Source organism: Arthrobacter sp. UKPF54-2 (genome assembly GCF_007858535.1).
In the GTDB taxonomy this organism is placed as follows: Bacteria; Actinomycetota; Actinomycetes; order Actinomycetales; family Micrococcaceae; genus Arthrobacter.
Map to the genome: position 1 here is coordinate 1022865 of NZ_CP040174.1, position 111253 is coordinate 1134117.

Below are 111253 nucleotides of genomic sequence, written 5' to 3' on the forward strand. Positions count from 1 at the left end.
GCCGGGGCTTACGGAACACCTGCCAGCTTTGGCGCGGGCCCCGGAGGCCCGGGAGGCCCCGGCGGCAGGAGCCAGGCCCGGCTGATCCTCGATGAGCGCTTCGCGAGGGGCGAGCTGACCGCGGAACAGTACCGCGAGCATGTAAAGGAACTCGGCGAGGGCCCGTAGTGGCGCCGATCAGCCGCCGGAACGCCCTGCTGCTGGGCGGGCTCGGAGCCTCCGCGACGATTGCCGGCGGCGCGGGGCTGTGGTCTTCGCTCAACTCCCGGGCGTCGCCGGTGACCGGACAGGATCTGGCCCAGCCCGCGGCGCTCCGCAGCTCGGGCGGCATCCTGGCCGCCACCCTTGAGGCAGCGCCGGGGAGGCTGCCGCTCGCCGGCCGGCTGGCCGGGGCCCTGGGCTACAACGGCGGCATCCCGGGGCCCACCCTGCGGCTCCGGGCCGGCGAGGTGCTCCGGCTCCGGCTGGTGAACAAGCTCGCCGAGCCGACCAACCTGCACCTTCACGGCCTGCACGTCTCGCCCCAGGGCAACAGCGACAACGTGTTCGTGACCGTGGATCCGGGCGGCAGTTTCGACTACGAGTACCAGCTCCCGGCCGGCCACCCGCCGGGCCTCTACTGGTACCACCCGCACCACCACGGCCGGGTCGCCGCCCAGATCTTCGCCGGCCTCTTCGGCGCCATCATTGTCGAGGACGCCGAGCCCGTCCCGGCGAGCGCCGAGCGCATCCTGCTGGTCTCCGACACCAGCCTCGACGGCGCCGGGGACGTGGCCGAGCCCGCGGAGCCGGAGCGGATGGCCGGGCGTGAGGGCGCGGTGCTCCTGGTTAACGGGCAGGCCAATCCCCGCTTCGCGGCGCGCCCCGGGGACCGGGAGCACTGGCGGATCGTCAACTGCTGCGTGGCCCGGTACCTGAGGATGCGGCTGGACGGGCAGAAAGTGCAGCTGCTGGGGATGGACTCCGGGCGGTTGCAGGCGCCGTCGGACGTGCAGGAGGTGCTGCTGGCGCCGGGGAACCGGGCGGAGCTGCTCGTCACGGCCGCCAACGGGGAATCGGTGCTGCGGGCGCTGCCCTATGACCGGGGCCGCCTGGCCGGGATGGCCGGGCGCGGCATGGGACCGGCCCCGCCGGAAGGCGGGGATGGGACGGCGGATCCGGCCGGTTCTGCCCTGGCCACGCTGCTGGTCGCCGGGGGCCCCGCCTCGGCCGTCGCTGCTGTCCCTGCCGGGCCCGCGCCCCCGGAACTGGGCTCCGCCGTCGTTGCCGCCCGCCGGCAGCTGGTCCTCGGCACCGGGATGGGGATGGGTGCGGGCATGGGCATGATGGGCTTCACCATCAACGGCCGGGCCTTCGATGAGTCCAGGACGGACACCACCGCGGCCGCCGGGACGGTCGAGGAGTGGACAATTATCAACCGCAGCCCGATGGACCACCCGTTCCACCTGCATGTGTGGCCCATGCAGCTCGTCGCGGAAAACGGACGGCCCGTGGAACCCGCGCTGCGGGATGTGGTCAACGTGCCCGCCAACGGGTGGGTCACCGTGCGGATCGCGTTCCGGGATTTCACCGGCCGTTCCGTGTACCACTGCCACATCCTGGACCACGAGGACCTCGGCATGATGGGCGTGATCGAGGTGCGCTGACGCTCCCCGGCCGGCTGAGGCTCCCCAGCCGTCCGCGCACTCTTGCCAAACATACCCCCCGGGGGTATGTTTGGACGGATCCTGGACGCAACGACCTTCCCGGGAGGCAGGAACCATGGAACACCAGCACAGCGGGCGAATAAGCCAACTGCAGCCCGGCGGCAGCGCCGGGCACACCCACCACGGGCCGCCGGCCGTGCCGGACGATGAGCATGTGGTGCACAGCCACGGCCAGCATGCCGGGCACAGCGTCGCGATGTTCAAGAACAGGTTCTGGCTGACACTCGCGCTGGCAGTTCCGGTGGTGCTGTTCAGCCCCATGTTCGGGCACCTCCTCGGCTACCAGCCGCCCGAGTTTCCCGGTTCCGCGTGGATCCCGCCGGTGCTGGGCACGGTGGTGTTCCTCTACGGCGGCCAGCCCTTCCTCAAGGGCGGCCTCGCCGAGCTGAAGTCGCGCCGGCCAGGAATGATGCTGCTGATCGCCATGGCCATCACGGTCGCTTTCCTCGCTTCCTGGGCGACCAGCCTGGGCCTCGGCGGATTCGACCTCGACTTCTGGTGGGAACTGGCGCTCCTGGTGGCGATCATGCTGCTGGGGCACTGGATCGAGATGCGGGCCCTCGGCTCGGCGCAGGGGGCGCTGGACGCGCTGGCGGCACTGCTGCCCGACGAGGCGGAGCGCCTTACCGACGGCGGGACGGAGACCGTGAGCGTCGCCGACCTCGTGCCGGGAGATGCGATCCTGGTCCGCCCGGGCGGCCGGATGCCGGCGGACGGCACGGTCACCGAGGGCCAGGCGGAATTCGACGAATCGATGATCACCGGCGAATCCAAAACTGTCCTCCGCTCCCCCGGCGATCCCGTGGTCGCCGGGACCATCGCGACGGATAACAGCGTCCGCGTGCGGGTCTCGGCGATCGGGGAGGACACCGCCCTGGCCGGAATCCAGCGCCTCGTCGCCGAGGCGCAGGCCTCTTCCTCGCGGGCCCAGGCCCTCGCAGACAGGGCGGCGGCCTTCCTGTTCTACTTCGCCGCCGGGGCCGGCGTACTGACCTTCATCGCTTGGACCCTGCTGGGCAGCGTTGCCGACGCCGTTGAACGCACCGTCACGGTGCTCGTCATCGCCTGCCCGCACGCCCTGGGCCTTGCCATCCCGCTAGTGATCGCCATATCCACCGAGCGCGCTGCCCGGGCGGGTGTGCTGATCAAGAACCGCATGGCGCTGGAACGGATGCGCACCGTCGACGTCGTGCTCTTCGACAAGACCGGAACCCTCACCAAGGGCGCCCCGGCGGTCCGCGCCGTGGCCGCCGCGGGAGGGGTCAGCCAGGACGATGTCCTGGCCCTGGCCGCCGCGGTGGAGTCGGACAGCGAGCACCCTGTGGCCCGCGCAATTGTCGGCGCCGCCCGCGAGCGCGGACTGGACGTGCCGGCAGCCACGGACTTCACCGCCCTGACCGGCCGCGGTGTCCGCGCCAACATCGGCAACAGGCAGCTCCACGTAGGCGGACCGGCCCTGCTGCGGGAACTGGCCGCCGCGGAACCCACGGAGCTCGCCGCGGCCACCGCCGCCTGGATCGAGCGCGGTGCCGCGGTGCTGCACCTGATCGAGGGCGGACGGGTGCTCGGCGCTGTCAGCCTGGAGGACGCCGTGCGCCCGGAATCCCGGCAGGCCGTCGCAGCCCTGCAGCACCGCGGCATCAAGGTCGCCATGATCACCGGCGACGCCGCCCAGGTGGCCCGCGCCGTCGCCGCGGAGCTGAACATTGACGAGGTCTTCGCCGAGGTGCTTCCGGCGGACAAGGACAAGAAGGTCGCCGAACTGCAGGGCCGCGGCCTGAAGGTGGCCATGGTGGGCGACGGCGTGAACGACTCCCCCGCGCTTGCCCGGGCCGAGGTGGGGATCGCGATCGGCGGCGGGACGGATGTGGCAGTCGAGTCCGCCGGGGTGGTCCTGGCCGGCAACGATCCCCGGGCGGTGCTGTCCATGGTGGACCTTTCCCGGGCCAGCTACCGGAAGATGTGGCAGAACCTGGTCTGGGCCACCGGCTACAACATCATCGCCGTTCCGCTGGCCGCCGGCGCCCTGGCCTTCGCCGGGATCGTCCTGTCCCCCGCGGCCGGCGCCGTGCTGATGTCCGCCTCGACCATAGTGGTGGCGCTGAATGCCCAGCTGCTGCGGCGCCTGAAACTCAACCCGGCCCAGGTCCGCTGAGCCGCATGGACGCCGGCTCGCACGCCTCCTCCTTCGGACGGTCCTATGCCCGCATCGGTCCGCGGATGGACGCCCGCGGGGCCGCGGCCCACCGCCGCCGCCTCGTGCAGCCGGCGCACGGCGCCGTCGTCGAAATCGGGGCAGGCTACGGCGCCACCTTCCCGTACTACCCGCCCGGGGTCTCCCATGTGCTGGCGCTCGAACCGGACCCCACCCTCCGGGAGCTGGCGTTCGCTGCCGCGGGCACGGCGCCGGTGCCGGTCACGGTGCTGAACGGGGTCGCGGAGGCACTGCCGGCGGCGGATGCCTCGGTCGACGTCGTCGTCTTCAGCCTGGTGCTGTGCAGCGTGGCCGAGCCGGCAGACGTCCTGGCCGAGGCCCTCCGGGTCCTCAAGCCGGGCGGCCAACTGCTGTTCTACGAGCATGTCCGCTCAGCGCACCGGTTGCTGGCGGCGGCAGAGGACCTGCTCACCCCGCTCTGGAGCCGGCTGGCAGGCGGCTGCCACCCGAACCGGGACACCGCCGCGCTGATCGTCCGGGCGGGCCTGGCGGTTCAGTCCCTGGACCGCTTCGGCTTCGCGGCCCTGCCCGGCAACCCGCCGCTGGCCCATATCCTCGGGGTGGCGGTCAAGCCGTAGGCCCGCCTGCGGCGTGACGCGCGAAGGGCGCCTGCCGCGGTGGCAGGCGCCCCTTGCGCGTACTGGCTTAGGCCTTTTTGGGCGGCAGCGCGAGCTTGAAGATCTTGGCCCAGGTGGAGCCGACCTGCTTCAGCAGCGGACCGGTGGTGTACGGCAGGCCGTACCGCCGGCAGATCTCCTGCACCTTCGGCGCCACCTCGGCGTAGCGGTTGGACGGCAGGTCCGGGAAAAGGTGGTGCTCGATCTGGTGCGAGAGGTTGCCGGTCATCAGGTGCATGAACTTGGAGCCGGAGATGTTGGCCGAGCCGATCATCTGGCGCACGTACCAGTCGCCGCGGGTCTCGCCGTCCACCATGTCCTCGGTGAAGGTGTCCGTGCCGTCCGGGAAGTGCCCGCAGAAGATCACCGCGTGCGCCCAGACGTTGCGGACCGCGTTGGCGGTGAGCGTGCCGTAAAGGGCCTGCTTGCCGGAGCCGGTGAGCATGGCGACCGCCGGCGTGGCGGCGTAGTCCTTGGTGAACTGCTTGAGGGCCTTGCGGCCAAGCGCCTTGAGGTCCTTGGTGAGCGCTTCCTTGGACTTGCGGCCCTCGCGGTAGTCCACGAGCTCGAGGTCGTAGATGGCGATGCCCCACTCGAAGACCGGGGCGAGCAGCGCGTTGTAGAGCGGGTTGCCCAGGTTGAAGGGCTTCCATTCCTGCTGCGGGTCCATCCGCAGGAGGTTGTACCCGATGTCGTTGTCCTTGCCGACGACGTTGGTCCAGCGGTGGTGCAGGTCGTTGTGGGTGTGCTGCCAGGAGCGCGCCGGGGTGACGAAGTCCCACTCCCAGGTGGTGGAGTGGATGTCCGGGTCGCGCATCCAGTCCCACTGGCCGTGCAGGATGTTGTGCCCCAGCTCCATGTTTTCCAGGATCTTGGCGAAGCTCAGCAGCGTGGTGCCGGCGGCCCAGGCGGCCTTGTTCTTGCTGACCAGCAGCGCCGCGCGGCCGGAAATCTCCAGGCCGCGCTGGATCTTGATCATCCGGCGGATGTAGGCGGCGTCCGAGGAACCTCGCTTGGCGAGGATGTCGTCCTTGATGGCGTCGAGTTCGCGGCCGAGCTCCGCGACCTGCTCGTCGGAGAGGTGCGCCGCGGCGGGCGGGCGGAGCAACGGGCTGCCCGTCTCGGCGAGGGCCCCGGGCCGCTTCTTTACGGCGGCGGGAGGCTTGGCGGCGCCAGCGCCGGCCGGGGAAGCGTCCCCGGAAACGTCGGGCTTGTCGGAAACAATCGTCATGCGGTGGTTCTCCTCAGAGGTCGAGGTTAACGGGTCCGGCGGCTGCCGAAACACACGTCTGGATTAGTTGGCCGGGCTCGCCGTGGACTTCGTCCGTGCGCAGGTCACGGACCTGGCCGGCCCGGAGGGGGATCAGGCAGCTGTGGCAGATGCCCATCCGGCAGCCGCTGGGCATCAGCACGCCGGCGTCCTCGCCGACGTCGAGCAGCGGGGTGTCGCCGTCGGCCTCGACTTCGCGGTCGGAGGCCTCGAAGGTGACCAGGCCGCCGTCGCGCCCTGCTCCGCCGGCAAGTTTGGTGCTGAAGCGTTCGATGGTGAGGCTGGCTTCGGATGGTTCGGTGCCGGCGGCCTCTGCCTTCCAGAGCGCCTCGGTGTCGTCGAGGAATCCTTCCGGGCCGCAGGCGTAGGCGGCGCGGCCGCGCCAGTCCGGGCACAGCTCGTCCAGCGCCGCCGTGGTGCCAAAGTCCAGCCGCCCGCGTTCGCCGCTGAACCAGTGGATGACCCTGAAATTGGGGAATTGGTCGGCCAGTTCGGCCAGTTCCTCACGGAAAATGGCCTCCTCCGCGGTCCGGGCGGTGTGGACCAGGACGACGTCGGCGTCGGGGCGGTGCGGGACCAGGGTCCGGATCATCGACATCACCGGGGTGATGCCGCTGCCGGCGGTCAGCATCAGCAGCGGACGCGGGTGCTCCGGCAGGACGAAGTCGCCCTGCGGCGGGGCCAGGAAGAGGACGTCGCCGGGCTTGGTGGTGCGGACCAGGGCGCCGGAGACGGCCCCCATGTCCGTGACGGTGATGGCGGGGTCCTCGCCGGCGGGTGCGCTGAGCGAGTAGGAACGCCAGTGGCGCACGCCGTTGAGTTCGACGCCGATGCGGGCCCACTGGCCCGCCCGGTGTGCTTGCCAGCCGCGGCCGGGACGGAAGAAAATGGTGGCGGAATCGGCCGTTTCTGGAACCACCCGGGTGACCACGCCGCGCAACTGGCGGGCAGAAAACACGGGGTTGAACAGCGACAGAATGTCTTCTGGAGCTAGGGGGGTGGTCAGTAGAGATGCGGCGCGCGCCAGCTTACGGAGCCGGATCATCTATCAAGCGTATGTCGGCATGCGTCATAATTCTTCACCCAAGGCATACGATCTACCTGAAGAAACTATCCCCGCACAACAACTTTTTGGATTCCTGTGATGGACGCTTCCCCCGCCGGCCACCCCGGCTATCCCGCGTATGACCCGCCCTGGCTGGCTCTGCCGAAGGAGGTCTCCGACATGCTCCGGCCCAGGATGCCCGGCATTGTGGAGGCCATCATCGAGGCCGTGCCTCAGCTGGTTCCCGCCTATGCCCGGCCGATCGAGGGCCGCTTCGGGCGCGGGCTGCGGCGCGGCGTGGCGACGGCGCTGGACCGCTTCCTGCAGCTTCCCGGCACCACGCTCCCGGCCCTTTCCGAAGAAAGCCGGCAGCTGGTGGCGGGGCTGGGCAGCGGGGAGTTCCGGCAGGGCAGGAGCATGGATGCGCTGCTGAGCGCCTACCGGATGGGGGCACGCGTGACGTTCCGCGAGATGTCGAAAGTTTCGGTAGAGCACCATCTGGGCCAGAACGTGGTGGTGGACCTGGGCGAGTCGATCCTGGCCTACATCGACGAGCTCTCCGCGGTCAGCGCGGAGGCGTACGCCTTTGAGCAGTCCGAGCGCGCCGGCGCAGTGGACCGCCGCCGCACCGAACTGCTGGACCTGCTGCTGCTGGGACAGGCGGACGAGGCGGCGCTGCGCCAGACCGCGGCCATGGCGGACTGGTCGCTGCCCCAGCGCATGGTGGTGGTGACGCTCCCGGTGGACCGGGCCGCCGGGCTGCGGCTGCGGCTGGGTCCGGGAACGCTGGTGATTGAACGCGAGACCGACGCTGTGGCGCTGGTCCCGGCACGGAAGTCCAAGTCCGCGCGGAAGGACCTAGAGAAGGCACTGCGGGGCCGCGGCGCCTCCGTGGGCCCGGCCGGCGGCTGGGAAAAGGTGCCCGATTCCCTGCGACTGGCGGTGCTGGCGGCGTCGGTCCTGCCGCACCGGGACGGCCCCGAGGACCCGCCGATCTGGGCAGACGAACACCTGTCGGCGGTGATCCTGGGCGCCGAGCCCTCCGCCATCGCCGAACTGGCGAACCGCCGGCTCGCGCCGCTGGAGGGGCTCCGCCCGGCGCAGCGCGAGCGCCTGGCCGAAACGCTGCTGTCCTGGCTGCGCCACTGGGGCCAGCGCGCGCCGGTGGCCGCGGAGCTGGGCATCCATCCGCAAACCGTAGGGTATCGGGCTGCCCAGCTGCGGGAGCTCTTCGGCGATGCGCTGGAGGACCCGGCGGCGCGGTTTGAGCTGGAGCTAGCGCTCCGTGCTGGTAAGCGTTAGACAGCGGCGCCGCTAGCTGGCGATCGCCTCCCGGCCGCGGAGGCGCATCTCGAGGTCGTTCATCACAATCGCGGCGAGGTCTTCGAGCGATTTGGTGTCATCAGCACTGAACTCCCGCGGCTCCCGGTCCAGGATGCAGAAGGTGCCGAGGTTGTGGCCGTCCGGGGTGCGCAGCGGGACTCCGGCGTAGAACTGGAGCCCGAACTCGCCCGCCACCAACGGGTTTGTCAGGGTCCTGGGGTCCGTCGAGGCGTCCTCGATGATCCAGGGCCCGTCCTGCAGGATCGCCGAAGCGCACAGCCCCGGGTCGCGGCCGATCTCGGTGACATCGGTGCCGTGGTGGGACTTGAACCAGATCCGGTCGTGGTCCACCACGCTGACAATCGCCACGGGGACCGAGAACAGCCGGGCAGCGAGCGCCGTAATCCGGTCGAACGTGCCGTCCCCGGGGGTGTCGAGGATACGGTACCGCTCGACGGCGCGCATCCGGCCCTCCTCATCGTTCGGCCCCGCCGTGCGGTCCAGCCGGTGCCGGGCCGCGCTGTTGATGACTTCCTGGCGCAGCGCCAGGGAGACTTCCCGGGCGTGCGGCCTGGCGGCGGGGTCACGGGACAACATGGAGGACAGCAGCGCCACCCACATGGGGGCGAGTTCCTCCGGAATCTGCGGGTCCTGCAGCAGCCTGGCGACGGCGGACTGGATCGGCGCGCCCGGGTAGGCCATCTTTCCGGTCAGCCCTTCGAGCAGCACAAGGCCGAGGGAGTAAATGTCGCTCGCCGGTCCGGCGGGTTCGCCGGCGGCCTGCTCGGGGCTGAGGTAGGCCGGCGTCCCGGAGGTGCCGCCGTCGTCGTCGGCGCGGTTCTGCCCGAGGATGGTCGCGACGCCGAAGTCGGTCAGCTTGGCCCGGGGCCGGCGGTCCTCGTTGCTGTAGTCGACCAGCAGGATGTTGGCGGGCTTGATGTCCCGGTGCACGATCCCGTGGTGGTGGATGTAGGACAGGCCGTCCGCCAGGTCGTAGCCGATGTGGGCCATGTGCGCGGCGGACAGCGGGCCGAGCAGGGACCGGCGGCGCAGGTCCTGGCCGGGCACGAGTTCCATCACGAGGTAGGTCAGCCGGGAGTCCGGATGGCTCAGGTCGGCGCCGGCGTCGAAGAGCGTGACCAGGGCGTGGTGGCTCATCCCGGCGAGGATCCGTACTTCCTGCCCCTGCCGGCGGGTGTGCTCGAGGTCGTCCGCGTCGTTGCGGAAGAGCTTGACCGCCACCTCGCGCCTGAGCAGCTCATCCTGTGCGCGGTAGACGGTTGATTGGCTTCCCCTGCCAATGAGGGCTTCGATCCGGTACCGTCCGCTCAGCAGAAAGCCGGATTCCACGGTTATTGTCAACGAGTTTGTTGTTCCCTCAATACGGGTCCGCACGGGAAATCGGGCGGATCAGTCCTAAAGCCGGCCCTTTCGGCCGGCGCCCGCGCAATTAGCAAGGTTACTTATGATACCGCGGAAAGCGGATTCAGGAAGACCCTGCGGCGGGTTATTTCGGGCGCCCCGGCGGGGCCCCGGCTGGGAGTCCGGACGGCTGTCCGGCGGCTATTTTGCGGGGTTGTGCGTGCCGATCGGCACCAACGTGAGGTCCGGGTGGTTCTTCTCGATCCGGCGCAGCGCCCAGACGTCGTTGAACAGCGCCAGGTACTCCCCGTCGGAGCGCAGCAGCACCTCGGCGCCCGGCACGTTCGCCAGCGCCGGCATGGCGTCCGCCGTCGTGATCCGGGCGAGCGAGTAGGGCAGCCGCTCGAGCCGCATCGGGGCGCTGAAGTCGTGCGCCATCCGGTCTTCGACCACCTCGAACTGCATCGGACCGACGGCGGCCAGCACGGGTGCCTGGTCGCCGCGGATGTCCGAGCGGAGCACCTGGATGACGCCCTCGTGTTCGAGCTGTTCGATGCCGCGGCGGAACTGCTTGAAGCGGCTGGGGTCCTTGGAGCGGGCCACCTGGAAGTGCTCGGGGGCGAACAGCGGGATGGCGGGGAACTCCACCGGCCGCTCCAGGAACAGGCTGTCCCCGACGCGGAGCGAAGAGGCGTTCACGAGGCCCACAACGTCGCCGGGGAAGGCCTCGTCGATGACTTCGCGTTCGCGGCCGAAGACCTGCTGGGCGTACTTGGTGGCGAAGGACTTCCCGGTCCGGCCCTGGGTGACCACCATGCCGCGTTCGAAGATACCGGAGCAGACCCGGATGAACGCGACGTGGTCGCGGTGGGCCTTGTTCATGCCGGCCTGGACCTTGAAAACGAATCCGGCGAACGGGGCATCCACCGGCCGCGGGTCCCCGTCGACGTCGGGCCTGGGGGCCGCAGGCGGCGCGAAGTCCACCAAAGCGTCGAGGATTTCCTTCACGCCGAAGTTCAGCGCGGCGGAGCTGAAGAGGATCGGCGTCGCCTTGCCGGCGTGGAACGCGTCGACGTCGAACGCGAGGTTGGATTCGATCACCAGGCCGGCCTCGTCGACGGCGTTGGACCAGTCCCCGCCCTGGCTGGCGGCGGCCTGCTCCGGGGTGAAGTACTCGGTGAGGGCGATGTTGGCGCCGGCGTTGTTGCGCTGGAACCGGGCGAAGCGGTCGTTCCGCAGGTCCCAGACGCCGCGGAAGTCACCGGAGATGCCCACCGCCCAGGTGAGCGGCATGGGCTGCAGCCCGGTGCGTTCGGTGATCTCGTCCATCAAGGCCAGCGCGTCCAGACCCGGCCGGTCCCACTTGTTGATCACGGTGATGATGGGCAGGTTGCGCTGCTTGCAGACCTCGAAAAGCTTCATGGTCTGGGTTTCCAGGCCCTTGGCCGCGTCCACGAGCATCACGGCGCAGTCGACGGCGGCCAGCACCCGGTAGGTGTCCTCGGAGAAGTCCGCGTGGCCGGGGGTGTCCAGCAGGTTGATGACGGTGTCCCGGTAGGCGAACTGCAGCGCCGCGGAGCTGATGGAGATGCCGCGGTCCTTCTCCATCTGCATCCAGTCGGAGACGGTTTCCTTGCGGTTGGCCTTGCCGCTTGAGGCACCGGCGGTGCCGATCACCTTCGCGTGCAGGGCGAGCGCCTCGGTCAGCGTGGACTTGCCGGCGTCGGGGTGCGAAATGACTGCGAAGGTCCGGCGCCGGGCTGCCTGCTTGTGAATCTCCTGGACTCGGGCGGGGCTGTGGACTTCTTGAGACACGGTGCTACTTTCGCTGCGGCTGTGGACGGGTCACGGCGCGGAGATTCCGCGGTACACCCAAGGCAACAAGTTTATCGCAGGCAGGGGCGCGCCCGGGCGGCGGTCCAAAAATGCGCTTTCGGGACAGGATGCTTTGGGCATCCTTGGGGCGCTCTTCCCGGGGCCGGAATGGGCCACTTTGAGGCTTGTCCGTGCGGAAACCGCCCTCCGGTACCCCTATGATGGTGCATACGGGAAACCGGGCATTTTGTTCTTGCCGGAAATCGTTGGAAATCCGACCAAAACCGGCGCACTTGCGGGCAGTGGACCGCACCTTTGAAGGGAAAACTTATGGCTCGGAGCCCCGAAGATGCACTCAAGGCGACTCTGGCCAGGGTGGCACCGGGGACGGCCCTGCGGGACGGGCTCGAACGCATCCTCCGCGGACGGACCGGCGCCCTGATTGTGCTGGGCATCGACCGGACCATCGAATCCATCTGTTCCGGCGGCTTCGAAATCGGGATCGACTTCTCCCCCACCCGGCTGCGCGAACTGGCCAAGATGGACGGCGCCATTGTCTGCGACAAGGACGCGAGCAACATCCTGCGCGCGGCGGTCCAGCTGGTGCCGGACTCCAGCATCGAGACCCAGGAGTCGGGCACCCGGCACCGGACCGCGGAACGGGTTGCCATCCAGACCGGCGTTCCGGTTATCTCGGTGAGCCAATCGATGCAGATCATCGCGCTGTACGTCAACGGCCTGCGCCACGTCCTGGAAGGCTCCGAGAAGGTCCTGGCCCGCGCCAACCAGGCCCTGGCAACCCTGGAGCGCTACCGTTCGCGCCTGGACCAGGTGACCAGTTCGCTCTCGGCCCTGGAAATCGAGGCCATGGTGACGGTGCGCGACGTCGCCGTGACCCTGCAGCGCCAGGAGATGGTGCGGCGCATCTCCGAGGAGATCTCCCAGTACGTGCTGGAACTCGGCGAGGACGGCCGGCTGCTCTCGCTCCAGCTGGACGAGCTGACGGTGGGGCGCGGGCCCGGCAGCGACGTGATCATCCGCGACTACTCGGGCCCGCACGCCTCGGCGGAGGACATCGAGAAGGCCGTGAAGGCCCTCGTGAACCTGGGGCCCACAGAGCTGATCGACCTCGGCAAAATCGCCGGGATCGTCGGCTTCGCCGGCGGCGAGGCGAACCTCGACGCCGTCGTCCAGCCGCGCGGCTACCGCCTGCTGTCCGGGCTGAAGGCGGTCCCCAAGGCCGTCGCCGACCGCCTGGTGGACCACTTCGGCGGGCTGCAGTTCCTGATGGCGGCCACGATCGATGACCTGATGACCGTGGACGGGATCGGCGACCAGCGCGCCCGGACCGTCCGCGAGGGCCTGAGCCGGATGGCCGAGGCCAGCCTGCTGGACCGCTTCCTCTAAACCCTGGACCCCCGGTCGACTGCTCCGTTATGGCCCTTTTGGGCGCGGAAAAGGGCCGTTACGGAGCAATCGATGAGGATCAGCCGAGCTGGAAGACGGCCTTCGGACTTGTCTTGTTGCCCAGCCGGGCAGTGAATACGTAGGTGCCCGCCGCGGGCTGGGCCGCCACCGCGGTGCAGCCCTCCACGGAGCGGTTGCGGGCCCACGGGAAGTTCGCCGTCTCGCTCTGGCCGGGGGCGATCGTCTTGACCATGTCACTGCTCTCGGCCCGGCAGTCGCTGGAGGAGAAGATCCGGTCCGAGCCGCTGGTGACCACGTATTCCATCTGCGAGGTCCCGATGTTGACCTCGCACGGGACCCTGTTGCCGTTGGTGACCTTCAGGGTCAGCAGCGGGTTTTCCCAGGCCGCGTAGGCGGCCTTGTCCGTGGCCGCGGCGACGGTGAGCAGCTTCTCGTCGCAACCCGTGCTCGGGCTGGGCGAGGCCGCGGCGGTCTCCTGCGGGCTGGGCGGCGGGGTGCTGCCCGGCTGTTCCTGCTGCGGGGTTCCGCTGGCCGCGGCCGCCGGCGCCGCACCGTTGAGGGCGTTGGAGATAGCCACAAAACCGCCCACGGCGAGGGCGAGCACCAGCAGCAGGATCGCCCCGACAAACAGCCGGCGGCGGCGGTAGACCGGGCTGACCGTTTTCCGGGCCGGGTTCCGGCTGGCCTTTGCCCTGGCGGACGCCTTCGGCCCCGAACCGTGCGTGCCTGAGTTGCCTTGCCTGACCATTCTTCTAGGCTAGAGAACGCGGCGGGTTCTGCCTGCCAACCACGCCGCTGGCGGCACTATGGTCCGCATCTCTATTAAGCTGGACCGATCAAAGCCTTAGCCGATTCCCCCGCCCTCCCGGCCGCCCCGGCCGTTCCGCTTGCCCCGGCCGTTCCGCTTGCCCGCCTGCACGCCGCCGTCGCTGACTGGTTCGAGGACGCCGCCCGCGATCTTCCGTGGCGGGCGGCGGACTGCTCCGCTTGGGGTGTTCTGGTCAGCGAAATCATGCTTCAGCAGACGCCCGTGGTCCGGGTGCTGCCGGTCTGGGCGGAATGGCTGCGGCGCTGGCCGGCCCCGGCCGACCTGGCCCGCGAGCCCGCCGGCGAGGCGGTCCGGTCCTGGGGCCGGCTGGGGTACCCGCGGCGGGCGCTGCGGCTCCACGCGGCCGCGGTCGCGATCGTGGACAACCACGGCGGCCAGGTCCCCGGCCGCTACCCGGAGCTGCTGGAGCTCCCCGGCGTCGGGGCCTACACAGCGGCCGCCGTCGCCGCGTTCGCCTTCGGCCGCCGGGAGACGGTGGTGGACACCAACATCCGCCGGGTCCACGCCCGGCTCGTCACCGGCGCCGCGCTGCCGGCGCCCGCCCTGACGGCCGGGGAGATGAAGCTCGCCGCGCAGCTGCTGCCCGACGGCGACGCCGCCTCGGTGCGCTGGAACGCCGCCGTGATGGAACTGGGGGCCCTGGTGTGCACCGCGCGGGCGCCGAAATGCGGGGAGTGCCCCGTCCGCGACGCCTGCGCGTGGCTCGCCGCCGGCGAACCGCCGCCCAGCTACACCCCCAAGGGGCAGGCCTGGCACGGGACGGACCGGCAGGTGCGCGGAGCCGTGCTCGCCGTCCTGCGGTCGGCCGAATCGCCGGTGGCCCGCGAGCTGCTGGAGCGCGCCCCGGTGGACTTGGGCTTCGAAGCGGACGGGATCGGTGTTCCGCTCGCGGCGCTGCACCGGCTCAACTCGGCGCCGGAGCAGCTCGAACGCGCCGTGGCCGGGCTGCTCAGCGATGGCCTGGCCGAGCTGCACAACGGCGGCCTGCGGCTCCCCGGCTGAGGCTCCCGCGCCGGGCTAGGGTTCCCCGAAGCCGGCCTGGATCAAGGATCCCAGGTAGTCCACGGCCCTGGCCGCGTCCGGGCCGCTGGCCTCGACGTGCAGCACGGTCCCCTTGACGGCGCCGAGCATCATGAGCTCGGTCATGGACGCGCCGTCCACGCCGTTGACGGTGACGTCCGCGTCCATTCCGGCCAGGCCGCCGGCAATTTTCGCCGCCGGCCTGGCGTGCATCCCGGCCTGGTTGACGAGCTCGAAGTCGCCCTGGGCGTCCGGCGGCTGCTGGTGTTCGTGCTCGGGCCCGTGCGTGTGCGCCGGCGGCCGGTAGACGGCTTCGGCTGCCTCCTTCACGGTCTCGGCGTCCGCCCCGGCCTGGGCCGAGACCGCGGCGGCGACCAGGCCTTCGATCAGCGGGGCGTCGGCGAGGTGGATGGATTCCGGGTCCGCGACGAACTCCACCGCCGACTCGGCCGTCATCACGGCGGAACCGAGATCGGTCAGCACCACCACGCCGCCCCCGCCGGCGGCCCGCTCCAGCGCGGCCATGACCTTCTCCAGGCTGGTTCCGATCCGGCCGTCGTCGGTGCCGCCCGCGGCGAGGATCAGGACGTCCGGCGCCATTTGCGCGGCGAGTTCGACGGCGCCGTCGGCGATCTTTTCGCTGTGCGAGACGACGACGAGCCGGACGGTCATCCGGCGGCCCCGGCCGCGGCGCGCAGGATCAGGGCGCTGGAGACCGCTCCCGGGTCCCGGTGGCCTATGCTGCGCTCCCCCAGGTAGCTGGCGCGTCCCTTGCGGGCCAGCATCGGGTCGGTGGACACGGCCCCCGCCTCGGCAGCCTCGGCCGCGGCGGCCAGGACCTTGTGCACGTCACCGTCGCCGGCCGCGGCGGCTGACGCGTCGACGGCCGGGGTCCAGGCATCCACCATGGTCTTGTCGCCGGACTCGGCCTTACCGCGGGCCACGATGCCGTCGCGGGCCGCCTGCAGGGCCGCGGCCAGCATCCCGGCGTCGATGTCGGCGGCATCGCCCAGCGCGGTGGCGGCGCGCAGGAAGGCCGTTCCGTAGAGCGGGCCGGCCGCGCCGCCCACCTTCGACATCAGGGTCATGGCGGTCAGTTTCAGGGCCGCCCCGGCCGTTTCCGGCGGCGTCTCGGCGAGCTTGTCCATCACGGCCTTGAAGCCGCGGTCCATGTTCTCGCCGTGGTCGGAGTCCCCGATGGGGCGGTCCAGCTCGATCAGTTCAACCCGGTGCTCGGCCATGGCCTCCGCGGACAGCGTCAGCCACCGCACGGCCCAGTTAACGTCCAGCCCCACGTTCAGACGCCCCAGCGAAGGGCCGGCGTGTGGACGGGCGCGTCCCAGAGCGCGGTCATCTCATCGTCGAGGCGCAGGACGGTGATCGAACAGCCCTGCATCTCCAGGGAGGTGATGTAGTTGCCCACCAGGGAGCGCGCCACGGTGACGCCCTGGTCCGCGAGTCGCTGCGCGGCCCGGCGGTAGACGATGTACAGCTCACTCGCCGGGGTGCCGCCCATGCCGTTGACGAAAAGCAGCACCTTGTCACCGGAGTTGAGCCCGAGGTCGCTGACCACCGGGTCCAGCAGGCGGTCGGTGATGCCGTCTGCGGCCTCCATGGGAATCTTGTGCCGGCCGGGCTCGCCGTGTATGCCGATGCCGATCTCGATCTCGTTTTCCTCGAGCTCGAAGCTGGGAACCCCGGCGTGCGGGACGGTGCATGCGCTCAGGGCCACACCCATGCTGCGCACGTTCTGGTTGACGCGGTCGCCGATGGCTGCGACGGCGTCGAGGCTGTCGCCGCGTTCGGCCGCTGCGCCGGCGATTTTCTCGACCAGGACGGTGCCGCCCACGCCGCGGCGCCCCGCCGTGTAGAGCGAGTCCTGCACGGCGACGTCGTCGTTGACCAGAACCGTGCGGACCTCCACCCCCTCGGCCTGTGCCAGTTCCGCGGCGGTCTCGAAGTTCAGCACGTCGCCGGTGTAGTTCTTCACGATGTGCACGACGCCGGCGCCGGAGTTCACCGCGAGGGTGGCCGGCAGGATCTGGTCCGGGGTGGGCGAGGTGAAGACCGCGCCGGGCACCGCGGCGTCGAGCATGCCCATCCCGACGTAGCCGCCGTGCAGGGGCTCGTGGCCGCTGCCGCCGCCGGAGACGAGGCCGACCTTGCCGGCCACGGGGGCGTCCTTGCGGACGATGAATTTCGGATCCGGGTGGACGGTCACCAGGTCGGCATGGGCCAGCCCGAAACCTTCCACTGACTCGTCGACCACGGCTTTGGGATCATTGATGAGTTTCTTCATGGCTGTGCTCCCTGGATGGTGTCCTGGCTGCTTGCTTAGACCCTACTACCGGGGCCCGGCCAGCGGTAGGCTCCGGATTCAACCACGAACGTAGGTCAGGTCCGGACGGCTGGCTCGGGGGTGAAACCGGGCCACGCGTCGGCGCCGAGCGCGTCCTGGCGGCGCGGCCGGTGCGTGGAACCGGCGCTGTCCCCGCCGGACGGGTCCGGCGGCAGCGGAACGGCATCGACTGTCATTTGGAATGCGGAGAAATCTGGAAAAACCACGCGATTCTGCAATTTCTGCCTCCGGAAGCTGGCGGCCCGCCCCATCGGGCCGGGATCAGTTTATCCACCAAGTTGATTTAGCGGAAGACCCCGCGTTCCGGGCAGCGGGGGCCTACAGCGTCCGGATCATCCGGGTGTTGCCCAGGGTGTTCGGCTTGACCCGTGCCAGGTCCAGGAATTCGGCGACGCCTTCGTCATGCGAGCGCAGGAGCTCCGAATACACCACCGGGTCCACCGCCGTCTGGTCCGCCATCACGTCGAAGCCGTGCTTTTTGAAGAAGTCCACCTCGAAGGTCAGGCAGAAGACCCGGGAGATGCCCAGCGCCCTCGCGTCCTCCAGCAGGCGCTCCACCAGCAGGTGCCCCACGCCTTTGCCGCGCCAGGCGTCCGCGGTGGCCAGGGTGCGCACCTCGGCCAGGTCCTCCCACATGACGTGCAACGCCCCGCAGCCGACCACCTCGCCGTCGGCCGATTCGGCGATCCGGAACTCCTGAAGGCTCTCGTAGTAGGCCACGGTTTCCTTGGCCATGAGGATACGCTGGTCGGCCAGGGGCGCGACGAGGGTCTTGATGGCAGCGACGTCGGACGTGCGGGCAGGGCGGATGCGGATCGTCTCAGTCACAGCCCAATCCTACGGCGCGGGCCCGGCGGCGCTCCGCCGGCCGGGCCCGGGCGGGTCAGAGACCGAGCTCGTCCGGGACGGGGAGGTCCTTGTCCAGCAGGTGCCTGGCGAGGAAGTGCTCGACGACGCCGTACCAGACCTTCGCGTGCTGCGGCTGCAGGATCCAGTGGTTCTCGTCCGGGAAGTAGAGGAACCGGTGGTCCGTCTCGCCGTTTTCATCGGCCGCCAGCGCGGACTTGGAGAGCAGCTCGTACCAGAGCCGCAGCCCCTCGCCGATCGGCACCCGGTAGTCCTTGTCGCCGTGGATGACCAGCATGGGGGTGCGGATGTTCTCGACGTGCAGGTGCGGGGAGTTCTCGGCGGCCATCTCTGCCGTCATCTCTTTGAGCCAGTACTGCGCGGAGTCCGTCGTCGGGCCGAACTGGTCCAGGGCCCAGAGGCTGGCATGGGTCACGATCGCCTTGAACCGGTCCGTGTGGCCCGCGACCCAGTTCGCCATGTAACCGCCGAAGGAGCCGCCCATGGCCGCCGTGCGGGTCTCGTCGATGTCCGGGCGGCGCACCACGGCGTCGGTGATCGCCATCAGGTCCTGGAAAGGCGCCTTGCCCCACTCGCCCCAGCCGCGCTGGATGTGCTCCTGTCCGTAGCCGGTCGAGAGCGCCGGGTCCGGGAGCAGCACCGCGTAGCCCCTGGCCACGAGCAGCCACGGGTTCCAGCGCCAGGTCCAGGCATTCCAGGAGCCCAGCGGTCCGCCGTGGATCCAGAGCAGCAGCGGCGCCGGGTTGCCGGCCGAGGCGCCCTCGGGCAGGGCCAGGTAGCCGGGCACCCGGTTGCCGCCGGGCGAGGTTGCCTCCACCCGCTCGAGCACGCCGCGGTAGGCGGGACGTTCGGCGGGGGCGGGAAGGCGGGTGACGTCCCCGCCGGCCAGGTCGATCCGCACGGCTTCCGCCGGGAATTCGTAGGAACTGCGCAGCGCGAAGGCGCTGCTGCCGTCCGGGGCAACGGCGACGTCAGTGTAGGCGGTGCTGTCGCGCGTCAGCCGGACCGGCTCCGCGTCCTGCCCGTCCTCGCCGGTCACGTCGATTCGGAACACCGGGGAGGCGCCGTCCTCGTCCGCGGTCACGAGCAGGGCTGAACCGTCCGGCAACCAGGCCGCGGGCCGGGCCCAGCGGTCCCAGCCCGGCGCGAGCGGCACCAGCCCGGCACTGCCGCCGCCGTCGGCGTCGGCTTCTGAGCCTGCGCCCGAAACATCCAGGAGGTGCAGCGCGACCCGGGGCGCCTGCTCGGGCGTGGTGTCGGTCTCGCTGAGCACCACCAGGGTGCGGCCGTCGGGGCTGACCGGGCCCGGGAAGTAGCTCATGCCCTCGGTGTCGAGCAGGACCCGGCGGGTGCCGCTGGCGACGTCGATGGCCACCAGCACGGTGCGGGAGTCGGCGTTGGCGAGCGGTCTGGTGAAGCTGCTGAAGAGGGTCTTGCCGTCCGGGCTGGCGACCGTGTCGGCCTCGCGCAGCCCGTTGCCGGCGTCGGGGGTCAGGTTGCGCAGGCGCACCGGCGGGGCGGCGTCGACCGTGGCCGGCTTGCCCGGCTCCGGCTCTGCGCCGGGTTCGACGGCGAACAGCCGGGGCTGCGCGGGCCCCAGGTCCGCGTCCCAGTAGCGCACGGGATAGCCGCTGTGCAGGATCGCGGCCACCTTGTTGTCCTGGCGCGCCTTGCGGCGGTCCTCGTCATTGTCCTCGTCCGTGGAGCCGGCGAGCACGGATGCCGTCACGAACAGGGCATCCGCGTCCCTGGCGGCCACGAGTCCGCTGACGCCGCCGGCGCGTGAGAGCGCCACGCGGGCCTCGCCGCCGTCGGCGGGAAGGACCCAGAGCGCGTTGACCGGCTCGGCGTCCGGGTTTTCGGGGTCCGGGCGGGCGGAGGTGAAGTACAGATTGCCGTCGGCGGCGAACACGGCCCCGGCCTCGCCCTTGGCGCTGCGGGTGATCCGCCGGGCCTTGTTTTTGCCGGCCGGGTCCAGTTCCCAGAGGGCGGTGCGGTATTCGGTGCCCTTGTCGTTGAGTGTGGCCACGGTGGTGACGAGCCGTTTGCCGTCGGGGCTCAGGGCTAGGCCGCTGACCTTCGGGATGGCGAGGTAGTGGTCCAGGTCGTGGAACGGGGTCTCGGGGTATTCGCCCAGGGTGCGGGGATCGGTAGAAGCCATGCCCACGATTCAACACCTCTTGTGCCGCCGATCACACCCCGTTCACTCTGAGTGAAACACTGCTTTCAGAGTTAATTGTCTAAGAAACACGGCGGACTTCCAGAGTCAGTTGGCATGATGGGTCCATGAATGCTGAAAAGCCCCTCCCCCGACGCTCCCTTCTGCTTGGTGCCGGCGCCCTGGGCGGCGGCGCCCTGGCCCTCTCCGCCTGCGCCGGCCCAGGCACCGGCACCACGGCCTCCACCGCGGCGGCGGAGCCCACGGTACCGGCCGGCACCGCCGTCAGGGTCGGCAAGCTCAGCGACGTAAAGGTGGGCGGCACGGCCACCGGGAAGGTGAACGGCAAGACGGTGGTGATCTTCCGGCCGGATGAGAAGACCGTCCTGGCGTACGACGCGACCTGCACCCACGCCGGCTGCCCGGTGGCGCCCGCCGGGGCGGACTTCGCCTGCCCCTGCCACGGTTCCTCGTTCAAGGGCTCCGACGGCAGCGTGGTCAACGGCCCGGCCAAAGCTCCGCTCGCAAAGCTGACGGCGGCGCTCGACGGCGAATGGATCACCGTCAGCGCCTGACGCCACGCGCCCCCCGCGCCCCTCGCGCCGCGCAAGGGCAGCGCAAGGGCAGTGAAAGGCCCCGGCCACCTCCTTGAAGGAAGCGGCCAGGGCCTTTGTGGCGTCGTGCCTGGTTGGCGCCTAGACGCTCGGAGCGATCTCCGGGATGCGCGGCTTGGCGTTGCCGGCGAAGGTGAACTTCGCGTTGTCGCCTTCGCCCTCCACGTCCACCACCACGATGTCGCCGGAGTGCAGTTCGCCGAAGAGGATCTTTTCGGAGAGCTGGTCCTCGATCTCGCGCTGGATAGTGCGGCGCAGCGGCCGGGCGCCCATCGCGGGGTCGTAACCGCGGGTGGCGAGGAGCACCTTGGCCGCGGGCGTGAGCTCGATGCCCATGTCCTTGTCCTTGAGGCGCTTCTCGAGGCGGGTGACGAACAGGTCGACGATCTCGATGATCTCGTCCTGGGTCAGCTGCGGGAACACCACAACGTCGTCAACACGGTTCAGGAACTCGGGGCGGAAGTGCTGCTTGAGCTCCTCCGTGACCCGGGCGCGCATCCGGTTGTAGCCGGTCTGCGTGTCCGTGCCGGACTGGAAGCCGGTGGCCACACTCTTGGAAATGTCCCGGGTGCCGAGGTTCGTGGTCATGATGATCACGGTGTTCTTGAAGTCCACCACGCGGCCCTGGGAGTCGGTCAGGCGGCCATCTTCCAGGATCTGCAGCAGCGAGTTGAAGAGGTCGGCGTGCGCCTTCTCCACTTCGTCGAACAGGACCACGGAGAACGGACGACGGCGGACCTTCTCGGTCAGCTGACCGCCCTCCTCGTAGCCCACGTAGCCCGGAGGGGCACCGAAGAGCCGCGAGACGGTGTGCTTCTCCGAGTACTCGGACATGTCCAGGGTGATTAGCGCGTCTTCCTCGCCGAAGAGGAACTCCGCCAGGGCCTTGGCCAGCTCGGTCTTGCCGACGCCGGTGGGGCCGGCGAAGATGAACGAGCCGCCCGGACGCTTCGGGTCCTTCAGGCCGGCACGGGTGCGGCGGATCGCCTGGGACAGGGCCTTGATGGCCTCGTCCTGGCCGACCACACGCTTGTGCAGTTCGTCTTCCATCTTCAGCAGGCGCGAGGACTCTTCCTCGGTCAGCTTGAAGACCGGGATGCCGGTGGAGTTCGCCAGCACCTCGGCGATGAGATCCTCATCCACCTCGGAGATGTCGTCCATGCCGCCGGTCTTCCACTGGCGTTCCTTCTCGGCGCGTTCGGCAATGAGCTTCTGCTCCTTGTCGCGCAGCGAGGCGGCTCCTTCGAAATCCTGCGCGTCGATCGCGGATTCCTTCTCCAGCTTCATGGCCGAGATCTTCTCGTCCATGATCTTGAGCTCCGGCGGGGCGGTCATCCGGCGGATGCGCAGCCGGGCGCCGGCCTCGTCGATCAGGTCGATCGCCTTGTCCGGCAGGAAGCGGTCCGAGATGTAGCGTTCGGAGAGGCTGGCCGCCGAGGCGAGGGCGCCGTCGGTGATGGTGACGCGGTGGTGCGCCTCGTAGCGGTCACGCAGGCCCTTGAGGATCTCGATCGCGTCGGCGACGGAGGGTTCCTTGACCTGGATCGGCTGGAAGCGGCGCTCCAGCGCGGCGTCCTTTTCGATGTGCTTGCGGTACTCGTCCAGCGTGGTGGCACCGATGGTCTGGAGCTCGCCGCGGGCCAGCATGGGCTTCAGGATCGAAGCCGCGTCGATCGCACCCTCGGCCGCGCCGGCACCCACCAGGGTGTGGATCTCGTCGATGAAGAGGATGATGTCGCCGCGGGTGCGGATTTCCTTGAGGACCTTCTTCAGGCGCTCTTCGAAGTCACCGCGGTAGCGGGAGCCCGCCACGAGGGACCCGAGGTCCAGCGTGTACAGCTGCTTGTCCTTGATGGTCTCCGGCACGTCGCCGCGCACGATCGCCTGGGCCAGGCCCTCGACGACGGCGGTCTTGCCGACGCCGGGCTCACCGATCAGGACCGGGTTGTTCTTGGTGCGGCGGGAAAGGACCTGCATAACGCGTTCCATTTCCTGCTCGCGGCCGATCACGGGGTCCAGCTTGTTTTCCCGCGCGGCCTGGGTCAGGTTCCGGCCGAACTGGTCGAGGACGACCGACCCGGCGGGGGTGCCTTCGGCCTGACCGGGGCCAACGCCTGCACCGGTGGTTTCCTTGCCCTGGTAGCCGGAGAGCAGCTGGATGACCTGCTGGCGGACCCGGTTAAGGTCCGCTCCGAGCTTGACCAGCACCTGGGCAGCCACACCTTCACCCTCGCGGATGAGACCGAGCAGGATGTGCTCGGTGCCGATGTAGTTGTGGCCCAGCTGCAGGGCCTCGCGCAGCGAGAGCTCCAGCACCTTCTTGGCGCGCGGGGTGAAGGGGATGTGGCCGGACGGGGCCTGCTGGCCCTGACCGATGATCTCCTGCACCTGCTCGCGCACCCCGTCGAGCGAGATGCTCAAGGACTCGAGGGCTTTGGCGGCAACACCTTCACCCTCATGGATCAGGCCCAAGAGGATGTGTTCGGTGCCGATGTAATTGTGGTTCAGCATGCGTGCCTCTTCTTGGGCAAGCACAACTACGCGACGGGCACGGTCCGTAAATCGCTCAAACATTTCGCCACACTCCTAGCTACGACGTACTTTGATGCTACGTGGCGGAGTTCGAGATTTGTGGCTTGTTCGCCACGGGGGAAACCGGGACGGGCCGGTGGCGTCATCCGGACCGCTCCGGGGCCGCACCCGAGCGCCTCCGCCGGAGCCGGGGCGGCTGCGCTCCGGCCCGGTTCCTGCGGCCGAAACCCGCACGGCACGGCGAGCCTTCGGGAATGTAGAGCCATTGTCCGGGAGTAACCGGGCGGGAACGCGCCGTTCCGGCCAGCCGGACTCCGGACACAGCAAAGCCCCCGGCCAACGGCGGGGGCCTTGTCACTGGAAAATGCACCGGCAAGCCGGGTCCGGACCGAGTCCGGGAAGCTAGGAATTGGCCTTTTGGTATGCTTCCTGAATTTCAGCCTGGATACGGCCGCGGCTGTTTACCGCATAGCCGTTGTCCCGGGCCCACTGCCGGATCTGCGCCGAGTCCTGATTACGGCCGCTGGATACTTTAGTCCGGGTTGCCCGGCCGCTAGATGTCTTACGTGCGTGGCCTACGTACCGCTCAAGAGCCGAGCGGAGTTCAGAGGCGTTGCCGGACGACAGGTCAATTTCATAACTGACGCCATCCAGGCCAAACCGGACAGTTTCGTCCGCTGATCCCCCATCCAGATCATCAACGAGGATGATTTTAACTTTCTGTGCCATAAAGACTCTCTTTTCAAAAGGACGAGTATTTAGAAAAGCAGGATGTATCTGGAAAAAGTATCCATCCTTTTATGGCCGCGAGTCAAAGCGGAAAAATCCCTCCCAAAGAAAATCCACAGGAGGGAATAACTGCCGCTTTTAGCGCTGTCCGGGGGAATGCCCGTTTTCCGGAGCGGGATTCTGTTCCTGCCCGCGGGCCGCCGCCTCCGCCTGGGCGCGCGCCTCGGCCTGGCGTTCGGACTTGTCGGCATTGAAGATCGACTTCATGGCGAACCAGAAAATGAGTCCGACCACCACGGACGGGAGCAGGACGGCGATGTACTCCATGCTCAGTGGCCTTCGGGCTTGAGCAGCGGGAAGAGGATGGTCTCGCGGATGCCGGCGCCCGTGAAGAGCATGACCAGCCGGTCGATGCCGAGGCCGATGCCGCCCATCGGCGGGGCGCCGTATTCGAGGGCCCGGAGGAAGTCCTCGTCCAGCTGCATGGCTTCGACGTCGCCGGCGGCTGAGCGGCGGGACTGCTCGGTGAGCCGTTCGCGCTGGATGACCGGGTCGATCAGCTCGGAGAACGCGGTGCCGCGCTCCATCCCGCCGATGATGAGGTCCCAGGCCTCGATCAGCCGGTTGTCCTCGCGGTGGTGGCGGGCCAGCGGCTGCGCGGAGGGCGGGTAGTCGTAGACGAAGGTGGGGTTGAGCAGCGTGGGCTCGACCAGCTCGCCGAAGAGCTCGACCACAAGCTTCTCGGCGTCCCAGCCGGCGTCGACCTTGACCTCGTGCTTGGCGGCGAGGGCCAGCAGTTCCGCGACGGGGGTCTCCGGGGTGATGTCCTGGCCCACAAAGTCGGAGAGACCCGGGTACACGGCCATCCAGGCCCAGTCGCCGTCGAGGTTGATCTCGCCGGCCTCGGTCTGCAGCACGCGGCCCACACCGGCGGCGTCGGCGGCGTCGAGGATGATTTCCTTGATCCGGTCGGCCATCACGAACTGGTCGGCCCAGGCCTCGTAGGACTCCAGGGTGGTGAATTCGGGGCTGTGCGTGGAGTCGACGCCCTCGTTGCGGAACACGCGGCCCATGTCGTAGACCCGGTCGATCCCGCCGACAACCGTGCGCTTGAGGTACAGCTCGGTGGCGATGCGCAGTGTCATCTTCTGGTCGAAGGCGTTCATGTGCGTCTCGAACGGGCGGGCGGTGGCGCCCCCGTGCACGAGCTGCAGCATCGGGGTCTCCACCTCCACGTAGCCCTGGCGGTGCAGGGTTTCGCGGATGGAGCGGGTGATCGCGGCCCGGGTGTAGACCATTTCGCGGGCCTCGTCGCGGACAATGAGGTCCACGTAGCGCTGGCGGACGCGGGTTTCCTCGTTCAATTCGGCGTGCAGCACCGGCAGCGGCCGCAGCGCCTTGGACGCCATCGACCAGGACTCGGCCATCACGGAGAGCTCGCCGCGGCGCGAGGAGATGACCTCGCCCTTGATGAAAACGTGGTCGCCGAGGTCAACGAGGGACTTCCAGTCCGCGAGCGCCTCCTCGCCGATGTTGGCCAGGCTGAGCATGACCTGCAGCCGGACGGCTTTGCCGTCGACGCCGCCCTCCTGCAGGGTGGCGAAGCACAGCTTGCCGGTGTTGCGGATGAAGACGATGCGGCCGGTCACGCCGACGACGTCGCCGGTGGTCTCATCGGCCACGAGGTGGGCGTACTTTTCGCGGATCTCCGTCAGCGAATGCGTGCGCTCGACCCCCACCGGATATGCCTCGATGCCGCGTTCGATCAACTTGGCGCGCTTCTCCATACGGACCAGGGTCTGTTCGCTGGCGTCGGAGGGCTCGTTCGGGGAAGGGGTGTTTTGGGAAGTCACAATCCCTAAGTTTACCGGGCATTCGCCACCGGCCGGTGCGGGAGGCGGGAACGGGGCGGGAATACACTCACAGTTATGGAGACGTGGACGATTCGGACCGACGACGGCGAGGGCCACCTCGAGCTCACCACCTTCCGGCCCGCGCCCGGAGCCGCGGCGGCGGCGCCGGCTGAAGGCGGGCCGGACCCGGCGGCGGGGACCGGCGTCGTCGTGGTGCACGGGACGCTGATCACCGCGGCCCTGTACCGCCCGTTCGCCCGGAGCCTGGCGCGGCTGCTGGGCCGCCCGGTGCACTGCTACAACCGGCGGGGCCGGGCCGGGTCCTCGCCGCAGCCCGCCGACTACTCGGCGGCGACCGAGGTGGCCGACCTTGCCGCGGTGCTGCGCGAGACCGGCTCCACGGGCGTCTTCGCGCACAGCTACGGCGGGTTTGTGGCGCTGCAGGCGGCGCGCAGTGTGGCGATCCGGCGCCTGGTGACGTACGACGCCGCGGTGTCCCTCGCCGGAAACCTCGCCAGCCGCTGGCGGCCCGAGCTGGAGCGTTCGGTGGCGGCCGGGGAGCTGGACGCGGCCTGGGCGCACCTGGTCCAGGGGCTGGAGACCGCGGGCCCGGTGTCAAAACTGCCACTCGGTGCCCTGCGTATGCTCAGCATCCTTTCGGCCCGGACCACCGTGGGCGCGCAGATGCGGGAGCTGCTGCCCACGGCCGTCGCGGAAATGCGCGCCGTGCTGGCCGCCGACGCCGAGCTCGCCGACTTCGCGGCCGTCACCACGCCCACGCTGATGCTCACCGGGGGCTGGAGTCCGGACTACTTCGCCGACACCGGGCGGCAGCTCGCGGCGGCGGTCCCGTCGATCGAGTTCGCCGTGGTGCCGGGCCAGCTGCACGAAGGTCCGATCCGGCCCGGGAACCGCCGGCTGGCCCTGATGGCGGCGAGGTTCCTGCTTGGCGCCGGCACTCCGGCGTGGCTGGGATTCCGGCGCCGGCTGCGGCTGGGCCGCTGAGCTCTGGCACTAGAATCGGGGGCGACCTATGTCGAAAGGAACTCCTTGGCCAAGCTCTACTTCCGTTACGGCGCGATGAACTCCGGCAAGTCGACGGGCCTGCTGCAGGCCGCGTTCAACTACGAGGAGCGCGGCCAGCGGGTTGTGCTCGCCAAGCCGGACATCGACACCAAGGGGGACGCCGACGTCGTGTCCCGGCTGGGGATGACGCGCTCGGTGGATTTCCTGATTCCGGCCGGGGCCTCCGCCCGGGAGCTGTTTGCCGCGCATGCCCACGGCGACGACCCGGACGCCCTGCTCCAGCACGTGGACACACCGCCAGTGGCCTGCCTGCTGGTGGACGAGGCCCAGTTCCTCGAGCCGGAGCAGGTGGACGACCTTTTCCGCATCGCCGTGCTGGATAACGTGCCCGTGCTCGCCTACGGCATCCGCACCGACTTCCGGACGCGCGCCTTCCCCGGCTCGCTTCGGCTCCTGGAGATCGCGCACACCCTGGAGGAGCTCAAGACCATCTGCCGATGCGGCCGCAAGGCCATCTTCAACACCCGCCGGATCGGCGACGAGGTGGTGTTCGACGGCGACCAGGTGGCGATCGACGGGCAGGACGCCTGGTACGAATCGTTGTGCGGCTCCTGCTATCTCGAAATCTCCGGCGGCCGGCTGGGCTAGCCGGGGCCGCCCCTGCTGTGCTGACCCGGGCGGCTCGGCTAGGCTCGGAGCATGACCCGCGAGAACATCAGAACCCCCGACGGCGGCACCCTCGAGCTTTTCAGCACGGGCGCGGACCTCGCCGCGGCGGGTTCCGGCGTCGTCGTTGTGCCCGCCTCGATGGTGACGGCCGCTGACTACACCCGTTTCGCGCAGAAGCTCAGCGCCGCCCTGGGCCGGCCGGTCCACACGTTCAACCGGCGCGGCCGCGGTTCGTCCTCGCCGCAGCCGGAGGATTACACGCTGGACGTGGACATCCGGGACCTGGACGCCGTGATGAAGCACACCGCGAGCACCGACGTCTTCGGCCACAGCTTCGGCGGCGCGGTGGCGCTGCACGCCGCCCGGACCCTGCCGGTGGAGCGCTTGGCCGTGTACGACCCTGCCGTCTCGGTGAACCACAGCGTCACGGCGGACTGGACGGCCGAATACGAGCGGCTGACCGCGGCGGGCGACGACGACCGCGCCCTCGCCGTGCTGGTCCGCGGCCTGGAGACCGGCAGTGCCCTGTCCCGGATGCCGCTGTCCATGCTGACGCTGGCGAACAAGCTCACCGCGGGCACACCTGTCGGCAAGCAGCTCCGCGAGCTCATGCAGACCGGGGTCCGTGAGATCAAGGCCATCATCGCCGCGGACATGCCGGCCGAGCCGTTCCTGGAGCTGCCGCTGGAGACGCTGATCATCGTGGGCGAGAAGAGCCCGGCGTACTTCGGCGTGGCCTGCGGGCAGATCCACGACGTGCTGTCCGGCTCCAGTTACACGATCCTCCCGGGCATGGGCCACGACGGCGTCAACAAGGCGCCGGACAAGCTCATCGCCGAACTCAGCGAGTTCTTCGCCGGCTGATTCTGCCCCCGAGCCGGCCGCGTCAGTGGGCTGCGGGGCCTGCGGCACCTTCGGTTTTGCGCATCAGCACGGACAGCACGACGGCGGCGAGTGCGATCGCGGCCGCGGTCAGGAACGCCGCGTGCATGCCGGCGACCACCCCGGAGCCGGCCGAGACCACCGCGAAGATCGAGACCAGCAGCGCAGTTCCGGCGGCGCCCGCGACCTGCTGCAGCGTGCTCATGATGGCCGAGCCGTGGGAGTACAGGTGCGGCGGCAGCGGATTCAGCCCGGTGGTGAAGGCAGGGGTAAACAGCATCGCCAGGCCCAGGCTCAGCGTCACGTGCAGGGCAATGATCCAGGCCACCGGCGTCTGGGCGTCCAGCCCGGAGAACTGCCAGAGCGAGAGCACCATCAGGGCGGAGCCCGTCACGGTCAGGGGCAGCGGGCCGACCTTGTCGAAGATCCGGCCGATGACGGGACCGAGCAGACCCATCGCGAGTCCGCCCGGCAGCAGGGCGAGCCCGGTTTCCAGCGACTTGAGGCCGCGGATTTCCTGCAGGTACAGCGGCAGCAGGATGACGGCGCCGAACAGGGCGATCATGGCGACCACCAGGAGCAGCACGGAGACGGTAAACATTCGGAAGTTGAAGGCCCGCAGGTCCAGCAGCGGTTCGTTGGACTTCTGCAGCCGGAGCTGGCGCAGGACAAAGGCCAGCAGGGCTACGACGCCGACGCCGAGCGCCGCCACCGCGGCGGTCGAGGGACCTCCCTTGCCGCCGCCGATCTGGCTCAGGCCATAGACGACGCCGCCGAAGGCGGGCACCGTCAGCACAACAGAGAGGGCGTCGAGCCGGGTTTTCTCGTTTTCGCCGATGTTCCTCAGGAACCTGGCGCCGATGCCGAACGCCAGCAGGGCGATCGGCAGGACAAAGACGAACATGAACCGCCAGGAGAAGTGCTGCAGGATCAGCCCGGAGACGGTGGGGCCCATGGCCGGCGCCACGGAGATCGCGATGCTTACGTTGCCCATCACGGCGCCGCGGCGTGACACCGGAACCAGGGTGAGGATGGTGGTCATCAGCAGCGGCAGCATAATGGCGGTGCCGCCGGCCTGGACGATCCGGGCCAGCAGCAGGATCTCGAAGCCCGGCGCCAGGGCCGCCAGCAGGGTGCCCCCGGAGAACAGCCCCATGGCGAGCATAAAGACCGCCCGGGTGGAGAGCCGTTGCAGAATGAACCCGGTGGTGGGAATGACCACCGCCATGGTCAGCATAAAGCCGGTGGACAGCCACTGCACGGTGGGCGCGTCGACGCGCAGGTCCACCATCAGCCGCTGCAGGGCGACGTTCATGATGGTCTCGTTGAGGATCACGACGAAGGTGGCCACCAGCAGGGTCGCGATGATGGTCACGGACTCCCGGGACAGCTTCTCGGGCCCGGTTTCTGCGGTGCCCCCGCGCGGCGCCGTCGCCGGGGCGGCGTCGTCGGTCCGGGTCGGCGGCGCCTCGCTGGCTTGGACGTTGGAAGGGGCATCTGCTGGCATGGGGATTCCCTCAGGGAGTTGAACTGGATTCGGCGCACATCGTCGCCACTACGATTTTCAACCCGGGACGCACGGCAGTAATTCCCGCTCTCAGGCATTCAGCGAACGCTCCCGCACTTCCGGCACCACCCCGACGCACGCTCCCGTCCCCGACCGCCAAAAACGCGGGAGGGTCCGTCCGTGCCGGAGGAGGTCAGGAGTTCAGCGGGACGTTGTCGATCAGCCGTACCGGGCCGACCTTGGCCGCGATCAGCACCAGGCCCTCGCCGCGGAACGGGGTTTCCCGGCAGTTCTCGGCGAGCGGCTCGAGGGTGCGGGGATCCACGACGTCGAAGTAGTCCAGCGCGACGAGCGGCTGGGACTCCACGAGCGCCCGGGCAGAGTCCAGATCGAGCGGCTCGTGGGCGTTGGCCCGCTCCTCCACCAGCCGCAGCGCCCGGGACAGCACAAGGGCGGCCTCACGTTCAGCGGCGGAGAGGAACCGGTTGCGGCTGGAGAGCGCCAGCCCGTCCGGGGACCGCACGATCGGTACCGGCACGATCTCCACCGGGAAGTTCAGGTCCGCTACCATCCGCTGGACCAACGCCAGCTGCTGGGCGTCCTTCTGGCCGAAATAGGCCCGGTAGGAAGCTTGTCCTGCGCCGGGAAGCCCGTAGTGCAGCAGCTTAGCGACCACCGTCAGGGCGCCGTCGAAGTGCCCGGGCCGGGAGGCGCCCTCCCACTTTTCCGCGAGCACGCCCGAGGTGATCCGCACCATCGGTTCCCCGCCGGGGTAGACCTCCTCCACCGACGGTGCGAAAGCCAGGTCGACCCCTTCGGCGTCGAGCAGCGCCAGGTCCGCCTCGAGGGTGCGCGGGTAGCGGTCGAGGTCTACCGCCTCGCCAAACTGCAGCGGGTTGACGAAGATGCTGGCCACCACAACGTCGTTCTGCTCGACGGCGGTGCGGGCCAGCCGTGCGTGGCCCTCGTGCAGGGCGCCCATGGTGGGCACAAGCCCCTGCGAGGTGCCGCCCCGTTCAGTGAGCAGGCGTGCGCTCTCCTTGCGGAGCTCCGCCGCCGTGGTTACGAGCCGGATGGCCATCTCAGGGTCCTTCCTCGGGATGCGGGCCGTCGGTGCCGGGGCTTTGGAGCGCCTGCCCGATGCCGTCAATTTGCTCCGGCCTCAGCAGCCCGCGGCTGCCGGCGCGGCGGGCCGTCGCCCGGGCCATGGCCAGGTACGCGTCCAGAATATCGCCGGAGCCTCCGCCGAGTTCGCGCAGGGCCTCGGTGTGCGCGGCGACCGTCCCCACGTCCCCGCGCGCCACCGGCCCGGTCAGCGCCGACTCCCCCGAGGCGAGGGCGTTCTCCAGGCTGGCGCGCAGCAACGGACCCAGCATGCGTTCCGGTGCCTCGACGCCGACTTCGCGCAGCAGTTCGGACGCCTGCGCCACCAGCGTGACCAGGTGGTTGGAGCCGTGGGCCAGGGCAGCGTGGTAAAGCGTACGGTCCCCCTCGGCGATCGCGACCGGTTCGGCGCCCATCTCCACCACCAGTGCCTGCGCGATCGGCAGCATGGCCGGGTCCGCCGTCACGCCGAAGCTGCAGTCCAGCAGCCGGGTGAGGTCCAGGCTCATGCCGGTGAAGGTCATTGCGGGGTGGAGCGCCAGCGGGATGGCCCCCGCGGCGCGGACCGGATGCAGGATCCCGACGCCGAAGCGCCCCGAGGTGTGGGCCACGAGCTGGCCGGGCTGCCAGGCACCGAGTTTGGCGAGGCCCTCCACGAGGGGTCCGAGGGCGTCGTCCGGGACGGCCAGCAGGACCAGTTCGGCGCGCTCCACGATGTCCTGCACCTCGAGGATGGGGACGCCGGGCAGAAGCGTTTCGGCGCGGTCACGGCTCGCGTCCGACACGGCGGAGACCCCGACGACGGCGTGCTCCGCGGCGCGCAGCGCCGCCCCCAGCACGGCCCCCACCTTGCCGGCTCCAATGATTCCGACGCCGAGGCGTCCTGGCTTAGCCATGCTGCGGCCCTTCCTGTGGTGCGGGTTCGAGGGGTGCGGATTCGGCGGGTTCCGCGGGTTCCGCGGGTTCGGCGGGCGCCGGTTCGAAGGGCTCGGCCCGGGCGAGCCAGTGTTCGCTAGTCTGCCGTTTCCGCGCCGTCCGGGCGCGGGCCGCCTGCGCGTCGAGCAGTGCCCGGGCCTCGTCCAGCCCGGCCTGGACCAGCCTTGGCGCCACAGGCCCGGCGGTGGTGTGCAGGACCAGGTCCGCTACTCGGAAGCGCCGCGCCAGCGGCCCCTGCTGCAGCGCCATCGACTGTGTGCGCTGGTGCGGGACCAGCACAAGCTGGCGCCACCAGCGGCCGGAGCGGATCAGCAGCGCAGTGCCGGTGGCGGTAAAGCCGTTGCGCCGCCAGCCCAGCGGGGCCAGCAGGCGCGCCCGCCGCGGGGTGGTGACAAAGCCGCCGTCGTCCGTGATTGTGGAAGCGCCCGCAGCGCCAGGAGCGTCAGGGGCAATTCCGCTGGCCGGGGCGAGCCCGTGCAGTCCCTCCGTGAAAACCCTCACGGGGTCCGGGGTCCCCGGATCGGGAAGGACCAGCGACAGCATGGTGAACACCTCCGCCAAGGTCCCCACCGGCAGCAGGGTGGTCCGGGAGGAACCCTCGCCGTTGCTGCCCGCGGCCCCATAGCCGGCCGCGTTGACCTGGATCCGGTACCAGCCGAAGATCCGCCACAGCGGGGGCTGGCTGATGCGCACGGCCTGGATCCGGCCCGGCGGCAGGGTCTGGGCCTGGGTGTCCAGCAGGCCGTAGTGCAGCCGGATCCCGTCGGCGGAAACGGCGGCGGTGAAGTTGTAGCCCTTATTGAAGGAATTCCAGTACGCCGCGACGAGGCCCAGGCCGGCGGGGATCAGGTAAAAGTAGAAACTGCGGTTCTCGGTCACGGCGCTGAGCACCACGGAGGCCACGGCTGCCAGGACGATGAAGACGCTTTGCTCGCTGAGCATCAGCGACCCGGCCAGGCGGGGCGGTGGAACGGTCAGCACGGTGTGTTCCGGAGCCTCCGCGGCGGCCGGAAACCGGGGCCCGGTGTCAGCTGGCTCACCCGGCCCGGGCTGCGCCGTCACCCCGTCGGCTCCGGAGGCGCTGGCGAGGATGGCCGCGCGGAGCCGGCGGGCCTCGTCGGCGCGCAGGTAGGCCAGGTGCACCGCGGACTGGCCGGCGTCGGCCACCTCGAACCTGAGCTCCGCAAGCCCGAAGATCCGTGCGAGCAGGGGCTGCACGACGTCGATCGCCTGGACCCGGTCCAGCCGGGCCTGGCGCTGCTGCTTGAACAGGAATCCGGTGTTGACGCGGACGTAGCCGTCCGCCACCTGGTAGCGGGTGAAGTACCAGCTCAGCACAAAGCCGAGGACGGTCAGCAGCAGCACTGTGCCGCCGCCCAGCAGCAGCCAGGGGGCGCGCCCGGCGAGACGCTCGTCAAAGACCGGGTCGCCCTGGAGCAGGCGTTCGAAGGAGTCGCGGCCAAAGAAGAAGAGCAGGGCGGCCAGCGCCACCCAGCCCCGGACAAAGGGCGACGCCGGGTGCACGCGCTGCCAGCCGTCCTGTGTGGTCCTCACGGCGCGGCCGTCACAGTCCGGCCAGCCGGGCCTCGCCGCGGGCGGAGAGCTGTTCGCGCAGCCGCGCCCCTTCGGCGGCGGGCAGGCCGGGGATTTCCGCGCTGGTTCCGGCCGAGGCGGTGTGGAGCTTGAGCGTGCACAGGCCGAGGCCGCGTTCCACCGGGCCCGCGCCGATGTCCACGTACTGCATCCGCCCGTAGGGCACCACGAGCACGCGTTGGAAGAAGATGCCGCGGCGGATCAGCAGGTCGTCCTCGCGTTCGGCGTAGCCGATGGACCGCACCTGGCGCGGGATAAGCAGCAGCCGCCAGAGGGCTAGCAGGAAGGCTGCGGCGGGGACGGCGGCGGCGAGCCAGAGCGGCGGCCACGCCCACGCCCCGTTCAGGACCAGCACCAGCGGCAGGGACAGCACCACGACGGCGATGACGTTCGCCAGCGCCCAGCCGACGACCCGCACGGTGACGTACTTCGGTGAGACCCGCAGCCAGGCCACGCCCGGCGGGTCAATCGCCTCGGTACGCATATTCGCCTTCCGCCTTCGGTTTGCCGCGCTTGGCCTGCAGCCCCGGGGTCCCCTCGGCGTCGCCGTCCTCGGGGGGAATGCGGCAGAACCGCTCCACCACCAGGCCCACCACGATCATGGCGAGGCCGCCGCCGGCCATGATCAGCGTCTGCCAGGTGATGGCCTGCCCGCTGCGCACGTTCCACAGCCGCAGCTGGTCCAGGAAGATCCCGGCGTGCCAGCCCAGCAGCATGGCGCCGGTGTACGCGCAGGCCTGGGCGAGGACCAGGGTCCAGGCGGCCAGGATCGGGTTGAGCATTTTCTTCTTTTTGCCGTTACGCCAGCGCAGTACCCGGATCCCGAGGATCAGGGTCAGGACCACGATCACGCCCATGGTGACCAAGCCGGTCAGCGGCAGCACCGGGGTGGCCAGGCTGTAGCGGCCGGCCATCAGGGCGGCGAACCAGCCCGCGGCGGCGAGTCCGACGCCGATCACCAGCAGCACGAGGGGGTTGGTCAGCTTCACGGAGCCTCCACCGCGCCGGCCACTCCGTTGAGGCCCTCGAAGCCGTCGAACGGCGCGAGGTCCGGGAAATCGGCGGCCTTGGCGGCCAGCTCGCCCACCCGTTCGCCGTTGAGCTCGGCCGCGGGGTCGATCAGCGACCACGGGTACAGCACGAAGGCGCGTTCCGCGGCGCGCGGGTGCGGGAGGGTCAGCTCGGGGTCGGAGCTCACCATGTCACCGTAGGTGATGATGTCGACGTCGAGCGTGCGCGGGCCCCAGTGGACCTCGCGTACGCGCAGGTGCTTATGCTCCACCGCGTGGCAGTGCCGCAGCAGTTCCTGCGGGCTCAGCGAGGTTTCCACGGCGATCACCATGTTCAGGAAATCAGGCTGGTGGGCGGGGCCGCCCACGGCCTTCGTCTGCACGATCGGCGAGATGGCCAGCAGCCGCACCTCCGGCGGGTCGACAAGGTCCGCGACCGCGGCGGAGAGGGTGTCGTTGCGGGCCCCGAGGTTGCTGCCGAGCGCGATCACGGCCCGCGTGTAGGCGGCGGTGTGGGGGCTCATGGCCGGTCCCGGTGCACGCTGACGGACACGTCGCCGAAGGCGACCTCGATGGGGGCCTGCGGCTTGTGGACGGTGATGGACACGGCCGATACCGGGAAGCGCTGCAGCACGTCCTCGGCGATCCGCACGGCGAGGGCCTCGATCAGGTTCAGCGGCGCGCCGGTGATCCAGCCGCGGATGACCTCGGCCACCTCGCCGTAATGCGCGGTGTCCAGGACGTCGTCGGACGCCGCGGCCTTGCTGAAGTCCAGGTGCAGCACCGCGTCGACGACGAACGGCTGGCCGTCCCGGCGTTCGAAGTCGAACACCCCGTGGTGTCCGACGGCGGTGACACCGCTCAGCGTGATCCGGTCCATGGCGGGCCGGTCAGCTGTTGCCGGGCGCGGCGGTCACCGGCGACGGGCCGGCGGCCGGAGCCATGCGGGCGGCGACCTTGACGGCGTCGAGGCTGGGGCCGACGTCGTGCACGCGGACAGCCCAGGCGCCGCGGAAGGCGCTGATGGCGGTCACCGCGGCGGTAGCGGCATCGCGTTCCTGCGGCGGGGCGGACTTGCCGGCGACGGTCAGCAGACTGCCGAGGAAGCGTTTGCGCGACGCGGCGACGAGGACCTTGTGCCCCAGTCCCTGGAGTACGTCCAGGCCCCGCAGCAGTTCCCAGTTCTGCGCCTCGGTCTTGGCGAAGCCCAGCCCGGGATCCACGATGATCTGCTCCGGCGTGGCGCCGGCGGCGTACAGCCTGTCCCGGATTCCGGCGAGTTCGGCGGCAACGTCCTTGGCCACATCGCGGTAGTCGGTCAGGGAGTCCATGGTCCCGGCGTCGCCACGGCGGTGCGTGAGGATGTAGGGCGCCTGGCTGCGCGCCACGAGCTCAATCATTTCCGGCTCGATCGTGAGGCCGGAGACGTCGTTGATGATCGTGGCCCCGGCGGCCAGCGCCGCCTCTGCAGTGGCCGCGTGGGTGGTGTCGATGCTGACCAGGGCCCCGGCCTTCACCAGGGCCTCGATCACCGGCAGCACCCGGCGCTGCTCCTCCTCGACGCTGACTTCGGCGGCGCCGGGGCGGGTGGATTCGCCGCCGACGTCGATGATGTCCGCGCCGGCGTAGTACATCCGCAGGCCGGCGGCGACGGCGGTGTCCGAGGTGGCGTGCTTGCCGCCGTCGCTGAACGAATCCGGGGTGACGTTCAGGATCCCCATCACCAGCGTCCGGTCCGTGGGCAGGTCCTTGAAGCTCGCGGCCGGGCGCGGCTTGCGCAGCACGGGCAGGGGCGAGGTGGCAGGTCCCGTTCCGGGGGCTGCGGCGAGGGAGTCCATAGTGTGGTTTTCTTACCTTCCGAGGATGAGGCTCATGGCTTCGGCGCGGGTGGCCGGGTCATGCAGTTGCCCGCGGACCGCGCTGGTGACGGTCCTCGCGCCGGGCTTGCGGATGCCGCGCATGGACATGCACAGGTGTTCGCATTCGATCACGACGATCGCGCCGCGCGGCTTCAGGTGGGTGGTGAGGGCTTCCACGATCTGGGTGGTCAGCCGCTCCTGCACCTGCGGGCGGCGGGCGAACATGTCCACCAGCCGGGCCAGCTTGCTCAGCCCGGTGACCTTGCCGTCGTGCGAGGGGATGTAGCCGACGTGGGCCACCCCGTGGAACGGCACCAGGTGGTGCTCGCAGGTGGAGTAGAACGGGATGTCCTTGACCAGGACCAGTTCCTCATGGTCCAGGTCAAAGGTGGTGGCGAGGATTTCCGCCGGGTCGTGGTGCAGGCCGGCGAACATCTCCGCGTAGGCCTTGGCCACCCGCTTCGGGGTGTCCAGCAGTCCGCTGCGGTCCGGGTCCTCGCCGATGGCGAGCAGGATCTCGCGCACAGCCGCCTGGATCCGCGGGCGGTCCACCTTGCTGCCGCCGTGGCCGTCGGCCGCCGCCCCGTCCGGGGGGAGGGGGGCGGCGGCGGTGGCGGGAACGTCGTCGTCGTCGAAGTAGGAAGTCACAGAAGAAGCCTAGCCGGGATGGCCGTCAGGCCCCAGATCCGTGACTCCGCCCTGGAAGGGCTCCTGCCCGGGCACGCCCTGGGCGTGCGGGGGCTGGGCGTCGAGGGGCTCCTCGAGCCGGGCCTCCTTGGCTTCCTCCTGCGCCTCGCGCTCGGCTTTTTCGCGGCGGGACTCCACCGGGCCGACGGCCTGGATCGGCCGGCTCTCTTTGGAGAGCCAGATCTCGCGGAAGTCGCGCTTGCGGATGTTCGTGAAGACCTGGGCGATCTCGTGCTGGTTCAGGGTTTCGCGTTCCAGCAACTCCAGCGCCAGCTGGTCCAGGACGTCGCGGTTCTCGGTCAGGATGGCGTAGGCCTCGTCGTGCGCGCCCTCGATCAGGCGGCGTACCTCCTCGTCCACCACGTAGGCGATCTGGTCCGAGTAGTTGCGCTCGTGCCCGGCGTCGCGGCCCAGGAAGGGCTCGCCCCCGCCCTGGCCGAGGCGCACGGCGCCGACGCGCTCACTCATGCCGAACTCGGTGACCATCTTGCGGGCAATCCCGGTGGCCTTTTCGATGTCGTTGGACGCGCCGGTGGACGGGTCGTGGAAGACGAGTTCCTCGGCCACCCGGCCGCCCATGGCGTAGGCCATCTGGTCCAGCAGTTCGTTGCGGGTCACGGAGTACTTGTCGTTCTCCGGCACCACCATGGTGTAGCCGAGGGCGCGGCCGCGCGGCAGGATGGTGATCTTGGTGACGGGAGCCGAGTTCCGCAGCGCCGCCGCGACCAGGGCGTGGCCGCCCTCGTGGTAGGCGGTGACCTTGCGCTCGTGTTCCTTCATGACCCGGCTGCGCTTCTGCGGGCCGGCCATCACGCGGTCGATGGCTTCGTCGAGGGCACGGTCATCGATCAGGTTGGCGTTGGAGCGGGCGGTCAGCAGGGCGGCCTCGTTGAGGACATTGGCGAGGTCCGCGCCGGTGTAGCCGGGCGTCTTCTTCGCAACAGCCTTGAGGTCGACGCCGGGAGCCATCGGCTTGCCCTTGGCGTGGACCTTCAGGATCTGGTCGCGGCCGATCAGGTCCGGGGCCTCGACCGAAATCTGCCGGTCGAAGCGGCCCGGGCGGAGCAGGGCGGGGTCGAGCACGTCGGGGCGGTTGGTGGCCGCGATCAGGATGACGTTGGTCTTGACGTCGAAGCCGTCCATTTCAACCAGGAGCTGGTTGAGGGTCTGCTCGCGTTCGTCGTTGCCGCCGCCGATCCCGGCGCCGCGGTGCCGGCCGACGGCGTCGATCTCGTCCACGAAGATGATGGCCGGCGAGTTGGCCTTGGCCTGTTCGAACAGGTCGCGGACGCGGGACGCGCCCACACCCACGAACATTTCCACGAAGTCGGAACCGGAGATGGAGAAGAAGGGCACGCCGGCCTCACCGGCGACGGCGCGGGCCAGCAGGGTTTTGCCGGTGCCGGGAGGGCCGTAGAGCAGCACGCCCTTGGGGATCTTGGCGCCCACGGCCTGAAACTTGGCCGGTTCCTGGAGGAACTCCTTGATTTCCTGGAGTTCCTCCACGGCCTCGTCGGCGCCGGCGACGTCGCTGAAGGTCACCTGCGGCATGTCCTTGTTGACCATCTTGGCCTTGGACTTGCCGAACTGCATGACCTTGGAGCCGCCGCCCTGCATCCGGGAGAGCAGGAACCAGAACAGCACACCCAGCAGCAGCACCGGGACCAGCAGGGAGAACAGGCCGGAGAACCAGTTGGTCTCCACCGGCTGGTCGGTGAAGCCGCTCGGCGGCTTCGAGTCGGTCACGGCCTTGACGACGTCGGCCGCGCGGGCGTTGACGAAGTAGAACTGGACGTTTTTGCCCTTGTCCTGCCCGTCGACCTGCAGATTGTCCTTCAGGACCAGGTCCACGCGGTTCTCGGCGTCGAAGATCTTGGCCTGCTCAACCTTGCCGCCGTCGGTCAACAGGGCCAGGCCCTTGTCCGTGTCGATGCGGGCCGAGCCGCCCGGGGCGAGGGTGGCAAAGGCCAGCAGGAGCATGCCGATAACAACGACAATCCAGATGCCCGGGCCCTTGAAGAAACTCTTAGCTTTCATCTGATCGGGGGCTGGCCCCGTCCCTCCTGGTAGTGCTGCACGGCGACCGATCTGCGCGCGTGGGTGCTGCGTCAGGTTCTAGCTATACACCGTCGCAGTGACTCACGCACGGTCAAAGCCAAAAGTTCCCTGTCGGCGTAGCGGAGGGCTGTGCGGGTGCGGAATTGACCCGCCGCCGGGCCGGGGGAAGGACGCGCGGTTACTCGTAAACGTGCGGCGCGAGGGTGCCGACGAAGTCCAGGTTGCGGTACTTCTCGGCGTAGTCCAAGCCGTAGCCGACGACGAATTCGTTGGGGATGTCGTAGCCGACGTACTTGACGTCGATCTGGACCTTCGCGGCGGTGGGCTTGCGGAAGGCGGTGCAGATTTCCACCGAGGCGGGGCCGCGGGATTCCAGGTTGGTCTTAAGCCAGGAGAGCGTGAGGCCGGAATCGATGATGTCTTCGACGATCAGGACGTCCTTGCCCATGAGGTCGGTGTCGAGGTCCTTGAGGATCCGGACCACGCCGGAGGACTGGGTGCCGGAGCCGTAGGAGGAGACCGCCATCCAGTCCATCGAGACGTGGCTGTGCAGCGCCCGGGCCAGGTCGGCCATGACCATAACGGCGCCCTTGAGCACACCGACGATCAGCAGATCGCGGCCCTCGTAGTCCTTGTCGATCTGGGCAGCGAGTTCAGTGATCCGGGTCTGGATCTGCTCCTTGGAGTAGAGAACGTGCTTGAGGTCTGCCTGGACGTCGTTTGAATCCACCAATGGCTCCTGTGTAGATGCGGGTGCGACTATTCTTGGGGCGGTTTTTGAGGCCGGAATACAAGCTTCCCACAGCGGGCGCCCTCGCGGGGAACGCCGGCGGGGCCGGACAGTCCCGCCGCGGACAGCTGGGCGAGCGAGAGCCGGTAGACGCTCACGCCGCCGGGCAGCTCCACCGGCCCGGCCGATCCGTGCCGGCGCAGCAGCGCTTCGGCGGCCAGCAGCCGCTGGTAGCTGGGCTGCTGGCCTCCGACCGCGGCGGCCGCCTTGGCGATCACCCGGAACCTCAGCGCGGGCGCCAGGTCGCGCAGCGCCGCCTCGGGCAGGGCCAGCTCCGCCCCACGCTCGGTACCGCTGCGCTCCTGCAGCCGGGCGAAGATGTCGCTTGCCACGTCCTCGAGGTAGTCGGCGTCGAGCTGGAGGATGGACGCGGTCCGGGCCAGTGACTCGGCGACCCCGGGGCCGAGTTTGTCCTCCAGCATCGGCAGCACCTCCACCCGGGTCCGGGACCGGGCGAAGGAGGGGTCCTCGTTGCTCGGGTCGTGCCAGGGGGCAAGCCCCTCGACGGCGCAGATTTCCAGCGTCTCGGCCCGGCGCAGGCCCAGGAACGGCCGCAGCAGGCGGCCGCGGACGGGGCGCATCCCGGCCAGCGAGCGGGTTCCGGAGCCGCGGGCCAGTCCCAGCAGGACCTGTTCGGCCTGGTCGTCCAGGGTGTGGCCGAGCAGGATGGCTGCGGCGCCGGTGTCGTCGGCGGCGGCTTCGAGCGCGGCGTGCCGGGCGTCCCGGGCAGCGGCTTCGGGGCCCATCCCGGTGGGGGCGACGTCGACCGTCCGGACCTGGACCGGCGCAAGGCCCAGCTCGGTCAGCGCCGCGGCCGCCGCCGCGGCGACGCCGGCGGAACCGGGCTGCAGCTGGTGGTCGACCACGACGGCGCCGACGGAGACCGGGTGCCCGTCCACGTGGCCGCGGCGGGCGAAATAGGCGGCCACGGCGGCCAGCGCGAGCGAGTCCGGACCGCCGCTGCAGGCCACGAGCACCCGTCCGGGGTAGCCGGCGTCCGCGAGGGCGTCCTGCAGCATTTTCCGCGCCTTGCCGACGACGGGCGCCAGCCGGCCGGGCCGGCGTCGTCCGCCTGAAGCCGCCGGCAGCTCCGGGTGTTGGGGGGCGGGCACGGGGACTAGAGCCCCATCCGTTCGAGCCAGAGCTTCGAGTCGTGGATTTCGGGTTCGGTGGGGAGGTGGTCGGCGGACTCCCAGACCCGGTTGAAGCCCGGCATCCCGGCAGCGTCGACCACTTCGCGGACGAATTTCGAGCCGTCGCTGTACTGGCGCATCTTCGCGTCCAGGCCGAGCAGGCTGCGGATGAACTTCTCGATGGTGCCGCGGTCCTTGCCGCGGGCGTTGAAGCGCTGCCGGATGGTCTTGACCGAGGGCACGATGCTGGCGTCGACCGCATCCATCACCACGTTGGCGTGGCCTTCCAGCAGGCTCATCACGGCGGTGAGGTGGGAGATCGCCGCCCGCTCCTCGGGGTCCTGGAGCAGGTCCAGGATGGCGCCGCGGCCCGGCGCCGCGCCGGGGCCCGAGCGGTCCCGGAGCGATTTCGCAGCCGCGGCCGCCCGTTCCATGATCGAGTCGACGTTGCCCAGCAGGTGGACGCTGAGGTTCTCGATCTGGTCCAGCATGTGGTGGCGCAGCCACGGGGCGGCGGCGAACTGCACGCGGTGGGTCTGTTCGTGCAGGCACACCCAGAGCCGGAAGTCCTCGGGCGCGACGTTGAGCTCGCGTTCCACCGAGACGATGTTGGGCGCCACCAGCAGCAGCCGGCCGCCGGCGGGGGCCGTGGAGTCCGGGGCCAGGGCGGAGAAGGGGTCGTACTGGCCCAGGACCTTGGACGAGAGGAACGCCAGGATCGCTCCCAGCTGGCTGCCCGTGATCGCGCCGCTGACACTGGCCGCGCCCGGGCCCACGGTCCCGCGGCGGCTTTCGAGCATTTTCTCGATCGCCGGCTGCAGCATCACGGCGAAGCTCTGGGTGTTGGCCTTGGCCCAGGAGGCCCGGTCCACCACCAGGACGGACGAGTCCCGGAGGTCGCGGGCCGCCTCGAGCCCGGTGATGTCGTGGACGTGCGGTACGGAGATGTCCGCCATAAGCCGCAGGTTTTCGACGGCGGCGCCGATCTCCGCGGACCCCAGCGACGGGCCGGCCGGGGTCAGCCGCGCCGCGGTGGAGGCGGCCAGGTCCCAGTTGATCAGGGCCTGGGCCTGGGCAGCGGTCCCGGCCGGGGCCTGGGCTGATGTCTCGCGCGAAGAGGACTCCATAGCCCCCATCAGATCACAGCGGGCCGGGGATCCGCCTTAAATTCGTCGGCCGGCGAACGCGCAGCCTCAGCGGCAGCCGCAGGCGGCCAGCACGGAGGCGGTCCGGTCCAGGGCTGCCTTGTTGCCGGCCGCGCCGGGCGTCAGGTTGTTGCCGATGAAGGAGAAGACCAGCAGCCGGCCGTCGGCGTCCACGACGTAGCCGCTGAGGGCGATCACGGTGTTCAAGGTGCCTGTCTTGGCGCGGACCAGCCCGGCGCCGCGGGCGGTGCTGGTGTCCGTGTACCGGCTGCCGAGTGTTCCGGTCAGCCCGGCCACCGGGAAGCCGGCCAGGGCGGAGCGCAGCCGGCTGTCCGCCCCGGTGGTCATCGCCCGGACGACGGCGGAAAGCTGCCGGGCCGAGACCTGGTTCGCCAGGGTCAATCCGGCCAGGTCGGCCGCCCGGAGCGTGGCCGCGGGGATCTTCAGCTCCTCGAGCTGCTGCAGCACGGCGGCGACGGCGCCCTCGTTGCCGGCCGGTTTGCCGCTGGCCACCGCCACCATCCGGCCCATGACCTCGGTGAGGTAGTTGTCCGAGGTGCGCAGCAGCAGGTCCACCTGCTGGCCGACGGTGGCCGACTCGACCTGGGCCAGGACCTTGCCGGCGCTGCCCCCGGCGTGGCTGCCGGCGTCGTCCGGGGTCTTTTCCGTGGCCTTTTCCGTAGCCGGCACCCGGGCGACGCCGGGGCTCACGGTAATCCCTGCGGCGGCGCCGGCTGCCGTGAGCCGGGCCGCGAAGGCTTCGGCGGCGGCCATGGCGGCGTCCCGCGGGCGGGGACCGGCGGTGGTGCCGGGCTCGAAGCGGGCAGAGTTCAGGGCCAGCGGGAACAGCGGGGCCACCTCGCCGGCGGCAACGTCCTCCGGGCTCCAGGCCGGGCTCAGCGGCGGGCCGGTAAACAGGGTGTCGTCCAGCAGCACGGTCACCGCACCGGAGAACCCGTCCTGCTGGAGCGCCTGGACGGTGGACTGGGCGAGGGTGGCGAGCCCGGCACGGCCTAGCACTGCGTCCGGTGCCGACTCCCCCGCGCCCAGTAGCACGTCCCCGCCGCCGGTCAGGACAACGGTGCCGGGCGCGGCGCCGGCAACGGCCTTGGTGCTGAAGCGCCGGTCCGGGCCAAGGGTGCGCAGCGCGGCGGCGGCGGTCAGGAGCTTGATGTTCGAGGCCGGGGCGCGGACCTCGTCGCCGCCCCGGTCAAAGAGGACCTCGCCGGTGGCGGCATCCTGCACCACCCCGGTGAAGGACCCGGCGCCGTCGGCCTTCAGGGTGGCGTTGAGCTGGCCAGCGAGCGCCGCGGCATCGGGCACGGGCGCCGCGTCGCTGAGCGGCCGCGCACCGCCAGTGCCGGCGCCTGGTGCGCTCAGGGTGGCGGGCAGCTGCTGCCAGGGTCCGGCCGCAACCGGCGCCGGCGCCGGGACGGGACCAAGGAAACCGGGGCCGACCGCCATGCCTGCGGGGAGAAGGAGCGCCACCACCAGGAGGGTCAGGAGCACCATCGGGACGCTGCGGCCGAGCCGGTTGAACGCCGGAGCCGTGCTGGCGCGGCGCTTACTGCGTGTCATGGTGCTGCTGGTCCTTAGTCCCGAAATGTCCCCACTAGTTCCTGAAACCTGGGCCTGTCGCTATATCCTCAATAGTAGTCGGCGGCACCGGCACTGCTTTTTCCGTGCCTCACGTGTGCCGCGCACCCCCTGAATCCGTCGAGGAGCATTCCATGAAGCATGACGTGACCATCGAGATCCCCAAGGGATCGCGCGTCAAGTACGAAGTCGACCACGAGACCGGCCGCGTCCGCCTGGACCGCGTCCTGTTCACCTCCATGCAGTACCCGACGCACTACGGTTTCTTCGAGAACACCCTGGGTGAGGACGGCGACCCGCTGGACGCGCTGGTGCTCCTGCAGGACTTCGATCTGCACCCCGGCGTGATCGTCGAGGCCCGCCCGATCGGCGTCTTCAACATGACCGACGACGGCGGCGGGGACGCCAAGGTCCTCTGCGTGCCGGCCGACGCCCGCTTCGACCACATCAACGAGATCAGCGACGTCAGCGAATTCCTGATCAAGGAAATCGAGCACTTCTTCACCCGGTACAAGGACCTGGAGCCCGGCAAGTGGGTCAAGGCCGAGGGCTGGGGCGACCGCGCCGCGGCCGAAGCCGAACTCGAAGCCTCGATCAAGCGCTTCGTCCCGCACACGCACTAACGCGTCCGCAACACCAGCGCGGGGTCACTGTCCGCCCATCCGGCCGACCGCCATGGGCCGCAAGTGACCCCGCGTTGCGGTTTATGCCAGCGCGGGGGTTGCCAGCGGCGGGTCAGGATTGTGTGAAATTGTTGGTCCATGAACGCCGAGCCAGCCTTTAGCCCGCCCTGCGGCCCGGTCACCGGATGGCGCGACGGCGCCGTGCTCCGGGCCTCGGGCATTCCCTACGCCACCGCGGCGCGGTTCCAGCCCCCGGCCAGCGCCCCCGACTGGACCGAGCCCCTGCCGGCCACCTCGCCCTCCCCCGCCTGCCCGCAGGCCCCGGTACCGTTTCTGGATGACATCCTCGGCACCCGGTACGGCGAACTGCCCGGCAGCGAGGACTGCCAGCGGCTCTCGATCACCCTGCCGGCGGACCTGCGCGCCGGCGAACGGGTGCCGGTGATGGTCTGGCTGCACGGCGGCTCGTACACCTCCGGTTCCGGGGACCTCGCGATCTTCGATCCCAAGGCCCTCGTGGCCGAAAACCGCGTCATGGTGGTGTCCGTGACCTACCGCCTGGGCCTCTTCGGCTACCTGGCCACCGGCACCGGACGGCCCGCGAACCTTGGTCTGCTGGACCAGCTCGAGGCGTTCCGCTGGGTGCGGCGCAACATCGGCGCGTTCGGCGGCGATCCGGAGAACGTCACGGCGTTCGGCCAGTCCGCCGGCGGCGACGCCGTCGCGCACCTGATGTCGACCCCGGAGGCGCCCGCCCTGTTTCGGCGCGCGATCATCCAGAGCGCACCGCTGGGCATCACCCGGGGACGGGCAAAGATGAGCGCCGCGATGGGCGTGGCAGCCGAGGCCGTCACCGAGGACACCCCGGCGATGGACGTTGTGGAGATCGAGGAGCACGTCTCCCAGGTAGCCCGGAAATACGGGCTGATCGCGGCGATGCCCTTCGGCACCCAGTACGGCCACGCCCCGCTGCCGCCGGAAGCCGCCATCGAAGACGCCTGGAACTCCGCCGCCCCGGGGATCGAGCTCCTGATCGGGCACACCTCCGAGGAAGCCCGGATGTTCTTGCCGCGCAACCGTGCGGTCAGCCGCGTCGCCAATGTCCCGGTGCTCGGCGCCGCCGTCGTCAAAGCCATCAGCTGGGCGGTGACCGAGGCGGTGTACGGCAGGGCCGCCCGGCGGTTTGCCCGCCGGCATGCCCGGGCCGGGGGCACGGCCTACCGCTATGTGCTCTCTTGGGCCGCGCCGGGAAACCCCTACGGCGCCGCGCACACCGTGGACCTGCCGCTGCTGTTCGGCAACGAAAAAACGTGGGCCGGGGCCGGGCTGCTCGCGGGCGCGCCCTGGGAGGACATCAACGCCCAGGGCCGCGAACTCCGTGCCCTGTGGGCCCGCTTTGCCGCCGGCGGGGGCCTGCAACGCCGCGGCGGGATTCCCGGCGCCCTCCGGTACCGCGCGGCCTGAACATGAAGACCCTCGGCGTCGACCTCGCCGCAGCCACCAAAAAGACCGCGGCCGCCGTCCTCGAATGGGGCGGCGGCGGCGCCCGGCTGGTGCACCTGGCGATCGGCGTCGACGACGGCGAGATCGTCCGGCTGTTCGGCGCCACCGACCTGACCGGGATCGACTGCCCCGTGGGCTGGCCGGACGCCCTCCTGCCCTTCCTCGCCGGCCACCTCGCCGGCGACGCGTACCCCGTGCTGGACCATGACGGCATCGAGGGCCGGCGGCTGCTGGCCTACCGCGACACCGACCGGTTCGTCACCGCCCGCACGGCACTGATCCCGCTGAGTGTCTCCGCCGACCGGCTGGCCCACCCGGCGATGCGCTGCGCCGTCATCCAGGCCAAGATCGCAGCGGAGCACGGGCCGCAGGCCAGGGACGGCAGCGGCCGGCTGGCCGAGGTCTACCCGGCGGCGTCGCTGAAGTCGTGGGGACTGCCGGCGCGCGGCTACAAGGGCCGCGGGGGCGGGGAAACCCAGCGGCTGGCCGGGCTCCTGGACGGGTTGAAGCGGGCGGCACCCTGGCTGGACCTGGCCGGACACGACGGGCAACTGGCCGGCTCCGATGACCTGTTCGACGCGCTCATCGCCGCCCTCACCGCCCGGGCGGTGGCGCTGGGGAGCACGCTGCGCCCCGACGCCGGCCACGCCAGGGCGGCCCGGACCGAGGGCTGGATCCACCTGCCCGTGGGCGGCCTGGACGCCCTCCCCGGGTCCCGCCTGTAGCAGCGCGGCAGGGCCCGCGTCGGGTTGTTACGGGCCCGGTAGCGGGTACTTGCCTCCCCCCGGGCAAACGGTAGTGTGTCATCCAGTATGTTCACGCTGACCATCAACCAAACCGACAGCCGGCGCGACGGCGACCGGGTGCCGCAGCTCCTCAAGGACCTGCGGCATATCCCTGCGCGCCTGGATTTCGACCGCTCGGTGGAGGACGAGGTACAGGGCATCGTGGACTGCCCGCGGCAGGCGGTCGAGGCGGCGCTGGTCGCCCTGCGCACCGGCGCCTGGTATGTCGGGATCGGCGTAGGCCCGGTCAACGAGCCGCTGCCGAACCAGGTCAAGGACGCCTCCGGCCACGGCCTGGTCTACGCCCGCCGCGCCGTGGACCGGCTCAGGAACAGCAAGGAACGCGTGCCGGTCGCGGTGGAGGGCCCGTTCGCGGACCTGGCCGCGGAGGCCGAGGCCGTGCTGCGGCTCCTCGGCCACATCGTGCACGACCGCAGCGCCGCCGAGTGGCGGGTGCTGGACCTGCTCACCCCCGGCGTGCGCGGCCAGCAGAAAGCCGTGGCCGAGGAGCTGGGCATCACCACCCAAGCGGTCAGCAAGGCCGTGGCCAGGGCCCAATGGAACGAGGAGCACGCAGCACGCCCGGCCGCTGCCCGGCTGCTGGCCCTGATCCTCGACGTCCGCTAGCCGCGGGGCCCGCAGGAGGACCTAGCGCAGGATGCTGCGCAGCACGTGGGCGGCGCCGTCGTCGTAGACCGAGTGGGTGACCTCGTCCGCGGCGGCGATCACCTCCGCTGGCGCCTGGCCCATCGCCACGCCGCGGCGCGCCCAGGTGAGCATTTCGATGTCGTTGCGGCCGTCGCCGACCGCCACGGTCCGGTGCGCTTCGATGCTCAACCGTCCGCGCAGCTGTTCCAGGGCGCTGGCCTTGGTTACGCCGGCGGCGGCGATGTCCAGCCAGGCCGTCCAGCCCACCGAGTAGGTGACGCCGGCGAGGCCGACGTGCCGGATCGCGGCGTTGAATTCCTCGGGGGTGTTCTCGGAACTGAAGACCACCACGCGCACGGCGGTGGCCTCGAGCATGGTCTGGAAGTCGACGCCGATCGCCTCGACGCCGAAACTGGCGTCCTGGAAGCGTTCGGTGGAGAGGAAGTTGCCGTTCTCGTCCTCGAGCGCGTACTTGGCGGAGGGCAGCCGCTTGCGCAGTGCCCGGAGCGCGGGGCCGGGGTCGAAGGTGGCCTTGTGCAGCACCTCGTAGCCGTCGGCGAGCCCGGAATCCAGGCGCAGGGTGACGCCGCCGTTGGAGCAGACCGCGTAGCCGTTCTCGATGCCGATGTGCTCGATGATGGGCAGCGTGGCGTTGAGCGAGCGGCCGGTCGCGATCATCACTTCGTGCCCGGCGGCCACCACGGCCTGGGCGGCTTCCCGGACGGGGACGGACATGTGCCCGTCGTGGTCAACGAGGGTTCCGTCGACGTCGAGGGCGATCATCATTTTGCCGTTTGCGGTTCGCTGGTCATCGTTGCCAGCGACTGAGGTTTCAGTCAATGTTGTCATCTCACAAGTAGAGCAGACACCGCTGACACCCGCTAGGACGCGCGCCACAGCGCGGCGTGAAGCCTGGGTGAACAGCGGCCGACGGCGGGTGGTCTGGGGACGGATTGCTTAGAGGGATCGCTTAGAGGACGGGGAGCACCGTCATGCCGCCGAGGTACTTCTGCAGCGCCGCGGGGACGTTGACCGAGCCGTCCGGGTTCTGGTGGTGCTCCAGGATCGCGACGATCCAGCGGGTCGTGGCGAGGGTGCCGTTCAGGGTGGCCACCGCGCGGGTGCCCTTGGGCGCCCCGTCCTCGTTCAGCACGCGTTCACGGATGTTGAGCCGGCGCGCCTGGAAGGTGGTGCAGTTCGACGTCGAGGTCAGCTCGCGGTACGCGCCCTGCGTGGGGACCCAGGCTTCGCAGTCGAACTTGCGGGCGGCCGAGTTGCCGAGGTCCCCCGCGGCGGTGTCGATCACCCGGTAGGGCAGCTCGCACTTGGCCAGCATCTCCTCTTCCCAGGCCAGCAGGCGGGCGTGTTCGGCGGCGGCGTCCTCGACCGTGGTGTAGATGAACATCTCCACCTTGTTGAACTGGTGGACGCGGATGATGCCGCGGGTGTCCTTGCCGTGCGAGCCGGCTTCGCGGCGGTAGCAGGAACTCTGCCCGGCGTAGCGGATCGGGCCGCCGCTGAGGTCCAGGATTTCGTCCGCGTGGTAGCCGGCCAGGGCGACCTCGGAGGTCCCCACCAGGTAGAGGTCGTCCTCGGCGAGGCGGTAGATCTCGGCGTCGTGCTTGACGTCGAATCCGGTGCCCTGCATGGTTTCGGGGCGGACCAGCGTGGGGGTGATCATGGGGACGAAGCCGGCGTCGATGGCCTGCTCCATCGCCATCTGCAGCAGCGCCATCTCCAGCCGGGCGCCCACACCGCGCAGGAAGTAGAAGCGTGAGCCGGAGACCTTGGCGCCGCGCTCCATGTCGATGGCGCCGATCAGTTCGCCGATTTCCAGGTGGTCCTTCGGTTCGAAGTCAGGGAACTCGCGCGGCGTCCCGACCGTCTTGACCACCACGTAGTCGTCTTCGCCGCCGGCGGGGACGCCGTCCTCGACGAGGTTGGGGATGCCGCGCAGGAGCTCCTCCTGGGCGGCCTGGGCGACGTCTGCCTCGGCCGAGGCTTCCTTGACCGAGGCGGCGAGAACCTTGACCTCGGCGAGCAGAGCCTGCTTTTCCTCGCCCTTGGCCTGCGCCACCTTCTTGCCGAAAGCGTTCTGCTCGGCGCGCAGGTTCTCGAAGCGGATCAGTGCCGCGCGCCGGTCCGCGTCCGCGGCGATGATCGCGTCCACCACGGATTCGTCGGCGCCGCGGGCGCGCTGGCTGGCACGGAACTTGTCCGGGTTTTCGCTGAGGTCTTTTACGTCGATCACCAGATAAGAGTATCGAATCCGGGGGGTATCCTTCGGCAGTCCTGCCGCGGCGCATGGCCGGGATAGTGTTGGAGCAACATGCGCGACTGGCTGCTCTACCTCGTCATCGCTGGGGCCCTGGTATTTGCCGTCTCCAGCTGGTGGGGTGTGCGCCGGCTGAAGGCCAAGCACACCCGCAGCGCCGTCTGGGAAGAGACGCACAACCCGGGCCTGGGCCGGCAGAAGGTCGCCGTGGTGCTGAACCCGATCAAGGCGCGGTCCGCGGAGGCCCGGGTCCTGGTGGAGAGCGCCTGCCTGGCGGCCGGCTGGGAGGCCCCGCAGTTCTTCGAGACCACCGCCGAGGACCCTGGCTTCTCGCAGGCCCGCGCCGCCGTCGAGTACGGGGCCGACGTCGTCCTGGTGGGCGGCGGCGACGGCACCGTCCGGGTGGTGGCCGACGTCCTCGCGCACACCGACATCGCCATGGGGCTGCTTCCGCTCGGGACCGGGAACCTGCTGGCCCGCAACATCCACCTCGACATCGGGGACCTGCAAGGCTGCGTGGAGATCGCCCTGTTCGGGCACCAGCGCTTCATCGACACCGCCCGGATGACGGTGGAGAACGCCCTGACGGGGCAGTCGGCGGAGCACGCGTTCCTGGTGATTGCCGGCATCGGCATGGACGCCGAGGTGGTGGGCGACACCAATGACGGGCTTAAGAAGGCGGTGGGCTGGCTCGCCTACACGGAGGCCGGGGTGCGGCACCTGCCGGGCCGCCGTAAAAGGGTGGCCATCTCCCTCGATGACCAGCCCGAACAGTCACGGAAGATCCGCAGCGTCCTGTTCGCCAACTGCGGGCTGATCCCCGGCGGCATCGACTTTATCCCGCAGGCCATGATCGACGACGGGATGCTGGACGTGGTGGTGATGAGCCCGCGCAGCGCGATCGGCTGGCTGGCCATGTACTGGAAGATTGTGCTCAAGCACAAGCGGAACCTGCCGGTGATGACGTACTACCGCTCGGCCAAGATCGTGATCAAGTGCGCCGAGCCGATGCCCACCCAGGTTGACGGCGATCCCTCCGGGGAGGCCACGACGGTCACCGTGCAGGTCGCGCCCGGTTCACTGCTGGTCCGGGTGAAGGAAGGCGTCGGCCGGGAAGACTAGCTGGCTTCCTTCTTGTCGGCGTCCTTCGCCGCTTCGGCGGACTTCTTCGCCTCCGCTGCGGCCTTGGCGGCGCGCGCCTCGGACTGCTCGCGGATCATCGCCTGCTCCTCTTCGAAGCGCAGCCGGTCAGCCCGGTCGGCGTCGTCGCCGTCCCAGTCCTGGTTGTCAGCCGTCGGCTTGGGATTGACAATCATTCCCTGGCCGTCATTCTCTGTGCTGGTGCCTGACATGGCCCGCTCCCTCCGGTGGACTACCCCAATATGGATCAGGCAAGCATACGCACAGTTTCCAAGGGGTGGAAGTGCCGGATGAGGCATTTGTCTACGCTGTGGGCGAAGCCTCCGGGTTATATTCCTGCACCACAGATGCCCCGCTGAGAATGTCTTCGACCCAGGCGTGGGCCGCCCGGAATGCCTGGTCGGAGGTGTGCGGCGCGACGTCGGCGCGCTGGCCGTCCGCCCGTCCGTAGGAGCCCAGGAAGCGTGTGGCCGGGCTGATCCGGTGCAGCCCGGCAAGGGCGTCGGCCACGCGGGCGTCGCCGACGTGGCCGTCCGCGTCGATGCTGAAGAAGTAGTGGCCCAGGTACTGCCCGGTGGGCCGGGACTCGATCCTGCTCAGGTTCACGCCGCGGGTGGCGAACTGGTCCAGGATTTCCATCAGGGCGCCGGGCCGGTCCTCCGGGAGCGGAACCACCACGGTGGTCTTGTCGGCCCCGGTCCGCTCCGGCAGGACGCCGGGGCGTCCCACCAGTACAAAACGGGTCACGGCCCCCGGGTTGTCGCCAATGTTTTCCGCCAGCACCGTTAGCCCGGGCTGCTCCGCGGCGACGATCGGGGCACAAATCGCGGCGTCGTAGTGCGGGTCGCCCTCCAGCAGGCCCATGGCGGCGGCCGCCGTCGAGGACCCCGGGATATATTCTGCGTCCGGAATATTCTGGTCCACCCAGAGCCGGCACTGCGCCCAGGCGTGTCCGTGGGTGGAGATCCGGCGGATGTCCCCGATCGTGACGCCGGGCCGGGCCACGAGGACAAAACTGATCGGCACGAGCGCTTCGCGGAGGATCCGCAGCTCCGGCCCCGTGGCAATCGCATCGAGGGTAGCTGTCACCCCGCCCTCCACGGAGTTCTCGATCGGCACCATCGCCGCGTCGGCCGAACCGTTGCGGACCTTGTCCAGCGCCGTGTTGACGTTCGAGGAAGGGATGCGGACGGCATCCGCGGCGCCGGGCACCTGCATCAAAGCCGCCTCGGTGAACGTGCCTTCGGGGCCGAGGAAGGTGTAGGTGACTGGCGAGGCGGGCATCGGTTTTCCTTTGGTTACAGGATGACGGGCTTGAGCCCGCTGTCGGAGACGAGCGGCAGGCCGTTCTCGAGCCACTGGTCCATGCCGCCGGCAACGTTCAGTGCGGAGTAGCCGTGGCCGACCAGCCACTGCGCGGCGCGGAAGGAACGTCCGCCGGTGCGGCAGATGACATAGAGGTCCTCGTCCGGGTCCAGTTCATCGAGCCGTGCCGGGAGCTGGTCAAGGGGGATGTGCAGGGCGTGCTCGGCGTGGCCGGCCGCCCACTCGTAGTCCTCGCGCACGTCCAGAATCCGTGCCGCCTCGGGGATATCGGAAACGGTCACGGTCTCGATCTCGCTCATGGTCGTCCTCTCCGCTGGAACCAGGTCTGCTTCCAGCGTATCGCCAGCGCTTGGAAGGCGTGCCCAACCCGGCGGCACGTTACGCTTCTGGGGAGCGCAAAGGAGCCCCTTGGCCGAGATCCACGAACTGTCCGCCGTCGCGCTCCGGGACGCCCTCCGCTCCGGGGAGCTCTCCGCCCGCCAGGCCACGGCGCACTTCCTGGACCGCATCGCGGCCAGCAACCCCCACCTTGGCGCGTTCATCACAGTCACCGCCGAACAGGCCCTCGCGGACGCGGCCGCCGCGGACACCCGCCACGCCCGCGCGGCCACTAAGGGTCCGGCCCTTCCGCTGTTGCACGCGATGCCGACGGCGTTCAAGGACCTGACCGACGTCGCAGGCGTCGTCACTACCCACGGCAGCGCCGCCCTGGAGCACAAACCGGCACCGGCCGACGGCGCCCTCGCCGCGGCGCTCAAGGGCGCCGGCGTCGTCTCGCTGGGCAAAACGCAGGTCCCGGAATTCGGGCTGACGGCCTACAGCGAGAACCGGATCGCGCCGCCGTCGCGCAACCCGTACGCGCTGAGCCGCAGCTCCGGCGGATCTTCGGGCGGCAGCGCTGCCGCCGTCGCCGCGGGGCTGCTTCCCTTCGCGCCGGGATCCGACGGCGGCGGCTCCATCCGCATCCCGGCCGCGGCCTGCGGGCTGGTAGGCCTGAAACCCGGCCGCGGGCTGGTCCCGGCCGGGGAAAGCACCGGAGACCCGGCCAGGCTGGTGGTCGCCGGCCCGCTGGCGCGCTCCGCGGCGGATGCCGCCCTGCTGCTCGACGCCCTTGTCCCGCCGGAGAACGCGCCGCAGGCGTCGGGGCGGTCTCCCGGTCAGCCGCACGCCGCCGGGCCCCGGGGCAGCTACCTGCAGCTGGCCGGCCAGGATCCGCCCCGGCTGCGGATCGGCGTCAGCCTGGACAGCCCGTGGCAGGCGGTCTTCCCTAACACGGCGGACCGCGAGGCCCTCGACGCCCTCGCCGCGGGCATCAGCCTGCTGGAGGCGGCCGGGCACCAGACCGGCGAAGCCGCCATCCGGTATGACAACCGCTACCCCGGCGCGTTCACCACAGCCTGGACCGCCGGCGTCGGCAGCGCCCGGATCGCGCCGCAGCGCGAGGCGCTGCTGACCCCGCTGACCCGGACCTTCCGGCGCCGCGCCCAGCAGCGCAGCGCGGCGAAGCTGGATGAGGCCCTCGGGTTCCTGCGGCAGTTCGAGCGGGACACGGTGGCCCAGTTCGCCGCCTGGGACCTGGTCCTGAGCCCCGCGCTGGCGCAGACGCCGCGCCCGGTGGGCTGGTTCACCGGCGCCGCGCACGGGGACGGCTACTGGCCCGCCGCCGAGCGGGCCACCGACGCGGACGAGGACTACCGCAAGCAATGCGAGTTCGCGCCGTGGTCCTCCCTTGTCAACGTGTGCGGGCTGCCAGCGATCAGCATCCCGGTGCACTGGACCGGCGGCGCGCCGGGCTCCGGCGTGCCGATGGGCATCCAGCTGGTGGGCCGCCAGGGGTCCGAGGCGCTGCTTCTGCAGGTGGCCGCGCAGCTGGGTTTCTAGGCAGCCGGCGGCGGGGATTTCCCGGGCCGCTCCCGCGTGGGGTTTACTGGTGCCGACGCGGTCAACGACAGGAGAGCGATCGATGAATATCACCGGAGCGGTGCTTGAGGAAATCGGCCGGCCCCGGCCCTTTGCGGAGTCCAAACCCATCAGCATCGCGGAGCTGGAACTCTCTGCCCCCGGGCCCACGGAGATCCTTGTCCGCCTCGAGGCCGCCGGCATCTGCCACTCGGACCTCAGCGTCGTCGACGGTAACCGCGTGCGCCCGGTGCCCATGCTGCTGGGCCATGAAGCCGCCGGCCGGGTGGTCGAAGTGGGCGCCGACGTCACCGACCTTCAGCCCGGCCAGCGGGTGGTCATGTCCTTTTTGCCGCGCTGCGAACAGTGCGCCAACTGCGCCGCCGACGGCCGGCTGCCCTGCACCGCGGGGTCAAAGAGCAACGGCGAGGGCAGCCTGCTGCACGGTTCCATGCACCTGAGCCGCGGCGGCGAGACCGTCTACCACCACCTCGGCGTCTCCGGATTTGCCAGCCACGCCGTCGTGGACCGGGCCTCCGCGGTGCCGGTCGACGACGACATCCCCGCGGACATCGCCGCGGTCCTCGGCTGCGCGGTCCTCACCGGCGGCGGCGCCGTGCTGAACGCCGCCAAACCCCGGCCCGAGGAGAGCATCATGATCGTCGGGCTCGGCGGCGTCGGCATGGCAGCGCTGATCACCGCCGTCTCCCAGGGCATCTCCCGGATCGTGGCCGTGGACACCCTGGCAGAGAAGCTGGAGCATGCCCGCCGGCTCGGCGCGCACGAAACCTACACCCCGCAACAGCTTGCCGAACAAGGCGTCAAGGCCAAGTTCGTCGTCGAATGCGCCGGCAGTGCCCGGGCGTTCGAGACCGCGTTCGCCGCGACCGACGTCGGCGGCACCACGATCACGGCCGGGCTGCCTTCCCCCGACTCCCGCGCCCAGCTGTCCCCGCTGACCATCACGGCGGAGGCCCGCACGATCGTGGGCAGCTACCTCGGCTCGGCGGTCCCGGCCCGCGACATCCCCAAGTACGCCCAGCTCTGGCGGGACGGGAAACTGCCCGTCGAGGAGCTCATTTCTTCCCGGATCGCCCTGGCGGACATCAACCAGGCCATGGACCAGCTGGCCGACGGCAAGGCGGTTCGCCAGGTCATCATGTTCGACGCCGGGTAAGGGCACGCGGGCCGGATCGAATAGGGCAAAACACCCCCGAATTGACTTGCCTCGGGGCGCCGCGAATGTGACAATCGCGCGCCGCGGTGTCAGCATTAAGTAAATGAGCACAACTCATTTAGCCAATCCCCCCGCTACAACGCCGGGCGATACCTCGTTTTTTGGCCACCCGAAAATGCTGGCCAGCCTCTTCTCCGTAGAAATGTGGGAGCGCTTCTCCTTCTACGGAATGCAGGGGATCCTTCTCTACTACATGTACTTCTCGGCCACCCAGGGCGGCCTGGAGATCAACAAGGCGCTCGCCGCGAGCCTGGTCGGCGCCTACGGCGGCGGCGTCTACCTCTCGACCATCCTCGGCGCCTGGCTCGCGGACCGGCTCTTCGGCTCCGAGCGGGTGCTGTTCGGCTCCGCCATCATGATCATGGCCGGCCACATCGCCCTCGCCCTCATCCCCGGCGTGCCGGGCTTGGTTGCCGGCCTCGTGCTGGTGGGCGTCGGCTCCGGCGGCCTGAAGGCCAACGCCACCGCACTGGTCGGAAGCCTGTACCGCGAGAAGGACGAACGCCGCGACGCCGGGTTCTCCATCTTCTACATGGGCATCAACGCCGGCGCCCTGATCGGCCCGCTGGTCACCGGCTGGCTGCAGGAAAGCCAGGGCTTCCACTGGGGCTTTGGCGCCGCCGCCGTCGGCATGGCCGTGGGCCTGGGCATCTACGCGCTGGGCCGCGGCAAGCTGCCCGAGGAGGCCCACCGGGTTCCGAACACGCTGCCCGCCGCGGAGCGCACCAAGTACGGCCTGATCTTCGCGGGCATCGCCGCGGTCATCGCCGTGCTGCTCGCCACCGGCACCGTGAATGCGGACAACCTCGCCATGTCGATGGCCTACGCCGCGATCGGCGCCTCCGTGCTCTACTTTGTGCTGATCTTCAGCAGCAAGAAGGTCACCGCCACCGAGCGCGGCCGGGTGGCCGCGTTCATCCCGCTGTACATTGCCTCCGCCGCGTTCTGGGCGCTCTTCCAGCAGCAGTTCACCTTTATTGCCGTGTACTCGGAGGAGAAGCTGGACCGGAACCTGTTCGGCTGGGAAATGCCGGCCGCCTGGGTCCAGTCGATCAACCCGGTGTTCATCATCATCTTCGCCGGAGTTATGGCGGCCCTGTGGACCCGGCTGGGACACAAGCAGCCAGGCTCGGCGCTGAAGTTCTCGATCGGACTCTTTGTGATGGGCCTCGCCTTCCTGGCGTTCATCCCGCTGGCCGGCGAGGGCAAGACGCCGCTGCTGGCACTCGTGGGGATCCTGCTGCTGTTCACGCTCGCGGAACTCTTCCTCTCCCCCATCGGCCTGTCCGTGACCACCAAGCTGGCCCCGCAGGCGTTCCATACCCAGATGGTGGCCCTGTTCTTCCTCTCGGTTTCGCTGGGCACCACGCTGGCCGGCATGCTCACGGGCCTCTACAACCCCGACGACGAACTGCCGTACTTCATCGGCGTTGGCGGCACGGCGATGCTCCTTGCCGTCGGCCTGGCCGCGGCCTCCCCTGCCATCAAGAAGCTCATGGGCGGCGTACGCTGAGCTGAATGAGCACCCGACATCGCCCGCCGGTTGAGGCCCGCGTCTACGTCCCCGCCCCCGGCGAGGGGTCCGACGTCGAACTCATGCCGGCGGGCGATGTCACTGCGGGCGTGGTGCGGATGGGCGGCACCATCCGCCGCCCGCACCAGCCGCAGTCCCTGGCCGTCGCCGCCTACCTGGACTGGCTGGAAGATGCCGGCTTCGAGGGCGCGCCGAGGTTCCTTGGCCGCGACGGACAGGGCAGGGACGTGCTGACCTTCCTGGCCGGACAGTGCGCCGGGCCGGTCCCGGAGGCGTGGGTCCAGTCCGAGGAGCTGCTGGCCTCCGTGGCCCGGCTGCTCCGCCGGCTGCACACGGCCTCGGCCGGTTTCGTGCCGGACGCGCATCCGTTTCCGCCCCGCCATACCGCGCCGGGCACCGGCCGCCCGGACCCGGGTGACCTCGTGTGCCACCTTGACGTCACCCCGCAGAACGTTGTGGTCCGGGACGGGCTCGCCGTCGGGCTGGTCGATTTCGACCTCGCCGGCCCCGCCACGGCCTTCAAGGATTCCTTCAACACCGCCGCACACTGGGCGCCGCTCCGAGACCCGGCCGATGCGTGGCCGGGCTGGGAGGACACCGACCCGCTGCGGCGGCTCCGGATTTTCGCCGACGCGTACGGCTGGACTGATGGGGAACGGCGGGCGCTGCCGGGGTTCGGGGTCGAGGCGGCCGCACTGAGCTACCGACGGATGGAACACAACGCGAGGGTCCTCGGCGGGGGCTGGGCCCGGATGTGGGACGAGGGCGTCGGCGGCCTGATCCGCCGCCGAGGCGCCTGGCTGGAGGACAATGCGGAGCGGCTGGTGGCCGCGCTTAGCCGCTAATCGCCCCGGTGCCGGCGGCCGCTCAACGGCTTACGGGTTCGGCGGCGCCCAGCAAACCAAGCTCGGAACGCCGCGGCATCCCTTCCCAGTCGCCTGACACCAGGCACGCGTAGGCTCCGGTGCGCACGGCGGTCAGCAGACGCTCACGCACCGGCTGCCCCTCGAGCAGGTCGGCGAGGTAGCCGCCGACAAAGGCGTCACCGGCCCCCACGGTGTCCACCGCCCGCACCGGAATGGCGTCCTGTTGATGCTCGTCGCCGTCAACGAGGGCCACGCATCCTTGCGCGCCGAGCTTGATGACCACCTGCGCCGGGCCGAGGGCAGCGAGCCGGTGTGCCAGCTCCAGCGGGTCGGACGCCTCGCCGACCACGATCGCCGCCTCGTCGTCGCCGGCGAACACCACGTCCGCCTGCCGGACCAGCGCCTCGAAGACGACTGCCGCAGCATCTTTCGGCCACAGGGCGGAACGGTAATTCAGGTCGAAGGACACCAGAGTGCCAGCAGATTTGGCGCAATCGATGGCGGACTGCACGGCCGCCGCGGCGGACCTGGACAGCGCCGGGGTGATGCCGGTGATGTGAAGCAGGCGGGCCTCGGCGATTTTCCGTTCGGGAACGTGTTCAGGCGCGAGCGTCGATCCCGCACTTCCTGAGCGGTAGTACCAGACCTTGGCCGTCTCATTCGTGCGGCGTTCCTTGATCATGAGCCCGGTGGGGGCGTGGGGGTCACGGCCGCACTCGACATCCAGCCCCTCCGCCATCAGCTCCCGCAGGACCAGGTCGCCCAGACTGTCCGCTCCGACCCGCCCCACCCAGGTCACCGGGGTGCCCAGCCGGCGAAGGGCGATCGCCACGTTGCTTTCCGCGCCGCCAATGCCCAGCCGGAGTGACTCCGTGAAGGCAAGCGGCCCGGGGGTGGAAGCCTTCATCAGCGCCATCGTCTCGCCGAGGGTGACGACGGCCCTCGGCCCGGGGCTCACGCCGCGCCCCCGGCGCGCGCGTCGGCGACCAGGCGGCTGACCCGGGCCGCCCGCCGGGTCAGTTCTGAGAGGTCGCCGCCTTTGAAGGCGTCTCCGATGAGCGGGCCGCCCAGGCTGACGGCCAGCGCCCCTGCCCGGATCCAGCCGGGCGCATCCTCGATTGCGACTCCGCCGGAGGGGATGACCGCCAGCTCCGGAAACGGGCCCCGCAGCTGGGCAATGTAGCCGGGGCCGACCGTCGAGGCGGGGAAGATCTTGACGGCCGTGGCGCCCGCCCGCCATCCGGTGAACAGTTCCGTCGGCGTCAGGCCCCCCGGGAAAACGGGGATGTCCCGCTCCGCGGCGGCGCGGACAATGGCGCTGTCGGTCACCGGGGTGACGAGGAAACGCGCCCCGGCGTCGAGGGCCTCTCGGGCCTCCGTCTCCGCCGTGACGGTGCCGACGCCGATTTCGACCTGGTCCCCGAAGTCCCGGATCAGTCCGGGCAGGAGCTCGAAGACCCCTGCCGTGCTCAGCGTCAGTTCGATCGAGCGGACTCCCCCGTCCGCGAGCGCGGCGATGACGGGTGCGTATTCGCGGGCATGGCCGGCGCGCAGCACCGCCACCACGGGGTTCGCCTGCAGGATGGCGCTCGGGGCGGGCCGCCGGAGGGTGTCCGTCCCGCTGCTCACGTCACGGTTCCCAGCTGCCATGGCACAAATTCTTCCTGTCCGAGGTCGAGTTCTTCGCTGACGGTCTGCGCGCCGGATGCCACGGCGAGGATGCGGGCGAAGATCAGCTCCCCCACCTCCTGGACTGTCGCTTCGCCGTCGACGATGACGCCGCAGTTGAGGTCCAGGTCCTCCGGCATGCGCTGGTACAGCTCGGTGTTGGTGCCCAGTTTGATGCTCGGTACGGGCTTGCAGCCAAAGACGGATCCGCGGCCGGTGGTAAAGCACACGACGTTGGCGCCGCCGGCCACGAGGCCGGTGACGGACACCGGATCGTAGCCCGGGGTGTCCATAAAGACGAGCCCCGGGCTGGTCATTGGCTCGGCGTAAGCGTAAACGGCGGACAGCTCGGCCTGGCCGGCCTTGGCCACGGCGCCCAGCGATTTCTCCAGGATCGTGGTCAGGCCCCCGGCCTTGTTTCCGGGCGAGGGATTGTTGTCCAGGCTTCCGCCGCCGGAGCTCGCGTAGTCCCGCCACCATTCCAGTTGCCCCAGCAGCCGCTGGCCCACCTCGGGAGCGACTGCCCGGCGGGTGAGCAGGTGCTCGGCCCCGAAAACCTCGGGCGTCTCGGCGAGCGCCGACGTTCCGCCGTAGGCGACCAGCAGGTCCGAGGCGACCCCGAGCGCGGGGTTGGCCGTGATGCCCGAGTACCCGTCCGAGCCGCCGCAGTTCAGGCCGAGCACCAGCTCGGAAACGTCCACCGGCTCGCGTTGCAGTTCATTGATGACCGGAAGCATCCCTTCGATCAGGGCCACCCCCGCCTTGACCGTGGCCCTGATCCCGCCGGAGTCCTGGATGGTGAGCCGCTCAATTAGCGCGGGGGCGTTGTCCGGGTCGAGGAAGCGTTCCGTCTGGAGCATCTCGCAGCCCAGGCCGAGGACCAGCAGGCCGGCGAAGTTGGGGTGCGCCGCGTAGCCGCGGAGGGTACGGACGAGGACATCGGCGCCGGCACTGCCCAGGACCATGCCGCAGCCGCTGCCGTGGGTCAGGGCGAAAACCCCGTCGACGTTCGGGAAGGCATCAAGGGCGCTGCCGCGGAACTGGTCGGCGATCATCCGGGCCGTGCTGGCCGAGCAGTTGACGGAGGTCAGGATGCCGATGTAGTTGCGGGTGCCGGCCCTGCCGTTTCCCCGCCGGTAGCCCCGGAACGTGGGGCGTGGTCCGGCCGGAACGGCAGGGCTGACGCGGGCGGTGCCAAACTCGTAGTCCTGCTTCACCTCGTCCATGCCGAGGTTGTGTGTGTGCACGTGGTCCCCCGGCCGGATGCCCGTCAGGGCCCGGCCGATCGACTGCCCGTACTTGTGCACCGGCGCGCCGGCCGCGACCGGCCTGAGCGCGATTTTGTGTCCGCGGGGGACGTTGGCACTGACTTCCAACTCCTGCCCGGCGGGGTCCGAGGCGGCGGGGTCCGAGGCAGCGTCCCGCAGCCGTGTTCCGGCGGGGAGGTCGCGGATGGCGACCCCCACGTCATCCCCGGCGGCCAACAGCAGGACGCAGGAAGCGAGGGGAAGGGTTGCGGCGGTGGTCTCGGGGGCGTTCACCAGTCGTGCACCGTCCCGTCAAGCAGGCGGGCCGTCGGGAGGTACGCCGGGGTGTACTCGAAGCCGGCGGCGAGGTCGTCGTCGTAGTCCACGCCCAGGCCCGGGTTATTCCCCGGGTGCAGCAGCCCGTTCTCGAAGGTGTAGCTGGTGCGGAACACCTGCAGCGTCTCCTCGGAGTGCTTCATGTACTCCTGGATGCCGAAGTTGTGGATGGCCAGCCCCAGGTGCAGCTGGGCCGCCTGGCCCACCGGGGAGATGTCCGTCGGGCCGTGGAAGCCCGATTTAATCTGGTAGATCGCGGCGAAGTCCATAAGTTTGCGCAGTGCCGTGATGCCGCCCGTGTGGGTCACGGCGGAGCGGACGTAGTCGATCAGCTGCTCGGTGATCAGCGTCTGGTAGTCGTAGACGGTGTTAAAGACCTCGCCGATCGCCAGCGGGGTGGTGGTCTGGGACCGGACCCGCCGCATGCCCTCCTGGTTTTCCCCGGGGGTGCAGTCCTCCAGCCAGAACAGGTCGTACGGTTCGAGGCTCTTCCCCAGCGAGCCCGCCTGGTTCGGCGTCATCCGGTGGTGGCCGTCATGCAGCAGGACAAGTTCGGGTCCGAACTTTTCCCGGACGGCGGCGAACACGCCGGGAACGTGGCGGAGGTAGGCGCGGGTGTCCCAGAGTTCCTCCGCCGGTTTCGGGAGGCGTTTGGCGGGTTCGTAGTCGTAACGCTGTCCGGGGCGCTGGTCCCCGGCGACGCCGTAGATCTGCCCCAGCCCGGGGACGCCGGTCTGGATGCGGATGGCTTTGAAGCCCTGGTCGAGATGGTTCTGGATCGAGACGCACAGGGCGTCCAGGTCGGTGCCCGACGCGTGGCCGTAGGCGAGGCAGCCGGTGCGTGAGGCGCCGCCCAGCAATTGGTACAGCGGCAGGCCGGCCACTTTCGCCTTGATGTCCCAGAGTGCGACGTCGACGGCGGCGATCGCTGCCATCGTGATGGGGCCGCGCCGCCAGTAGGCGCTGCGGTAGAGGAACTGCCACGCGTCCTCGATCATCGCCTCGTCGCGCCCGATGAGCAGCGGGAGCACGTGTTCCGTGAGGTAGGCAGCCACGGCCAGTTCGCGGCCGTTGACGGTCGCGTCGCCAAGCCCCACCACGCCGTCGTCGGTGGTGATGCGCAGGGTAACGAAGTTTCGTCCCGGACTGCTGACCAGGACCTCGGCTGAGCGTATCGTCATTGATGTTCCTTCCGGGGTCAGCCGCGGACGGCGTACGACTGCAGGGGCAGGTTGTAGGTGAGGTCGACGGCGGTTTCCACGGCTTCCGCCATGCCCAGCCGGCCCTCGGCGACGAGGCGTGCCAGGTACCCGGCGTCGATGCGCCGGGACAAGTCGTGGCGGGCCGGGATGGAGGCGAGCGCCCGGGTGTCGTCGACGAAGCCGCTGGTGTTGTAGAACCCGGCCGTTTCGACGGCGGATTCACGGAAGCGCCGCATCTGCTCCGGGCTGTCCAGGAACCACCAGGGGGCTCCGAGTTTCATGGCGGGATAGCAGCCGGCGAGGGGCGCGAGTTCCCGCGAATAGACGGTTTCGTCGGTGGTGAAGGCGATGAAACGGAAGTCCTTGTTCATGCCGAAGCTCTCCAGCAGCGGGCGCAGGGAACGGGTGAACTCCACGCCGACGGGGATGTCGAAGCCGTTGTCCGGGCCGTAGGAGTCATACACGCTGTGGCAGTGGTTGCGCAGCACCCCGGGATGGAGCTGCATCACCAGGCCGTCCTCGACGGACATCCGGGCCATCTCATACAGCATGCTGCCGGAGAAGGCCTGGGCCTCCTCGGCGGTCACTTCCCCGCGGGCCGCAGCGGCAAAGATCCGCTGTGCCTCCTCCGGCGGCAAGGGGGTGGTGTCCGCCAGCAGGTGGCCGTGGTCGGTGGCGCGGGCGCCAGCGTCGACAAACGCATGGCGGCGCTGCCGGAGGGCTGCCAGGAAGCTGGCGTAGTCCGCCACCTCCACCCCGGAAACTTCGGAGAGCATCCGGATCTCGTCCTGCCAACTCGGGTGGTCGATGTGCAGCAGCGAATCGGGCCGGAAGGTCGGGACGATCCGGCCCGGCCCCAGTGCGTCACTGAGTTTGCGGTGGGCGGAAAGGTCGGACAGCGCGGAATCCGTGGTGGCCAGAATTTCCACATTGAACCGGTCAAGGATGGACCGGGGGCGAAACGCCTCGGTGTGGAGCAGGGCCGAGAGCTTGTCGAAGAGGACATCGGCATTATCCGCGGACGGCTGCAGCGGCGTCTCGAAGACGACCGCCAGCTCGTGTTCGAGCCAATAGCGGGTGGGCGTCCCGCGGAACAGCTTCCAGTTCTCGCAGAAACGCCGCCAGATCAGGCGCGCATCCCGCTCCCCCACGGCCCCGTCCTGCCGGCTCGCCACGCCGAGCTCAGCCGGCGAGTAGCCCTGCGAGACCAGCATGCGCACCAGGTAGTGGTCCGGAATCACCAGCAATTCCGCGGGGTTCCCGAAGAATTCGTTGTCCACGAACACCTCGGCCTCAACATGGCCGTGCATCGACACGATGGGCAGGGCTGACACGGCGTTGTACAGCTCCCGGGCGATGCTCCGGGTTGCCGGATCTGCAGGAAGGGCCCGGTCCGGGTCGATGGCCCAGGCAGTGGAATCACTCATGTAATTTGCCTCTCCAATGAAACAAAATGCAACAAAATCAATGTTTGAACTAAATCTAAATATGCACGTCGGTGTCCTGTAACGCAATGAAAATGCCGTAATTGCCGGGATTTCAAGGCTGACGGATCGAGCCTTCAAATGATTTATTCCGAAAGTATTGACAGATCATTGCAAACGATTGCAGGATGTGACGGACCGCACAGGAGCGCGGCTGACGACGATGTTAGGTGAAGCACGCATGAAGGGATCCATCACGGTCCGGGACGTGGCGAAGGCGCTGGGCGTCTCGCCGTCGACGGTGTCCAGGGCCCTGTCCTCCTCGGATCTGGTCAACCCCCGGACCCGCCAGCAGATCGTCGATAAGGCGCGGGAACTGGGATATATCCCCAACAATGCCGCCCGGGGCCTGGCCACCGGCCGAAAGGGGACGCTTGGCCTGGTGGTCCCGGATCTGGAAAACCCCTATTTCGCCTCGGTCACCAAGGGCGTGCAGGCCCGGGCCCTCGCCGCGGGCTATTCGGTCTTCGTGGCCGATTCCGATGAGGACAGCCGTCTGGAGCGGGAGCTGGTGAGCAAACTCAAGCCTCAGGTGGACGGTCTGATTCTGTGCTCCTCCCGGATGTCCGACGCGGACCTGGCGTCGCTGCTCGGCGGGATCCCCGTGCTGTTGATCAACCGGCGCCTGCACGGCCTGCCGGACATCACCGTCGACGATCAGGAGATTGTCCGCCAGGCGCTCGAACACCTCCACGCCCTGGGACACCGGAAGGTCGGCTACGCCGGCGGGCCCACCGGTTCCTGGTCGGACCAGCAGCGACGCCTCGGCATCGACCAGGCCGTCCCGGGTCTGCCCGGACTTGAAGTGATGCCGTTGGGCTCGTTCGCGCCGGTCTTTGGCGGCGGTCAGTCCGCGGCGGACCTCGCGGTAGCCGCCGGCCTCACGGCCGTTCTGGCCTACAACGACCTCATGGCGCTGGGCATCATCGCCCGGCTGCATGCCCGGGGCATCACCGTCCCGGACGAGATGAGTGTGGTCGGCATTGACGACATCAACGCCGCAACCCTCGTTTCCCCCGCTTTGACCACCGTCCGGGCACCCCTGCGCAAGGTTGGCAGCGCCGCCGTCGACCGGCTGGTTGACAGCCTGGATCCGCATTCGGCCCCCCGCGCCGCGGAATACCTTCCGATCGAAATCGTTGTCCGGCAGTCCACATCCGTAGTGCCCTCCGCCATCCGTGAGCATCCGTCCGGCAATGCTGCCGGGCGCAATGAAAGGAAATCCCATGCGAGCATCTAGAAGAGTCCAGTGGGCAGCAACCCTCGGCGTGGCCGGGCTGCTGGCCACCGGCTGCGGCGCCCCGGGCAGCGACAGCGCCTCCGCAGCGACGCTGTCCGCCGGAAGTGTGCCGGAGAAGCCCTCCAAAGCCGTAACCCTGAACATCCTCGATGTTGCAGGCAACAAGCAGCTGACCGGCGCCATCTTCGACCAGTTCGCCAAGGACCACCCGGACATCATTTCTGCGGTCACCTGGGAGACGGCCGGCGCCCCCGACATGGCCGGCAAGGTCAAAGCCCAACAGCAGGCCGGAAACCTCAAGATCGACCTCGTCCTGACCGGCACCGACGGGCTCGCCGCGGGCATCAGCGAGAGCCTCTTCGCCCCGGTCGCCAAGGACTACAAGGACCGCCTGGGCAACATGGCCAACTACCAGGAACCTGCCGCCGCGATGCAGAAGCTCGCCCAGGACCAGGCCGTCGCGTTGACCTACTACCCCTCCGGTCCGCTTCTGGAATACAACCCGGACAAGGTGCCCAACCCGCCGACCACGGCAGAGGAGCTCCTGAGCTGGGCCAAGGAGCACCCGGGCCGCTTCGGCTACGCCCGCCCGGCCAACTCCGGCCCCGGCCGCACCTTCCTTATGGGCCTGCCGTACATCCTCGGCGACTCCGACCCCAAGGACCCGGTGAACGGCTGGAGCAAGACCTGGGACTACCTCAAGCAGCTCAACCAGAGCGTCACCTCCTACCCCACCGGCACGGGCGTGACCATGAACAACCTGAAGAACGGCACCTGGGACATGGCGATCACGACCACGGGCTGGGACATCAACCCCCGCGCCCTGGGCCAGGTCCCGGAAAACTTCAAGACACAGGCACTCAAGGGCTTCACCTGGGTCACGGACGCGCAGTACGCCGCGGTACCCAAGGGCGTCTCCGCGGACAAGATGGCGGCAATCCTGCAGGTACTGCAGTACGCACTGACCCCGGAACAGCAGGCCAAGACGTTTGATACCGGCTACTTCTACCCGGGTCCGGCCATCAAGGACGTCGCGGTTGACCTTGCCCCGCAGGCCAGCAAGGACGTCATCGCGAAGTTCGGCCGCCCTGAATACGATGCGCTGATCAAGGACAACCCCAAGGCCACGCCCATCGACGCCGCCGCCCTGGTCAAGGCCTTCGACACCTGGGACACGCAGGTGGCCACCGGAAAGGTTGAGCAGAAGAAATGAGCATTCACGCCACGAGTTTTGAGACGCTCGAGCTTGAAAATGTGGCCCGTTCCTTCGGCGGCCAGAACGCGCTCCGAAACCTCAACCTCTCGATCCGCAGCGGGGAATTCATCGCCCTGCTGGGACCGTCCGGCTGCGGCAAGTCCACGGCGTTGAACTGCCTGGCCGGCCTGCTGCCGCTGACCGGCGGCCGCATCCTCATGGACGGCAAGCAGATCGACCAGCTCCCGCCCGAGAAACGCGGCTTCGGCATGGTTTTCCAGAACTACGCCCTCTTCCCGCACCTGAGCGTGGAGAAGAACATCGCGTTCGGCTTGGAGATGCGCAACGTTCCCAAGGCGGAAATCAAGAAGCGTGTGGCTGAGGCGATCGAACTGGTCCAGCTCGGGCCGCACGCAAGCAAGCTGCCGGGCCAGATGTCCGGCGGCCAGCAGCAGCGCGTGGCAATCGCCCGCGCCGTCGTGCTCCGCCCGCCGCTGGTGCTGATGGACGAGCCGCTCTCGAACCTGGACGCGAAGCTGCGCCTCGAGATGCGGACCGAGATCCGCCGCCTGCACCAGTCGCTTGGCCTCACCACGCTCTACGTCACGCACGACCAGGAAGAGGCGTTGTCGCTGGCCGACCGGCTGGTGGTTCTCCGCCTCGGCGAGGTGCAGCAGGTCGGCACGCCGCAGGAACTGCACGAGCACCCGGTCAACTGGCACGTCGCCGACTTCATGGGCTACCGCAACCTGCTGGAGGGCGTCGTGGAACGGGTCCACGGCAGTGCCGTGACCGTTTCGGTCCTTGGCACCACCGTCACCGGTTCGGCCAAGGAACCGCTCCGCGCCGGCGACGCCGTGAAGGTGGCGCTGCGCCCCGAAGACTTCGACATCGCCCCGGCAGGGACGGCCCCGGCAGGCCTTGCCAGCATTGACGCCACGGTGGAAGTGGTCGAGTACCAGGGCCGTGAGTTCGCTGTCGAGGCCCGTTCCGACGCCGGAAAGCCCCTGCATGTCCGGACGCCACGCCATGTGGAACCCGGCCAACGGGTCACCCTCACCGCGGCGCAGGAGCGCGTGCTGGTCTTCCCGGCGGAACTTTCGCCGACGGCGAGCCCGGCCCCCGAGCTTGAGGCGGCGGCGCTGTGACCCTCACCGGGCAGCGCCCGGCCCGGGTGGACCAGGAGCCGGGAAGCCGGCCCGCACTGTCCCACCGGCTGGCCGAGCGCGGCATCGACAAGCTTCTGCTCCTGCTGCTGCCCGCCCTGGTGTTCGCCCTGGTGCTGTTCGTTTACCCGTTTGTCTACGGTTTGGGACTGTCTTTCCAGCCGAAAACCGGCGGGGTGTTCGGCGCCTACGTGAAGTTCTTCACCGACCCGTCGGTCAGAGGCCTGGATTCGATCTGGGTAACCCTGCAGCTGGCACTCCCGGCGGCCCTGCTGAACGTCCTGGTCTCCGTTCCGATCGCGTACAAGATGCGCGGGAAGTTCCGGGGCAAGCGTGCCCTGACCACGGTGCTGGTCATCCCCATCACGCTCGGCACCGTCCTCACCGCCGAGGGCCTGCTGAACTTCTTCGGACAGCGCGGCTGGCTGAACCGCTTCCTTGGACTTCTCGGGTTCGAGCCGCTCCAGCTGGTCCAGAACTACTGGGGCGTGCTCTGGTCCCTGATCATCTCGGGGTTCCCGTTCGCCTTCCTGCTGATCCTGTCCTACCTCTCCGGCATCGATCCCTCGCTCGAGGCCGCCGCCCGGACCCTGGGCGCGGACTGGAAGCAGCGATTCCGCCGGATCACCCTGCCGCTGCTGGCACCGGGGCTGGCCATCACCTTCTGCCTGACCTTCGTCCTCGCCTTCAGCGTCTTCCCCTCGGCCATCCTCGTGGGCGATCCGTCCGGGTCCACCCGCGTCATCGCCTACGTGGCCTACAACGCCTGGGGCCAGCAGTTCGACTACCCGCTCGCGTCCGCAGCGGCCATCGTGATGGGCGCCGTCGAACTGGTCGTCATCGTCCTGGTGCTGATCTGGCGCTCCCGCATGTACAAAGGATCCACCGGAGGTAAAGGCTGATGAGCCTCACACTGAAACCAAAGGCCGGCGCCACGCCCGCCGCCGCCAAACGGCCGCTGGCGGCCTCCCCTGGAACGTTCCTGATCTGGGGAAGCATGGCCGTGTTCCTGCTGCTGCTGCTCGGCGTCGTCTCCTCGGTGGTCGTCAACTCCTTCGCCAAGGAATGGTTCGACACCTGGCTGCCGTCGGGCTACACGCCCGCCTGGTACGCCGATGCGTGGAAGGAATACGACCTCGGCCAGGTTATCGGCACAACGCTGACCGTCTCCATCGCCGTCGTCGGAATCTCCGTGCTGATCGGAGCTCCTGCCTCCTACGTGCTGGCCCGCCGCAGCTTCCCGGGCAAGAACATCCTGATGCTCGTGTTCCTGCTGCCGATCATGATGCCCCCGATCACCTACGGCATCCCGCTGGCCACGCTGCTGACGTACTACCACCTGGCACCGGGCCTGACCGGCGTGATCCTGGCCAACCTTGTCCCGTCCATCCCGTTCGTCATTCTGACCATGACGCCGTTCATTGAGCAGATCAACCCGTCGATCGAATCGGCGGCCCGGATGTGCGGCGCCAACATGCTGCGGCTGTTCACGAGGATCCTTGCGCCGCTGCTGGTACCGGGCATCCTCGCTGCCGCGGTCCTGGTGCTGGTCCGGACAGTGGGCATGTTCGAGCTGACCTTCCTGACCTCGGATTCCACCTCTGACACCCTCGTCGTGGCGCTTTTTACGGCGATGACCGGGGCCGGCATCCGCGCCCAGCAGTCCGTGGACGCGATGGCTGTGGTCTACATGCTCATGATGATGGTGCTGCTGGTGGTGGCCCTGAGGTTCGTCAACCCCACGCAGCTTGTCTCTCAGGTCCGCGAAGAGACGGACTGACCGCCGGGCTGCCACCCGCGCCGCCCTCCCCCGCCGGCTGAAAGGCCAACGATGTCTGCAACCATCATCACTGACCGCCTCTCGCTCGCCACCGTGGCGGAAGTGTCGGCACGCCCCGGCGTCGCCGGTCCGGCCGTGGACCCCCGCGCCCTCGGCACCGGCATGGTCCACTTCGGCGTCGGCGCTTTCCACCGCGCCCATCAGGCCGTTTACACCGAGGACGCCGCCACTGCCACCGGCGATACCCGGTGGGGAATCCTCGGCGTCACCGGACGTTCGGCGCGGGTTGCGGAACAGCTCGGCCCGCAGGACGGCCTCTACTCCGTGCTGACCAAGGCCCGGGACACCTCGTCGCTGCGGGTGGTGGGCTCGCTGCGCGGGGTCGCGTTCCCGGGGACCGGCTCCGAGGAGGTACTGCGGACGCTGGCGGCGGAGAACGTCCATCTGGCGTCCCTGACCATTACCGAAAAGGGCTACCCGCGAAAGCTCGGCGGCGGCCTGGATCTCGGCAACCCCGCCGTGGCGGCGGATGTCGCGGCCCTGAAAGCCGAAGTCGCCGGAAGGGGCTTCGCCGGGCCGGGCCGCACCCCGCTCGGCCTGCTGGCACGGGGCCTGGCCCGGCGCCACGCTTCCTCGGGCGCCCCGTTCGCCGTGATGTGCTGCGACAACCTGATGTCGAATGGCGGCGTCACCCGGGGCCTCGTGCTGGAACTGGCGGAGGCGGCAGGAGCGGAGAGACTGCTGGAATGGCTCGACGCCGCCGTCACCTTCCCGTCCACGATGGTGGACCGGATTGTCCCCGCGACAACCGAGGCCAACCGCCGGGAGGCCGAACAGTTGCTTGGCCGGCGGGACGAGGGCCTGGTGGTGGCGGAGCCGTTTGGCCAGTGGATCATCGAAGACAACTTCCCCGGACCGCGCCCGGCGTGGGAGCGCGCAGGAGCAGTAATCACCGGCGACGTCGGCCCCTTCGAACTCGCCAAACTGCGCATGCTCAATGCCACCCACTCCCTGCTGGCGTACCTCGGGGCACTTCGGGGGCACGCAACGATCGCCGACGCCGTCGCCGCGGCCGGACTCGTGGAAGAGGCACGGCGCCTGCAGCGTAACGACATCATTCCCACCCTGACGGCCCCGCCGGGCACGGATCTGGCGGCCTACGGCGAATCGATCCTGGACCGGTTCGCCAACCCGAACCTGGGGCACACCACCATCCAGGTCGCCATGGACGGGTCGCAGAAGCTGCCGGTCAGGATCCTCGGGACGGTCGCGGACCGGTTATCCGCCGGCGAAGTCCCCCTCTCCGGCGCCCTGCTGGTCGCGGCCTGGATGGTGTTCGTCTACCGCGGGCGGGATGCCAACGGCCGGTCACTGCCCCTGGATGATCCGATGGCGGAAGCGCTGCGGGCAGCCGCGGACGGCTCTGAGGCCGGACTCGCCGGCCGGCTCCTGGCGGTCAAGGAAATCTTCCCCGCGGAGCTCGCAGACCACCCGGAATTCCGCACGGCGGTGGCGGAGGCAGTCCGGAAGCTCCTCTCAGAGGTTCCGTAGGCCCGGGGCGCCACCCGGTGAACGGCCTTACGGGCCGATGAAGTCCGCGTTCGAGAGTGCGACCCCGAGGGTGACGACCACCAGCACCGTGATGGCAATAGCGACATAGCCCAGGACCAGGCCGGCGATCGCCATGCCCCGCCCGGACGGCTCCCGGCTCAGCGCCAGGTGCCCGAGGACGACGGCGGCCAACTGCGGGAGCAGGAAGAACCCGAAACCGAGGAAGGACGCGATGCCGCAGCACAGGCTCGCGATGCTCAGGACTCTCGGCGCTGCCGGCACCCCGTAGTAGTTCGGCTGGCCGTAGGCATCGGCGTACGGGCCCGGGCCGTAACCGCTGTAGGGCGGCTGGCCGAGGTGCGGTGCTGACGCCGGCATGGGAGGGAGACGCCCGTCGGAACCATACGGCGGGGTCCAGGGCGGCTGGTGGCCGCGCTGCGCCTCATCGTGTCTGGTCTGATCGGTCATGGTGTTCCCCTCTGGCGTGTGTACCTCCAGATTACCGCCGCGCCGTTTCGAGAGGGTGACCTGCGGCGTCACAGCGGCCCGATTCCCGCGAAACCATGTTGCCCCTGCCCCCGCGTCTGGCATGCTGGAGCCATGGCTAGCCGCGCGGGCACAGTTGCCCAACCCCAAGACCTTGTTGACCTCACTGCGCTCCTGGATGCGTACTACGACGTCGCGCCTGACCTGGGCGACCCCGGCCAGCGGGTGGCGTTCGGAACCTCGGGGCACCGGGGCTCGAGCCTCAAAGCCTCGTTCAACGAACCCCACATCCTCGCCATCACCCAGGCCATCGTGGAATACCGCGCGGGCCAGGGCATTACCGGTCCGCTGTACCTCGCGAAGGACACCCACGCCCTGAGTGAACCGGCGCAGAATTCGGCCCTCGAGGTCCTCGCGGCCAACGGCGTTCACGTCCTGATTGATGCCCGTCACGGTTACACCCCCACCCCTGCCCTGAGCCACGCCATCCTGACCCACAACAACAAAGCACCCTCCGGCGCGCCACAGGCCGACGGGATCGTGGTCACTCCCAGCCACAACCCGCCGGGCGACGGCGGCTTCAAGTACAACCCGCCGCACGGCGGCCCGGCCGACACCGACGCCACCGGCTGGATCGCCAACCGCGCCAACGAACTCCTCGAGAACGGCCTGCGCGGGGTCAAGCGGGTCCCGATTGCCGAGGCCCTGGCCGCCGGCACCACCGGGAAGTTCGACTTCCTCTCCAGCTACGTCGATGACCTGCCCTCCGTGCTGGACCTCAACGCCATCCGCGAGGCGGGGGTCCGCATCGGCGCCGACCCGATGGGCGGCGCATCCGTGGACTACTGGGGCGAAATCGGAGAGCGCCACCACCTCAACCTCACCGTCGTGAACCCGACCGTGGACCCGCAGTGGGCTTTTATGACGCTGGACTGGGACGAGAAAATCCGGATGGATTGCTCCTCGCCGTCGGCGATGGCCTCGCTGATCAACCGGATGTCTGTTGGTGCGGACGGGTCCGCAGCCTTCGACATCGCCACGGGCAACGACGCCGACGCCGACCGGCACGGGATCGTGACGCCGGACGGCGGCCTGATGAACCCTAACCACTACCTCGCGGTCGCCATCGACTACCTCTACCGGCACCGCACCGGCTGGAATCCGCAGTCCGTGATTGGCAAGACCCTGGTGTCCTCCTCGATCATCGACCGGGTGGCCGAGAGCCTGGGCCGGAAGCTCGTGGAGGTGCCGGTGGGCTTCAAGTGGTTCGTGCCCGGTCTGTTGTCCGGCGAGGGTGCCTTCGGCGGGGAGGAATCCGCCGGCGCCTCGTTCAATAAAATGGACGGCAGCGTCTGGACCACGGACAAGGACGGCATCCTGCTGGCCCTGCTGGCGTCCGAGATCACCGCGGTCACCGGCAAGTCCCCCTCGCAGTTGTACAAGGGCCTCACCGACCAGTTCGGCGACCCGGTCTACGCGCGCATCGACGCCGCCGCCACGCGGGAGCAGAAGGCGGCCCTGGGCAAGCTGTCGCCGTCGGACGTCACCGCGACGGAACTGGCCGGCGAGACCATCACGGCCAAGCTGACCGAGGCACCGGGCAACGGCGCCGCCATCGGTGGCCTCAAGGTGGTCACCGAGAACGCCTGGTTCGCGGCCCGCCCCTCCGGCACCGAGGACGTGTACAAGATCTACGCCGAATCGTTCAAGGGCGCGGAGCACCTCAAGCAAGTGCAGGCCGAGGCCAAGGCCTTGGTGGACGGGGTGATTTCCTAGGCTGTCTGTTCCTCGCGAAGGCTGGTGGCCAGCACCGACCGGTCCCGGCCGAGCGTTTTGGCGCGGTAGAGGGCGGCGTCGGCCGAGGCGATCAGCGCCTGCAGGTCCACCCGGCCGGGCCCGGTGGAGGCGATCCCGTAGCTCACGGTGGGGAGCCGGGCGGCGACGTTTGGCTGTGCTTCCTGCAGCCGGCGGCTGATCACGGCCGCCATCTGGCCGGCCCGCTCGGGGGTAAGGCCGGGCAAGAGCAGGATGAACTCCTCGCCGCCGTAGCGTCCCACGAGGTCGGTGGAGCGGACCGCTGAGGTGCATGCGGCGGCGAACGCCTGCAGCGCTTCGTCCCCGGCGGCGTGCCCGTACTGGTCGTTGACGGCCTTGAAGTGGTCCAGGTCCGCCAGGACAAGGGCCGCGGTGGTCCGCGCACCGCTGAGGCGGCGCAGTTCATTCTCCGCCAGGTCCACGAAGGCCGTGCGGTTGAGCAGCCCGGTGAGGCCGTCCACAGTGGCGCGCGCCCTCAGGTCACGGGTCAGTTGTTCGTTGCTTAGCTCCGCCATGGTGAAGGAAGCCAGCACCAGGATCATCGAGGTCAGGAGCGTCGTCACCACAGAGCCGAAGTAGGCAACAAACACCGGCCCCTCCGGACCGTCGATCAGAAAGGCTGTCAGCCGGCCGGCGTAGAACAGGGCCAGGAACGCTGAGCCGTAGGCGAGGGGGCGGTGCACACGGGAGTAGTCGACGTCGAGCAGGAAGAGCTCGCGGGAGGAGAGCCCCAGCATCAGCCCCATCATGCCCAGCAGGACAGCGCCGCCGGACCAGTTGTTGGTTGCCGGATGGTCCAATACCGCCACGACACCCGTCAGCGAAGGGGCCGCGAGCAGGGTCCAAAGCGGGGAGCTTCCGTTGCGCAGCGACCGGGCGCCCGCCCACATGGCGACGGCTCCCCCGACCAGCAACGTGTTGCCCAGCGGGTTCGCCCATGCCTGGTGCTCGGTGCCATCGAGGAGATAGGAGGCCGACCCGGTGAGGAAGAACAGCAGCGCTGAACACCACCACCCGCTGAAGGGCGAGCGGGTCCGCCGGTACGTGATGAAGTAGAACAGGCAGAGCAACGTCAAGGTCACGACTGCCAAACCGACGCGCAGTGTGGAGGTGTCAAGCATCATCCCGTGATTCCCCCAGCGCACGCCTTGTGACCCCGGTCTCCCCGGGTGTCTGACTCCGAATTTGACCCAAGTATTGCACCTCGGTGAACAAATGAAGAGGTTCATTCACGATTTGGTCCCCAAAGACGCAGAATCCGCCTCGTGGCGTGCCCGCCGTCGGGCGCCATGTCCACGAGCGCGATCCGGTCCAGCTCCAAATTCTCGCCCGCCCTGGGCGCCTTCCCGGCCCGGTGCGACACATGCGGGCGGAAACCGGCCCCGGTGTAACCGGGGGTGGCGACCCGTCCCGACAACGCCTCGACCACTCCCACAAGTGCCTCATGGAGGCCCTGGAGCGGGGCGCTGGCGTCGATCAGGCTGACCGGGACTGATCCGCCCCGGCCAAATCCGGCCTCTACGCCCACGGTGACGGTGCTGCCCAGCGCGGCCCGGACCGGCGCATCCATCAGCGCGGCCACGCGGCCGGCCAGCTCATCATCGACGACGTCGAACTTCACCAGCGTGATGTGCAGGGGCCACGCGTCGCGGGGGAATTCCATTCCCTCGGTGACCGGCTCCAGGAAAGCGACCACAATCAGGTTCCGCATGGGCATAGTCTGCCACTGCCCGCCGACCCGGTCGCCTGCCGCCGCCCTGCTGCCGGGTTAGACGGTGCGGACCACGTCTTCGTAGGCGAACTTGGGCTTCGGAGCGCCCCAGGCGTTCTCGGCGGCCTGGCCGATGTTGACCACCATAAAGCTCTTCTGGCTCCCGTCCGGGTAGAAGGCGGCATCGATCTTGCCGAAGTCGGCGCCTGTCATTGGCCCGGCCGAAAGTCCCAGCGAACGGACCGCCAGGATGAAGTACCCGGCCTGCAGGTGGGCGTTGTTGTTGCCCGTGGCCGCGGCAAGGTCCGGCGCCGCGTCGTACATGGCCTTGGGTGCGTTGAAGCCGGGGAGGAAGGTGTCCCACTGCTCGTGCCAGGCGGTGTCGGTGCTGAGGACCGCGACCAGCGGCGCGGACGCAGTCTTGGCGCGGTTCCCGGCGGACAGGGCGTCCACCAGGGTGGCCCGCGCCTCATCGGAGCGGACGTAGGTGACACGCAGCGGCTGCGAGTTGAACGCGGTGGGACCGAACTTGGTCAATTCGTAAATGGCGCGGGCCTGCTCGTCCGTGACCTCGCCGGTGAAGGCGTTGGCTGTGCGCGCCTGGGCAAAGATGGCGTCCACCGCTGCGGCGTCGATTACTGCTTCTTCATGGGCGATCGTCATTCTCGTCCCTTTCGCTGGGGGGGCGGCCCCGTCCGGGGGCTGCTGCTGTCCCTTGGTTCAACCGGGGCTCCGGCCGGCAGCTTCCCGGCGCGTGGCGTGAGCTCTCCCACAGCGGGCCGGCCGCGATTTACGTCCCTACGCCTGGGGATGGGCGTCATGCGAGGATGAGATCATGGCCCCCAGGCACCCGACGTCGGCGACGCTCTTCGATTCCGGCAGGATGTTTTACGGCAAGGCACCCCGAAGCATCTTCGCCGTCGTATACGTGATTCTCGCCGCGAGCTTCGCCGGGGCGCTCTTGTCCGGCGCCGGGAAGAAGGAGCCTACGGGACTTGGAGTGCTCGCCGCAGTCACTGCTCTTCTTGCTGTGTTCTCCTTCGGTTACTCCCGGATCCGGGTGACAGAGGACGAAGTCATCCTCACATGGCTACCCCTTTACCGGTCCCGCATCCCCCTCTCAGAGATCCGATCCGCTTCGGCGCAGGAGATTAGGGGCCTGCAGTACGGCTTCGGGCTTCGGCTCGGCACCTTCGGGCTTGCACTGATCCAGGACACCGGGCCGGCCGTCCGGCTCAAGGCAAGACACGGCTACGTCCTTAGTCTCGGGACCGAAGAACGACGCACCGAACTGCTTGCCGCCCTCTCCAGCGCGGGCGTGGCCACCAGCGAGGCCTAGTTTAGGCTTTCAGGACTCCACCGGCTGGATCGTCCGTGTGGTGCGCTGGACGTCGAGTTCCTCCGGGAACGTCTGCCAGTGCCGAAGCGGCGAGGCGATGACGGGCAGGGCCGAGGCCGCCGCAATGAGGGCCGCCCCCCATAGGACGGGGGCCTCGCCGGCGAGGAGTGCCAGGAAGCCTCCGGCGAGGCTGGCCACGGGCATGACCCCCAGGGTGACAAGGCGGTAGCTGGACATCGCCCGGCCCATGAGGTCCGCCGGGACCAGCCGGGCCACGATGCCGGACCCGGCCAGTCCGGTCAGCACCACGGAGTAGGACCAGCCGAAGCCGGAGAGTCCGACCCAGAACACCGCCGGCAGCGCCAGGGCGGGGGCCGCGGGAACCAGCAGCATGCAGCATGCCCCCGCCACGCTGGCGATGACCTTCGTCTTGCCGATTCCGAAGCGGCGGGTTACGCCGGTGGCCATCAGCGAGGCCAGAAGTCCGCCGGCTGCGGAGACGGCGCCCAAGGCCACGACCTGGTCCGCCGGTATCCGGAGGGTGTTGAGGACAAAGACGACTTTGGCGCCGGCGGCCCACATACCGGCCGCGTTGACCAGCGCCACCGAGCCCATCAGGGCCCGGACGATCGGGTGCCCCAGCGTAAAGACCAGCCCGTGGCGCGCCTCCGCCCAGAACCCCGTGGGGCCCGGGGTTCTGGGCGTCCGCACCTCCGGCAGCGCGCACGTCACCGCGGCGGAGAAGAGATAGGCCAGGCCCGAGATCGCCAGGACGGCGGGTGCTGCTGCGATTCTGATCAAAACACCGGTGACCCCGGGGGCGGCGACGGCGAGGCCGCTCTGGACGGCCTGCACCCTGGCGTAGCCGCGCGCGAGCTGGTCGCCCGCCAGCAGCGTCGGCATCACCGCCGAGTGCGCCGAGGTGAAGAAAACGTCGGCGACGCTGATGACGGCGGCGACGAGGAAGAGGTGCCAGAGCTGCAGGGCCCCCGCTGCGTAGGCAATGGGCACCGTCAGCACCGCGGCGGCCCGGACCAGGTTGGCACCGATCAGGACCGGTTTCCGGGGCCAGCGGTCCACCAGAACGCCCGCCGGCACGCCCAGAACCAGGAACGCCGCCAGGCCCAGGGCGTTGAGGATGCCCGCTTCAAAAGCCCCGGCGCTGAGGACGGCAACCGCCACAACCGGCAGCAGGGCGCGTGCGACGTCGTCGCCGATCCCATCGCCGATGCCCGCAATAAAGAGCCACCGGAACGGTCCCCGCAGCAGCGGCCCGGCAGGCGCAGCGCCGGAGCCCTGTTCTTTGCCGGCGGTGCCGCTATTCTGGGAGCCAGGCGATGTGCGAAAGGTCACACGTGAGGGTGTCAGGTGACACCTGACGTTGTCAACGGCGCCACGCAGCACGGGAGCACAAATGGTCGACGTCGATTCACCGCAGCGCTACTGCTCTTTCTGCGGCCTCCCCGGGGCACCTGACCGGCGGCTCGTCGCAGGGCCGGGCATCTCCATCTGTGAGGACTGCGTGGGCGCCGCCCGGGATCTTCTGGACGCCCCCGCCGAGGCTTCCGGGGAAGGCGTAGCTGGGGCCGCGCTTGGGCCCGCATGGCAAGAGCTGAGCGATGAGGCAATCCTGGCGCACTTGCCGGAGATTTCCCGCGTTGGCTCCCACGTCGAGGAGCAACTGAGGCACTGGGTGGGCGCTGCCAGGGACAGGGACATCAGCTGGTCCCGGATCGGGGGCGCCCTGGGCATCACCCGCCAAACCGCCTGGCAGCGTTTCAAGGAGGTCCCCTGAGCCTGGTGGGGCCGGCCGCGAATTTAGTTCATGGGAATCGGTGCAGCCCTCGTTGTTCGTCCGGCCGGCACGCCGGACGATTTCCCTCGGGTCCAGGCCGCCCACTTTGAACTGGTCTTGGCCTGTCCGTGGCACCCCTTATTGTCATAGGTCCCCGGCAGGATTGAGTCATGGGAATCGGTGCAGCTCTCATCGTTCGTCCGGCCGGCAGGCCGGACGGTGAGGGGCGCCGGGTTCCGCCGCTGGACAGCGTTCTCGGGCAGCTGCGCGGGTTCTGTGCGACGGCGGTCGGCGACGCCGCGCTGCTCGGTTTCGCGGAGGCGGCGGAGTTCGCCGGCCGGGTCGAGGAGATCACCCGGGCCGCGGAATACCTGCAGCTCGTCGCCGCCGGGGCGGTGCAGCGCACCCGCTTCGAGGCGGCGAACGACGGCGCCCCGGCCCTCGACGACGGCTACCGCAAAACCTCCGAGTTCCTCCGGGACCAGCTGCAGATCAGCGCCGTCGAGGCCCACCGCCGCCTCACCCTGGCGCAGGACCTGCTGCCCCGCACCGGGATGACCGGCCAGCCGCTGCCGCCGGTGCGCGAGGAACTCGCCGCGGCCGTCGCCGCCGGGGCCGTCCCGTCCCGGTCCGCGACCATCATCACCCACGCTTTGGACCGGGTCCGGCCCGTCTGCGATCCGGAGACCAGTGCCCGGATGGAACACGCCCTGACCCGCACCGCGGCCGAACACGACCCCGACTTCCTGACCCGGATCACGAAGCGCTGGGTGGACGCGATCGACCAGGACGGCGCCGAACCTTCCGAGGAAGTCCTCCGCCAGCTCCAGGGCGCGTTCATCCGCAAACCCTGCCACGGGCTGCAGCACCTGGAAATCTTCGCCACCACCGAACAGTTCGAACACCTTCTGACCGTGATGAACACCGCCACCAACCCCCGCACCGGCGGCGGTACGGCCGGCAACGAGGCCGCCGACGGTTTCGTGCCAAACCAACTGGACCGGCGGTCCCGGCCGCAGAAACACCTCGACGGCCTCGTCGGCGGCTGCAAGGTCGCCATGGCCTCCGGCGGACTCCCCGCCGCGGGCGGACTCCGGCCCCAGGTCATGGTCACCATCGACTACCGCGACCTGCTCGAACGCCTCACCCGGCTGACCGACACAGAGGAAGCTGCGACGTTGGACGGGACCGGGGACGCCGGAGGACCAGGCACCGGCCCCTTCGGGTTCACCGGCACGGGCACCATGGCGTTCACCGGTCCCGTCACCGCCGCGACCATCCGCAAAATCGCCTGCGACGCCGACATCATCCCCGTCCTGCTCGGCAGCGAAGGCCGGGTCCTGGACATCGGCCGCACCACCCGCGTCTTCCCGCCCCACATCCGCAAAGCCATCACCGCCCGCGACCAAGGCTGCACCTTCCCCGGCTGCACCATCCCCGCCCCCTGGTGCGAAGCCCACCACATCACCTACTGGTCCCGCGCCGGCACCACCAGCACCGACAACGGAACACTCCTGTGTTCACACCATCACCACCTGATCCACAAAGAACAATGGACCATCCAACCCCGCAACGGCATCCCCTGGTTCATCCCGCCACCCCACATCGACCCCCACCAAACACCCCGACGCAACCACTACTTCCGCTGCTGAGGCACACGGGAAGTTGGCCAAGAGCCGCCCCCGCGACGGCGCATCATGCGCCGAGCACAAACATCCCGTCAGGGCCCTCGGCCGCTCGTCGCGTGCCCGCGTTCGAGTAGACGCTGACCGACCAGGGTGATTCCTCGCTGAACGGGCCGAGGTGCCAGTCCGAAAAGCGGTGGGTCAGGGTGAGGCCGGAGCCGGCGGCCGCCACATCCTGCTGCGCAGGGCCGCCCTTGGCCTTCGTGGAAGTACCGATGATGAGGCCGCCACCCGGATTCAGGATCGAGGAGACCTGCTTGAAGATTTTCGGCAGAGCGTCATCAGTGAGGAAGGCAGGGACGTTCCCGGACATGAAGACGAAGTCAAAGGCGCCCGGAAGGCCCCGTGCAGGCAGTGCCGAGGCAGACACGGCACCGGCACTCATGTCCTGAAAACAGGCCGGGTCGAACAGCTCGCGGGCTACCGTCAGGACGTCGTCGGACGGATCAACGCCGTACGCCATATGGCCGCGGGCTCGAAGCGCGCCGACCGCCGACCCAATTCCACAGCCGAGATCCAGGATGTGGGCCCGCCGCGGACTCAGCATGTCAACGAATCTCGCGTCCACCTCGAGGTCTACGCCGGCGTCCATCAGGCCGCGCATCTTGGCGGCGTATGCGGCGTAGCCGGGTCCGGGTCCGGGTCCGGGTCCCGGATTCACGGCATCAGTCTGCCACGGCGCCGTCAAGATGCTCAGCCCGCCAGCGATACGGGGTCGTTGTGGACACCCGGACCAGGCCGTAGCGCTCCAGGATCGGCCGTGAATATTCGGTGGAGTCGCTGTGGATGAGCGTCTTGCCCAGCGACAGCGCCGCACGCGCCCGGGCTGCGGTGACCGCGCGGTAGATGCCCCGGCCGCGCCACTCCTCGCGCGTGGCCCCGCCCCAGATTCCGGCGAAGTCCGTGTCCGGCACCGGCTCCAGCCGGCCCGCGCTGACCACCACCTCATCATGTTCGGCCACCCACAGCTCCATCCCGTCGTCGCGGGCCATCCGGCGCAGGATCGCCTCGGCATTTCCGTCCGAAACAGGACTGCCAAACACCTCGTCCTGCATAGCGCTCATCGCCCGGATGTCCGGTTCCTCCGTCACGCGCCGCAGGCTCACGCCGGACGGCAGGGCCGCGTCGACGTCCAGCGCACCGGCGGCGCCGATCATCACGGACTCGGTTTCGTCCGGCTCAAAACCGTTCTCCAGCAGCGCTTCGTGCAACCCGGGCGCATGGTCGTGGCCGCGGGTCTTCCATTCAACGCGCACGATGTCCGGATCCGCACGGTAAAACGCCACGGCCACGGCCACCCACCGGGCGATCGTCTCCGCGCTGGCTCCGGCCAGGTCCTGATAGGTCACAAACCCGCGGCCGCCCGCGAAGGTCACGAGCCGCAGGGGGCCCAGCCGCTCGACGGCTGCCGCGCTGGGGGTCTCGGCGTCGGTGCGGAGCTGCTGGTCATACGCCGCAAGGAGTGTTGAAGTATCCATCCGGCCCACGGTACAGCGGCCGGCGGCCAGGTTGGCGTCGAAACCTGTCCCGTCCCGGGCGGGTAGTACGGTAAGCGGTAGCACGGCCAGCCTGGCCTGCCCGGGGGAGGTCAGATGGGTACAAAGCGTCGGCTGGGCGCAGCAGTCGGCGCCACCGGAGTTGCTGTTCTTCTTGTCAGGCTTCTGGTCAAGGTCAATGATGCCGCGCGCTATCCGGACAGTCTCAAGGTGCTGGCCGTCGTCGTGCTTCTTTTGGCGGTGGTCGTCCCCATGTGGCTGGCATGGCTGTTTCACAAAGCGAGAACGTTCAAGGCACAGCTGCAGCTGGCCCATCCAGGGGCGCTCGTGGTGGATACGTTCTGGACCGGACGGGAACTTGGACGGTTCCTCAAGAAAGGGCCGCTGTCACCAAAAGCGAAGGGGACCGGATACGTCCTTGCCCTGGTCGCGGACGCCCGCGGGATCCAGCTCGTTAGACCACGACGGCGGCCCGTCTACTTCGGACTCGTGCCGTGGGAGCAGGTGGTCTCAGTGAGAATGGAAACCCTGCGGAGGCCGCTGGAGCGCCGGCCCATGGTGATCATTGAAATTGACTCGTGGGGCACCCCATATGTCGCCGTTTTCCGACTGGTGCCTTCCGGGAGGCAGAACCGCGAAACAGGAATGGACCTCGCGGAGATGATCCTCGCAAAGAGACCCCGGGTTCCTTTGCCGGAGGACCGTGCATAGCCAGGATCTGGCTCCAAGAATGAATAAGCTGGCTTTCTGGTTGAGATCGCGGAGATATGAAGAGAATCGCGCAATTGCCGTGGATAGGGTGACTGGCATGGAACCAGTTCTGAACTTTGCACGGCGTTGGGGCGCCCCCGTGGCGGCCGTCATCTTTTTCTCCCTGTGGTGTGTGGCTGAGGCCGGGCGGATGGGAGGATCCTGGCTGACGTGGTCAGGGAACTGGCCGCTGGTGCTGATGACGTTGGCAGTCGCCACTGCCGCTTGGAAACCGCTGGTGTCCCTCGGGTTCACTGTGGCGCTCCTCGCCGGTCAGCTGAGCCTGGCATTGCCGGCAATGTACGCCAATCACTGGGCCATCTACCTGGGCTCCTTCATAGCCCTGGGCTTCACTCTCTGGACCGCACCGCCCCGGATGCGCTACGTCACGGCGGCCGCCAATCTGGTTTTTGTTGCCCTCATGACCTACCTCATGCTCTCCTGGCGGTACGGCGGTGGGGTCGGCTGGTTCCTGCCCATGTATTACGGCGACAGGCCCATGTTCCTGCGGTACGGCTGGCAACTCTTCGCGCTCCTCCTGCTGATCGCCGCGGCCTGCGCCGCCGCCGGACTTTTGCTGGCGCTTTACCAGGAACGCGGCAGCCTGTTTCGTGCCCGGGAACTGGACCGGAACAGCCTGCAGGAAGCTGAGATCGACCTGATCGTGGAGCAGGAACGAACGCGGATCGCCCGCGATCTTCACGATGTGCTCGCCCATTCCCTGGCGGTCATCGCCGCGCAGGCTGACGGCACCCGGTACCTGAGCAAGGACCAGCCCAAAGCCGTCCTCAACGCCTTGGACACCATTGCCCGGTCGGCGCGCAGCGCCCTCGTGGACGCCCAGCGCGTCATCGAGGGGGTCCGCGATGACGGCCTGGTGACGCCCCAGCCGCGGCTGAGCGACATTCCCGCTCTTATCGAAAGCATGCAGCGGGGCAGCCTGAAAATCCACCCCAGCGAATCCGGGGCACCCGTGGACCTCTCCACGGGACAGCAGGTGGCGGTGTTCCGCATCGTGCAGGAATGCCTGACCAACGCGCTCAAACACGGCGGCCGCGGCACCGACGTCCGGCTCCACTTCGACTGGAGCGGGCCCGGCCTGACCCTGCATGTGGCCTCGGAAATAGCCCCCGACGGCCTGGAACACGCTGCGGATACGGCCGTGCCCCGGACCGGGCGCGGGCTTCCCGGTATGCGCGAACGCGCCCACCTTGCCGGCGGATGGCTGACCGCCGGCCCGGATGGCGAAAGCTTCCGGGTGACGGTCTTCATCCCCTACGGAACCCGGGATCTGAGGGCATCTGAAGAGGCCGCCGGCGCGGAGCCCGGAGACACCGTCAGCGCCGCGCCCGGGGCCGAACCTGAGCTGGTGCTGCCCTCAGGGGGCCTGGCCCTTCCGGCGGAGGCCACCGCGAAAGCGGACCATCATGGCTGATACCGGGGCGCGCATCTCTGTGGCCCTGGTGGACGACCAGCCCTTGTTCCGCGCCGGGATCCGCATGCTCATTGAGAGCCAGGAGGACATGGAGCTTTGCGGCGAGGCCGACGACGGACAGCAGGCAGTTGCGCTGGCAGCCGAACTTCGCCCCGACGTGTTGCTGATGGATCTTCGCATGCCGGTGATGAACGGCATCGAGGCAACCAGGCGCATTGTTCAGCACGCTGCGGCCGGCGGCACCGACAAGCCGAAAATCATAGCGTTGACCACCTTCAACCGAGACCAGGCCGTGGTCGAGGCTGTGCAGGCCGGCGCAAGCGGTTACCTGCTCAAGAGCGCCGAACCCGAGTTCCTCCTAGCGGCCATCCGCACCGTCCACTCCGGGTATTCGGTCATCGCACCGGGATCCATCCACTCCCTCTTTGAACATGCCGCCCGCAATGCGCCAGCTCCGGGCCCGGACCTATCCATCCTCAATGTCCTGTCCGTGCGGGAACGGGACGTGTTCCTGCTCGCGGCCAAAGGACTCAGTAACGGGGAAATGGCGGAGAGCCTGTTCGTCTCCGAAGCGACCATCAAGACGCACCTGCGCAGCGTCCTGGACAAGTTGGAGCTCCGCACCCGGCTGCAGTTAATCGCCTTCGCCCACGAGCGCCGCCTCCTGGGTGCCTGAAACGCCTACGTCCACGGCGCCGGCCGCGGCCCTCCGGTGCGGCCGGCGCGGTAAAGTGGCACCCGGAAGATTCCTTCCCGGTCCCGCCACACATTCTTGAAAGGCTCGCTGCAATGAGCATGCTCGGCACCAAATGGAAGATCCACGGAAACGGCAGGTCCATCCGCCCCGGCGAGGTTGTCCGGCCCGATGAGCGCCTCGCGTGGCCCCTGACGATCGGCGTCGGCATGCAGCACGTCGTCGCCATGTTCGGCGCCACCTTCCTGGTCCCGATCATCACGGGCATGCCCCCGGCCACCACCCTGTTCTTCTCCGGCATCGGCACCCTGCTGTTCCTCGTCATCACACAGGGCCGGGTGCCCAGCTACCTCGGGTCCTCCTTCGCCTTCATCGCCCCGATCATGGCCTCGCAGCAGCAGTACGGCATCCCGGGTGCGCTCGGCGGCGTGGTGCTGGCCGGCGTCGGACTGGCCATTATCGGCGCGGTCGTGCAGAAGTTCGGCGCCGGGTGGATCAACCGCCTGATGCCCCCGATCGTCACCGGCGCCATCGTGGGCCTGATCGGCCTCAACCTCGCCCCGGCAGCCAAGAACAACTTCGACGCCGCCCCGATCACCGCCCTGATCACCCTCGCCGTGATCATCGTCGTCAGCGTCTTCTTCCGCGGCATCCTGGGCCGGCTGAGCATCCTGGTGGGCGTGGTGGTGGGCTATCTCGTCGCCATGATCCGCGGCGAGGTCAACTTCGCCAAGGTCGACGCCGCCGCCTGGGTCGGGCTCCCGCACTTCCAGACCCCCGAATTCCACCTCGGCGTCGTCGGCCTGTTTGTGCCGGTGGTGCTGGTGCTGGTGGCGGAGAACATCGGCCACGTGAAGTCAGTGTCCGCCATGACCGGGCAGAACCTCGACGGCGTCTCCGGACGCGCGCTGATGGCCGACGGCGCCGCCACGGTGCTGGCCGGCCTGGGCGGCGGCTCGGGCACCACCACCTATGCCGAGAACATCGGCGTTATGGCCGCCACCAAGGTCTATTCGACGGCGGCCTACTGGGTGGCGGGCGTCTTCGCCGTGGTGCTGAGCTTCTCGCCGAAGTTCGGTGAGCTGATCGCCACGGTTCCGGCCGGCGTGCTCGGCGGTGCCGCCACCATGTTGTACGGCATGATCGGCGTCCTGGGCGTGAAGATCTGGGTGCAGAACAAGGTGAACTTCTCGAACCCGATCAACCTCACCACTGCCGCTGTGGCGCTGATCGTCGGTATCGCCGATTACACCTGGACTATCGGCGACCTGAAGTTCACCGGCATCGCGCTGGGTTCGGCGGCCGCCCTGGTGATTTACCACGGCATGAAGGCCATCGCCAAGGCCCGCGGCACCGTGGCCGAACCGGAAACCGAAGACGCCGCGCCGGTCGCGGCCGTCAAGGCAGCCGTCAACGCCGCCGCGAAGCGCGCCCCGAAGAAGCGCCGCTAACAAGCCGGACCACCGCACAAAAGAAGGCCGGCACCCTCCCACCTTCGGGTGGCAGGGTGCCGGCCTTCGACGTGTCCGCGGCGGTCTAGCCGGCGTCGAACGACTCCGTGTCTTCGCTGTCGCGGTCCTTCGGAGCCTTCTCCTCCGGCAGGTCGGTGCCGCTGCCGTCCGGGATGCCGGCCGCGTCCTGGCCGGATTCCGAGGAGAACGGCCGGCCCGGCTCGGGTTCCTCCGTGTTGGCCGCGTCCATCTCGGCGTCCGCGGACGGCACCGCGCCGCCGCTCTCAGCGCTCGACTTGCTGCCCGGTTCGAATCCGGCTTCGCTGCTCTGGTTCTCGGCGCTCATCTGCTCCTCCGTTCCTCCGAAGCGTCCGGCTCCGGGTTCTCCTGCACTGTCCTGGTCTTCAGCGCCAAACTGGCTCAGATCCGGGGCGCCGGCCGGGTACGTCTCGCCGTCCGGGCTGTCCTGGTTGAGGCCCGCGGCATCGAAGGCTTCCTCCTCGCGCGGCTGGGCGAAGGTCTTCGCGTCGCCGCCGGGGAGTTCCTGCTCCGCGGTGGGCGTTCCGTAGCCGCCTGCTTCTTCCTCCACGGGGTTTCCGTGCTGGTTTTCCTGAGTCATGTCGTTCCTCCTGCTTCGCATTTGGTCGTTCGAATCTGGATGGTCGGATCGGAAAGCGTGCCTGTCAGAGGCCCTTGCCGCCGGTCACGGGCAGCACGGCGCCGGAGATGTAGGAGCCGTGGTCGGACGCCAGCAATACGTAGGCCGCGGCGAGTTCCGCCGGCTGGCCGGCCCTCCCCAGCGGCGTGTCCTGGCCGAAGCTGGGGAGCTTGTCCGGCCATTCGGTGGCCGGAATCAGCGGCGTCCAGATGGGGCCGGGCGCTACTGCGTTGACCCGGATGCCCTTGGGCCCGAGCTCCTGCGCCAGAGCCTTGGTGAAAGCCACCTGCGCCGCCTTGGTCATGGCATAGTCGATGAGTTCCGGCGAGGGGTTGAACGCCTGAATTGACGCCGTCGTGATGATCGACGCGCCGGCCGTCAAATGCGGCACGGCGGCGCGGGCCGTCCAGATCAGGGAGTACAGGTTGGTCTTGAAGACCCGGTCAAACTCCTCGGTGGGCAGCGACTCGAAACTGTCCCGGTTTTTCTGATAGGCCGCGTTCAGGACCAGGACGTCGAGCCGTCCGAGCTCGGCCAAGGTGTCTTTTACGATCCCGGACGCGAATTCCTCACTCCGCCCGTCGCCCGGGAGCAGGACCGCTTTCCGCCCTGCCTTCCGGATCCAGGCGGCGGTATCCTGCGCGTCCTCCTCTTCTTCGGGGAGGTAGGAGATGGCGACGTCGGCCCCTTCACGGGCGAACGCGATGGCCACCGCTTTACCGATGCCGGAGTCCCCGCCGGTGATGAGCGCGGCCTTGCCTTCGAGGGCGTTGCTGCCCTCGTAACTGTGCTCGCCGTGATCCGGCGTGGGTTTCATGGGCGCCGTCAGCCCGGGCTGTTCCTGGACCTGCTCGGGGAAGGGCCCGGCGTGGTAGCCGCCCCGGGGGTCTTTCGGCTGGTCCTGCTGCTTAGAGTTGCTCAATAGTCCACCTACCCGAATGTGTCGGTTTTCCTGTTTCTCCACCGTACCCGAAAATCGTCAGTAAGCTTAGTACCAATCTGGATGTGAGTCAGGAGCGCAGATGCCAGACGCTGAGGAAGCCCGCGGGGGCCGCCGCGATGAATCCTTCGACGAGAAGATGGACCGAAACTGGGCGGAGCTGCTGCAGGAGCTCCGGGTGCTCCAGACCGGCGTCCAGATCCTGGCCGGCTTCCTGCTGACCCTTCCGTTCCAGACCCGCTTCGAGACCCTGGACGGATTCCAGCTGACGCTCTACCTCACCAATGTCGTGCTGGCCGCCCTGACCACTGCCCTGATCCTGCTGCCGGTCAGCGCGCACCGCCGGCTCTTCCGCAAGGGGCTCAAGGACACGCTTGTGGCCAGCGCCGACCGCATCGCAAAAGTGGCACTGGCCGGCGTCGCACTCCTGAGTGTGGGAACCTCGGCCCTGGTCTTTGACGTGGCGGCGGGACGGGCCGCCGGGCTTACCGCAGGTGGCGCGCTGCTCGCCGTACTGTTGGCGTTGCTGGTCCTGATTCCCAACCGCCTCCGCCGTCAGGCCGGGCGGGAGTAGGTCATGGCCGATACAGACGTTCAGAGGATTTCATTAGAGTCAGGAGCAACAATGCGCAAGTGGGCCAAAGAACACGGACTACTGCTGGCCAACCTCGGGCTCTTTCTGGTCTTCTTCGGCGGCATGGTGGTCAGCGGCGCCGCCGACTACAGCGAAGACCAGGTCTCCCACGGCCAGTCCGCCGTCGGAATCGTCGAGTACCTGGGCACCGGCGCCTTCCTAGAGGCGACCTTTGAAAACTGGGAGTCGGAGTTCCTGCAGATGGGCATGTACGTCATCCTGACGGTGTTCCTGTTCCAAAAGGGGTCCTCCGAGTCCAAACCAATGGGGAAGAAAGCCCCGCAGGATGAGGATCCGCGGCACGCCACGATCAAGGCGGCGACGCCGTGGCCGGTGCGCCGCGGCGGGTGGGTACTCAAGCTGTACGAGCACTCCCTCTCGATCATGTTCGCGCTGCTTTTCCTGATGTCCGTCGTGCTTCACGCGGTCGGCGGCAGCGAGGAGTACAGCCAGGAGCAGCAGGCCCACGGCCAGCCCGCCGTGAGCGTGCTGGGCTATCTCGCCACGAGCCGGTTCTGGTTCGAGTCATTCCAAAACTGGCAGAGCGAGTTTCTCGCCGTCGCGGTGCTGGTGGGCGCCTCCGTGTACCTGCGCGAGAGAGGCTCGCCGGAGTCCAAGCCCGTGGCCGAGCCGCACTACGAAACCGGCACCTGATCCGGGGCGCCTAGTCCGCGGGGCGGTCCCTGCGGCCGGCGGGGCCAGCCGGCGGTTCCTGGCCCTCGGCAGGCTCGTAGGTGTGGTCGAACGGCATCTCGTTGAGGTCAAGGTTTTCGTTGGAGTCCTGGCCGGCCACGAGTTCGTGGGCTTCCTCAATCGTGTCGACGCTGGGCATCGACCCCATCAGCGGCTTGCCCGCCGTCTCCGTGATGAAGTAGACCGCCACGGCCCCGATCGCGGAGGTGGCCATCAGGTAGTAGGCCGGCATCATCTCGTTGCCCGTCCCGGCAATGAGCGACGCGATGATGAACGGGGCCGTGCCGCCGAAAATGGCCACGGCGAAGTTGTAGGCGATGCCCATGGCCCCGTACCGGCTCTCGGTCGGGAAGAGCGCGGGCAGCGCCGAGGCCAGGTTGGCCACGTAGAACGTCAGCGGAAAGGCAATCAGCGCCAGGCCCAGCAGGGTGGACCAGATGGCGCCGATACCGATGAGGAGAAAGGCCGGGGCGGCCAGCACCACGGTGCCGAGCGAACCGATCCAGAGCACCGGCCGGCGCCCGATACGGTCCGAGAGCTTGCCGGTGAACGGAATCGCGGCGGACATCAGCACCAGGATGGGAATGGTCAGCAGCGTGCCGTGGAGCTCGTCATAGCCCTTGTTGGACGTCAGGTACGTCGGCATGTACGACGTCAGCGCGTAGCCGACCGTGTTCGCGGCGGCCACCAGGATCATGGCGAGCAGGATTCCGCGCCAGTGCGAGGCGAAGATCGCGACCGGGCCCTTGGTTTCCGCGGCCTCCCCCGCCGGAGCACCGGCGGCCTGGGCGTCGAGGCTGGCCTGGAACGCCGGGGACTCCTCGATCTTCATCCGGAAGTAGATGGCGATCAGGCCCAACGGCCCGGCAATCAGGAACGGGAGCCGCCAGCCCCAGGCCTCCATCGCCTCCCCGCCGAGGGTGACCTGCAGCAGCGTGACGAGCGCCGCCCCAATGGCAAAGCCCATGTAGCTGCCGAGGTCCAGGAAGCTGGCAAAGTAGCCGCGCCGGGCGTCGGGGGCGTGCTCGCTGACGAAGGTGGTGGCACCGGCGTATTCGCCGCCGGTGGAGAATCCCTGGATCAGCTTGGTGGCCACCAGCAGGACGGCGGCCCAGATGCCGAGGACGGCGTAACCGGGCAGCAGCCCCACCACGAAGGTGGAGGCCGCCATGATGATGAGCGTCATGGCCAGGACGCGCTGACGGCCGATCTTGTCGCCCAGCCAGCCGAAGAACACCCCGCCCAGCGGCCGGGCGATGAAGGTCGCGCCGAAGGTGCCGAGCAGGAACAGGTTCTGCACCGTCTTGTCCGCCTCGGGCAGGAAGACCGGGCCCATGGTGGTGATCAGGTAGCCGAAGACGCCGACGTCGTACCATTCCATCGTGTTTCCGACGATGGTCCCGCCGAGGGCCTTGCGCATCACGCGGCGGTCAACGACGTTGATGTGTTCGACCTCGAGCCGGCGCTCCTGGAGCTTGGAGCGGCGGGTGCTGTTGCGCTTCATGGACATGGTGCTCTCCTGGGCAGGGCCACGGTTTTTCGCGTGGCCCTGGCAGGGAGTCACGGCCCCCAATTGAGGCCAGTTTAAGTCCAAGCCACGCCTGAGACCAGAGTTGGAGCGCCCGGAGTGCTCTCCCGGCCGGAGGGTTACGCCCCTTCGAGCACCTGGCTGGTGGTCCACGCCAGGTACTTCGCGGCTTTCGCGATCGCCTCCTCGGGGCTCGGCGCCGCGTCCAGCAGCTGGGCGGCGGCGACCACGCCGTGGCGGGCCAGGTCCTCCGGGGTGACGAGGATCCGGCCGGCGACCATGATCACCGGGATGCCGAGCGCGTGCGCGGCGTCTGCCAGGGCAATGGGCGCCTTCCCGGTGAGTGACTGGGAGTCCAGCGAGCCCTCCCCCGTGATCACCAGGTCCGCGTCCGCGAGCTTTCCGGCCAGCCCGGTGAGCCCTGCTACGAGGTCGAAGCCGCCTTCCAGCGCGGCGTTCGTGAAGGCCAGGAACGACGACGGGAACCCGCCGGCCGCGCCCGCGCCCGGAACGTTGACGTCCCGGCCGCTGGCCTGCCGCAGCACCGAGGCCCAGTTGCGCAGCCCGGCGTCGAGCACTTCCCTGGTGTCCTCGTCGGCCCCCTTTTGGGCGCCGAAGACGTGGGCCGCGCCGTCGGGCCCGTAGAGCGGATTCTGCACATCCACGGCGATCCGGAACTTCACGGCGGCAAGCCGGGGATCCAGTCCGGCGACGTCGACGGCGGCCACCTCGGCAAGCGATCCGCCGCCGAGGGGCACCACGTTCCCGGCGGCGTCCACGGGCTTGAGGCCGAGGGCGCGCAGGGCGCCGCTGCCGCCGTCGCTCATCGCTGAGCCGCCCACACCCAGCACGATTTCGGTCGCACCGGCGTCGAGCGCGGCCGCGATCAGCTGCCCGCACCCGTAGCTGTGCGCGCGCAGGGCGTTCGCGGGGGTCGGTTCCATGTGCGCGAGCCCGGACGCCTGTGCCGTCTCGATGACGGCGGTAGCGCCGCCGAAAGCATCCTGGCGGATGGCCCAGGCCGCCCCGATCGGGGCGAGGATGGGCCCGACGACGGCGTTCAGGCGCTCCTCGTAGCCGGCGGCGACGGCTGCCTCCAGCGTGCCTTCGCCGCCGTCGGCCACCGGGAACTGGACGGTTTCGGCGTCGGGGTAGACCCGCAGGGCGCCCTCGGCCATGGCGGCGGCGGCTTCGGCGGCGGTCAGGGAGCCCTTGAACTTGTCCGGGGCGATCAGGATGCGCATGGCTCCATCCTGCCAGCCGGCACCGACTTTCCCGCACCGCGACAAGGCCGGGAGCGCGGGAGTAACGTGGGCACTTTCCGGGCGGCCCGGGATCCTCCGGTGGACAGCCACGGCAGTTTTCGGCCCGTCGAGGGGCCAGCGAGGAGGAGGTTACGGTGGGCAACATCGGACACGGCGGCAGCTTGCCGGGCATCACGGGACTCGTCCTGGTCCGGCATGGGGAAAGCGAAGGTAATGTGGCCGCGACGCTCGCTCATCAGACGGGGGCTCACGTCATCAATGTGCCCGCGCGCGACGCCGACGTCGGACTCTCGGACACCGGCCGGGAACAGGCGCTGGCGCTGGGACGGATGCTGGCCCTCGTCCCCGAACAGGGCCGCCCTGCCGTCTGGTCCTCCCCCTACGCCCGGGCCCGGCAAACCGCCGAACTCGCGGTCCAGACGGGCGGCTGGCGGGTCCAGCTCCGGCTGGACGAGCGGCTCCGCGACCGTGAGCTCGGGATTCTGGACATGCTGACGTCCGCGGGCGTGGAGGCGAGGCTGCCCGAGGAGGCCCAGCGCCGGCGGTGGCTGGGGAAGTTCTACTACCGGCCGCCGGGCGGCGAGTCCTGGGCCGACGTCGTGCTGCGGCTCCGCTCGCTGCTGGCCGAACTGGACCGTGAGCATGCCGGAGAAGAGGTCCTGCTGGTCTGCCACGACGCCCTGATCGTGCTGTTCCGGTACATTCTGCAAGGCCTTTCGGAGGCAGAACTGCTGGACCTTGCCGCTACGACCAGCATTCTCAACGCCTCCGTCAGCCACTTTGTCCGGGCCGGCGGCAGCGGCGCGTGGGAGCTGGAAAGCTTCAACGTGACGGACCATCTGGCGGAGCAGGGCGTACCCGTCACCGAGCACGCTGGAGACGCCGATGTCCACCCGAGCTAAGCCCTCCCCCGCGGTGCAGTTGACTCCGACGCTGCTGCGCGGCTGGCCGCTGCCCGGCGGCGGTTCCAGCAAGGACGACCGGGGTTCGGTGCTGGTGGTTGGCGGCGCCCGCAAGACGCCCGGGGCCGCGCTGCTCGCCGGCGTCGCTGCCTTGCGCTCCGGTGCCGGCCGGCTGACCCTGGCGGTGGCGGAGTCGACGGCGGTGCAGCTGGCTGTCGCCTTCCCGGAGTCCGGCGTCGTGGGGCTGCCGGAGACTACGCATGGATCGGTCAAGGGCTCCGCAGCGTCGTTGCTGGCAGACGAGGTGGGCGCTGCAGACGCCATCCTGATCGGACCGGGCCTGGACGACAAGGACGAGACCCTGTCCTTGCTGCGCGCCCTGCTGCTGCCGGGCAGGTCGCGGCCGAGGCGCGGGGCCGCCATCGTCCTCGATGCCTATGCCTTGGGCTGCCTGCCCGAGTTGGCCGGGGAACTGCAGCCCTGGGCGGGACGGCTGATCCTGACCCCCAACGTCACTGAGGGCGGCATACTGCTGGGACGCGATCTTGACGAGCTCCACCGCGACGTGCCGGCGATCGCCGAGAAGTACCAGGCCGTGGTGAGCTGCCAGGGTGTGATCGCGGAGCCGGGCGGGAGCGTTTGGGAAATCACCACAGGGCACAGCGGCCTGGGCACCTCGGGAAGTGGCGATGTGCTGGCCGGCGCCATTGCGGGGCTGCGGGCCCGGGGAACCGCCGACGCGCAGGCCGCCTGCTGGGGCTCCCACCTGCATGCTGCCGCGGGTGACCGTCTGGCGAGCAGGCTGGGCGGACTCGGCTATCTGGCGCGGGAGCTCTGCGATGAGTTGCCTGCACTGATGGTGGAACTCAGCAGTTAGGGTTCAAGCCCGGGCCGCGGCGGCGCGGCGGCTGGGGGCGTTGCACGCGGTGCCGGACCTCAGCGGGGCCACTGCCCGCGTTCCTGCAGGACCGCTTTCAGCAGGTCGGCCCGGTCGGTGACAATCCCGTCCACTCCGAGGTCAAGCAGCCGATGCATCTCGGCCGGTTCGTTGATGGTCCAGACGTGCACGTGCAGGCCGTGGCGGTGGGCGCGGCGGACCAACCCGGCCGTCACTACCGGCACGGCGCCGTAGCGGACCGGGACCTGCAGGGCATGGACGCCGCGGAGCGCCCGGGCCGTGACGCGGCGCAACAGGGGCGCCGGAAGCAGCGGGCCCAGCAGCACAAAAAGAGCGTTGGAGGCCATGCCGGCGGAGCTTGCGGCGGGACGGCTGAGCCGACGCAGCACGGCGCGCCGGCGCCGGTCCGAGAAGCTGGCGACCAGGACACGGTCGTGCAGGTTGTACTGCTCGATCGCCGCGGCCAGGGTTTCCACCGAGTTCCAGTCTTTGACGTCGAGGTTAAGCCGGACCTCGGGGAACTCCGCGACGAGTTCCGCCAGCAGCGGGATCGGCTCCGCGCCGGCGATCCGGGCCTTGGCCACGGTCTCAGCGCTCAGCTCGGAAATCCGGCCGCTGCCGTCCGTGACACGGTCCAGGGTTTCGTCGTGGAAGAGGAGCAGAACGCCGTCGGCGGTGGTGTGCACGTCGGCTTCCAGATAGCGGTAGCCGAGGGCGACGGCGGCGCGGAACGCGGCCATGGTGTTCTCGGCGCCTTCCGGCGAGAAGCCGCGGTGGGCCATGGCCACGGGCTCGCCCGCAGCGCCGCCGTGGGCCAGGAAGGGGTGCGGGTCGGTCACTCTTGAAGCGTACCCTCAGGTGCGCTCAGGAACCCTGCGGCAGGATCTCCACCCCGTCGCTGCAGTGCAGCAGCGTGCGGCCGCCGCCGTCGAGGTCCACCCAGACCGTGGTGTGGTCCACCGTCAGGGCGTCCACAAACCCGCCGGTCTCGTACCCGGGCGCCAGCCGGACCCGCACGCGGTCGCCCTGGCGCAGGCTCTGCCAGTGCGCGTCCGGAGCCACCCGCCGCAGCGGTTGCTCATCACGATGTCGGTTACCGTTCCTGGCCATGATTGCCCCACCCTCAGTCATACGATCCGTTCGGTGCTGCCAGCCTAGGAGTCCAAGGTGAACGGCAGTTGTCCGCCAGCTGGGAATCCCGTGACCGCCGGGGGCCGTTGGGGTCGGTCGGGTCGCGTGGCTTACGGGCGATTACGGGAGCCGGACGCCCAGTTCGGCGAGCTTGGCTTCGAGGATCTGGGCGACGCCATCGTCGTCGAAGTGCGGTGCCTGCTGGCCGGCGGCACGGATGGCCTCCGGGTGGCCGCTGGCCATGGCGTAGCCGTGCCCGGCCCAGCGCAGCATCTCGATGTCGTTGGGCATGTCGCCGAACGCCACCACATCCTGAGCCTGCACGCCCAGGGATGCCGCGTATTCGGCCAGGGTCACGGCCTTGTTGACCCCGGGCAGGGACAGCTCCAGCAGCGCAATGTTGGGTGCGGAGTGTGTGGCGGCGGCCAGGTGGGCGACGGCCGGGGACACCTCGGCCAGGAACTCGTCCGCGGTACCCTCCCGGACGATAGCGAGGAACTTGACGACGGCGTCGTCCGCGCTGAGCGTCTGGTGCAGCGGGGCCGGCGTGAACTCGGCGAGCAGCCCGCTGGAGCCGGTGCCGAGGAAGCCCGGTTCCAGGTGGAAACCGGTAAGGGTTTCGGCTGCGAACAGCGCGGAGGGGCGCAGCCGCTGGATGATCCGGCGGGCCTCGAAGACGGCGTCGAGCTCCAACGCGCGGGCGGACACCACACGGTCCGCCTCCAGATCCCAGACCACCGCACCGTTGGAGCAGATGACGGTGCCGGCGTGGCCCAGCTGGTCCTGCAGCGGGTGCAGCCAGCGCGGCGGGCGGCCCGTGACAAAGACCAGTTCCACCCCGGCGTCACGGCAGGCATGGAAGGCACGCACGGTCCGGTCGCTGATCTTGCCGTCGTGGCCGAGGATCGTTCCGTCAATATCACTTGCTACCAGCCGCATGCTGCCAGTCTACGTGGGCGGCGGCGGCGCCGTTTCGACGGTTCCCAGCCCGTTCGACGCGCGGAGTCGTCTTGGGCGCAGGGAACCGTCGAAACGGGGACATGGGGGCGGCCGGCGGCGGTCAGTGCCGTTCGTAGATGCCGGTCAGGGACGCCCGGGCCAGGACGTGCGGGCCAAGCTTGGCCTCCAGCTTGGCCGGGGACGCACCCGCATCGAGCCCGGACTTCTCCACGTTCAGGGCGAGCACCGTCACGACGTAGCGGTGCGGACCGTGGCCTTTGGGCGGGGCCGCCCCCAGGTAGCCGGCCGAACCGCCGTCGTTCCGGAGCTGGAAGGCCCCGAGGGGCAGGCCTCCGCCGTGCCGCGAGCCGGCGCCGGCTGGCAGCGAGGTGACGTCCGCCGGGATGTCCAGCACGGCCCAGTGCCAGAAGCCCCCGTGGCCGGGGGCGTCCGGGTCGAATACCGTAACGGCGTAGCTCCGGGTGCCGGCGGGGGCGCCGCTCCAATGCAGGGGCAGTGATTCGTCCCGGCCGCCGGGTCCGGTCGCAGCGCCGCGCTGGGCCGCGGGCAGGACCTGGCCGTCCTCGAAGGAGTCGCTGCGGAGCGTGAAGGTGGCCATGGCTTCCTCTCAGTTGCTGGTGAGGCCCGCACTTTCCGGGTCGAGTTCCATCTGGTGCACTTCGGCCCGGGTGGGCGGGTTGGCGCCGGCGCGAGAGACCGTGACGGCGGCCGCCGCGGCGGCGCGGGCGAGGAGTTCGCGCAGGCTGCCGGCCGAGAGTTCGCGCAGTTCCTTGCGGTTCTGGGCTCCGTTGAGGCCCAGGTCCACGATGCCGGAGAGCAGCGCCGCCATAAAGGAGTCGCCTGCGCCGACGGTGTCCGCGACTTTCACCGGCGGGGCCGGGGCGTGCGCCTCGCCGGAGGCGTTGACCGCCCACGGGCCCGCCGAGCCGCGCGTGACCACCACCATGGCGGGCCCCTCCGACCCGCCGAGCGAGAGCCAGCGCCGCGCCGAATCCAGCGGATCCACGCCGGGGTAGAGCCATTCGAGGTCCTCGTCGGAGGCCTTGACCACGTCCGCGAGGGTGACGAACTTTTCGGCCTGGCGGCGCGCGTAGTCGGCGTCGGTGATGATGCTGGGCCGGCAGTTGGGATCGAAGCTCACCGTGGTTGAAGGGTGGGCATGTTCGACGGCGGCGAGCACTTCCGCGGCGCCGGGCGCCAGCATGGTCGCGATCGAGCCGGTGTGCAGCAGGGTGCTGCCCTGCAGCATAAAGGGCAGCCGGTCCGCGAGGCCGGGCAGCTCCCAGGCGAGGTCGAAGGTGTAGCTCGCGGCGCCGTCGTCGTCGATCTGGGCGGTGGCCACCGACGTCGGCAATTCATCGGGTCCCAGCGGGAGCAGCACCGAACTGGACTTCAGGTGCGCCGCGACGGCCTCCCCGTAGGCGTCCCGGCCGTAGCGCCCGATGAACTGCACCGGGTGGTCCAGGCGGGCCAGGCCCACCGCAACATTCAGGGGGCTGCCGCCCACATGGGCCTGGATACCTGAGGAGCGCTGGACGACATCAACCAGGGCCTCACCGATGACTGTGAGCATGCTCATACTCTGCCAGAGAACGTGGCCCGGCGCTCCTGTGAACCGGCGGCGGATGATTTGAGTGCATACCCCCAGGGGTATAATCTTTGACCATGGCAGACACTGATATTCCGGCGGGCCGGAGCGCCCTGGGACTGGGGCTGCGCCAAAACTTCGCCCAATTTATGCTGCTGGTGGCCGTCAACGCGCTCGTCGGCGGCACCCTGGGCCAGGAACGCACCGTGCTGCCCCTGCTGGCCAGCGACGTCTTCCATCTCGACAAATACACGGGCGCGCTGACCTACATCCTGGCCTTCGGGCTGGCCAAGGCCGCCACCAACTACTTCGCCGGGACCCTCTCCGACCGCTTCGGACGCAAGCCGGTGCTGGTGGCGGGATGGCTGATCGCCCTTCCCGTCCCGCTGCTGCTGATCTTCGGCACCAGCTGGTCCTGGATTGTTGCCGCCAACGTGATCCTCGGCATCAGCCAGGGCCTGACCTGGTCCACCACGGTGGTCATGAAGATGGACCTGGTGGGCCCGAACCGGCGCGGCCTCGCGATGGGCTTCAACGAGGCGGCGGGCTACCTGGGCGTGGCCGGGACCGCCCTGATCACGGGCTACCTAGCCGCCTCCTACGGCCTGCGTCCGGCGCCGTTCCTGCTCGGCGCCGCGTACATTGCCCTCGGCTTGGGCCTGTCCGTGCTCGCGGTGAAGGAGACCCACCACCACGCGAAGACCGAGGCGGCGAACCATGTGGACGCGCACGCTCGCGCCGGGGCGGGCCTGAGCACCCGCGAAATCTTCACCCTGACCAGCTTCCGGGACCGCTCGCTCTCCTCCGTGAGCCAGGCCGGGCTGGTGAACAACCTCAACGACGGGCTGGCGTGGGGGCTGTTTCCGGTGCTCTTTGCCGGCGCAGGCCTCTCGATCGAGCGGATCGGCATCCTCGCGGCGGTGTACCCGGCGGTCTGGGGGGCGGTGCAACTGGTGACCGGTGCGGCATCGGACCGGCTGGGCCGCAAGTGGCTGATCGCGGGCGGCATGTTTGTCCAGGCCGCAGGGCTCGCGATGGTGGCTGCCGGCGGCGGCTTTGAAATCTGGCTGCTGGCGGCCGTCCTGCTGGGCGTCGGCACGGCGATGGTCTATCCCACCCTGCTGGCGGCCATCGGCGATGTGTCCCACCCCCAGTGGCGTGCCCGGTCGGTCGGCATCTACCGGCTCTGGCGCGACGGCGGCTTCGCCGTGGGCGCGCTGCTCTCGGGCCTGCTCGCGGACGCTTATGGCATCCCGGCGGCTGTCTTCGTCGTCGCCGGCGTGACCGCGGCGTCCGGGCTCGTCGTCGCGGTCCGGATGCGCGGCACCGACCACCACGCGTAGCGCCGGGGCCGGCTACGACCCCGCGGTGTCCTTCTCGTAGACGTCCGGGATTCCGTCGTTGTCCGAGTCGCGCTTCTCCTCTTCCTCCGCCGCCCGGTACTGCCGGTTCCGGGTCTTGAGCACCACCGTGGCCAAAACGGCGGCGAGCAGGGAGGCCGCCAGGATACCGACCTTGGCGTGGTCATCGTGGAGGCTGCCGTGCCCGAAACTGAGCTCGGCCACCAGCAGCGAAACGGTGAAGCCGATCCCGGCCAGGATCGAAACCCCAAAGACGTCGATCCACTTGAACGAGCTGTCCAGGCGGGCTCTGGTGGTCTTGGTCAACAGCCACGTGGTGCCCAGGATGCCGGCCGGCTTCCCCAGCACGAGGGCCAGGATGATGCCCAGGGCGACCGGGTCTGCCAGCGCCGAGCCGAGCCCTTCCCACCCGCCTACAGCGACACCGGCGGAAAAGAAGGCGAAGACCGGCACGGCGACGCCGGCTGAGATCGGTCGGAAGCGGTGCTCGAAGATCTCGGAGAGCCCCGGTCCGGCCTCCGGTCCCCCGCTCGCCTGGGAGCGGAGCACGGGGATGGCGAAGCCGAGCAGGACGCCGGCCACCGTGGCGTGGATGGCCGAGGCGTGCACCAGGGCCCAGGTGGCCAGGCCGATGGGCAGCAGGATGAGCCAGGCCGCTGGGGCTTTAAGCCCGAAGAAGCGGCGGTACCGGTGCGCGAGGTAGGTGTACAGGCCCAGCGGTACAAGAGCGAGCAGCAGCGGGGCGATTTGAATATCGCTTGAGTAGAAGACGGCGATGATGGTGATCGCGATCAGGTCGTCCACCACGGCGAGGGTGAGCAGGAAGATCCGCAGCGCGCTCGGCAAGTGCGAGCCGATGATCGCGAGGACCGCGACGGCGAAGGCAATGTCCGTGGCGGTGGGGATCGCCCAGCCGCGCAGCGTTTCCGGGCTGCCGAGGTTGACGACGCCGTAGATCACCGCCGGGATGATGACCCCGCCCACGGCGGCCGCGACCGGCACCACCGACTTGTTCAGCTGGCGCAGGTCCCCGGCCACGAACTCGCGTTTGAGTTCCAGGCCGACCAGGAAGAAGAAGATGGCGAGCAGTCCGTCGGCGGCCCAGGTCCCGAGGCTGAGGTTCAGGTGCCAGGGTTCGTAGCCGATTTTGAAGTCGCGGAGGGCGAAGTAGCTTTCCGACGCCGGCGAATTGGCCCAGATCAGCGCGGCGACGGCGGCGGCGACGAGCAGGGCGCCGCCGACGGTTTCCTTGCGGAGGATTTCCCCGATGCGCAGGGATTCGGCGTAGCTGCCGCGCCCGAAGATGGTCGGTCGGGGTTTCCCGGACAGGGGCGCGGGGGGCGGTGTGTGGCTCATGCGGGAGTCCTAAAAGTTGGGTCGACTGAACTATGCCGACCAGACTTCCCGGCGCACCTGAGTCCAGTTTAGGCGATGACCGGCGCTCCCGACGCCCGGGCCCGGCGCCAGGCCGGCTCGGGCTCAGCCCAGCAGTTGCTGGACCAGCTCCCGGCATTTCCGGTACGCGGGCGCCTTTGGCTCGATCAGGGCGAAGTGGTCGCCGGGGACCTTGAGGAGCTGGACCGGGGCGCCGCCGGCCTTGGCCGCTGCAGCGTAGGATTCGGACTGGCTCAACGGGACGGTGTCGTCCTCTGTGGTGTGCACGGCGTAGACGGGGATCCGCAGCGGCACCGCGCTCATCGGATCGGCGAACTTATGCCGTTTGGGGTATTTATCGGAGGATCCGCCCAGGAAATTGCTCACGGCGCCGTTGCTGAGGTTCAAGCGCTCGGCATCGGCCAGGTTCAGCAGCCCGGACTGGCTGACTACCCCGGTGAGGTGCACCGCGGCGTCGCCGTTCTGGCGCTGGAGCTGGCGGTCCGCGTCAGGGGCGCCAAGCTCGCCGAGCCGGCTGCGGCCGGCCGCCCAGACGGCCAGGTGCCCGCCGGCCGAGTGGCCCAGCGCCACCACGCGGTCCAGGCCGAGGCTGTGTTCGGCCCCAATGTCACGGAGTTTGTCGATCCCGGCGAGGACGTCGGCGAAGGTGTTCGGCCAGCCGCCGCCGTTGCCGGCCCGCCGGTACTCGAGGTTCCAGGCGGCGACGCCGTGCGCGGCAAGGTCCTTGGCCAGCGGTTCGCCGAGTTCGGCCCCGTACTGCGAACGCCAGTAGCCGCCGTGGATAACCACCGCCACGCCCCTGGGCTGGGCCGCGTCGGGGAGGAAAAGCTCCCCCCACTGGCTCGCGTCGTCGCCGTAGTGGTACTTCTGCCGCTTCACTGTGTCCTCCTTGGGGCCCGGTGAACAGGCGGTGGCTGCCCCCAGTGTCACCGCCGCTGCGGCCGCCAAGAAAGCACGACGCCGCACATCAGCCATGTGCAGAGCCTACCTTGGGCGCCGGGCGGCGCCGCTGAAGGCGGCTCCGTATTGCGGCCGCAGGGTGGCGGCAGGGTGGCCGTATTGCGGCCGCACCGCGGTGCGCCCGGTCCGCTGTCAGAGCCGGGCCGTAAGCTAGGCCCATGGCTAGCAACTGGGAGCGCCTGGACCCCGCGCTGCGCGAATCCGTGCAGGACAATGTGGAACTCTACGAGCGGGTCCGTCCTGCCCTGAAACTGGTCACCCGCGATGTGTTGCTGACGTTGCGCGCCATGCTCAAGGGCACCGAGGTGACGCCGCTGTTCGTGACCGGCCGGACCAAGACCGTGGAGTCCTTCCGCGAGAAGATCTCCCGGATCGAGGAGCCGCTGGAACCGGGTGGTCCGCCGGTGCTGAAGTTCCCGGACCCGTTCCGCACGCTCAATGACATGGTGGGCATCCGCGTCATCACCAAGCTCCCGGCCGAGAACGCCGTCGTCGCCAACCTGATCAAACGCCAGCGCCAGCTCTTCGACTGCCGCGGCGACCGCGAGAAGGACATCGGATCCATCGAGTCGGGGACCTACGGCTACTCCAGCCGGCACCTGATCCTGCGGACCATCCAGAACGAGACCGTCAAGGAGTACCAGCAGGCGTTCAACCCGGACGCGCAGCCCAACGGCAGCTACTTCTTCGAGTGCCAGATCCGCACGGTGTTCGCCCACGCCTGGAGCGAAATCGAGCACGATATCCGCTTCAAGGCCGAGGATCCGCGCGCCTGGACTCCGCATTTTGACCGCCAGTTCACCGCCACGGCCGCCATGCTGGAGACCGTGGAAAGCGCGTTCGCTGACCTGCATGAACGCTACGAGGAGGTCCGCAGCTACTGGGACATGGAGGGCGAGGGTGCAGCGCAGCTGACCCCGAACCGGATCCGCGACGTCTGGCGGACGCTGCTGCCGCACGTGGACCGAAAGGTCGACGACGACTGGGGCTGGGCCGCCGAGCTGATGGCCGCGCACGGCCTGAACCAGACCGTACAGCTGGCCGGCCTGCTGAGCGCCAATCGGATCACCGAGGTCCGCCGAGCGCTGGACCACCGCTACTCTCCCGGCCCGGACCGGCTGCTGGACGACCTGCTGCTCTGGCAGTACGGAACCACCCACATCGACCTCACGGCGGAACCGGCCGACGCCGTCCCGCACCCGCGGCGGGACAGCCTCCTGCGCCGGCTCAAACAGATCGAGCGCTACCGGCTCACGCAGGGTTAGGAAGCGGGTAATCTACGCCGCACTCGGCGAGGCCTTGTCTCAGGAAACTGCCCCGCCCCCGTTGAAACGGCCGACGTAGCGGCGCTGCCACGGGGTTTCCACCGCCCCGCGCCGATAGTTCCGCCGCACGAAGGCGACCGCCTCGGCCGCCGGGACGCCGTCGAGGACGGCGATGCAGGCAAGGGCGGTGCCGGTCCGGCCCCGGCCGCCCCAGCACGCCACCTCGACGCGCTCGGTTTCAGCGCGCCGCCAGGCCTCTTGGAAAGCGTCGAGGGCGTCGACGTCGTCGGCCGGCACGTGCAGGTCGCGCCAGCGGACCCACCGGGAGTCCCACTCCACCGGCCGCGGGCTGCGGCCGAGCAGGTACAGTCCGAAGTCCGGGCGCGGCCCGGCCGGAAACGGCGCCAGGAGGCCCCGGCCGCGGATGAGCCGCCCGGAAGGAAGACTGAGCACGCCGGGCCGGCCCGGCTCCCACGTCGGCGCCATAGTCCCGAGCGTAGCCGTTCCCACCGACACGTTAAAGGGCCCGGTGGGACCCGCGGTGGACCCCGGCGGGTTGGCTCGGGCGCGGAAAGAAGGGCCGCACGTCTCTGGCGGGAACGGAACCGAGTCCCTAGAGTGGCCGGGAACTCCGAAACCGCTGAAAGGAAGCCACGGATGTCATTCCAGGCGTACCTCGACACCATCGAGGACAAAACCGGCCTTACCCCCCGCCAACTCCTCGAGCTCGCCCGGGAGAAAGGCTTCGACGACGCGTCCGTGAAGGCCGGCGAGATTCTGGACTGGCTGCGGGCCGACTACGGCCTGGGCCGCGGCCACGGCATGGCGCTCGTCCACGTCATCCGGCAGGGCCCGGGCATCAGCAGCAAGCACGTCGGAACCACCGGCGCGCACAGCGATGAGTCGGACACACTCTGGCTGGACGGCAAGGCGTCGAAGCCGGTCTCGTAACGCCGCCGCGGCCATAAATCTGACATACTCGTCCGCTGGCTGGTCATAAAGTGGCCACATCGCGGACGCCGGTGGCACCATGCTTGGATGCTTGAGGCAACCAAATCCCCTGAGTCCGCCCCGGAGACCCGCGCTGCAGCGGACACCCCGGTCAATCCGGCCCTCGCCGCCGAGGCGAAAATCGCCCGCATTGCGGTCACGGTGTTTCCGCTCCTCGTCGTGGCGGCCGGCGTCGCAGGGTTCCTGTTGCCGGGCGCCTTCAAACCGCTCGCGCCCAGCGTTCCGTACCTGCTCGGCATCATTATGTTCTGCATGGGCTTGACCCTGACCCCGCCGGATTTTGCTTCCGTGGCGAAGCGTCCCTGGGCCGTGGTGCTGGGCATCGTGGCGCACTACGTCATCATGCCCGGCGCCGGGTGGCTGATCGCCCAGGCGCTGCAGCTTGAGCCGGAACTCGCCGTCGGCCTGATCCTGGTCGGGTGCGCGCCGTCCGGCACGGCATCGAACGTGATGGCGTTCCTGGCGAAGGGCGACGTTGCGCTGTCTGTGGCCGTCGCGTCCGTCTCAACCCTGATCGCCCCGGTGGTCACCCCGCTGCTGGTGCTGTTCCTGGCCGGGTCCTACCTGCAGATCGACGCCGCCGGCATGGTGCTGGACATCGTTAAGACCGTGCTGCTGCCGGTGGTCGCCGGCCTGCTGGCCCGGCTGTTCCTGAAGAAGCTCGTCGCCCGGGTGCTCCCGGCGCTGCCCTGGGCCTCCGCCGTCGTCATCTCGCTGATTGTGGCGATCGTGGTGGCCGGCAGCGCCAACAAGATCGTCGCCGCCGGCGGTATCGTCTTCCTCGCGGTGGTCCTGCACAACGGCTTCGGTCTGGGCCTCGGCTACCTCGCCGGCAAGCTCGGGCGGCTTGATGACAAGGCCCGCCGCGCCCTGGCCTTTGAGGTGGGCATGCAGAACTCCGGCCTCGCCGCGACGCTGGCCACGGCACACTTCAGCCCGCTCGCCGCGCTGCCGTCCGCAGTGTTCTCGCTCTGGCACAACATCTCCGGCGCCATCGTGGCGGCCTGGCTGGCCCGCCGTCCGTTGCGCGACGCCTGATCCCGGCGGGGTACATGTCGTCCCGCTAAGACCTCCTTGCGGTCAGAGCACGGCATCAGGAGGATGAGGGGACCGCTTAGGCACACCAGGGAGGTGGATCTTGCCCACGGACGACCAATACACAACTGAACGGGACAGCTTCGACAGGCTGCTGGCGGACCGGCAACTCTGGCGGCAGGCCACCACAATCCCGGCCGCCGGCGAACTGACCGCCCGCTGGCTGGAGGGGCGGAGCCAGTACCAGCCGGGAACGTTCACGCCGAACATCGACGCGGAGACCAAGCCGATCGCCGGGCAGCTGGCGGAACTCAACCGGAACGGGCTGTTCACCAAGGAATCGCAGCCCGGGCTCCTTGAGGACGCCGGCGCGCAGCGGGCCTACGTGACGGGATTCTGCACACCGGAGTCGGCCGTGAGCCTGCTGGACCTCTCCTCGCGGACCGAACTTGTGACGGTGGCGCACGCTCCGGGGGAAATGAGCCGGGCCTCAATTCCCGTGACCCTGCAGGACGCCGAGATCGTCACCGTGCTGGGCACCAGCGAGAGCCCGATTGAAGCGGACCAGCTTCAGGACTGGTCGGCCGAGGCCAACGAGGCGCTGGCACTGGTCCTGGCCGAGTCCTGGTACGTCGAGATTTTTGACCCCGTGTGGGGGCGCGACGGCGTGCTGCTGCCGGCGGTCCTCGACGCCCTCGCAGCGGGCTGAACGGCCGACGGCGACCCGGCGGGTTCAGCCGATGCTGGCTGCCTCGTCGAGGGTGCGCGATTCGAAGTGCTCCAGCAGTTCGCGCATGGCCTCGACGCCCTGCGTAAACGTTGCCGAGGCCCGCCACTGCTCGATCTGTTCCAGAGATTCCCACGGCCCGGTGCTGATGAACCGGTTCCTGACGTCACGGTCGTGCATCAGCACCGCCCTGGTGTGGGGGTAGTCTTCCTGCGTCTTGCGGGCCAGGTCCCGCCAGGCCTGGACAAAATCGTTCTCGCGTCCCGGGTGGACCAGCCAGATTCCCAGCGTGTAGACAGACATGGCAGCCGCCTCCATTCTCTGTACGGGGTTGATAGCGCCGATTATGTTCCCGCGGCCGCGCGCCCGCTAGGGCCGGATTGCCCGGCCCTTCCCGGCCAAATAACGGCCGGCGGCCTGTGCCTGCGCTAGCCTGTCACCATGGGCCGCTGGACTTCCGTCGGCCCGGCCCGTGGCCGAGGTGGTCCCGGAGCCAGAATCTGCACGTTGTTCCGTATTGAGCAAAGGATGATCATGGCTATTTCAATTGAACTCGGCAAGAAACTCGACAAGGCCTACGAGAACAAGAGCCTGGACGAGGTGCTCGCCGCGCCCCCGTCAGCCCTGGCCGGACTGACGGAGAAGCACGACGAGATGCTCGCCAGCATGGGCATCAACACGGTCCGCGATCTGGGCAGCAACAAGTTCTTCGCCACCGCCGGCGTCCTCGTTGCGCTCTCCGGCCACGTCGACTAGCCCAAGGTCCGTCCAACAGACTAACGAGGGCCCGTCCGGTTTCAACCGGACGGGCCCTTTGCTTATCCCGGGCGCAAGCTCCCGTGCCGGGGCTACCCGATCAGCGCCAGCACCGCTCCGGCCGTGACCACACCGCCGGCTTCGGCCTGCACTTCGGTGACCGTCCCGTCCCGGTGCGCGGCCACCTGGGTTTCCATCTTCATCGCTTCCAGCACGACGACGGGGTCCCCGGCCGTGACCCCGGCCCCCGGCTCGACCAGCCACTTCACCACGGTCCCGGCCATGTGGGCGCGCAGTTCCGCCGGATCCGCGGCAGCGCCGGCGTCGGGCGCGGCCCCGGCCTCCGGCGAAACCCCGGCCGGGAGTCCGCCGGACAGCGACCCGCCGGAGCGTGTCCAGCCGTCCAGCAGCTCGGCCGGCAGCCCGACGGCGAGACGCTTGCCGTCGACCTCGACGGTGATGGTGCGGCGTTCGCCGTCGGGCGCGGTGGTGCTGTAGCCCGGGTCCGCGGCGATGGAGGCCGTGTCCGCGAAGTCCGTCTCGATCCACCGGGTGTGGATTCCCAGGCCGGTCTCGGAGGTGAAGTCCGGGGATTCCAGCACGGCCCGGTGGAACGGCAGCACGGTGGCCACCCCGGTGATGCTGAGCTCGGCGAGGGCGCGGCGGGCCCGTCGCAGGGCCTGCTGCCGGTCCGCGCCGGTGACGATCAGCTTCGCCAGCAGCGAGTCGAACTGCGGTGGGACGAATGAGCCGGAGCGGACGCCGGAGTCCAGCCGGATGCCCGGGCCGGTGGGGCCGGAGAACTGCTTAATGGTGCCGGGCGAGGGCAGGAAGCCGCGGCCCGCGTCCTCGGCGTTGAGCCGGAATTCGAAGGAGTGCCCCCGGGGCGCCGGGTCCTCGGTGAAGCGCAGCTTCTCCCCCGCGGCGATGCGGAATTGTTCCTGCACCAGGTCGATCCCGGTGGTCTCCTCGGTGATGGGGTGCTCCACCTGCAGGCGGGTGTTGACCTCCAGGAAGGCCACCGTGCCGTCGGCCGCAACGAGGAACTCCACGGTGCCGGCGCCGGAGTAGCCGGCTTCCCGGCAGACGGCTTTGGAGCCCTGGTAGATCTGGCTTCGCTGCCCGTCGGTGAGGAACGGCGCCGGGGCTTCCTCAACGAGTTTCTGGTGCCGGCGCTGCAGCGAGCAGTCGCGGGTGCCGACGACGACGACGTTCCCGTGGGTGTCGGCCAGGACTTGGGCCTCAACGTGGCGTGGCCGGTCCAGGTAGCGCTCCACGAAGCACTCGCCGCGGCCGAACGCGGCGACGGCCTCGCGGACGGCGGAGTCAAAGGCTTCCTCGATTTCCCCGAGCTCGCGGACCACTTTCATGCCGCGCCCGCCGCCGCCGAAGGCGGCCTTGATGGCGATCGGCAGTCCGTGCTGTTCGGCGAAGGCCCGGGCCTCCGCCGCGGACCCGACGGGACCGTCGCTGCCGGCCACCAGGGGCGCCCCGGCACGGACGGCCGTTTCGCGGGCGGTGATTTTGTTGCCCAGCAGCCGGATGGCGTCGGGCGCGGGCCCGATCCAGGTCAGGCCGGCGTCGAGCACGGCCTGGGCGAAGTCGGCGTTCTCGGACAGGAAACCGTAGCCCGGGTGGACCGCGTCGGCGCCGGAGGCGGCGGCCGCGGCGAGGAGCTTGGGGATGTTCAGGTAGGTGTCCGCGGGCGAGTTGCCGCCCAGGGCGAATGCCTCGTCCGCGGCGGAGACGTGCACCGCGTCGGCGTCGATGTCGGCGTAGACGGCGACGGACGCCAGCTGGGCGTCGTCGCAGGCCCGGGCGATCCGGACGGCGATTTCGCCGCGGTTGGCGATCAGGACCTTGCGCATCAGTTACTCATTCCATGTTCGGCGGGCTCGGGGGTGTGGCGGGGGGTGGTGTGGCCGGGGGTGCCGGGCTCGGTGCTGCCGGGCTCGGTGGTGCCTGACTCGGCCCAGCGGAAACGGATGGTTCCGCCAATCGGGACCTGCGCGGCGAGGTCCAGCTGTGAGTCGACCACGACGGCGATCACCGGGTAGCCGCCGGTGATCGGGTGGTCGGCCAGGAAGAGCACGGGCAGGCCTTCGGGCGGGACCTGCAGGGCGCCGGCGACGGTTCCTTCGCTGGCCAGTTCCCCGTCCCGGGTGCGCTGCAGCGGGGTTCCGTCCAGGCGCATGCCCACCCGGTTGGATTGCGGCTTTACCTGCCATTCCTGGCGGGTCAGGGACTCCAAGGCCGCGGCGTCGAACCAGTCGGCGCGCGGGCCGGGCACGACGTCGAGCACGGTCACTCCGGTGCCGGGGAACTCGGGCTGCAGTTCCGGGTTGCCCACGACGCCGGATTCCGAGTCGCCGCCGGTGGCCAGGAGCTGCCCGGCGGCCAGCGGCGCAGGGCCTATTCCGGACATGGTGTCGGTGGAGCGGCTGCCGAGGACGGGGGCCGCATCCACGCCGCCGCGGACCGCGAGGTAGCTGCGGAAGCCGCTCGTGGGCGCACCGATGCTGAGGGTCTCGCCGTCGAGCAGGGCGAACGGGGTGGCCATCGGGACGGTGCGGCGGGCCGGCTCCGCTTCCGGTGCCGCCGGGGTGGTGATGGCCAGTTCGGACGGCGCCCCGGCGACGGCAAGGACCTGGTCCCCGACCGCCTGGACCGTGAGTCCGCCGGCGGCGGTCCCGAGCGCCACGGTCTCGATCGCCGCTGCGCCGGGCGCGTTCCCGACGAGCCGGTTGGCGCGGCGCAGCGAGGCGCGGTCGAGGGCGCCGGCCGCGGAGACGCCGAGGCCGGAGTGGCCGTGGCGTCCGAGATCCTGGATCAGGCTTTGCAGCCCGGGTGAAGTGACCCGGAGCCCGGAGGCCACCTCGGGCGCGGCGGCCACCTCCGGCGCGCGGACCTCGGTCCGCTGGCCGGCTGCCAGGTTCACAGACTCGCGGACAGCGCGGAACTGGATCCGCGAGCCGGGGGCAGCGAGGGCGGGCTGCTCTCGGTCCAGGTCCCACATCCGGGCGGAGGTGCGGCCGATCAGCTGCCAGCCCCCGGGTGAGCGGCGAGGGTAGACGGCCGAATAGCTTCCGGCCAGTGCCACGGACCCGGCCGGCACGGCTGTGCGCGGGGAGCTGCGGCGGGGAACGGTGAGGGCCTTGTTTTCCCCGACGAGGTAGCCGAAGCCCGGGGCGAAGCCGGCGAAGGCCACGGTCCACGGCTGGCCGGTGTGGGCGGCGATCACGCCGTCGATCCCGAGGCCGGTCAGTTCCGCGACCTCGGCGAGGTCCTCGCCGTCGTACACGGTGTCGATCACCAGCAGGCCGCCGTCGCGCTGCACCGGGGCGGTGAGGTCGAGCTCCAGCAGCTGCGCGGCGATCCGGCGGGCGGCCGCAGCCGAGTCGGCCGTGACCATCACGGTCTCGGCGGCGGCCAGGACGTCCACTTGGCCCGGCAGCGGGTGCTCCAGGAGCCGTGACTGCAGCGCCAGCACGCCCGGCGTGCCGGCGAGTTCGGCGAGCACCGCCCGGGTGCCCACCGCCCGCACCGCGCTCACTTTGTGGACGGGCGCCTGCCGCGCTGCCACAGTATCCATTGCTGCCTCCATCATTGCCGCCGCCTCCGGGATCCGCGCGCCTAGGCGCGGGCTTCCTGCAGGAGCCGTTCTTCCTCGCTGGTCTGCGGGTTCCGGCCGATGGCCAGGCCCACCACCGTGACCACGGCGGACACCGCGAGGTAGCCGGCGATCAGGAACCAGTTACCGGTGGCGGCGTAAAGCGCCGTGAAGATCAGCGGGGCGACGGCGCCGCCGATCACGCCGGCCAGCGTGTAGGCCAGCGAGCTGCCGGCGTAGCGCAGCCGGGCGGGGAACTGCTCGGTGATGTAGGCGGCCTGCGGCCCGTACATAAACGCGTGGAACGCCAGGCCGATCACGACGCCGATGGTCAGCATCAGCACGGACTTGCCCTGGATCATCAGGAAGAACAGCGGGATGTAGAGGGCCGTGCCGACGGCGGCGATGCCATACACGAGGCGGCGGTTGAAGCGGTCGGTCAATGCGCCGGCGGCCGGGATCAGGGCCAGCTGGAAGGCTGAGCCGATCAGGATGGCGCCCAGGACGTTGCCGGTGGTCATGCCCAGCTGCTTGGTGGCGTAGAGGGCCACAAAGACGGTGAAGAGGGAGTACAGCACGTCGGGGCAGATGCGCGAGAGGGCGGCGGCCAGCAGGGCGCGGGGTTCCTTCGTGAAGACCTCCTTGATGGGGGCCTTGGGGGCCTCGCCGTGGGCCTGGATGGCCTTGAAGACGGGGGTTTCCTCGAGCTTAAGCCGGATCAGCAGGCCGAAGACCACCAGCAGGGCGGAGGCGAGGAAGGCCACGCGCCAGCCCCAGGACAGGAATGCCTCGTTGCTGAGGGTCGCCGCGAGCAGGGCCAGGACGCCGTTGGCCATCAGGTTGCCGGCCGGCGGTCCGATCTGGGCGGCGGAGGACCAGAAGCCGCGCTTGCGGGCGTCGCCGAATTCGCTGGAGAGCAGGACGGCCCCGCCCCATTCGCCGCCGACGCCGATGCCCTGCGCCAGGCGCAGCAGCACCAGGATCGCCGGGGCGGCGACGCCGATGGAGGAGTAGTCGGGAAGTACGCCGATGAGCACGGTGGCGACGCCGATCAGCATCAGGGTGACCACCAGGACGTGCTTGCGGCCGATCCTGTCGCCGAGCCGGCCGAAGATCACCCCGCCGATGGGGCGGGCGAGGTAGCCGACGGCGAAGGTGGAGAAGGACAGCAGCAGTCCCACCAGCTCATCCCCTACGGGGAAGAAGATCTTGGGGAAGATCAGTGCCGAGGCCACGGAGTAGATCGCGAAGTCGTAGTACTCCAGCGAGGTGCCGGTAAGGCTTGCGATGTAGGCCTTGAGGGCACCGGGCGGCAGCTGCTTCTTGCCGCCATTTTTGCCGCCGGTCGGAACGGCCTGGTTGGGTGTGGTCATGATGTTCCTCCAGTTGCGGGTGGTGCCTGTGCCGGGCGGGTGTGCTTAGACGACTGCTGTGTTAGACGAAGGGGGCGGTGCCGATGCCGGCGGCGTTGAGCGCCTCGCGGACGGCGGCTGCCATGGCGACGGCTCCCGGGGAGTCGCCGTGGACGCAGATGCTTTCGGCCCGGATCTTCAGGATGGAGCCGTTGATGGTGCGGACGGCGGAGTCCGTGGCCATCCGGAGCACATGTTCGGTGACTTCTGCGTGGTCGTGCAGCACGGCGCCGGGGAGCGTTCGGGACACCAGGGTGCCGTCCGGGTTGTAGGCGCGGTCCGCGAAGGCTTCGGGGACCGCGCGCAGCCCGGCTGCCTCGGCCAAGCGGAGCACTTCCGATCCCGGCAGGCCCAGGAGGGCCAGGTTCGGGTCGACGGATTTCACGGCGTCGACGACGGCCTTGGCCTGCGCGGTGTGCGCCACGATCGCGTTGTAGAGGCCGCCGTGCGGCTTGACGTAGCTGACCCTGCCGCCCTCCGCCGCGGCCAGCGCCTGCAGGGCACCGATCTGGTAGACGACGTCGTCGGCCAGTTCGATGGGGTCGATGTCCAGGAAGCGGCGGCCGAAACCGGCCAGGTCGCGGTAGCCGACGTGCGCGCCGATCACCACACCGGCGGCTACCGCCTCGCGGCAGGTCTTCCGGATGACCGACGGGTCCCCGGCGTGGAAACCGCAGGCAACGTTGGCGCTCGATACGGAGCGGAACATCGCGGTGTCGTCGCCGAGGCTCCAGCGTCCGTAGGACTCGCCGACGTCGCTGTTCAGGTCGATGGTGGTCAGCCCGGTAGTTGCCATGTGTGATCCTCGTCTCAATGCTTGGCCTCTTCAAGGATGCACCATCTTGTCGGATTGTTCAACAATCCGACGATTCCCGTTGGGGACACTCGTGTAGATTCGGCACTATGACGACTTCCGACGCCGGCCCCCGCGCCCTCGCGGCCGCGGCCCGCCTGCGCATTGCCGTCCCGTCGGTGGCGGACCGGGTCGCAGCAGAACTCCGCCAACAGCTGGCCGACGGCGTGCTGCTGCCGGGCACCCGGCTGACCGAGTCGACGATTGCCGAAGACCTCGGGGTCTCCCGCAACACCGTGCGGGAGGCCTTTGCCGAACTGGCTGCGGAACGGCTGGTGGTCCGGCACCCCAACCGCGGGGTCTTTGTGGCCAGCCTCGCCCCCGGCGACATCCACGATGTGTACACCGTGCGCCGCGCCGTCGAGGTCGCAGCCCTGCGCGGCGGGGGCAGCCCGGAGCGGGTGGCAGCGGTCCGCGCCGCAGTCGAGGAAGGCAAGGCCGCGGCGGCCGCCGACGACGAGGAGGCCCTCGGCACCGCCAACCAGCACTTCCACCGCGCGATTGTGGCCCTGGCCGGGAGCCGGCGACTGGACACCATCATGTCCCAAGTCCTCGCCGAGATGCGGCTGTTC

The 111253-nt window shown here is 69.4% G+C and carries 109 protein-coding genes (2 of these 109 only partly in view); 45 read left to right on the plus strand and 64 right to left on the minus strand.

Annotated features, from left to right (window positions below; translation table 11 throughout):
- The 4 genes from E7Y32_RS04575 to E7Y32_RS04590 all read left to right on the plus strand — a co-directional run.
- Positions 1-168 carry the 3' portion of an SHOCT domain-containing protein gene (locus E7Y32_RS04575; protein ID WP_146336081.1) on the plus strand. It extends 141 nt beyond the left edge of the window, so the window shows 168 of its 309 coding nt (coding positions 142-309); its start codon lies off the left edge, out of view; it ends in the stop codon at positions 166-168.
- Positions 168-1646 carry a multicopper oxidase family protein gene (locus E7Y32_RS04580; RefSeq protein WP_146336082.1) on the plus strand — a complete coding sequence of 493 codons (1479 nt, stop codon included), beginning with the start codon at positions 168-170 and terminating at the stop codon, positions 1644-1646. The genes E7Y32_RS04575 and E7Y32_RS04580 overlap by 1 nt, the downstream gene beginning before the upstream one ends.
- A 115-nt stretch (positions 1647-1761) precedes the next feature.
- Complete coding sequence (locus E7Y32_RS04585; protein WP_146336083.1) at positions 1762-3861, plus strand: heavy metal translocating P-type ATPase; 2100 nt, start codon at positions 1762-1764, stop codon at positions 3859-3861.
- A gap of 5 nt (positions 3862-3866) precedes the next feature.
- Positions 3867-4499 (plus strand): class I SAM-dependent methyltransferase, encoded by a 633-nt coding sequence (locus E7Y32_RS04590; RefSeq protein ID WP_146336084.1) that lies wholly within the window; start codon positions 3867-3869, stop codon positions 4497-4499.
- A 67-nt stretch (positions 4500-4566) separates the two neighbouring features.
- Here the strand turns inward: E7Y32_RS04590 and E7Y32_RS04595 are convergent, their stop codons facing one another.
- A complete protein-coding gene (locus E7Y32_RS04595; RefSeq protein ID WP_146336085.1) occupies positions 4567-5769 on the minus strand; it encodes an acyl-CoA desaturase in 1203 nt (400 codons plus the stop codon).
- A gap of 13 nt (positions 5770-5782) precedes the next feature.
- The gene (locus E7Y32_RS04600) at positions 5783-6853 is read right to left on the minus strand and encodes a ferredoxin reductase (RefSeq protein ID WP_146336086.1); all 1071 of its coding nucleotides are present in this window, start codon (positions 6851-6853) and stop codon (positions 5783-5785) included.
- 99 nt (positions 6854-6952) lie between these two features.
- Here E7Y32_RS04600 and E7Y32_RS04605 point away from each other — a divergent pair, with 99 nt between their 5' ends.
- Positions 6953-8155 carry a CdaR family transcriptional regulator gene (locus tag E7Y32_RS04605; protein WP_146336087.1) on the plus strand — a complete coding sequence of 401 codons (1203 nt, stop codon included), beginning with the start codon at positions 6953-6955 and terminating at the stop codon, positions 8153-8155.
- Between the two features lie 12 nt (positions 8156-8167).
- On the opposite strand, the gene E7Y32_RS04610 is transcribed toward E7Y32_RS04605, so the two are convergent.
- Positions 8168-9526, minus strand: a complete 1359-nt coding sequence (locus tag E7Y32_RS04610; protein WP_146336088.1) for a protein kinase domain-containing protein — start codon at positions 9524-9526, stop codon at positions 8168-8170.
- Positions 9527-9739: 213 nt separating this feature from the next.
- Entirely contained in the window at positions 9740-11353 is a 1614-nt protein-coding gene (locus tag E7Y32_RS04615; protein WP_146336089.1) for a peptide chain release factor 3, read from the minus strand.
- A 330-nt stretch (positions 11354-11683) separates the two neighbouring features.
- Between E7Y32_RS04615 and disA the strand changes: the two genes are divergently transcribed.
- Entirely contained in the window at positions 11684-12760 is a 1077-nt protein-coding gene (gene disA, locus E7Y32_RS04620) for a DNA integrity scanning diadenylate cyclase DisA (protein WP_138767775.1), read from the plus strand.
- Positions 12761-12839: 79 nt separating this feature from the next.
- Here disA and E7Y32_RS04625 read toward each other — a convergent pair whose 3' ends face one another.
- The gene (locus E7Y32_RS04625; protein WP_146336090.1) at positions 12840-13529 is read right to left on the minus strand and encodes a hypothetical protein; all 690 of its coding nucleotides are present in this window, start codon (positions 13527-13529) and stop codon (positions 12840-12842) included.
- Positions 13530-13793: 264 nt separating this feature from the next.
- Between E7Y32_RS04625 and E7Y32_RS04630 the strand changes: the two genes are divergently transcribed.
- Positions 13794-14612, plus strand: coding sequence for an A/G-specific adenine glycosylase (locus tag E7Y32_RS04630; RefSeq protein ID WP_261382537.1), 819 nt, complete (start codon positions 13794-13796; stop codon positions 14610-14612).
- A 15-nt stretch (positions 14613-14627) separates the two neighbouring features.
- Here E7Y32_RS04630 and dhaM read toward each other — a convergent pair whose 3' ends face one another.
- From dhaM to E7Y32_RS04655, 6 genes are all read right to left on the minus strand, one after another.
- Complete coding sequence (gene dhaM, locus E7Y32_RS04635; RefSeq protein WP_146336092.1) at positions 14628-15302, minus strand: dihydroxyacetone kinase phosphoryl donor subunit DhaM; 675 nt, start codon at positions 15300-15302, stop codon at positions 14628-14630.
- Complete coding sequence (dhaL, locus tag E7Y32_RS04640) at positions 15299-15925, minus strand: dihydroxyacetone kinase subunit DhaL (protein WP_146336093.1); 627 nt, start codon at positions 15923-15925, stop codon at positions 15299-15301. The genes dhaM and dhaL overlap by 4 nt, the downstream gene beginning before the upstream one ends.
- 2 nt (positions 15926-15927) lie before the next feature.
- The gene (gene dhaK, locus E7Y32_RS04645) at positions 15928-16929 is read right to left on the minus strand and encodes a dihydroxyacetone kinase subunit DhaK (protein WP_146336094.1); all 1002 of its coding nucleotides are present in this window, start codon (positions 16927-16929) and stop codon (positions 15928-15930) included.
- 95 nt (positions 16930-17024) lie between these two features.
- A complete protein-coding gene (locus E7Y32_RS16250) occupies positions 17025-17165 on the minus strand; it encodes a hypothetical protein (RefSeq protein WP_186467043.1) in 141 nt (46 codons plus the stop codon).
- Between the two features lie 142 nt (positions 17166-17307).
- Positions 17308-17817 carry an amino-acid N-acetyltransferase gene (locus tag E7Y32_RS04650; RefSeq protein WP_146336095.1) on the minus strand — a complete coding sequence of 170 codons (510 nt, stop codon included), beginning with the start codon at positions 17815-17817 and terminating at the stop codon, positions 17308-17310.
- 55 nt (positions 17818-17872) lie between these two features.
- Entirely contained in the window at positions 17873-20017 is a 2145-nt protein-coding gene (locus E7Y32_RS04655) for a prolyl oligopeptidase family serine peptidase (protein ID WP_146336096.1), read from the minus strand.
- A 125-nt stretch (positions 20018-20142) separates the two neighbouring features.
- On the opposite strand from E7Y32_RS04655, the gene E7Y32_RS04660 reads away from it, so the two are divergent.
- Entirely contained in the window at positions 20143-20589 is a 447-nt protein-coding gene (locus E7Y32_RS04660; RefSeq protein WP_146336097.1) for a Rieske (2Fe-2S) protein, read from the plus strand.
- Between the two features lie 120 nt (positions 20590-20709).
- On the opposite strand, the gene E7Y32_RS04665 is transcribed toward E7Y32_RS04660, so the two are convergent.
- The 4 genes from E7Y32_RS04665 to lysS form a co-directional block, all read right to left on the minus strand.
- The gene (locus E7Y32_RS04665) at positions 20710-23202 is read right to left on the minus strand and encodes an ATP-dependent Clp protease ATP-binding subunit (RefSeq protein ID WP_146336098.1); all 2493 of its coding nucleotides are present in this window, start codon (positions 23200-23202) and stop codon (positions 20710-20712) included.
- A gap of 360 nt (positions 23203-23562) precedes the next feature.
- Positions 23563-23889, minus strand: a complete 327-nt coding sequence (locus E7Y32_RS04670; RefSeq protein WP_138767785.1) for an Lsr2 family protein — start codon at positions 23887-23889, stop codon at positions 23563-23565.
- Positions 23890-24027: 138 nt separating this feature from the next.
- The gene (locus tag E7Y32_RS04675) at positions 24028-24216 is read right to left on the minus strand and encodes a hypothetical protein (RefSeq protein ID WP_146336099.1); all 189 of its coding nucleotides are present in this window, start codon (positions 24214-24216) and stop codon (positions 24028-24030) included.
- 2 nt (positions 24217-24218) lie between these two features.
- Positions 24219-25742 carry a lysine--tRNA ligase gene (gene lysS, locus E7Y32_RS04680; RefSeq protein WP_146336100.1) on the minus strand — a complete coding sequence of 508 codons (1524 nt, stop codon included), beginning with the start codon at positions 25740-25742 and terminating at the stop codon, positions 24219-24221.
- Between the two features lie 75 nt (positions 25743-25817).
- Between lysS and E7Y32_RS04685 the strand changes: the two genes are divergently transcribed.
- From E7Y32_RS04685 to E7Y32_RS04695, 3 genes are read left to right on the plus strand one after another with little or no spacing between them, the layout of a single operon-like run.
- A complete protein-coding gene (locus E7Y32_RS04685) occupies positions 25818-26747 on the plus strand; it encodes an alpha/beta fold hydrolase (RefSeq protein WP_146336101.1) in 930 nt (309 codons plus the stop codon).
- A 45-nt stretch (positions 26748-26792) separates the two neighbouring features.
- Positions 26793-27416, plus strand: a complete 624-nt coding sequence (locus E7Y32_RS04690; RefSeq protein ID WP_146336102.1) for a thymidine kinase — start codon at positions 26793-26795, stop codon at positions 27414-27416.
- A gap of 51 nt (positions 27417-27467) precedes the next feature.
- Positions 27468-28301, plus strand: a complete 834-nt coding sequence (locus E7Y32_RS04695) for an alpha/beta fold hydrolase (protein WP_146336103.1) — start codon at positions 27468-27470, stop codon at positions 28299-28301.
- 22 nt (positions 28302-28323) lie between these two features.
- On the opposite strand, the gene E7Y32_RS04700 is transcribed toward E7Y32_RS04695, so the two are convergent.
- The 15 genes from E7Y32_RS04700 to E7Y32_RS04770 form a co-directional block, all read right to left on the minus strand.
- The gene (locus tag E7Y32_RS04700) at positions 28324-29826 is read right to left on the minus strand and encodes a DHA2 family efflux MFS transporter permease subunit (RefSeq protein ID WP_146336104.1); all 1503 of its coding nucleotides are present in this window, start codon (positions 29824-29826) and stop codon (positions 28324-28326) included.
- 193 nt (positions 29827-30019) lie between these two features.
- Positions 30020-30907 (minus strand): pantoate--beta-alanine ligase, encoded by an 888-nt coding sequence (panC, locus tag E7Y32_RS04705; RefSeq protein ID WP_146336105.1) that lies wholly within the window; start codon positions 30905-30907, stop codon positions 30020-30022.
- 1 nt (position 30908) lies between these two features.
- Positions 30909-31826, minus strand: coding sequence for a Rossmann-like and DUF2520 domain-containing protein (locus tag E7Y32_RS04710; protein ID WP_146336106.1), 918 nt, complete (start codon positions 31824-31826; stop codon positions 30909-30911).
- Complete coding sequence (locus E7Y32_RS04715) at positions 31819-33420, minus strand: PH domain-containing protein (protein WP_146336107.1); 1602 nt, start codon at positions 33418-33420, stop codon at positions 31819-31821. The genes E7Y32_RS04710 and E7Y32_RS04715 overlap by 8 nt, the downstream gene beginning before the upstream one ends.
- A gap of 10 nt (positions 33421-33430) precedes the next feature.
- Positions 33431-33943, minus strand: a complete 513-nt coding sequence (locus E7Y32_RS04720) for a PH domain-containing protein (protein ID WP_146336108.1) — start codon at positions 33941-33943, stop codon at positions 33431-33433.
- Entirely contained in the window at positions 33924-34448 is a 525-nt protein-coding gene (locus E7Y32_RS04725; protein WP_146336109.1) for a DUF3180 domain-containing protein, read from the minus strand. The genes E7Y32_RS04720 and E7Y32_RS04725 overlap by 20 nt, the downstream gene beginning before the upstream one ends.
- Positions 34445-34993 (minus strand): 2-amino-4-hydroxy-6-hydroxymethyldihydropteridine diphosphokinase, encoded by a 549-nt coding sequence (gene folK, locus E7Y32_RS04730; RefSeq protein WP_146336110.1) that lies wholly within the window; start codon positions 34991-34993, stop codon positions 34445-34447. The genes E7Y32_RS04725 and folK overlap by 4 nt, the downstream gene beginning before the upstream one ends.
- Complete coding sequence (gene folB, locus E7Y32_RS04735; RefSeq protein ID WP_146336111.1) at positions 34990-35349, minus strand: dihydroneopterin aldolase; 360 nt, start codon at positions 35347-35349, stop codon at positions 34990-34992. The genes folK and folB overlap by 4 nt, the downstream gene beginning before the upstream one ends.
- 10 nt (positions 35350-35359) lie before the next feature.
- On the minus strand, positions 35360-36307 hold the full coding sequence (gene folP, locus E7Y32_RS04740) for a dihydropteroate synthase (RefSeq protein ID WP_146336112.1): 948 nt from the start codon (positions 36305-36307) through the stop codon (positions 35360-35362).
- 12 nt (positions 36308-36319) lie between these two features.
- Positions 36320-36976: a GTP cyclohydrolase I FolE gene (folE, locus tag E7Y32_RS04745; protein ID WP_146336113.1), complete on the minus strand. Its 657-nt coding sequence runs from the start codon at positions 36974-36976 to the stop codon at positions 36320-36322.
- Positions 36977-36985: 9 nt separating this feature from the next.
- Positions 36986-39052 (minus strand): ATP-dependent zinc metalloprotease FtsH, encoded by a 2067-nt coding sequence (ftsH, locus tag E7Y32_RS04750; RefSeq protein ID WP_146336114.1) that lies wholly within the window; start codon positions 39050-39052, stop codon positions 36986-36988.
- Positions 39053-39251: 199 nt separating this feature from the next.
- Complete coding sequence (hpt, locus tag E7Y32_RS04755; protein ID WP_146336115.1) at positions 39252-39803, minus strand: hypoxanthine phosphoribosyltransferase; 552 nt, start codon at positions 39801-39803, stop codon at positions 39252-39254.
- A gap of 29 nt (positions 39804-39832) precedes the next feature.
- Positions 39833-40882: a tRNA lysidine(34) synthetase TilS gene (gene tilS, locus E7Y32_RS04760; protein WP_186467095.1), complete on the minus strand. Its 1050-nt coding sequence runs from the start codon at positions 40880-40882 to the stop codon at positions 39833-39835.
- Between the two features lie 98 nt (positions 40883-40980).
- Positions 40981-42123: a zinc-dependent metalloprotease gene (locus E7Y32_RS04765; protein WP_146336116.1), complete on the minus strand. Its 1143-nt coding sequence runs from the start codon at positions 42121-42123 to the stop codon at positions 40981-40983.
- A gap of 66 nt (positions 42124-42189) precedes the next feature.
- The gene (locus tag E7Y32_RS04770; protein ID WP_146336117.1) at positions 42190-43719 is read right to left on the minus strand and encodes a D-alanyl-D-alanine carboxypeptidase/D-alanyl-D-alanine-endopeptidase; all 1530 of its coding nucleotides are present in this window, start codon (positions 43717-43719) and stop codon (positions 42190-42192) included.
- A 152-nt stretch (positions 43720-43871) separates the two neighbouring features.
- Between E7Y32_RS04770 and E7Y32_RS04775 the strand changes: the two genes are divergently transcribed.
- The 4 genes from E7Y32_RS04775 (at position 43872) to E7Y32_RS04790 (ending at position 47275) form a co-directional block, all read left to right on the plus strand.
- A complete protein-coding gene (locus E7Y32_RS04775; protein ID WP_146336118.1) occupies positions 43872-44360 on the plus strand; it encodes an inorganic diphosphatase in 489 nt (162 codons plus the stop codon).
- Between the two features lie 138 nt (positions 44361-44498).
- Complete coding sequence (locus E7Y32_RS04780; RefSeq protein ID WP_146336119.1) at positions 44499-45824, plus strand: carboxylesterase family protein; 1326 nt, start codon at positions 44499-44501, stop codon at positions 45822-45824.
- Positions 45825-45826: 2 nt separating this feature from the next.
- The gene (locus E7Y32_RS04785) at positions 45827-46588 is read left to right on the plus strand and encodes a DUF429 domain-containing protein (protein WP_146336120.1); all 762 of its coding nucleotides are present in this window, start codon (positions 45827-45829) and stop codon (positions 46586-46588) included.
- 87 nt (positions 46589-46675) lie between these two features.
- Positions 46676-47275: a MarR family transcriptional regulator gene (locus tag E7Y32_RS04790; RefSeq protein ID WP_146336121.1), complete on the plus strand. Its 600-nt coding sequence runs from the start codon at positions 46676-46678 to the stop codon at positions 47273-47275.
- A 21-nt stretch (positions 47276-47296) separates the two neighbouring features.
- Here E7Y32_RS04790 and E7Y32_RS04795 read toward each other — a convergent pair whose 3' ends face one another.
- Together E7Y32_RS04795 and serS are read right to left on the minus strand one after the other, a co-directional pair.
- Complete coding sequence (locus E7Y32_RS04795) at positions 47297-48145, minus strand: HAD family hydrolase (RefSeq protein ID WP_146336122.1); 849 nt, start codon at positions 48143-48145, stop codon at positions 47297-47299.
- Between the two features lie 121 nt (positions 48146-48266).
- On the minus strand, positions 48267-49547 hold the full coding sequence (gene serS / locus E7Y32_RS04800; protein ID WP_146336123.1) for a serine--tRNA ligase: 1281 nt from the start codon (positions 49545-49547) through the stop codon (positions 48267-48269).
- Between the two features lie 78 nt (positions 49548-49625).
- On the opposite strand from serS, the gene E7Y32_RS04805 reads away from it, so the two are divergent.
- Positions 49626-50693 carry a diacylglycerol kinase family protein gene (locus E7Y32_RS04805; protein ID WP_146336124.1) on the plus strand — a complete coding sequence of 356 codons (1068 nt, stop codon included), beginning with the start codon at positions 49626-49628 and terminating at the stop codon, positions 50691-50693.
- Here E7Y32_RS04805 and E7Y32_RS04810 read toward each other — a convergent pair.
- From E7Y32_RS04810 to E7Y32_RS04820, 3 genes are all read right to left on the minus strand, one after another.
- Positions 50690-50923 carry a hypothetical protein gene (locus tag E7Y32_RS04810; RefSeq protein WP_146336125.1) on the minus strand — a complete coding sequence of 78 codons (234 nt, stop codon included), beginning with the start codon at positions 50921-50923 and terminating at the stop codon, positions 50690-50692. The two genes, E7Y32_RS04805 and E7Y32_RS04810, sit on opposite strands and share 4 nt — an antisense overlap.
- 91 nt (positions 50924-51014) lie before the next feature.
- Positions 51015-51995, minus strand: coding sequence for a prephenate dehydratase (gene pheA / locus E7Y32_RS04815; RefSeq protein WP_146336126.1), 981 nt, complete (start codon positions 51993-51995; stop codon positions 51015-51017).
- Between the two features lie 14 nt (positions 51996-52009).
- Positions 52010-52336 (minus strand): rhodanese-like domain-containing protein, encoded by a 327-nt coding sequence (locus E7Y32_RS04820; RefSeq protein WP_146336127.1) that lies wholly within the window; start codon positions 52334-52336, stop codon positions 52010-52012.
- A gap of 109 nt (positions 52337-52445) precedes the next feature.
- Between E7Y32_RS04820 and E7Y32_RS04825 the strand changes: the two genes are divergently transcribed.
- The 4 genes from E7Y32_RS04825 to E7Y32_RS04840 all read left to right on the plus strand — a co-directional run bounded on the left by E7Y32_RS04825 (position 52446) and on the right by E7Y32_RS04840 (position 57552).
- A complete protein-coding gene (locus tag E7Y32_RS04825; RefSeq protein WP_146336128.1) occupies positions 52446-53918 on the plus strand; it encodes an amidase in 1473 nt (490 codons plus the stop codon).
- Between the two features lie 82 nt (positions 53919-54000).
- Positions 54001-55113, plus strand: coding sequence for an alcohol dehydrogenase catalytic domain-containing protein (locus tag E7Y32_RS04830; RefSeq protein WP_146336129.1), 1113 nt, complete (start codon positions 54001-54003; stop codon positions 55111-55113).
- A 103-nt stretch (positions 55114-55216) separates the two neighbouring features.
- Complete coding sequence (locus tag E7Y32_RS04835) at positions 55217-56686, plus strand: peptide MFS transporter (protein ID WP_146336130.1); 1470 nt, start codon at positions 55217-55219, stop codon at positions 56684-56686.
- A 5-nt stretch (positions 56687-56691) separates the two neighbouring features.
- Entirely contained in the window at positions 56692-57552 is an 861-nt protein-coding gene (locus E7Y32_RS04840) for an aminoglycoside phosphotransferase family protein (RefSeq protein WP_146336131.1), read from the plus strand.
- A gap of 22 nt (positions 57553-57574) precedes the next feature.
- Here the strand turns inward: E7Y32_RS04840 and E7Y32_RS04845 are convergent, their stop codons facing one another.
- Genes E7Y32_RS04845 through uxaC form a run of 5 tightly spaced genes read right to left on the minus strand, consistent with a single transcriptional unit; the run spans position 57575 to position 63453 of the window.
- Positions 57575-58531, minus strand: a complete 957-nt coding sequence (locus E7Y32_RS04845; RefSeq protein ID WP_146336132.1) for a sugar kinase — start codon at positions 58529-58531, stop codon at positions 57575-57577.
- Positions 58528-59223, minus strand: a complete 696-nt coding sequence (locus tag E7Y32_RS04850) for a bifunctional 4-hydroxy-2-oxoglutarate aldolase/2-dehydro-3-deoxy-phosphogluconate aldolase (RefSeq protein ID WP_146336133.1) — start codon at positions 59221-59223, stop codon at positions 58528-58530. The genes E7Y32_RS04845 and E7Y32_RS04850 overlap by 4 nt, the downstream gene beginning before the upstream one ends.
- Positions 59199-60782 carry a UxaA family hydrolase gene (locus tag E7Y32_RS04855; protein WP_146336134.1) on the minus strand — a complete coding sequence of 528 codons (1584 nt, stop codon included), beginning with the start codon at positions 60780-60782 and terminating at the stop codon, positions 59199-59201. The genes E7Y32_RS04850 and E7Y32_RS04855 overlap by 25 nt, the downstream gene beginning before the upstream one ends.
- Positions 60779-62005, minus strand: coding sequence for a D-mannonate dehydratase ManD (gene manD / locus E7Y32_RS04860; protein ID WP_146336135.1), 1227 nt, complete (start codon positions 62003-62005; stop codon positions 60779-60781). Before manD ends, E7Y32_RS04855 begins: the two co-directional genes overlap by 4 nt.
- Before the next feature lie 17 nt (positions 62006-62022).
- The gene (gene uxaC, locus E7Y32_RS04865) at positions 62023-63453 is read right to left on the minus strand and encodes a glucuronate isomerase (RefSeq protein ID WP_146336136.1); all 1431 of its coding nucleotides are present in this window, start codon (positions 63451-63453) and stop codon (positions 62023-62025) included.
- A gap of 238 nt (positions 63454-63691) precedes the next feature.
- On the opposite strand from uxaC, the gene E7Y32_RS04870 reads away from it, so the two are divergent.
- Genes E7Y32_RS04870 through E7Y32_RS04895 form a run of 6 tightly spaced genes read left to right on the plus strand, consistent with a single transcriptional unit; the run spans position 63692 to position 70442 of the window.
- Positions 63692-64750: a LacI family DNA-binding transcriptional regulator gene (locus tag E7Y32_RS04870; RefSeq protein WP_146336137.1), complete on the plus strand. Its 1059-nt coding sequence runs from the start codon at positions 63692-63694 to the stop codon at positions 64748-64750.
- Positions 64737-65963, plus strand: a complete 1227-nt coding sequence (locus E7Y32_RS04875) for an extracellular solute-binding protein (protein WP_146336138.1) — start codon at positions 64737-64739, stop codon at positions 65961-65963. Before E7Y32_RS04870 ends, E7Y32_RS04875 begins: the two co-directional genes overlap by 14 nt.
- On the plus strand, positions 65960-67093 hold the full coding sequence (locus E7Y32_RS04880) for an ABC transporter ATP-binding protein (RefSeq protein ID WP_146336139.1): 1134 nt from the start codon (positions 65960-65962) through the stop codon (positions 67091-67093). The genes E7Y32_RS04875 and E7Y32_RS04880 overlap by 4 nt, the downstream gene beginning before the upstream one ends.
- Positions 67090-68013, plus strand: a complete 924-nt coding sequence (locus tag E7Y32_RS04885) for an ABC transporter permease (RefSeq protein ID WP_261382538.1) — start codon at positions 67090-67092, stop codon at positions 68011-68013. Before E7Y32_RS04880 ends, E7Y32_RS04885 begins: the two co-directional genes overlap by 4 nt.
- Complete coding sequence (locus E7Y32_RS04890) at positions 68013-68891, plus strand: ABC transporter permease (RefSeq protein WP_146336140.1); 879 nt, start codon at positions 68013-68015, stop codon at positions 68889-68891. Before E7Y32_RS04885 ends, E7Y32_RS04890 begins: the two co-directional genes overlap by 1 nt.
- Before the next feature lie 51 nt (positions 68892-68942).
- Positions 68943-70442 (plus strand): mannitol dehydrogenase family protein, encoded by a 1500-nt coding sequence (locus tag E7Y32_RS04895; RefSeq protein WP_146336141.1) that lies wholly within the window; start codon positions 68943-68945, stop codon positions 70440-70442.
- A 27-nt stretch (positions 70443-70469) separates the two neighbouring features.
- Here the strand turns inward: E7Y32_RS04895 and E7Y32_RS04900 are convergent, their stop codons facing one another.
- Positions 70470-70910, minus strand: a complete 441-nt coding sequence (locus E7Y32_RS04900) for a DUF4190 domain-containing protein (protein WP_146336142.1) — start codon at positions 70908-70910, stop codon at positions 70470-70472.
- 132 nt (positions 70911-71042) lie between these two features.
- On the opposite strand from E7Y32_RS04900, the gene pgm reads away from it, so the two are divergent.
- Entirely contained in the window at positions 71043-72704 is a 1662-nt protein-coding gene (pgm, locus tag E7Y32_RS04905; RefSeq protein WP_146336143.1) for a phosphoglucomutase (alpha-D-glucose-1,6-bisphosphate-dependent), read from the plus strand.
- Here pgm and E7Y32_RS04910 read toward each other — a convergent pair.
- The 3 genes from E7Y32_RS04910 to E7Y32_RS04920 form a co-directional block, all read right to left on the minus strand.
- Positions 72701-73867, minus strand: a complete 1167-nt coding sequence (locus E7Y32_RS04910) for a GGDEF domain-containing protein (RefSeq protein WP_146336144.1) — start codon at positions 73865-73867, stop codon at positions 72701-72703. The genes pgm and E7Y32_RS04910 overlap by 4 nt on opposite strands.
- A 101-nt stretch (positions 73868-73968) precedes the next feature.
- Positions 73969-74454 (minus strand): 2'-5' RNA ligase family protein, encoded by a 486-nt coding sequence (locus E7Y32_RS04915; RefSeq protein ID WP_146336145.1) that lies wholly within the window; start codon positions 74452-74454, stop codon positions 73969-73971.
- 57 nt (positions 74455-74511) lie between these two features.
- A complete protein-coding gene (locus tag E7Y32_RS04920) occupies positions 74512-75117 on the minus strand; it encodes a malonic semialdehyde reductase (protein WP_146336146.1) in 606 nt (201 codons plus the stop codon).
- A 172-nt stretch (positions 75118-75289) separates the two neighbouring features.
- Between E7Y32_RS04920 and E7Y32_RS04925 the strand changes: the two genes are divergently transcribed.
- Positions 75290-75793: a hypothetical protein gene (locus E7Y32_RS04925; RefSeq protein ID WP_146336147.1), complete on the plus strand. Its 504-nt coding sequence runs from the start codon at positions 75290-75292 to the stop codon at positions 75791-75793.
- A 9-nt stretch (positions 75794-75802) separates the two neighbouring features.
- Here E7Y32_RS04925 and E7Y32_RS04930 read toward each other — a convergent pair whose 3' ends face one another.
- Positions 75803-77146 (minus strand): MFS transporter, encoded by a 1344-nt coding sequence (locus tag E7Y32_RS04930; protein WP_186467044.1) that lies wholly within the window; start codon positions 77144-77146, stop codon positions 75803-75805.
- Between the two features lie 61 nt (positions 77147-77207).
- Between E7Y32_RS04930 and E7Y32_RS04935 the strand changes: the two genes are divergently transcribed.
- Entirely contained in the window at positions 77208-77588 is a 381-nt protein-coding gene (locus E7Y32_RS04935) for a ClpX C4-type zinc finger protein (RefSeq protein ID WP_146336149.1), read from the plus strand.
- 170 nt (positions 77589-77758) lie between these two features.
- Complete coding sequence (locus E7Y32_RS04940) at positions 77759-79240, plus strand: HNH endonuclease signature motif containing protein (protein ID WP_146336150.1); 1482 nt, start codon at positions 77759-77761, stop codon at positions 79238-79240.
- Positions 79241-79283: 43 nt separating this feature from the next.
- On the opposite strand, the gene E7Y32_RS04945 is transcribed toward E7Y32_RS04940, so the two are convergent.
- Positions 79284-79934: a bifunctional 2-polyprenyl-6-hydroxyphenol methylase/3-demethylubiquinol 3-O-methyltransferase UbiG gene (locus tag E7Y32_RS04945; protein ID WP_261382539.1), complete on the minus strand. Its 651-nt coding sequence runs from the start codon at positions 79932-79934 to the stop codon at positions 79284-79286.
- A gap of 4 nt (positions 79935-79938) precedes the next feature.
- Positions 79939-80751 carry a GNAT family N-acetyltransferase gene (locus E7Y32_RS04950; protein WP_146336151.1) on the minus strand — a complete coding sequence of 271 codons (813 nt, stop codon included), beginning with the start codon at positions 80749-80751 and terminating at the stop codon, positions 79939-79941.
- A gap of 114 nt (positions 80752-80865) precedes the next feature.
- Here E7Y32_RS04950 and E7Y32_RS04955 point away from each other — a divergent pair, with 114 nt between their 5' ends.
- The 4 genes from E7Y32_RS04955 (at position 80866) to E7Y32_RS04970 (ending at position 85099) form a co-directional block, all read left to right on the plus strand.
- A complete protein-coding gene (locus tag E7Y32_RS04955) occupies positions 80866-81480 on the plus strand; it encodes a hypothetical protein (RefSeq protein ID WP_146336152.1) in 615 nt (204 codons plus the stop codon).
- A gap of 238 nt (positions 81481-81718) precedes the next feature.
- On the plus strand, positions 81719-82954 hold the full coding sequence (locus tag E7Y32_RS04960; protein ID WP_261382540.1) for a sensor histidine kinase: 1236 nt from the start codon (positions 81719-81721) through the stop codon (positions 82952-82954).
- Positions 82947-83630 (plus strand): response regulator transcription factor, encoded by a 684-nt coding sequence (locus E7Y32_RS04965; RefSeq protein WP_146336154.1) that lies wholly within the window; start codon positions 82947-82949, stop codon positions 83628-83630. The genes E7Y32_RS04960 and E7Y32_RS04965 overlap by 8 nt, the downstream gene beginning before the upstream one ends.
- Before the next feature lie 113 nt (positions 83631-83743).
- The gene (locus tag E7Y32_RS04970) at positions 83744-85099 is read left to right on the plus strand and encodes a uracil-xanthine permease family protein (RefSeq protein WP_146336155.1); all 1356 of its coding nucleotides are present in this window, start codon (positions 83744-83746) and stop codon (positions 85097-85099) included.
- Between the two features lie 85 nt (positions 85100-85184).
- On the opposite strand, the gene E7Y32_RS04975 is transcribed toward E7Y32_RS04970, so the two are convergent.
- Positions 85185-85718 (minus strand): hypothetical protein, encoded by a 534-nt coding sequence (locus tag E7Y32_RS04975; RefSeq protein ID WP_146336156.1) that lies wholly within the window; start codon positions 85716-85718, stop codon positions 85185-85187.
- A 64-nt stretch (positions 85719-85782) separates the two neighbouring features.
- Positions 85783-86679 carry an SDR family oxidoreductase gene (locus E7Y32_RS04980; RefSeq protein WP_186467045.1) on the minus strand — a complete coding sequence of 299 codons (897 nt, stop codon included), beginning with the start codon at positions 86677-86679 and terminating at the stop codon, positions 85783-85785.
- Positions 86680-86779: 100 nt separating this feature from the next.
- On the opposite strand from E7Y32_RS04980, the gene E7Y32_RS04985 reads away from it, so the two are divergent.
- On the plus strand, positions 86780-87271 hold the full coding sequence (locus tag E7Y32_RS04985) for a DUF6328 family protein (protein ID WP_146336157.1): 492 nt from the start codon (positions 86780-86782) through the stop codon (positions 87269-87271).
- A 51-nt stretch (positions 87272-87322) separates the two neighbouring features.
- A complete protein-coding gene (locus tag E7Y32_RS04990) occupies positions 87323-87985 on the plus strand; it encodes a DUF6766 family protein (RefSeq protein WP_146336158.1) in 663 nt (220 codons plus the stop codon).
- A gap of 10 nt (positions 87986-87995) precedes the next feature.
- Here the strand turns inward: E7Y32_RS04990 and E7Y32_RS04995 are convergent, their stop codons facing one another.
- On the minus strand, positions 87996-89534 hold the full coding sequence (locus tag E7Y32_RS04995; RefSeq protein ID WP_146336159.1) for an MFS transporter: 1539 nt from the start codon (positions 89532-89534) through the stop codon (positions 87996-87998).
- A gap of 137 nt (positions 89535-89671) precedes the next feature.
- Positions 89672-90796, minus strand: a complete 1125-nt coding sequence (locus tag E7Y32_RS05000; RefSeq protein ID WP_146336160.1) for a glycerate kinase — start codon at positions 90794-90796, stop codon at positions 89672-89674.
- A 155-nt stretch (positions 90797-90951) separates the two neighbouring features.
- Here E7Y32_RS05000 and E7Y32_RS05005 point away from each other — a divergent pair, with 155 nt between their 5' ends.
- Positions 90952-91719, plus strand: coding sequence for a histidine phosphatase family protein (locus tag E7Y32_RS05005; protein ID WP_146336161.1), 768 nt, complete (start codon positions 90952-90954; stop codon positions 91717-91719).
- Positions 91703-92596: an NAD(P)H-hydrate dehydratase gene (locus tag E7Y32_RS05010; RefSeq protein ID WP_186467046.1), complete on the plus strand. Its 894-nt coding sequence runs from the start codon at positions 91703-91705 to the stop codon at positions 92594-92596. Before E7Y32_RS05005 ends, E7Y32_RS05010 begins: the two co-directional genes overlap by 17 nt.
- 59 nt (positions 92597-92655) lie before the next feature.
- On the opposite strand, the gene E7Y32_RS05015 is transcribed toward E7Y32_RS05010, so the two are convergent.
- From E7Y32_RS05015 to E7Y32_RS05035, 5 genes are all read right to left on the minus strand, one after another.
- The gene (locus E7Y32_RS05015; protein WP_261382541.1) at positions 92656-93456 is read right to left on the minus strand and encodes a glycerophosphodiester phosphodiesterase; all 801 of its coding nucleotides are present in this window, start codon (positions 93454-93456) and stop codon (positions 92656-92658) included.
- Between the two features lie 25 nt (positions 93457-93481).
- Positions 93482-93679: a hypothetical protein gene (locus tag E7Y32_RS05020; RefSeq protein ID WP_315897988.1), complete on the minus strand. Its 198-nt coding sequence runs from the start codon at positions 93677-93679 to the stop codon at positions 93482-93484.
- A gap of 189 nt (positions 93680-93868) precedes the next feature.
- Complete coding sequence (locus E7Y32_RS05025; RefSeq protein WP_146336163.1) at positions 93869-94687, minus strand: HAD family hydrolase; 819 nt, start codon at positions 94685-94687, stop codon at positions 93869-93871.
- A gap of 121 nt (positions 94688-94808) precedes the next feature.
- Complete coding sequence (locus E7Y32_RS05030) at positions 94809-95306, minus strand: YbhB/YbcL family Raf kinase inhibitor-like protein (protein ID WP_146336164.1); 498 nt, start codon at positions 95304-95306, stop codon at positions 94809-94811.
- Positions 95307-95315: 9 nt separating this feature from the next.
- The gene (locus tag E7Y32_RS05035) at positions 95316-96281 is read right to left on the minus strand and encodes a carbohydrate kinase (RefSeq protein WP_146336165.1); all 966 of its coding nucleotides are present in this window, start codon (positions 96279-96281) and stop codon (positions 95316-95318) included.
- A gap of 92 nt (positions 96282-96373) precedes the next feature.
- On the opposite strand from E7Y32_RS05035, the gene E7Y32_RS05040 reads away from it, so the two are divergent.
- Complete coding sequence (locus E7Y32_RS05040) at positions 96374-97639, plus strand: MFS transporter (RefSeq protein WP_261382542.1); 1266 nt, start codon at positions 96374-96376, stop codon at positions 97637-97639.
- Between the two features lie 12 nt (positions 97640-97651).
- Here the strand turns inward: E7Y32_RS05040 and nhaA are convergent, their stop codons facing one another.
- The gene (gene nhaA, locus E7Y32_RS05045) at positions 97652-99013 is read right to left on the minus strand and encodes a Na+/H+ antiporter NhaA (RefSeq protein WP_146336166.1); all 1362 of its coding nucleotides are present in this window, start codon (positions 99011-99013) and stop codon (positions 97652-97654) included.
- Between the two features lie 123 nt (positions 99014-99136).
- Positions 99137-99931, minus strand: coding sequence for an alpha/beta hydrolase (locus tag E7Y32_RS05050; RefSeq protein WP_146336167.1), 795 nt, complete (start codon positions 99929-99931; stop codon positions 99137-99139).
- Positions 99932-100170: 239 nt separating this feature from the next.
- Here E7Y32_RS05050 and E7Y32_RS05055 point away from each other — a divergent pair, with 239 nt between their 5' ends.
- Complete coding sequence (locus E7Y32_RS05055) at positions 100171-101277, plus strand: GTP pyrophosphokinase family protein (protein WP_146336168.1); 1107 nt, start codon at positions 100171-100173, stop codon at positions 101275-101277.
- Positions 101278-101316: 39 nt separating this feature from the next.
- Here E7Y32_RS05055 and E7Y32_RS05060 read toward each other — a convergent pair whose 3' ends face one another.
- Positions 101317-101763 carry a protein-tyrosine phosphatase family protein gene (locus tag E7Y32_RS05060; protein ID WP_146336169.1) on the minus strand — a complete coding sequence of 149 codons (447 nt, stop codon included), beginning with the start codon at positions 101761-101763 and terminating at the stop codon, positions 101317-101319.
- 171 nt (positions 101764-101934) lie between these two features.
- Here E7Y32_RS05060 and E7Y32_RS05065 point away from each other — a divergent pair, with 171 nt between their 5' ends.
- The 3 genes from E7Y32_RS05065 to E7Y32_RS05075 all read left to right on the plus strand — a co-directional run bounded on the left by E7Y32_RS05065 (position 101935) and on the right by E7Y32_RS05075 (position 104032).
- On the plus strand, positions 101935-102228 hold the full coding sequence (locus tag E7Y32_RS05065; protein ID WP_146336170.1) for a DUF4287 domain-containing protein: 294 nt from the start codon (positions 101935-101937) through the stop codon (positions 102226-102228).
- An 87-nt stretch (positions 102229-102315) separates the two neighbouring features.
- On the plus strand, positions 102316-103326 hold the full coding sequence (locus tag E7Y32_RS05070; RefSeq protein WP_146336171.1) for a bile acid:sodium symporter family protein: 1011 nt from the start codon (positions 102316-102318) through the stop codon (positions 103324-103326).
- Positions 103327-103426: 100 nt separating this feature from the next.
- The gene (locus E7Y32_RS05075) at positions 103427-104032 is read left to right on the plus strand and encodes a DUF6919 domain-containing protein (RefSeq protein WP_146336172.1); all 606 of its coding nucleotides are present in this window, start codon (positions 103427-103429) and stop codon (positions 104030-104032) included.
- 24 nt (positions 104033-104056) lie between these two features.
- On the opposite strand, the gene E7Y32_RS05080 is transcribed toward E7Y32_RS05075, so the two are convergent.
- Positions 104057-104353 (minus strand): antibiotic biosynthesis monooxygenase, encoded by a 297-nt coding sequence (locus tag E7Y32_RS05080; RefSeq protein WP_186467047.1) that lies wholly within the window; start codon positions 104351-104353, stop codon positions 104057-104059.
- A gap of 231 nt (positions 104354-104584) precedes the next feature.
- Here E7Y32_RS05080 and E7Y32_RS05085 point away from each other — a divergent pair, with 231 nt between their 5' ends.
- Positions 104585-104806 carry a hypothetical protein gene (locus E7Y32_RS05085; RefSeq protein ID WP_146336174.1) on the plus strand — a complete coding sequence of 74 codons (222 nt, stop codon included), beginning with the start codon at positions 104585-104587 and terminating at the stop codon, positions 104804-104806.
- Positions 104807-104898: 92 nt separating this feature from the next.
- Here E7Y32_RS05085 and E7Y32_RS05090 read toward each other — a convergent pair whose 3' ends face one another.
- From E7Y32_RS05090 to E7Y32_RS05105, 4 genes are all read right to left on the minus strand, one after another.
- Entirely contained in the window at positions 104899-106674 is a 1776-nt protein-coding gene (locus E7Y32_RS05090) for a biotin carboxylase N-terminal domain-containing protein (protein WP_146336175.1), read from the minus strand.
- Complete coding sequence (locus E7Y32_RS05095) at positions 106674-108410, minus strand: 5-oxoprolinase/urea amidolyase family protein (RefSeq protein WP_395940448.1); 1737 nt, start codon at positions 108408-108410, stop codon at positions 106674-106676. The genes E7Y32_RS05090 and E7Y32_RS05095 overlap by 1 nt, the downstream gene beginning before the upstream one ends.
- A gap of 29 nt (positions 108411-108439) precedes the next feature.
- Positions 108440-109789 carry an MFS transporter gene (locus E7Y32_RS05100; RefSeq protein WP_146336177.1) on the minus strand — a complete coding sequence of 450 codons (1350 nt, stop codon included), beginning with the start codon at positions 109787-109789 and terminating at the stop codon, positions 108440-108442.
- A 61-nt stretch (positions 109790-109850) separates the two neighbouring features.
- A complete protein-coding gene (locus E7Y32_RS05105) occupies positions 109851-110609 on the minus strand; it encodes a LamB/YcsF family protein (protein ID WP_146338249.1) in 759 nt (252 codons plus the stop codon).
- A 122-nt stretch (positions 110610-110731) separates the two neighbouring features.
- Here E7Y32_RS05105 and E7Y32_RS05110 point away from each other — a divergent pair, with 122 nt between their 5' ends.
- Positions 110732-111253 carry the 5' portion of a GntR family transcriptional regulator gene (locus E7Y32_RS05110; RefSeq protein ID WP_146336178.1) on the plus strand. 165 nt of this gene lie beyond the right edge of the window, so only the first 522 of its 687 coding nucleotides appear in the window; it begins with the start codon at positions 110732-110734; the stop codon falls past the right edge of the window.

Coding starts and splice junctions, on each gene's coding strand:
- folB (WP_146336111.1), bottom strand. CDS start 35,349: ATGGACCGGATCACGCTGAGCGGTGTCACCGCCGTCGGACACCACGGG.
- E7Y32_RS05000 (WP_146336160.1), bottom strand. CDS start 90,796: ATGCGCATCCTGATCGCCCCGGACAAGTTCAAGGGCTCCCTGACCGCC.
- E7Y32_RS04850 (WP_146336133.1), bottom strand. CDS start 59,223: ATGGCAGCTGGGAACCGTGACGTGAGCAGCGGGACGGACACCCTCCGG.
- E7Y32_RS04670 (WP_138767785.1), bottom strand. CDS start 23,889: ATGGCACAGAAAGTTAAAATCATCCTCGTTGATGATCTGGATGGGGGA.
- E7Y32_RS04770 (WP_146336117.1), bottom strand. CDS start 43,719: ATGACACGCAGTAAGCGCCGCGCCAGCACGGCTCCGGCGTTCAACCGG.
- E7Y32_RS04795 (WP_146336122.1), bottom strand. CDS start 48,145: ATGACAACATTGACTGAAACCTCAGTCGCTGGCAACGATGACCAGCGA.
- E7Y32_RS04595 (WP_146336085.1), bottom strand. CDS start 5,769: ATGACGATTGTTTCCGACAAGCCCGACGTTTCCGGGGACGCTTCCCCG.
- E7Y32_RS05030 (WP_146336164.1), bottom strand. CDS start 95,306: ATGGCCACCTTCACGCTCCGCAGCGACTCCTTCGAGGACGGCCAGGTC.
- E7Y32_RS04685 (WP_146336101.1), top strand. CDS start 25,818: ATGGAGACGTGGACGATTCGGACCGACGACGGCGAGGGCCACCTCGAG.
- E7Y32_RS04940 (WP_146336150.1), top strand. CDS start 77,759: ATGGGAATCGGTGCAGCTCTCATCGTTCGTCCGGCCGGCAGGCCGGAC.
- pheA (WP_146336126.1), bottom strand. CDS start 51,995: ATGCCCGCCTCGCCAGTCACCTACACCTTCCTCGGCCCCGAAGGCACG.
- E7Y32_RS04590 (WP_146336084.1), top strand. CDS start 3,867: ATGGACGCCGGCTCGCACGCCTCCTCCTTCGGACGGTCCTATGCCCGC.
- E7Y32_RS04840 (WP_146336131.1), top strand. CDS start 56,692: ATGAGCACCCGACATCGCCCGCCGGTTGAGGCCCGCGTCTACGTCCCC.
- folK (WP_146336110.1), bottom strand. CDS start 34,993: ATGAGCCCCCACACCGCCGCCTACACGCGGGCCGTGATCGCGCTCGGC.
- E7Y32_RS05085 (WP_146336174.1), top strand. CDS start 104,585: ATGGCTATTTCAATTGAACTCGGCAAGAAACTCGACAAGGCCTACGAG.
- E7Y32_RS04790 (WP_146336121.1), top strand. CDS start 46,676: ATGTTCACGCTGACCATCAACCAAACCGACAGCCGGCGCGACGGCGAC.
- E7Y32_RS04950 (WP_146336151.1), bottom strand. CDS start 80,751: ATGGATACTTCAACACTCCTTGCGGCGTATGACCAGCAGCTCCGCACC.
- E7Y32_RS04875 (WP_146336138.1), top strand. CDS start 64,737: ATGCGAGCATCTAGAAGAGTCCAGTGGGCAGCAACCCTCGGCGTGGCC.
- E7Y32_RS04870 (WP_146336137.1), top strand. CDS start 63,692: ATGAAGGGATCCATCACGGTCCGGGACGTGGCGAAGGCGCTGGGCGTC.
- dhaK (WP_146336094.1), bottom strand. CDS start 16,929: ATGAAGAAACTCATCAATGATCCCAAAGCCGTGGTCGACGAGTCAGTG.
- E7Y32_RS04675 (WP_146336099.1), bottom strand. CDS start 24,216: ATGGAGTACATCGCCGTCCTGCTCCCGTCCGTGGTGGTCGGACTCATT.
- E7Y32_RS04810 (WP_146336125.1), bottom strand. CDS start 50,923: ATGTCAGGCACCAGCACAGAGAATGACGGCCAGGGAATGATTGTCAAT.
- E7Y32_RS04965 (WP_146336154.1), top strand. CDS start 82,947: ATGGCTGATACCGGGGCGCGCATCTCTGTGGCCCTGGTGGACGACCAG.
- disA (WP_138767775.1), top strand. CDS start 11,684: ATGGCTCGGAGCCCCGAAGATGCACTCAAGGCGACTCTGGCCAGGGTG.
- E7Y32_RS05100 (WP_146336177.1), bottom strand. CDS start 109,789: ATGACCACACCCAACCAGGCCGTTCCGACCGGCGGCAAAAATGGCGGC.
- E7Y32_RS04960 (WP_261382540.1), top strand. CDS start 81,719: ATGACGTTGGCAGTCGCCACTGCCGCTTGGAAACCGCTGGTGTCCCTC.
- E7Y32_RS05055 (WP_146336168.1), top strand. CDS start 100,171: ATGGCTAGCAACTGGGAGCGCCTGGACCCCGCGCTGCGCGAATCCGTG.
- E7Y32_RS04920 (WP_146336146.1), bottom strand. CDS start 75,117: ATGACGATCGCCCATGAAGAAGCAGTAATCGACGCCGCAGCGGTGGAC.
- E7Y32_RS04720 (WP_146336108.1), bottom strand. CDS start 33,943: ATGCGTACCGAGGCGATTGACCCGCCGGGCGTGGCCTGGCTGCGGGTC.
- panC (WP_146336105.1), bottom strand. CDS start 30,907: ATGGCCATCCGGCTCGTAACCACGGCGGCGGAGCTCCGCAAGGAGAGC.
- E7Y32_RS04775 (WP_146336118.1), top strand. CDS start 43,872: ATGAAGCATGACGTGACCATCGAGATCCCCAAGGGATCGCGCGTCAAG.
- E7Y32_RS04710 (WP_146336106.1), bottom strand. CDS start 31,826: ATGGCTAAGCCAGGACGCCTCGGCGTCGGAATCATTGGAGCCGGCAAG.
- folP (WP_146336112.1), bottom strand. CDS start 36,307: ATGGACTCCCTCGCCGCAGCCCCCGGAACGGGACCTGCCACCTCGCCC.
- E7Y32_RS04695 (WP_146336103.1), top strand. CDS start 27,468: ATGACCCGCGAGAACATCAGAACCCCCGACGGCGGCACCCTCGAGCTT.
- ftsH (WP_146336114.1), bottom strand. CDS start 39,052: ATGAAAGCTAAGAGTTTCTTCAAGGGCCCGGGCATCTGGATTGTCGTT.
- E7Y32_RS05080 (WP_186467047.1), bottom strand. CDS start 104,353: ATGTCTGTCTACACGCTGGGAATCTGGCTGGTCCACCCGGGACGCGAG.
- E7Y32_RS05090 (WP_146336175.1), bottom strand. CDS start 106,674: ATGCGCAAGGTCCTGATCGCCAACCGCGGCGAAATCGCCGTCCGGATC.
- E7Y32_RS04830 (WP_146336129.1), top strand. CDS start 54,001: ATGAATATCACCGGAGCGGTGCTTGAGGAAATCGGCCGGCCCCGGCCC.
- E7Y32_RS04605 (WP_146336087.1), top strand. CDS start 6,953: ATGGACGCTTCCCCCGCCGGCCACCCCGGCTATCCCGCGTATGACCCG.
- nhaA (WP_146336166.1), bottom strand. CDS start 99,013: ATGAGCCACACACCGCCCCCCGCGCCCCTGTCCGGGAAACCCCGACCG.
- tilS (WP_186467095.1), bottom strand. CDS start 40,882: ATGCTGCAGGACGCCCTCGCGGACGCCGGCTACCCCGGACGGGTGCTC.
- E7Y32_RS04900 (WP_146336142.1), bottom strand. CDS start 70,910: ATGACCGATCAGACCAGACACGATGAGGCGCAGCGCGGCCACCAGCCG.
- E7Y32_RS04990 (WP_146336158.1), top strand. CDS start 87,323: ATGCGCAAGTGGGCCAAAGAACACGGACTACTGCTGGCCAACCTCGGG.
- manD (WP_146336135.1), bottom strand. CDS start 62,005: ATGACGATACGCTCAGCCGAGGTCCTGGTCAGCAGTCCGGGACGAAAC.
- E7Y32_RS05060 (WP_146336169.1), bottom strand. CDS start 101,763: ATGGCGCCGACGTGGGAGCCGGGCCGGCCCGGCGTGCTCAGTCTTCCT.
- E7Y32_RS04880 (WP_146336139.1), top strand. CDS start 65,960: ATGAGCATTCACGCCACGAGTTTTGAGACGCTCGAGCTTGAAAATGTG.
- uxaC (WP_146336136.1), bottom strand. CDS start 63,453: ATGAGTGATTCCACTGCCTGGGCCATCGACCCGGACCGGGCCCTTCCT.
- E7Y32_RS04765 (WP_146336116.1), bottom strand. CDS start 42,123: ATGGAGTCCTCTTCGCGCGAGACATCAGCCCAGGCCCCGGCCGGGACC.
- E7Y32_RS04970 (WP_146336155.1), top strand. CDS start 83,744: ATGAGCATGCTCGGCACCAAATGGAAGATCCACGGAAACGGCAGGTCC.
- E7Y32_RS04835 (WP_146336130.1), top strand. CDS start 55,217: ATGAGCACAACTCATTTAGCCAATCCCCCCGCTACAACGCCGGGCGAT.
- E7Y32_RS04890 (WP_146336140.1), top strand. CDS start 68,013: ATGAGCCTCACACTGAAACCAAAGGCCGGCGCCACGCCCGCCGCCGCC.
- E7Y32_RS04935 (WP_146336149.1), top strand. CDS start 77,208: ATGGTCGACGTCGATTCACCGCAGCGCTACTGCTCTTTCTGCGGCCTC.
- E7Y32_RS05025 (WP_146336163.1), bottom strand. CDS start 94,687: ATGCGGCTGGTAGCAAGTGATATTGACGGAACGATCCTCGGCCACGAC.
- E7Y32_RS04895 (WP_146336141.1), top strand. CDS start 68,943: ATGTCTGCAACCATCATCACTGACCGCCTCTCGCTCGCCACCGTGGCG.
- E7Y32_RS04985 (WP_146336157.1), top strand. CDS start 86,780: ATGCCAGACGCTGAGGAAGCCCGCGGGGGCCGCCGCGATGAATCCTTC.
- E7Y32_RS04820 (WP_146336127.1), bottom strand. CDS start 52,336: ATGAGCGAGATCGAGACCGTGACCGTTTCCGATATCCCCGAGGCGGCA.
- E7Y32_RS04785 (WP_146336120.1), top strand. CDS start 45,827: ATGAAGACCCTCGGCGTCGACCTCGCCGCAGCCACCAAAAAGACCGCG.
- E7Y32_RS04600 (WP_146336086.1), bottom strand. CDS start 6,853: ATGATCCGGCTCCGTAAGCTGGCGCGCGCCGCATCTCTACTGACCACC.
- E7Y32_RS05035 (WP_146336165.1), bottom strand. CDS start 96,281: ATGCTCACAGTCATCGGTGAGGCCCTGGTTGATGTCGTCCAGCGCTCC.
- E7Y32_RS04925 (WP_146336147.1), top strand. CDS start 75,290: ATGGCCCCCAGGCACCCGACGTCGGCGACGCTCTTCGATTCCGGCAGG.
- E7Y32_RS04915 (WP_146336145.1), bottom strand. CDS start 74,454: ATGCGGAACCTGATTGTGGTCGCTTTCCTGGAGCCGGTCACCGAGGGA.
- E7Y32_RS05070 (WP_146336171.1), top strand. CDS start 102,316: ATGCTTGAGGCAACCAAATCCCCTGAGTCCGCCCCGGAGACCCGCGCT.
- dhaM (WP_146336092.1), bottom strand. CDS start 15,302: ATGACCGTCCGGCTCGTCGTCGTCTCGCACAGCGAAAAGATCGCCGAC.
- E7Y32_RS04665 (WP_146336098.1), bottom strand. CDS start 23,202: ATGTTTGAGCGATTTACGGACCGTGCCCGTCGCGTAGTTGTGCTTGCC.
- E7Y32_RS05095 (WP_395940448.1), bottom strand. CDS start 108,410: ATGGAGGCAGCAATGGATACTGTGGCAGCGCGGCAGGCGCCCGTCCAC.
- E7Y32_RS04625 (WP_146336090.1), bottom strand. CDS start 13,529: ATGGTCAGGCAAGGCAACTCAGGCACGCACGGTTCGGGGCCGAAGGCG.
- E7Y32_RS05010 (WP_186467046.1), top strand. CDS start 91,703: ATGTCCACCCGAGCTAAGCCCTCCCCCGCGGTGCAGTTGACTCCGACG.
- E7Y32_RS04630 (WP_261382537.1), top strand. CDS start 13,794: ATGCTTCAGCAGACGCCCGTGGTCCGGGTGCTGCCGGTCTGGGCGGAA.
- E7Y32_RS05040 (WP_261382542.1), top strand. CDS start 96,374: ATGGCAGACACTGATATTCCGGCGGGCCGGAGCGCCCTGGGACTGGGG.
- E7Y32_RS04700 (WP_146336104.1), bottom strand. CDS start 29,826: ATGCCAGCAGATGCCCCTTCCAACGTCCAAGCCAGCGAGGCGCCGCCG.
- E7Y32_RS04910 (WP_146336144.1), bottom strand. CDS start 73,867: ATGATGCTTGACACCTCCACACTGCGCGTCGGTTTGGCAGTCGTGACC.
- E7Y32_RS04995 (WP_146336159.1), bottom strand. CDS start 89,534: ATGTCCATGAAGCGCAACAGCACCCGCCGCTCCAAGCTCCAGGAGCGC.
- E7Y32_RS04955 (WP_146336152.1), top strand. CDS start 80,866: ATGGGTACAAAGCGTCGGCTGGGCGCAGCAGTCGGCGCCACCGGAGTT.
- pgm (WP_146336143.1), top strand. CDS start 71,043: ATGGCTAGCCGCGCGGGCACAGTTGCCCAACCCCAAGACCTTGTTGAC.
- E7Y32_RS04585 (WP_146336083.1), top strand. CDS start 1,762: ATGGAACACCAGCACAGCGGGCGAATAAGCCAACTGCAGCCCGGCGGC.
- E7Y32_RS05065 (WP_146336170.1), top strand. CDS start 101,935: ATGTCATTCCAGGCGTACCTCGACACCATCGAGGACAAAACCGGCCTT.
- E7Y32_RS16250 (WP_186467043.1), bottom strand. CDS start 17,165: ATGACAGTCGATGCCGTTCCGCTGCCGCCGGACCCGTCCGGCGGGGAC.
- E7Y32_RS04660 (WP_146336097.1), top strand. CDS start 20,143: ATGAATGCTGAAAAGCCCCTCCCCCGACGCTCCCTTCTGCTTGGTGCC.
- E7Y32_RS04975 (WP_146336156.1), bottom strand. CDS start 85,718: ATGACTCAGGAAAACCAGCACGGAAACCCCGTGGAGGAAGAAGCAGGC.
- E7Y32_RS04780 (WP_146336119.1), top strand. CDS start 44,499: ATGAACGCCGAGCCAGCCTTTAGCCCGCCCTGCGGCCCGGTCACCGGA.
- E7Y32_RS04805 (WP_146336124.1), top strand. CDS start 49,626: ATGCGCGACTGGCTGCTCTACCTCGTCATCGCTGGGGCCCTGGTATTT.
- E7Y32_RS04655 (WP_146336096.1), bottom strand. CDS start 20,017: ATGGCTTCTACCGATCCCCGCACCCTGGGCGAATACCCCGAGACCCCG.